The following is a 114,190-nucleotide window of genomic DNA, read 5'->3' on the forward strand; positions in this document are numbered from 1 at the left end:
AGCGGCCGCTGCCGCAACTCAAGATCACCGTCGACGACGCGGGCTACCTCGTCGCCCCCGCGGGCTTCGCCGAGCCCGTCGGACCGAGCTTCTGGGAGCGTGCGCGATGAGCACCACCGACACCCGCCCCGCTGACGCGCTGCGCGCCGGCGACCGCCAGGCAGACGAGCGAGCCTCTGCCACCAAGCCGCTCGGCGGCATCGCCGGCTGGCTCGACGACCGCGTGGGCGCCGCCAAGGGCGTCTCCTTCCTCGCCAAGAAGGTCTTCCCCGACCACTGGTCGTTCATGCTCGGCGAGATCGCGATGTACTCGATGATCGTCTGCCTGCTCACGGGCGCGTTCCTCACCTTCTGGTTCGTCCCGAGCGCCAGCCAGGTCGTCTACGACGGCAGCTACGTGCCGCTGCAGGGCGTGACGATGTCCGATGCCTACCGCTCGACGCTCGGCATCTCCTTCGACATCCGTGGCGGCCTGCTCATCCGGCAGATCCACCACTGGGCCGCCCTGATCTTCGTCGTCTCCGTGTTCGTGCACATGGCGCGCGTCTTCTTCACCGGCGCCTTCCGCAAGCCCCGCGAGATCAACTGGGTCTTCGGCACCATCCTCTCGATGCTCGCCTGCATCGAGGGCTTCGCCGGCTACTCCCTCCCCGACGACCTGCTCTCGGGCACGGGCATCCGCGCCATGAACGGCTTCGTGCAGTCGGTGCCGGTCATCGGCTCGTACATGTCCTACTTCATCTTCGGTGGCGCGTTCCCCGGCGAGGCGATCATCCCCCGCCTCTACTCGGCGCACGTGCTGCTCATCCCGGCCATCCTCGTGGGCCTCTTCACGGCGCACATCCTGCTGGTGTTCGTGCACAAGCACACCCAGTTCCCCGGACCGGGCCGCACCAACAGCAACGTCGTGGGCTACCCGCTCCTGCCGGTGTACATCGCCAAGGCCGGCGGCTTCTTCTTCATCGTCTTCGGCGTCATCACGCTGATATCGGCGGTCGTGAGCATCAACCCGATCTGGGCCTACGGACCGTACGACCCGTCGCCCATCACCGCCGGCTCCCAGCCCGACTGGTACATGGGCTTCGCCGACGGCGCGCTGCGACTGCTGCCCGGCTTCCTCGAGTTCGAGACGTTCGGCTTCACCTGGAGCATGAACATCTTCCCGGGCTCGATCCTGCTCCTGCCCGTCATGTGGGGCATCATCGGCGCCTACCCGTTCGTCGAGGCGTGGGTCACCGGCGACAAGCGCGAGCACCACCTGCTCGACCGGCCGCGCAACGCCCCGACGCGCACCGCGATCGGTGTCGCCGGAATCACGATGTACGTCGTGCTCTTCCTCGCGGCGGGCAACGACCTCATGGCCATCAAGCTGCACCTGTCGATCAACGACATCACGCAGACCCTGCGAGTGCTCTTCTTCATCGGGCCTCCGATCGCGTTCTGGATCACCAAGCGCATCTGCCTGAGCCTGCAGCGGGCCGACCGTCAGAAGGTGCTGCACGGTCGCGAGACCGGCACGATCTGGCGCCACGCAGACGGCAAGTTCGAGGAGATCCACGCACCGCTCACCCCGCAGGAGCGCTGGGTCCTCGTGCAGCACGAGTCGCACGAGCCGCTCCAGCTCACCGCGGGCACCGACGCCAACGGTGTCGACAGCCCCATCGCCCGCAAGGAACGCCTGCGCGCCAAGTTCTCGAACTTCTTCTTCAAGGACCGCGTCGCCCCTGCCACACCGAGCGAGCTGGAGGCGGCCCACCACGAGCACGACGCCCACACTGCTGTGCCGGCGGGCGAGCACGAGGCCATCGAGTCGGCGCGCGCAGGCCAGGAGCGCGAGACCATCAAGGCACGCCAGCACGACTGAGCCGCAACGCATCCCGCTCGGAGGGGCGCGACCCGCAGGGGTCGCGCCCCTCCGGTCGTGCGAGACTGCACCCGTGGTCCACCTCTCCGAAGCCGAGTTCGACGACGCCGTCGGCGACGCTCTCGATACCATCCCACCGGGGCTGGCCAGGGCCATGGACAACGTCGTCGTGCTCGTCGAGGACGAGCCACCGCCCGATGATCCCGATCTGCTCGGGGTCTACGACGGCGTCCCCCTCACCGAGCGCGACAGCTGGTGGGCTGCCGGCTCACTCCCCGACCGCATCACCGTCTTCCGGGGGCCGCTGCAGCGGATGTGCACCTCGCGCGACGAGCTGTGCGACGAGATCGCGATCACCGTGGTGCACGAGGTGGCGCACCACTTCGGCATCGACGACGAGCAGCTGCACGAGCTCGGCTGGGGCTGAGACGACACGTTCCGACGCTGGTCAGGCGCCGCCGCAAACGGGGACGGCCTGCGCTCCGGAACCCGCGTACGAGGGGTGGACAGAACCCTTTACCAGGGCATCGAGGAGGTCTAACGTCGAGGGGACAACCGATCGGACGGAGGTGCCCTTGATGTTCACTCCCATACGATCGCACTGCGAGCCCGAAGGGCCGTGAAGAGCAGTGAAGGCCGAAGGGGAAGGCGCGCGCCTTCCCCTTCGTCATGTCCGAGGTCGGTTCGGGGGTCGGCGAACGAGGCTCAGCAGCCGAAAACTTCGTCCGGACTCGCCCTGTTTCGACCCGAGTCGTCCACTTCAGGAGAGGCGCCGAGGCATGGACGCTGTCCCTTCGGAGCGGCAGACTGGAGCTCCGTAGGGGGAGTTCACTCGGGGATCGAGAGGGATCCGCCGTGTCCCAGAAGGCTTCGACCTCGCTCAACCGACGACCGCTGCCACGACGCCGTCTGGCCTCCCTCGGGTGGGCCGTCGTCGTCCTGCTGACTCTCGCGATACCCGTCGTCCTGCTCGAGCGCACCGGTGTGCTCTCCGGACTGCCGTTGCTGCACGTGCTCTCGCTCGCCACCGGGCTCATCGCACTGTCCCTGCTCGTGGCCGCCTTCCTGCTCCCGTCGCGGGTGCGCACGCTCACCTCCCAGCTGGGCATCGAACGGGTCCTGAGGACGCACCGGGCCCTGGCGGTCGCGGCCGGCGCCATCGTGCTGGCGCACGTCGTGTTCGCGGTCGCCCACTCCCCCGCTGGCCTCGGCCTGCTCGACCTGCGCACCGCGCCGCCGCGGGTGTGGTTCGCCCTCACGGCCACGGTCTCCATCGTGGCCATCGTCGTGCTGGCGTGGACCCGTCGCAGGCGGCGCCCGCGCTACGAGGGCTGGCGGCTGTCCCACGTCATCCTCGCCAACGTCATCGTCATCGCCACCGCCATGCACGTGTGGCTGCTCGACGACCTCGTCAACAACGCCATGGTGCTCGCCTGGTTCACCCTCCTGGCCGTGCTGGTCGTCGGGCTCTGGGTCTACCGCTGGTGGTGGCGTCCGCGCCGGCAGCGGCAGAACGCGTACCTCATCGACGAGATCCACCAGCACCCCGACAGCTCGGCCACGCTCGTGCTCCACGCCGAGGGACACGAGGGAGTGCCGTTCCGCCCGGGGCAATTCGCCTTCCTCAAGATCGGCGCCTCACCGCACGTCTTCGAGGAGCACCCCTTCACGATCGCGTCGGCGGCGACGGAACCGTGGCGCAAGGAGTTCACCATCAAGGCCCTCGGCGACTTCAGCGAGCTCGTCGCAGGCATGAAGGCGGGCCGCCGCGTCTACCTCGACGGCCCGCACGGCTCGTTCACCGTCGACGGGCTCGCCTCGGAGGCCATCGTCCTCATCGCGGGCGGCGTCGGCATCACCCCGATGCTCAGCATGGTGCGCACGCTCGCAGAACGCCGCGACCAGCGGCACATCGTGCTCTTCGTCGCGGGACGCACCGCGGACGACCTGCTGCACCGGGAGCGGCTCGACGGCCTGGTGCACGACCTGGACCTCGACATCGTGGAGATCCTGGAGGAGCCCCCGGAAAGCTGGGACGGCGAGGTCGGGTGGCTCACCCGTCCCATGCTGAAGCGGCACCTGCCACGGCTCCGGCAGCGCATCGACTACTTCATCTGCGGTCCGGGCCCCATGGTGGCCGCCGTGACCCGGACCCTCGAGGGTCTGGGCGTGCGCAACAGCCGCATCCACACCGAGCTCTTCGACGTCGTGTAGCCGAGGTGCAGCGAGAGACGACCACGCGCACGAGAGGGGCCCGGCCGCCGAGCGACCGGGCTCCTCTCACGACCCCGTGACGGGGGCGCGATGCTGGTTCAGATGGAGTATTCGCCGTGGAAGGACTCGAAGACCCACAGGCAGACCGCGATGACCCCGAGGAACGCGCCGATGATGAACAGCCACCAGCCGACGGCGAGGCCGGCGAACATGAGGGCGCCCGACCCGGCGAGCCACAGCGGCGTCCACGAGCTTGCGACGAAGTAGCCGTAGTTGCCCTCGGCGTCCTCGATCTCGCCCGACGCGTTGTCCTCGGGACGCAGCGGCAGCTTCTTGCCGGTCATCCAGAGGTAGAAGCCGCTGAGGGCGAAGAGCAGGGCGGTGAGCACGAGGGCCGTGACACCGATCGGCTCGGACCACTTGGACCAGAAGCCGTAGATCAGCGTGACGGGCACGAAGAAGACGAACAGGTACAGGAAGAGCTTGGTCTCGACGCGCATCGGTCAGTCCTCATGCCTCTCGGTGCTGGTGGCCCTCTCGCCAGCGGCGACGTCGGCCGGCCCCATCACCTGGACGAGGGTGTTGCGGTCCGCGACCGGCGCGCTGCCGGCCACCGACTCGGGGTGGTGCAGGTCGAACGCCGGACGCTCGGACCGGATGCGCGGCAGCGACGTGAAGTTGTGTCGCGGCGGCGGGCAGGAGGTCGCCCACTCGAGCGAGGCGCCGTAGCCCCACGGGTCGTCGGACTTCACGAGGGGCGCCTTCTTCCACGTGCGCCACACGTTGTAGACGAACGGGATCATCGAGGCACCCAGCAGGAAGGCACCGAGGCTCGAGACGATGTTGGCCGCCTGGAAGCCCTCCTCCGGCAGGTAGTCCGCGTAGCGACGGGCCATGCCCTCGACACCCAGCCAGTGCTGGATGAGGAACGTCATGTGGAAGCCGATGAAGAGCATCCAGAAGTGGATCTTGCCGAGCGTCTCGTCGAGCATCCGACCGGTCAGCTTGGGCCACCAGAAGTAGTAGCCGGCGAACATCGCGAAGACCACGGTGCCGAAGACGGTGTAGTGGAAGTGCGCGACGACGAAGTAGCTGTCGGACAGGTGGAAGTCGAGGGCCGGGCTGGAGAGGATGATGCCGGTCAGGCCGCCGAAGAGGAACGTGACGAGGAAGCCCATCGACCACAGCATCGGCGTCGCCATGACGACCTTGCCGCCCCACATAGTGCCGATCCAGTTGAAGAACTTCACACCGGTCGGCACCGCGATGAGCATCGTCATCACCGAGAAGAACGGTAGGAGCACTTGTCCGGTGACGTACATGTGGTGCGCCCAGACGCTCGCCGACAGCGCGGCGATGGCGATCGTGGCGAAGACGAGGGTCTTGTAGCCGAAGATCGGCTTGCGCGAGAAGACCGGCAGGACCTCGCTGATGATGCCGAAGAACGGCAGCGCGATGATGTACACCTCGGGGTGGCCGAAGAACCAGAAGAGGTGCTGCCACAGCATGGCGCCGTTGTTCTCGGCGTCGAAGATGTGCATGCCGAACCGGCGGTCGCCACCGAGCGCGAAGAGCGCTGCCGCGAGGATCGGGAAGACGAGGATCGCGAGCAGCGAGGTGATCAGCACCGTCCAGGTGAAGATCGGCATGCGGAACATCGTCATGCCGGGGGCACGCAGGCAGATGATCGTCGTGATGAAGTTGACGGCACCGAGGATCGTGCCGAAACCAGCCATGGCCAGACCGAAGACCCAGAGGTCACCGCCGAGGCCCGGGCTGTAGCTGACGTCGGAGAGCGGGGCGTAGGCGAACCAGCCGAACGCGGCGGCGCCCTGCGGGGTCAGGAAGCCCACGGACGCGATGAGGCCACCGAAGAGGTAGAGCCAGTACGCGAACATGTTGAGGCGCGGGAACGCGACGTCGGGCGCGCCGATCTGCAGCGGCATCACGGCGTTCGCGAAGCCGGCGAAGAGCGGCGTCGCGAAGAGCAGCAGCATGATCGTGCCGTGCATCGTGAAGAGCTGGTTGTACTGCTCGGGGTTGTCGACGATCTGCAGGCCCGGGGCGACCAGCTCGGCGCGGATGATCAGCGCCATGAGGCCGCCGAGCAGGAAGAACACGAACGAGGTGATGAAGTAGAGGTTGCCGATGACCTTGTGGTCGGTCGTCGTCACCCACTTCACGAACGTCTGGCCCTTGGCCAGTCGCGGCCCGGACGTGGTGAGGGCCGGGGACTGCGCCTCACGGTTGAGGGTTGCGGACGTCATCAGTTGCTCCCAGTGCGGGCGGGTGCGGGGATCTTGTCGATGTCGGACTGGACCATCTTCTCGCGGCTGACGTCGACGGGGATCAGCCCCTCCTGGCCGATGGCCTTGAGGCGGGCCATCTCCTGGTCGTACTCAGCCTGCGGGACGACCTTGACCATGAAGAGCATCTGCGAGTGGTAGGCGCCGCAGAGCTCGGCGCACTTGCCCTGGAAGGTGCCGGTCTGGGTGGGCGTCAGCTGGAACTTGTTCGTCTTGCCGGGGAGCATGTCCATCTTCATCATGAACGCAGGTACCCAGAAGCTGTGGATCACGTCGCGGGCGTTGAGCACGAACTCGACTCGCTTGTTGACGGGCAGGTAGAGCACGGGCATCTGGGCGCGCTTGCCCGTGCTGCCGTCGAGCTCGGTGTGGACGCCGCTCTCGTGCACGTCGGAGTCGACGTAGTTGAAGTCCCAGCTCCACTGCTTGGCGACGACGCTGACCGTGAGGTCCTTCTTCGTGCTCGTGTCGACGAGGGCGGCCTCGTCGCGGGCGGTGTAGTAGAAGAAGACGGCCACCATGAACACCGGGATGACGGTGTAGAGCAGCTCCATCGGCACGTTGTAGCGCAGCTGGACGGGCAGCGTCTCGTCGCCCTTGCGCTTGCGGAAGCGGACGGCGGCGTAGAGCATCAGGCCCCACGTGATGACACCGACGGCCAGCGTGGCCACCCAGCTGCCGATCCAGAGATCGGTGACCCGCTGGCCGCTGTCGGAAACCACCGGGGGCAGGTAACCGTTGGACACCTGACCCTGGCATCCGGTCAGGGCGAGAGTCGCGAGGGCCGCGAGTCCGGCGATGCGGACCGGCGTGCGTCGCCGCCTGGTCTCCCCTACCACCGGCGTCGCCGCTGGGGTGTCTTCGTGCTCAGGCACCAGGTGCACCTTTCGTTCCGTACGTGGGCGCGCAAGGCGCGTCGAACGTTGTTCACGTCAAACCGTCAGGGCAGCCATGGCCCACGCCCGCAACCCTACCGTCCCTCTCGTCACGCTGTCCGCAGGGGGCGGCTAACGTTGCGACGTGGTCAGTCACGATCCGGGAACAAGCCCTGGACAGGTCGCCGCGAGCCCGTCCACCCCGCCCGTCGGGGCTCCCGCTGCCGCTCGCAGACGCCTGCTCGACGCAGCCTCGGGCCCCCTGCACCCGGTCGCCCGCGACACCCTGCTGGCGGCCGTCGAGGTGGGCTGGGCGGACCCGGCACGGCTGCACGCGGAGGGCCGTCGCGCGGCAGCCCTGCTCGACCGGTCGCGCGAGGTCGTGGCCTCCGGTCTCGGGGCGCGGCCCGGCGACGTGAGCTTCCTGCCCAGCGGCCCCACCGCGCTCTCCCGGGCCGTCGAGGGCGTCGCGTATGCCGCCCGGCGGCGTGGGGCGCGCACCGTGGCCTCCGCGGTGGAGCACTCCGCGGTGCTCGTCCCGGCAAGGGCCCGCGCCGCCGCGGCCGACGACCCCGGGCTCCTCGCCGAGGTGGCCGTGGACTCCATGGGGCGGGTCGACCTCGCCGCCTGGCGGGAGGCTCTCGGGGTGCCGGGGACCGTCGTCGCCGCGCTGCAGAGCGCCAACGGCGAGGTCGGCACCCGCCAGCCTCTCGGCGCGGCCCGCGAGGCAGCGACTGCGCATGGCATACCCGTCGTGGTCGACGCGATGGCGTCGCTCGGACGCGACGACGTGCCGACCGACTGGGACGTCCTCGTCGGCGACGCGCGCTCCTGGGGCGGCCCGCCGCTCGGTGTCCTCGTCGTGCGCGAGGGGGTGCGCTGGCACTGGCCGGCCTCCAGGGCCGACGTCGAGCACGGCCGCACCGACGTGGTGCCGTGGGTGCCCCTCGCGCTGGCCGCGGCGGAGGCCTGGCAGCAGACCTCGGCGACTCGAGGGTCCGACAGCAGGCTGACGCGGGCCCTGGTCGACGACGTGCGCTGCGCGGCCGCGCTCGTGCCCGACACCCAGGTCGTCGGCGACCCCGAGGACCGCCTGCCGCACGTCATGACGTTCTCGAGCCTCTACGTCGACGGGGAGGCCGTGGTCGGCGCCTTCGACGCTGCCGGATACGCCGTGGCCAGCGGGTCCGCCTGCACCTCGAGCACGCTCGAGCCGAGCCACGTCCTGGCCGCGATGGGTGTGCTCACCCACGGCAACGTCCGGGTCACCCTGCCCCTCCCGGCGGTCTCCGGCACGCTCGCCGACGACGTGGCGGCGTTCACCGCGGCGCTCGCCCCCACGATCAGGTCGGTGCGCGACCAGCTCGGAGTGGGTGACCTGTGAGCCGGCAGGGCGACCCCGAGCCCGGCTCCCCGTCAGGCCGCGACGAGCGCGTCGTCGACGCCCGCGGCGAGAGGTGCCCGCTGCCGGTCATCCGGCTCGCCCGGCTCGTGCGTGACGAGCCGCGGCTGCACACCGTCACGGTGCTCGCCACCGACCCGGCCGCCGCCCACGACATCCCGGCCTGGTGCCGCATGCGCGGGCAGCGCTTCGTCGAGGCGCGTGCCGAGGCCGACCACACGGCATACGTCGTCGAGCTGGTCAGGCCCAGCACGCCGGAAGCGGTGCGCTGAGCACCACCGGCAGGCTCGCGAGGTACTCGTCGCGCGCGACCTCCCGCACCCCGAGCGTGGCCAGGTGCGGGGTCTGCCACTGCACGTCGACCAGCCGTCGCGGGTCGTCGTCGGCGCACAGCAGCCCGCACAACCCCACGAGGGCCACCTTCGAGGCGTCGCGCACGTGGTGGAACATCGACTCGCCGGCGAACAGGCCCCCGATCGCCACACCGTAGAGACCGCCCACGAGCACGCCGTCCTGCCACGTCTCGACCGAGTGGGCCCATCCGGCACGGTGCAGCGCGTCGTAGGCGTCGACGATGTCGTCGGTGATCCACCGACCTTCGCGGTCGGGCGCGGCACACGCCTCGACGACCGAGCGGAAGTCGCTGTCGACCCTGATCTCGAAGCGGGGTACGGCCTTGCGCAGGGACCGGCTGACCACGAGCTCGCGGGGGCGCAGCACGCCGCGAGGGTCGGGCGACCACCAGCCGATCGGCTCGGCGCCGTGGTCACCGATCCCCATCGGGAACACCCCGATGGAGTAGGCCTCGAAGAGCGTCGCGACGTCGAGGTCGGCTCCGATGCCGATGAGGTCCTCCCCCGGCGGCACGCGGTCCAGCGCGAAGTCCCAGGAGGTGGGCGGCGGAGGCGTGGGCACGGGGCTCCCTGCTGTCGGGCGATGCTGCTCGTCGCGGTCAGCGTCCGGGCGACGGCGTCGTCACGGGCGCGGGCAGGTGATGTGCGGGCCGATCTCGTCGGCCGACTCGTTGCCGTACGCCTCGGCGAGCCGCTCGAGGAAGCGCTCCTTGCCCAGGACGTACTCCTGTGTGCCGACCGTCTCGATGACGTAGGTGGCGAGCATCGAGCCGAGCTCGGCGCAGCGCCGCAGCGGCAGGTCGGCGGCGAGGCCCGTGAGGAAGCCGGCCCGGAAGGCGTCGCCGACCCCGGTGGGGTCGGCCTTGCGCACCTCGCGGGCGATGCCGACCTCGACGGTCTCGTTCTCGCCGCGCACCCGCACCGTGACGCCGTCCTTGCCGCGGGTCTTGACCTGCACGCGCACGCGGTCGGCGAGCTCGTCCTCGCTCCACCCCGTCTTCTGGCAGGCGAGGTGGCTCTCGTACTCGTTGGTGAAGAGGTACTCGGCACCGTCGATGAGCCGGGCGATGGTCGGCCCGTCGCAGAAGGCGAGCTGCTGCGACGGGTCGGCGGCGAACGGGATGTCCCGGGAGCGGCACTCGTCGGAGTGGCGCAGCATCGCCTCAGGGTCGTTGGCGCCGACGACGACGAGGTCGAGGCCACCCGCACGCTTGGCCACGGGGGCGAGCTCGATGTCACGGGCCTCGGTCATGGCGCCGGCGTAGAAGGTGGCGATCTGGGCCATGTCACGGTCGGTGGTGCAGATGAAGCGGGCGGTGTGTTGCGACTGCGAGTAGTGCACCCCGCCGCAGTCGACGCCGTGCCGCTCGAGCCAGCTGCGGTAGTCGGTGAAGTCCTCGCCGACCGCGCCCACGAGCAGCGGCCGCTGCCCCAGGTTGGCCATGCCGAAGGCGATGTTCGCGGCCACCCCGCCCCGTCGCACCTGGAGGTCCTGGGTGAGGAACGAGAGGGAGATCTTGTCGAGCTGCTCGACGACGAGCGAGTCGGCGAAGAGACCGTCGAAGGTCATCAGGTGGTCGGTGGCGATGGAACCGGTGATAGCGATCTGCACAGGCATGAACCTACCCGCCATGGTGGGACTGCCGGTCACGGCGGCACGGACCGGGGCCGGAAGGTCGGGGAACGGCGAAGGGCCCGACCGTGACGGTCGGGCCCTCCGGATGCGGCGTCGCGTGGTGCCGACGCGGTGCGGTTCAGCTGAAGGAGTCGCCGCAGGCGCAGCTGCTGCCCGCGTTGGGGTTGTCGATCGTGAAGCCCTGCTTCTCGATCGTGTCGGCGAAGTCGATCGTGGCGCCCTCGAGGTACGGGGAGCTCATGCGGTCGACGACGACCTCGACACCGTCGAAGTCGCGGACGAGGTCACCGTCGAGGGTGCGCTCGTCGAAGTAGAGCTGGTAGATGAGGCCGGAGCAGCCGCCCGGCTGGACACCCACGCGCAGGCGGAGGTCGTCGCGCCCCTCCTGCTCGAGCAGGCTCTTCACCTTCGTGGCCGCGACGTCCGTCAGGACGACACCGTGGGCTGGAGCCTCGGTCTGAACCTCGGCGGGAGATGCGTTCGTCTCGACACTCATGTGTTGGTCCTTCACGTCGTGGAGCATGGGTCAGGAGTGACAACCCATGCCGTGCCGGATGTGTTCCCGGACCTCCTCAGGATACGTCGGACCGCCGACGATCCGTGCATCGTCCCGGTGCGAGGCCGGTGCGAGGCGGGTGCGAGGGCTCGGTGCGGTGCTCGCTGCGGGCCCGGACCGCTCAGGATGCGGACGGCGACCAGGTGCGGGCCACGCGCGCGGCCCGGTCGGCGAGCCGCTCGGCCGGTTCGGCGAGCGCTGCGGCGACCTGGTCGGGGCGCTCCGCCACGGCATACACGCCCGAGAGTCCCGCCGACATCGCCTCGCGGCGACCGACGAGCGACTGGCCCGGCACGGCGATGACGGGGACCCCGACGCGGGCCGCCGCCTCGGCCACCCCGACGACGACCTTGCCCCGCAGCGACTGCCAGTCGAAGCTTCCCTCGCCGGTGACGACGAGGTCGGCACCGGCGACGAGGTCGGCGAAGCCGACGGCGTCGAGGACGGCCTCGACGCCGGAGACGCGGCGCGCCCCGAGGAGGTGGAGCGCGTAGCCCAGCCCGCCGGCGGCGCCGGCGCCAGGTTCGCGCTCGGGCTTCAGAAGGGTGCCCGTCAGCAGGTCGCGTGCAGGAGGACGCACCCGCGCGACGACGCTGGCGAAGTGGCCCAGAGCGTTCTCGAGCCGTTGGGCGTCCTCCTCCGTCGCCCCTTTCTGTGCACCGAACACGGCGCTCGCACCCTTGAGCCCGAGCAGGGGTGAGTCGACGTCGCTGGCGATGACGAGGTCCACGCCTCGCAGCCGCCCGCGCGCCGCGTCGAGCCCTGCGACGTCCTCCGGGGTCGTCGCCTCCAGGGGCAGACCACCCCGGCCGAGCCGCTCCACCGGTCCGGTGCCCAGGGCGGCGAGGAGGCCTGCGCCCGCGTCGTTGGTGCCCGACCCGCCCAGCCCGATGACGATGCGGCGCGCGCCGGCGTCGAGTGCGGCGAGCACCAGCGTGCCCACCCCGAACGTCGAGGTGCGCGTGGGGTCTCGCTCGTCGGGTGCGAGCAGGTGCAGTCCCGCGGCCTGGGCGGACTCGATGTACGCGGTGCGACCGCCGGCGCCGGACGTCATGAAGATCGTTGCCGGCACCTCACGCCCGAGGGGGTCGGTCGTGACGACGGCGTGCACCTCGCCGTCGAGGTTCTCGGCGAGCACGTCGACGAACCCCGGCCCGCCGTCGGAGAGTGGCACGAGGGTGAGCCGGTCGTTCGGCGCGGTGCGGGCCCAGCCCTCGGCCATCGCGGCCGCGGCCTGGGGCGCGGTGAGGGTGCCGGTGTAGCAGTCCGGGGCGATGATGACGTGCACGTGCGGCATCCTCCCACCAGAATCCTCACGTTCGAACGGGCACTTCGACGCGGTTCCGAGGCGACGCTGCGTTCTCTCGATCGGCGACCGAAGGCGTCCCTGCGTCTCAGCGGCGGTGGGGCAGGAAGAGGCCGGCGTCGCCGAACTCGTGCCACGCGTACCGGTGCGCGACGGCCTCGTCGTAGGCCCGCTGCGTCAGCGCCGCCCCCGCCACCGACTCGACGAGGAGCAGGTGCGAGGCGTCCGGGTTGTGCCAGCCGGTGATGAGCCCGTCGACCACCCGGGCCGGCCGGTCGGGTGAGACGACGAGGTCGGTCCACCCCGCCGCCGCGTGCACGGTGCCGCTCTCGTCCGTCGCGGACTCGACGGCGCGGGTCGCCGTGGTGCCGACCGCGACGACGCGACCACCTCGGGCGCGTACGTGGTTGACGAGTGAGGCAGTCGCGCCCGACACCGCGAACCGCTCGGGCTGCGGCGCCTCGCCGGCCTCCTGCGACGACAGTCCGGTGTGCAGGGTGATGGGAGCGACGAGCACCCCCGAGCTCACGAGGTCGGCGACGAGCTGTGTCGTGAACGGCCTCGCCGCGCTCGCCATCTCGGCGCTGCCCGGCACACGCGCGAAGACCGTCTGGTACGCCTCCAACGCGAACCCCTCACGGAGGTAGCCGTAGGCGACTGGCCGGCCCTGGCCCTGCAGGTGGCGCGCCAGGGCGCCCGCGTCCAGCTCGACGGCCGTCCAGAGCCGGTTGCCGGTTCCCGTCGGTGACGACTCGGCGCGCGGGTAGGGCGCGACGAGGCGCAGACGGGGACCGTCGGTCGCGGCCGCCTGACGGCCAGTCCGGCGCCCCGCGAGCTCCACGACGTCACCCTCGACGGCGTCGAGGACGGGGCGGGCGGCGTCCGGCGCTGTGCGCAGCTCCACCACCCACGAGCGGTCGTCGAGCTCGGTGGCGACGTGCACGACGACGGCACCGCGCCCGGCGAGCCGGCCGTCGACCTCGGCGGCGACGGTGGCCGAGTTGTTGACGAGCAGCAGGTCTCCCGGCGCGAGGTGCTCACCGAGGTGCCCGAAGGTCGTGTGCGCCACGCGAGCCGTGCCGTCGCCGTCCTCGGACGCGACGAGCAGGCGTACGCCGTCGCGCGCGATCCCGCGCAGCTCGGGCGGCGCGTCGGCGGTGAGGTCGTCGGTGCCACCGAAGACCGTGTGCGGGACGTGACCCAGAGTGGCCGTCACGAGCCGGTCCCCGCTCGCCCCGGCCCCATCGACCGGATGATCTCCGCGGCGCGGTAGCGCCCGCTCGGTGGGCGGGCATCGAGCAGCGTCAGCAGCGCCGGGACCGCGACGTCCTCGGGAAGTGGCCGGTCGGAGATGTCCTCGCCGGGGAAGGCGGCCTGGTGCATGGCGGTGCGCATGTCGCCGGGGTCGACCGACCACGCCCGGATGCCGGGCGCCTCGGCGGCGAGGGTGAGCGTGATGTGGTCGAGCGCGGCCTTGGAGGCGCCGTAGCCGCCCCACGTCTCGTAGTGCTCGACGGCGGCGTCGGAGGAGACGTCGACGACCGCACCCCGTGCCTCGAGGAGAGACGGGAGGAGGGCACTCACGAAGGCGTGCGGGGCCAGGACGTTGACGGCGAACACGCGCGCCAGCTCGTCGGTGGTGAGCTCCAGGACGGGGCGCAGCGGCACCGGTCCCAGGCTGCTCGCGTTGTTGACGAGCAGGTCCAGGCCGGCCCGACCGCAGAGCTCGCCCACCGACGCGGCGACCTCCTGCCGGTGTGCCGGGTCGCCGACGTCGCCTGCGACGCCCACCGCGCGGTGGCCGTGCTCACGCAGGCGCGTCACGGTGTCCTCGAGCGCGACCCGGTTGCGTGCGGTGACGACGAGGTCCCAGTGCCGGGCGGCCAGCGCCATGGCGAGGGCACGACCGAGGCCCTGGCCGGCCCCGGTGACGAGTGCGGTGGGCATCATGGCTCCTTGTCGAGATGTCGATGGCCACAGCGTCAGACATCAAGTGTGCTTGAAGTCAAGAGGAGGCTCGCACGGACGCCGGGCGGTGGCAGCAGCATCTCGGCGACCGGCATACGATCTGGGCATGACGACGGCACCGGCCCCGCTCCCCCTCCTCGTGCTCGGGCAGGGCACCGACCTGCACACCGAGCGTGGCGTCGAGTGCCCGGGCGACCTCCCGGCCCCGTCCGACCCCGACCTCGTGTCGCGGGCGAGGGCCGCCAAGGCCGCCCTCGGCGACAGGGTGTTCGTCCTCGGTCACCACTACCAGCGCGACGAGGTCATCGAGTTCGCCGACGTCACCGGCGACTCCTTCAAGCTCGCCCGTGACGCAGCCGCCCGGCCCGACGCGCCCTACATCGTCTTCTGCGGCGTCCACTTCATGGCCGAGTCCGCCGACATCCTCACCAGCGACGAGCAGACGGTGATCCTGCCCGACCTCGCAGCCGGCTGCTCGATGGCCGACATGGCCGCGATCGCCCAGGTCGAGGACTGCTGGGAGCAGCTCACCGCCGCTGGTGTGGCCGACCGGACCATCCCCGTCACCTACATGAACAGCTCGGCCGCCATCAAGGCGTTCACCGGGCGCCACGGCGGCACGATCTGCACCTCCTCCAACGCCCGCACCGCCCTCGACTGGGCCTTCGACCAGGTCGGCGGCGTCGGGCTGGACGGGACCGGAACCGGCAAGGTGCTCTTCCTGCCGGACCAGCACCTCGGCCGCAACACCGCGGTGCGCGAGCTCGGTCTCTCGCTCGACGACTGCGTCCTCTGGGACCCGCACCGCCCGAACGGCGGTTTGACGCGCGAGCAGCTCGAGGCCGCCCGGATGATCCTCTGGCGCGGTCACTGCTCGGTGCACGGACGCTTCTCGGTCGAGGCCGTGGAGGCGGCCCGCCGCGACATCCCCGACGTCAAGGTGATCGTGCACCCCGAGTGCCGCTACGAGGTCGTCGAGCTCGCCGACGAGGTCGGCTCCACCGAGAAGATCATCCAGACCATCGCCGCGGCGCCCGACGGCACCTCGTGGGTCGTCGGCACCGAGCTCAACCTCGTGCGCCGCCTCGCCGGGCAGTTCCCGAACCAGCGGATCGCCTTCTTGGAGAAGAACGTCTGCTACTGCTCGACGATGAACCGCATCGACCTGCCGCACCTCGTGTGGGCGCTCGAGTCACTCGTCGACGGGCGCGTCGTCAACCCGATCCGCGTCGACCCGACCGTCGCGGCCGAGGCCCGCGCCGCACTCGACCGGATGCTCGCCCTGCCCGGCAAGACCCACAGGGACTGAGCCCGTGGCGCTCGCCCTCGACCGCATCGCGGTCATCTCCGACGTCCACGGCAACGTCACGGCCCTCGAGGCCGTCCTCGCCGACATCGAGGCGCGAGGCATCACGCGCGTGCTCAACCTCGGCGACGTCGTCGGCAAGGGCCCCCGGGGGTCCGAGGCCATCAAGCGCACCCGTGACTCGTGCGAGGTCACCGTCCGCGGCAACTGGGACTCCCTCATCGGCGACTGGGAGGGCTTCGTCGCCCGCGGAGACGTCCCGCGCTTCGAGGCCGGTGAGTGGACCCGCGACGAGCTCACCGACGAGGACGCCGCCTGGCTCCTGTCGCTGCCCAACGCGTACGACCTCGTCATGAGCGGCAAGCGCATCCGCCTCTTCCATGCCTCGCAGACGAGCGAGTTCGTGCGGGTCCGCTGGGAGCACACCATGGACGAGTTCCGGGGGATGTTCACCAACACCGACTTCACCGGCCCCTGGGCGCCTGACCTCGCCGGACACAGGGGCGACGCCTGGCCGGAGGGGACCACACCCGACGTCGTCGGCTACGGCGACATCCACGGCGCCTACCTGGAGGCCGACGAGGGGCTGCTCCTCTTCAACGCCGGAGCCGTCGGCAACCACCTCGACGGGCCCACCGCGCCCTACTGCATCCTCGAGGGCGTCACCGACTCCCTCGTGCCGCAGAGCTTCTCGGTCAACTTCGTCCGCGTGCCCTACGACATCGAGGCGGAGGTCGCCGCGGCCCGCGACCTCGGCATGCCCGACGTCGACGCGTACGCCCTCGAGCTGCGCGAGCAGCGCTACCGCGGAGCCGGCAAGCCCGCCTCCTGACGAGGCGGGCCGCCGGCTCACACCGGAAGCCGCGTTCGAGGTGGACTGGACGCGGGTCAGCCGCGGGGCAGAGCGCCCAGGCGGGCGAGGAAGACGGCCTCGGCGACGCAGACCTTCTCGAACTCGCCGAGGTGCAGGGACTCGTTGGCACCGTGGGCACGCGTGTCGGGGTCCTCGACCCCGGTGACGACGATCGCGGCGTCGGGGAACCGCGCGGAGAAGTCGGAGATGAAGGGGATCGACCCGCCGACGCCCATGTCGACCGGCTCGGTGCCCCACGCATCGGCGAACGAGGACCTCGCCTGGTCGTAGACGGGCCCGTCGGCGTCGGCCGCGAAACCGGAGCCGTGCTCCTCGAGCTCGATCGTCACCCGGGCACCCCATGGTGCGTGGGCCTCGAGGTGCTCGCGCACGCGCTCGAAGGCGGCCAGCGGCTCCTGGGTCGGCGCGAGGCGGACCGAGATCTTGGCTGCGGCCTTGGCCGACAAGGTGTTCGAGGCCTTGTCGATGCTGGTCGCGTCGATGCCGATCGTCGTGATGGAGGGTTTGTTCCAGAGCCGCGAGAGGATCGACCCCGAGCCGATGAGCGAGACCCCGTCGAGCAGGCCGGACTCGTCGCGGAAGCGCTGCTCGTCGTAGGCGATGTCGGCGGCCTCGCCTGCGTCGAGGCCGGCGACCGCCACGTTGCCGTCGTCGTCGTGGAGCGAGGCGAGGAGGCGAACGAGTGCCGTGACGGCATCAGGTGCAGCACCGCCGAACATGCCGGAGTGGACCGAGTGGTCGAGCGTCTGCACGCGGACCACCACCCGGATGCCGCCGCGCAGCGTCGTCGTGAGCGCCGGCGTGCCGATGTCCCAGTTGCCGGAGTCGGCGATCACGATCGCGTCGGCGGCCAGCCGGTCGCCGTGCTTCTCGAGGATCGTGCCGAGCGACGGGGAACCCGACTCCTCCTCACCCTCGACGAAGACCGTCACGCCGACCGGCAGGTTGCCCGCGTGCGCCCGCAGGGCGGCGATGTGGGCCATCACGCCAGCCTTGTCGTCGGCCGCGCCACGGCCGTAGAGCCTTCCGTCGCGCTCCTCCGGCTCGAACGGCGCACTGTCCCAGTCGGTCTCGTCGCCGGGGGGCTGGACGTCGTGGTGCGCGTAGAGGGTGACCGTCGGGGCGCCCTCGGGGCCCGCGATGTGGCCGATCACCGCCGGACGGCCGCCCTCGACGACGACCTCGACGTCGAGGCCCTCGCGGCGCAGCAGCTCCGCCACGGCGTCGGCGCTGCGCGCGACCTGGCTCTGGTCGAAGGACGCGGCCGAGACGCTCGGGATGCGCACGAGCTCCTCGAGGTCGGCGCGGACCTGGGGCATCAGGCCCACCACGCGGTCGCGGAGCTGCTGGATCTGGTCGGGAGTGAGTACGTCGGTGGTCACGAGCCGACCCTACCGAGCCGCCCCGACCGAGCCGCCCCGAGCCGCCCCGAGCCGCCCCGAGCCGCCGGGTCGGGCGGGCGTGGGTGGCGGTGTGTACCTTCGGCCGATGGCAGACAACACGTTCCTGGCCGGTCAGCGACCCTGGCTCCAGCGGCTCGGAAACCTCCGGAACGTGGTCCGGCAGGAGATGGTCACGCGCCAGCTGGCCGGCCACCTGCCCCGTGGACCCCTGCGGGTGCTCGACGTCGGGGCCGGCCAGGGCACGCAGGCGCTGCGCCTCGCGCGCCTCGGGCACTCCGTCACGGCCGCCGAGCCCGACGGCCGCATGAGGGCGGCCTTCGAGCAGGCCGCCGCCGGGCTGACGAGCGCCCAGCGCGACCACGTGACGCTCCTGGCGACCGACCTGGCCGGGCTCGCGAGCGTGACGCAGCCGACGGCCTACGACGTCGTTATGTGCCACGGGGTGCTGATGTACCTCCCCGAGAGCCGGCAGGCCGTGGCAGGCCTCGCCCGTCGCGTCGCCCCCGGCGGAGTCGTCTCGATCGTCGCCCGCAACGGCGACGCCATGGCCTGGCGACCCGCCGCCCGGCATGACTGGCGGGCAGCGCTGGCCGTGCTCGAGGAGACCCGCAGTGCGGCTGCGGAGGGCAGAAACGCCCGCTACCGCAACGAGATCGGCGTCGACGCGCGGGCCGACACGAGGACGTCGTTGACCGCTGACTGCGAGGCGGCCGGCCTCGAGGTCACCGACTGGTACGGCATCCGCGTCGCGAGCGACAACGTGCCGGTCGACGAGCCGGCCCCCGAGGGCGACGACCTCGCCGCCCTCCTCGACGTCGAGGAACGGCTGGGCTCGACCGACCCCTACCGCGCCCTGGGCACCCTCGTGCACGTCATCGCCCGCCGCAGGGGATGACGCGCCCGTCGTGTCGTGCTTGGCTCGACGCATGGATGCCGTCGACCGAGCGTTCGAGGCGGTTCCCCGCAAGGGTTTCCTCCCCCGCCTGGCACGGTCGCGAGCCGGCCACGACGGCCCGATCCTCATCGGGCACGGGCAGACGAACTCGCAGCCGCGCACCGTCGCCGACATGCTCCGGCTGCTCGACGTGCAACCGGGCCAGCGGGTCCTCGACGTCGGCTCCGGGTCCGGCTGGACGACGGCCCTGCTCGCCCACCTCACCGGCCCCGAGGGCACCGTCCTCGGGGTCGAGCTCGAGGCAGACCTCGCGCGCTGGGGGGCCCAGAACGTCGCGGCCCTGGGCGTGCCGTGGGCGCGCGTGCGGGAGGCCCTGCCGGGCGTGCTCGGCGACCCCTACGACGCACCCTGGGACCGCATCCTCGTCTCCGCGGAGGCCGACTCGCTGCCGCCGTCGCTGGTCGACCAGCTCGCCGACCCGGGACGTCTCGTCATCCCCGTCGCCGGCACCATGACACTCGTCGTCCGCGCCGACGGGACGACGTCGACGAGTCATCACGGGCGCTACCGGTTCGTCCCGCTGCGACAGCCACGAGCGGACCGGTGAGCAGCCCCGACCACCGCGAACCGCCTGGAGCACCCCACCGCGGGGCGACAGCCACCTCGGCCGAGGCGGTCCCGGCGGGCGCGATGCGGGTCCCCGCCCCCCGACGGCTTAGAGTGGCTCCGTGTTCGGACGCAAGAAGACCCTCAACGACGAGCTCGCCACCACGGTGGAGAACGAGCCGGGCCGGCCCGGTGCCAAGAACCGCCCCACGCCGAAGCGCCGCGAGCAGGAGGCCCTCAACAAGCGTCCGCTGATCGTCACCGACCGCAAGGCCGCCACGAAGCAGGACAAGGTCGCCCGCCGCGAGGCCATGGCCAAGCAGAGGGCCGGCATGCTCGTCGGCGACGAGAAGTACCTCCCGGCGCGCGACAAGGGCCCGAGGCGCCGGTTCATCCGCGACTCGGTCGACTCCCGCTGGAACATCGGCGAGTTCATGCTGCCGATCATGCTCATCGTGCTGCTGCTCAGCTTCGTGCGCACGAACTGGGCGCTGCTGCTCGTCTTCGTCCTCGTCTACGGCCTCATCCTCGTGGCCATCGGCGACGCGGTGCTCATGTGGCGCCGCACGCGCCGCAAGGTCGAGGCGAAGTTCGGCCAGGCCGAGAAGGGCGATGCGTGGTACGCCATCATGCGCGCCTTCCAGATGCGCCGGACCCGCATGCCGAAGCCGCAGGTCGACCGCGGCAACCCGCCGGCCTGACGAGCTCGGCTCGAGTTACCTCGCTCCAGCAGATACGTCGGTCCAGCAGGTACGTCGGTCCAGCGCGTCGGGCTGAGCCCCGTCGCGCCCGTCAGGCCTGCAGGTCGGCGAACGCGAGCGGCGACCTCGTGACGGCATACGTCGCGAAGTAGAGCTTCTCCACCGTGCCGTCACCCGCCCGCACGACCTCGAGCACCTCACCGCGCTCGCGCCCCTCGACCGCCCGGTAGCGGTCGGTGCTCTCGGCGGCATACCTCGTCTCGGAGAGCGGGTCGTCGTCGCCGAGGCGTGACCACAGCTGACCCCCGCGCACGAAGAAGGTGAGCGGCGAGCCCTCGGACCACCACAGCCCGAGCAGCTCCGTGAGCGCGGGCTGCTCCGTCTCCGGAACCCAGGCGTCCTGCAGTGACGGCTCCGCGTCGACGACGGCCTCGACGAGGTCGGTCGCCAGGGCGAGCGTCAGGGCCCCCGACGTCGCATTGGCGAAGACGACGGCGCCGATGCCCTCCTTGCGCCGCACGCGCAGGCCGGTGAGGAACCCGGGCATCGCTCCCCCGTGGCCGACGAAGACGCGGTCGCCGCGTCTTCCCATGCCGAAGCCCAGGCCGTACGCGCCGCCCCAGCCGTCGACGTCGGTCATGATGATCGGCCGGCACATCTCGTCGATGGTCTCGGGCGAGACAACCCGGTCGTCAGGGGCTGCGACATAGGCGGCGTAGCGGGCCATGTCGGCGACCGTGGACCAGAGGCCGCCGAGCGGCGCGGTCGCGTTGAGGGTGAAGAGCGGCTCCTCGCTCGCGGTGCCGGCATACGGGTCGACCTGGTAGCCGTGCGCGCGGCCCTCGGCCGGCGTCAGCCCGGTGCGCGTCATGCCGAGCGGGTCGAGCACCCTCTCGCGCACGACGGCCTCCCAGCCCTGCCCCGTGACGCGCTCGACGACCTGGCCGAGCAGGCCGTACGCGAGGTTGGAGTAGTGGAAGGCGTGGTGGGCGGGCAGCACCTGCTCGGCCTCCTCGACGCCGGCGAGGAACGCCTCACGCTCGGGGGCCTCCAGGCTCTCCCAGATGTTGCCGACCGGCTCACGCTGCAGACCAGAGGCGTGGGCGAGCATCTGCCGCAGCGGGACGCGGGCGTGCCTGCTGCCGGGGACGTAGGCGTCGAGCGTGTCGTCGAGCGACAGCCGGCCCTCGTCGCGCAGCGCCATGACGGCCAGCGCCGTGAACGTCTTCGTGACCGACCCGATCATGAACTGGGTGTCGTCGTCGGCCCGGATGGGTTGTGGGCCGAGGCGGGCCGAGCCCACGTGCGTCGACCACGCGAGGGCTCCGTCGCGCACGACCCCCACGCTGACGCCGGGCGCGCGCCACGAGCGCTGGGCGGTGACGACGCGGGAGAGCAGGTCGCGCTCCAGCCCGGCCGACAGGGCCTCGGTCGCCGGACGGCTCACTCGGACGCCCGCAGGCTCATCGGGCCGTAGACGACGGTGCCGTTCTCGCGGAGCGTGACCGCCTCGACGCCGCTCTCGAGCAGCTCTCGCCACGACTCGCCGAGGTAGCTCTCGGCGTCGCTCTGGGTCGGGAAGCCGGTGGTCGTGAGCCCCTCCCCCTCCATCGGTTCACCGTGGGCGTCGAGGAACAGCCAGGACCAGTCAGCGCTCATGCGGCCACCCTAGACGGCGCCGTGTTTGACGTGCGGCAGGCCACCGTGCCACGGTTCGCCTAACCGAAGGACGACGGGGCAAGCCGGTGTGACTCCGGCGCTGACCCGCAACCGTGATGCCACCTCCGCCGCCGCGCGGCACGAGGTGACCAGCCGGAAAACCCTCGTCCCACCGGCTCCTTTGTCAGTCTGTCGTGGAATGCGGACCGGAGTCACCCGCCGGGCCGGCAGCAGCCACCACCCCGACACGGTGTCCGACCCGCGAGGAGGAAACGTGTCCCCTGCCCGTCGTGCCCCTCTGCGGGTCGTGCTCGTCACCCTGGTGGCAGCCTGCCTGGCCGCCCTGACCGTCGCCCCCGCTCACGCCGCGGCGTTCCGTTTCTGGGGCTTCTACCAGCTCACCAACGGCGCCTGGACGTTCGCCCAGAAGGGATCGGACCAGACCGTCCCGAAGGACGGCAGCGTCGACGGCTGGCGCTTCGCGGTGGCCGACGAGGCCTCGACCCGCTTCCCCCGCGCAGTGCTGACCTTCGACCAGATCTGCGGCAGCACCCCTGCCGAGGCCGGCAAGAAGCGTGTCGGCGTCGTGGTCGACTTCGGCCGCCCTGCTGACTCCGCGGACGGCGCGACGCCCCCCGAGCCCAAGGCGGTCTGCGCCGTCGTCGCCACGGACGCGACGAGCTCCGTCGTGCTCGCCGCAGCGGGCGAGGTGCGCACCGAGAAGGGTCTCGTCTGCGGCGTCGCCGGCTACCCGGCCAAGGAGTGCGGCGCACCGGTCAAGGAGGTCACTCCGGAGGCCAAGGCCGCCGACCAGCCCGTGACCATCGCGGCACCCACCGCAACCCCCTCCGCGGCGGCCACGCCCGCCGCCGGCGACACCAGCGCCCCGGCCGGCACGGCGACGGCGGCTGGCTCGGGCAGCAACGTGGCGGCATACGTGATCGCCGTCATCGTGCTGCTCGCGCTCATCGGCTACCTCGTCATGCGCTCGCGCTCGCGCGCCCGCCAGGACGGTTGAGGACGGGAGGCCACGCCGGCATGGCGCAGCAGCGGGCTCGGCTCCAGCACCCCGCAGCCTGGTGGCTGTGGGGGCTCGGCCTCGCGACCGCTGCGTCACGCACGACGAACCCGGTCGTTCTCCTGCTGGTCGTCGGCGTCTGCGTGCTCGTCGTCGGCGAACGCCGCGACGCGGCCACGCCCAACCCGTTGCCGGCGTTCCTCGTCATCGGTGCGGTCATCCTCGCGTTCCGTCTCGTCATGACGGCCGCGCTCGGCAACGGCATCGCCGGCGACACGGTGGTCGTCACCCTGCCCCGCCTGCCGCTCCCCGACTGGGCCGCCAACGTGCGGCTGGGGGGCGCGGTGACCCTCGAGGCCCTGCTGTATGCCGCCTACGACGCCCTACGGCTCGCCGCGATCCTCGCGTGCCTCGGCGCCGCCAACGCGCTGGCGAGCCCACGGCGCCTCCTGCGCTACCTGCCGGCCACGCTGTACGACGTCGGCACCGCCGTCGTGGTCGGCCTGACCTTCGCACCCCAGCTGCTCACCGACGCCCGTGACGTCAGGGCCGCCCGCACCCTCCGCGGCCGCGACGGCCGCGGAGTGCGCGAGATGGCCCGACTCACCGTGCCGGTGCTCGAGACGGCGTTCGAGCGGTCACTCGGCCTGGCCGCGTCGATGGAGTCGCGTGGCTACGGCCGGGCCGTGCGGTCGTCGGCGACCAGCAGGCGCACGGCCACGGGTCTCGCGCTCGCCGGACTCGTCGGGGTGCTGGCCGGCCTGTACGGGCTGCTGGACGCCTCCGCCGGCGGCCTGCTGGGCCTGCCCGTGCTCGTGCTGGGGGTGGCTCTCGCCGGAGCGAGCCTGCTCGTCGGGGCCACGCGTGACGGGCGGTCCGGCCACCGGCGCGACCGCTGGGCGTGGACCGAGACCGTGACCGTGGCTGCCGGCGCCGTCCCCGCGGTGGTGCTCGTCGTCGCCTCGGTGCAGGGCTGGGACGGCATCGTGCCGTCCCAGCAGGCCGAGCTGCCTGACCTTCCGCTGCTCGCCGTCGTCGCCGTCCTCGTGGCCACCATCCCTGCGTGGGTCACGCCGCAACCGCGGGAGGCCGCGCAGTGATCACCTTCGACCACGTGTCGGTCCAGTACGCCGGTGCAGCGACCCCGAGCCTGCACGACGTCACGCTCGAGATCCCCGAGGGCGAGCTCGTCCTCGTCGTCGGGCCCACGGGGAGTGGAAAGTCGACGCTGCTGCGCACTGTGAACGGCCTCGTCCCGCACTTCAGCGGCGGCAGGCTGACCGGGCGGGTCACCGTCGACGGCCTCGACACCGCCGAGCACCGGCCTCGCGACCTCGCCACGGTCGTCGGCCTCGTCGAGCAGAACCCGACCTCGACGTTCGTCACCGACGTCGTCGAGGACGAGGTCGCGTACGGCATGGAGACGATGGGGCTGGACCCGACGGCGATCCGCCGCCGGGTCGAGGAGACCCTCGACCTCTTCGGGCTCACACCCTTGCGCGGACGGTCGCTGCGGGCACTCTCCGGTGGTCAGCAGCAGCGTGTCGCGATCGCGGCCCTCTTCGCCGCCGGTCCGCGGGTCCTCGTCCTCGACGAGCCGACCTCCGCCCTCGATCCCGTCGCCGCGGAAGAGGTGCTCGCGTCCCTGCACCGCATCGTCCACGACCTCGGCGTCACGGTCGTGCTGGCCGAGCACCGGCTCGAACGGGTGGTCCACCACGCGGACCGGGTGCTCCTCGTCGACGACGGTCGCGTGTCCGAGCTGCTCGAGCCCGCCGAGGCGATGCTGCGCTCGCAGATCTTCCCGCCCGTCGTGGGGCTCTCGCGGCTCGTCGGCTGGTCCCCCACGCCCCTGTCGATCCGTGACGCCCGCCGCAAGGCGGCCGCGCTGCGCGATGCCCTCGGGGCGAGCACGCCAGTCACCACGGCGGACCTCCGGGTCATCGGACCGGACGACTCGGTGGTGCTCGACGGGGTGCGGGTCGCGCGCGGGGGCCGGACCGTCCTCGACGCCATCGACGTCACCGTCTCGCGCGGCTCGATCACGACGCTGATGGGCCGCAACGGGGCCGGCAAGTCGACGCTGCTCGGCGCGATCGCGGCCCAGCACCGCCTCACCGCCGGGCGCGTCCGCCTCGGGGCCGCGGCGACCGACCCGCACGCCACGGCGCCCCGCGACCGGGTGCGCACGGTCGGGCTCGTGCCGCAGCAGCCCGAGCTGCTCCTCTACGCCGACACGGTGGCGGGCGAGTGTGCCGCGGCCGACTCCGACTTCGGCGTCCCGTCCGGCACCTGCCTGGCGCTCCTCGACCGCATCTCGGGCGGCATCGACCCCACCTCGCACCCGCGCGACCTTTCCGAGGGGCAGCGCCTCGAGCTCGCCCTCGCGGTCATCCTGTCCGGCTCCCCGGAGGTGCTGCTGCTCGACGAGCCGACACGTGGGCTCGACTACGGGGCGAAGAAGCGGCTCGGTGAGGTCCTCACGGGTCTCGCGGCCGGCGGGACCACCGTCGTGCTCGCGACCCACGACGTCGAGCTCGCGGCGGAGGTCGCCGACCGTGTCGTCATACTGGCCGACGGCGAGGTCGTCACCGACGGCCCCGCCCGCGAGGTCCTCTCGTCCTCCCCCGCCTTCGCGCCGCAGGTCACCAAGGTGCTCCTTCCCCAGACCTGGCTCACCGTCGCCGAGGTCGCGGGTGCCCTGGAGCGGATCGCATGACCTCCCGTCGGGTCATCCCGCTGCGCTGGCCGGCCGTCGTGGCCGTCGCCGTGGTGGGTGTCGTCGGGCTCGTCGCGTTCACGTGGCCCTTCTTCGTGACCGGTGAGTTCGCACGTGACCACGGCAACGACGCCCCGTGGCTGTTCGCGCTGCTGCTCGCCCTCCTCGCCGTCGTCTGCCTCGCCGAGGTCACGGCGGGGCGTCTCGACGCGAAGACCATCGCCGTGCTCGGCGTGGCAGCAGCGGCCGGCGGTGCGCTGCGGCTGCTCAGCGCGGGCACGGCCGGGCTGGAGCCGATGTTCTTCATCGTCATCGTCGCGGGCTGCGTGCTCGGCCCCGGGGTGGGCTTCGTCTCCGGGGCCCTGGCCGTCACGACCGGCGCCCTGCTGACCGGAGGCGTCGGCCCGTGGCTGCCGTTCCAGATGATCTGCGCGGGCGGCATCGGTCTCGGCGCGGGCCTGCTGCCGGGCCGCCCGGGCGGACGGGCCGAGCGCTGGGTCGTGGCGGCGTACGCCCTGGTCACCGGGCTCGTCTACGGGGTCTTCATGAACCTGTGGTTCTGGCCGTTCCTCGGCACCAGCGCACCGTCGGGGATGGGCTTCGTGCCGGGGGCCCCGCTCGTCGACAACCTCGGCCACTACGCACTCTTCTACGTCACCACCTCCCTCGGCTGGGACCTTCCTCGCGGCGTGCTCAACGCGCTGCTCGGGCTACTGGCCGGCCCCGCGCTGCTCCGCGTCTTCCGTCGCGGTGCGCGACGGGCAGCGTTCGGGGTGCCCGTCGTCTTCGAGGCCCCGTCCGAGAGGCCGCTGCAGGATGCCGGAGGGCCCCGATGACGGCCGGGCCGGCATGGCGCGCGGCCCGCCGCGCGGCCACCACGACGCTCGTCACCGGGCCCGTGCGCAGCGGCAAGAGCCGGCACGCGGAGGACCTCCTCTGGCAGTCCGGGTCGGTCACCTACGTCGCCACCGGGCGCCGCGCCACACCCGACGACCCCGAGTGGAGCCGTCGCGTGGCCGACCACCGCGTCCGCCGGCCCGGTTCGTGGAGCACCGTCGAGACCGCGGACGTCGCCGCTGTGGTCGATGCCGCCACGGGGCCGGTGCTCGTCGACTGCCTCGGCACCTGGCTCACGGCGCTCGTCGACGAGGCCGGGTGGGACGATCTCGTCGTCGCGGCCGACCTCGTCCGTGCGGCCGGAGAACGGCTCGTCGAGGCACTCTGCGCTGCAACGGTGTCCGTGGTCGTCGTCACCAACGAGGTCGGCTGGTCGCTCGTCCCGACCACGGCGTCCGGGCGCTTCTTCCAGGACGAGCTCGGACGCCTGAACGCCCGCGTCGCCTCGGTGGCCGCACAGGTGAACCTCGTCGTCGCCGGTCGCGTGCTCGACCTCTCGAGTGCCCCCGTGGTCCCGACGCAGCCGCGCCCCAGGACCCTCGATGCGTGACGCCTGGCGGCTCGCGCTGGGCACGTTCACCGCCCTCCGCGTCGGCCCGCCGCGCGGTGTCGACGGGCGGGTGCTGGGTGGGGCGATGCTGCTCGCTCCCCTCACGGCTGCGCCCGCGGCCGTCGGCTGGGTCGGCCTCGCGCTGCTGGCCGCGGCCTCGGTGCTGCCGCCCGCCGTCGCCGCGGGTCTGGCCCTCGTCGTCACAGCCCTGCTCTCCCGCGGGCTGCACCTCGACGGGCTCGCCGACCTCGCCGACGGCCTGACGTCCGGTCACGACCCGGTCCGCTCGCTCGAGGTGATGCGTCGCGGCGACACCGGCCCGGCGGGCGCCGCTACGCTGGTGCTCACCCTGCTCGTCGACGCCGCTTGTCTCACAACGCTCTTCGCCAACGGCGTCGGGTCGTCCCTCGCGGTGACCGCCCTGGTGGCCAGCCGCCTCGCATGCGCCGTGTGTGCCCGGCACGGCATCCCCGCCGCGCGCGCCGAAGGACTGGGCCAGGGCGTCGCCGGTACGGTGCCGCGTCGTGCGCTGACAGCCCTCACCGGCGCCGCGGGCGTCGTCGCCGTGGGGGCCGGCGCCCTGGTCGGGAGGGTGGGCGCGCTGTCGCCGTATGCCACCGGGGCGGCTCACGCAGTCGTGGTGGCCGTCGCGCTCGGTGTCTCGGTCGCCGTCCGTCGGCACGCGGTGCGGCGGTTGGGAGGCGTGACCGGCGACGTCATCGGCGCGGCCATCGAGATCTCACTCGCGGGAGCCCTCGTCGCCGCCTCGGTGGCCGTCACCCGCCTGGCCTGACCGCTTGGGCGGCACACACACCCCCGCCCTCCCAACCGGCGAGAGGCCACGAGTGGCCGCCTCACCCATGTCGAGAGGCCACGGGTGGGCGCAGCGGCGCCCACCCGGCATACGGCCTCTGCGGCGGCCGTCAGCCCTCGCGGACCTGCACCTGGACGAACGGCGGCTTGACGACCGTCGCCTCGAGCGCACGGCCGCGCACGTCGATCGCGACGGTGTCACCGTCGGCGACGTCGGGGTGCAGCAGCGCCAAGGCGATTCCCTGCTTGAGGGTGGGCGAGAAGGTGCCCGAGGTGACCTCGCCGACGTTGTCGCCGTCGCGCGACACCGTGCAGTGTGCACGCGGGATGCCGCGCCCCGTCACGAGCAGCCCCCGCATCAGGCGGGTGGGGTTGGCCTTCTCGGCCTCGAGAGCCGCCTTGCCCCAGAAGGTGTCCTTCTTCCAGCCGACGGCCCAACCGGCACGGGCCTGCACCGGGGAGATGTCGAGCGAAAGGTCTTGTCCGTGAAGGGGATAGCCCATCTCGGTGCGCAGCGTGTCACGGGACCCGAGGCCGCACGGCTTGCCCTCGAAGGGCTCGATCGCCGCGACGAGGGCGTCCCAGAGCGCGGGCGCGTCGTCCCAGCGGGGGACGAGCTCGTAGCCGCGCTCGCCGGTGTAGCCGGTGCGGCACACGATGACCGGGCGTCCCTGCCAGTCCGCCTCGACGAACGACATGTAGTCGTGGCCCGTCGGCAGCCCGAGTGACTCGAGCACCTCGTCGCTCTTCGTGCCCTGCACCGCGATGACGCCGAACTCCTGGTGCAGGTTGGTCACGACGATGCCCTCGGGAGCCGCGGCCTGGAGGCGTCGCACGACCTCTTCGGTGTTCGCGGCGTTCGGGATGAGGAACACGTCGTCGTCGGACTTGAGGTAGACGATGAGGTCGTCGACCACGCCGCCGGACTCGTCGCAGCAGAGGGTGTACTGGGCCGACCCGGGCTGGATGCGGCGCACGTCGTTGGTCAGACAGGAGTTGACGAAGTCGGCCGCGCCGGCGCCGACCACCGAGGCCTTGCCGAGGTGGCTCACATCGAAGATGCCGACGCGCTCACGCACCGCGGTGTGCTCGGCCACGACGCCGCCGCCGGGGTACTCGATCGGCATGTCCCAGCCGCCGAAGTCGGCCATCTTGGCGCCGAGGGCGACGTGGCGGTCGTGGAGGGGTGAGGTCAGCGGGGAGGTCGTCCCCGACGTCGCTGTCGTCATGGGCGCCAACCTACCGGTCGCCGGGTGTGCCGCCCCCGCTCGTTATCATCGAACGCCGCCACCAGCGGCAGCGTGGTGCGCACGACCTCGAGCGAACCCGCACGCCGACTCATCCTGTGGGCGCGCCGTCATCGTGCGCCCTGAAGCACACCGACGAAGGAGTCCTCGTGGCCAACCTGACCATCTCGAACCGCTCGGCCGCCGACACGGCCTGCGACGCACTGGTCGTCGCCATCGTGCCGGGCGAGAGCGGCGCCGCTCTGGCCCCCGGTCACGGGCTCCCGCGCAAGACGGTCTCGCACCTGAAGTCGGTCATCGCCGACCTCGAGCTCGCCGGAAAGGTGGGCGAGGTCACGACCCTCGCCGCCGTGCCGGAGGTGACGGCCAAGATCGTGGTCCTCGCCGGCGTGGGTGCGCTGTCGTCCCAGCCCGCTGCCCTCGAGGAGGTCCGCAAGGGACTCGGCGCCGCCATCCGCGCCCTGGGCAAGAAGAAGAAGGTCGCGGTCGTCGTGCCCGGCACGTCCGTCGACCTGGTCTCGGCCGTCGCCGAGGGCGCCGCCCTCGGGGCGTACGCCGTCTCCAAGGCCGGCACGACCAGCACCGACGCCGTCGCCGCAGTCGCGCTCGTGGGTCCCGCCGACGCGGCCTCGCGTAAGGCGGTCAAGCGAGCGGCCGCGCTCGGCGACGCCGTCGCGTACACCCGCGACCTCGTGAACCTCCCGCCCAACCTGCTGTACCCCGAGACGTTCGTCGACTCCCTCACCGACCGCATCAAGGGCACGAAGGTGAAGCTGAAGTCCTACGACATGAAGGCCCTGCGCGCTGGGGGCTTCGGTGGCACGGTCGGCGTCGGGCAGGGGTCGGCGAACGAGCCGCGCATCGCCGTCCTCAGCTACTCCCCCAGCCGCCCCAAGGCGTCGATCGCCTTCGTGGGCAAGGGCATCACCTTCGACTCGGGTGGCCTGTGCATCAAGCCCGCCAACGGCATGCTCACCATGAAGTGCGACATGGCCGGTGCGGCAGCCGTGGCCGGGGCCGTCCTGGCCATCGCCGAGCTCGGTCTGCCGATCGCCGTCACCGGCTACCTCGGCCTCGCCGAGAACATGCCGAGCTCGACGGCCCAGCGCCCGAGTGACGTCGTGACGATGCGCGGCGGCAAGACGGTCGAGGTGCTCAACACCGACGCCGAGGGGCGCATGGTGCTCGGCGACTGCATCGCCCTGGCGTCCGAGACCGCGCCCGACGCGATCATCGACGTCGCCACCCTGACGGGCGCGCAGGTCGTCGCGCTGGCCAACACGGCGGCCGTCATGTCCAACGACGACGCGTTCCGCACCCGCGTGCTCGACGCCGCTCAGACGGTCGGCGAGGCCATGTGGCCGATGCCGCTGCCGGCCGATCTGCGTCCCGGCCTCGAGTCGATCAACGCCGACCTCGCCCACAAGGGCGGCGCCGAGGGCGGCATGCTCACGGCCGGCCTGTTCCTGCAGGAGTTCGTGGGCGAGGGCATCCCGTGGAGCCACCTCGACATCGCGGGCCCCGCGTTCAACGACAAGGCCCCCGCCGGCTACTGGCCCAAGGGCGGCACCGGCTTCGGCGTGCGCACCCTCGTCGGCGTGGCCGAGTCGTACGCCTGACCAACGCCTCCCACACCCGCCCCACACTCACCGTCGAGAGGCCATTCGTGGCAGGGTCGGGGCAGTCGAAAGGCCAGAACGCTCGACGCGTTCTGGCCTTTCGACGTGGGTGAGGCGACACCTGGTGGCCTCCCGCCGGTTGCAGCGGAGGGGCCGGTCAGCCGACGGACTTGCGGCGGAACATCTGCTGGGCCTTGGCGGGCCCGTGCGCACCGTGCACCTTCGAGCGGTCGTGGTCGTCCGAGACGTCCTTGCCGCCGTGCGCGTGCTTCTTGTCGAGCGCCGCACGGAACTTGGCCTTCATCTCTTCGCTCGGGCCGCTCTCTGAGCCGTCCTGCTTCGACATTCGTGGACCTCCTGTGTGCTGTGGCGCCGGATCCGGCACGGACTGAACGACTTTCACCCTGTCAGGCCGGGGCGGACGGGTCCACCCCTTTAGGTCACGCGTCGCCCCGTCGGCGGCGCTTGCTCCACTCGCGCATGCGGTTCGGATAGCCGGTCTTGTTGACGTCGTACACCGGGACGCCCAACTTCTGGCTGATGTCGAACCCGTCCCTCGGCGAACCGACCGCGCGGCGTGTCCACTCGCCGTCCCAGGCGATGAGCACGATGGTCGTCGTGGTGACGCTCGTGGCCGGCTCGACGTACGCCTCGACCCCGCGCTTCGAGTCGACGAACGCACGAAGGTGCGCCTCGACCGCCTTGCGGTCGATCTCCATCTGCGGACCGTCGGAGCGGGCCTGACGGCCCTCGCCCTTGCGGCTGCCGCGTCGCGAGAACCAGCCCATGGCGGCACTGTACGTGGTCCGACCGTGCCTGCGAGCGGACCTCGCCGCGCGGCTTGACCTGCCTGTGACGTCCCAGTCGATCAATGACAAGATGCTGTGTGCACGCCCACCCGCACGTCCCCGGACTCCGCTGCACGACGGTCGGAACCGGCGGTCCACCAGAAGGAGCCCATGCACATGTCGGCTGATGCCGCAGGCGACTACGACGTCGTCATCCTCGGTGGGGGGTCGGGCGGCTACGCCTGCGCCCTCCGGTCGGCAGAGCTGGGCCTCTCGGTGGCCCTCGTGGAGAAGGGCCGTCTGGGCGGCACGTGCCTCCACCAGGGGTGCATCCCCACCAAGGCCCTGCTGCACGCTGCAGAGGTCGCCGACGTCGCCCGCGAGGGCGCGTCCTTCGGCGTCAAGACCACCTTCGAGTCGGTCGACATGTCCGGCGTCAACGCGTACAAGGACGGCGTCGTCAGCCGGCTCTACAAGGGTCTGCAGGGGCTCGTGAAGGCCGCCAAGATCGAGTACGTCGAGGGCGCGGGCGTCCTCGACGGGCCCAGCACCGTCGTCGTCGGCGACCGCCGCATCACGGGCCGCAACATCGTCCTCGCGACGGGCAGCTACGCGAAGTCGCTGCCCGGCCTCGAGATCGGTGGCCGCATCATGACGAGCGAGCAGGCGCTCACGATCGACCACGTTCCGGCTCGGGTCGTGGTGCTCGGCGGCGGTGTCATCGGCGTCGAGTTCGCCTCTGTCTTCAAGAGCTTCGGCGCCGAGGTGACGATCGTCGAGGCCCTGCCCCGCCTGGTCGCCGCCGAGGACGAAGCCATCAGCAAGCAGCTCGAGCGCTCCTTCCGCAAGCGCAAGATCGCCTTCAAGACCGGAGTCCGCTTCGCCGGCGCGACCCAGCAGGGCGACGTCGTCACCGTCTCGCTCGAGTCGGGCGAGACCATCGAGGCCGACCTGCTGCTCGTCGCCGTCGGTCGCGGACCGGTCACCGAGGGCCTCGGCTACGAGGCCGCGGGCGTCACCGTCGACCGTGGGTTCGTGCCCACCGACGAGCGGCTGCGCACCAACGTCGCGGGCGTGTATGCCGTCGGCGACATCGTGCCCGGCCTCCAGCTCGCCCACCGGGGCTTCGCCCAGGGCATCTTCGTCGCCGAGGAGATCGCAGGTCTCTCGCCGGCCGTGATCGACGAGCCGGGCATCCCGCGGGTCACCTACTGCGACCCCGAGATCGCCAGCGTCGGGCTCACCGAGGCCCAGGCACGCGAGAAGCACGGCGACGTCGCGACCTACGAGTACAACCTCGGCGGCAACGGCAAGTCACAGATCCTCGGCACGCAGGGCTTCGTCAAGCTCGTCCGCCAGGTCGACGGCCCCGTCGTCGGGGTCCACATGATCGGCGCACGCATGGGCGAGCAGATCGGCGAGGCACAGCTCATCGTGAACTGGGAAGCGCACCCCGAGGACGTCGCCGGTCTCATCCACGCGCACCCCACACAGAACGAGGCCCTCGGCGAGGCACACTTGGCCTTGGCGGGGAAGCCCCTGCACGCACACGCTTGAGCCAGACACTGGGAAGAGGAGAAAACACGTCATGTCAGAACGCGTGACCATGCCGGCCCTGGGTGAGTCAGTCACCGAGGGGACCGTCACCCGCTGGCTGAAGAGCGTCGGCGACCAGGTCGAGGTCGACGAGCCCCTGCTCGAGGTGTCCACCGACAAGGTCGACACCGAGATCCCGTCCCCCGTGGCGGGCACGCTGCAGGAGATCCTGGCGCAGGAGGACGACACCGTCCCCGTCGGCGCCGACCTCGCGGTCATCGGCGATGGTGCCGCTCCTTCCGGCGGGGGCGAGGCGCCAGCGACCGAGGCTGCCCCCGTGCCGGAGGCAGCACCTGCTGCTCCCGCCCCCGAGGCGCCCAGCACCGACCAGGAGCCCCAGGCCGCGACGAGCGAGCCCGAGGCCGCTCAGGCCGAGCAGCCCCAGGCCGGCGCGTCGTCGTCCGAGAGCGGCGAGGGCCAGACGGTCACGATGCCGGCTCTCGGCGAGTCCGTCACCGAGGGCACGGTCACGCGGTGGCTCAAGGCCGAGGGCGACGAGGTCGCCGTCGACGAGCCTCTGCTCGAGGTGTCCACCGACAAGGTCGACACCGAGATCCCGTCGCCGGTCGCCGGCACCCTGACCAAGATCCTCGTCCAGGAGGACGACACCGTCCCGGTCGGCGCCGACCTCGCCGTCATCGGCGGGGCCCCCTCCTCCGCGCCAGCGCAGGCCCCGAAGCAGGAGGCCCCCCAGCAGGAGGCACCCCAGCAGGAGACACCCCAGCAGGACACCTCGGCCCGGGCCGACGCGGCAGCCGCGCAGCAGGCCGCCGCTCCGTCGCCCGCTGCCCAGGCTCCAGCCCAGGCAGCGGCCCAGTCGGGCGAGCAGCAGGCCGCGGGCCTGCCCGCCGAGGCATCGCGCCCCGCCGCGCAGCAGTCCCCCGAGTCGGCAGCACCGGCTGCGGCCTCGTCCCGTGACGACGCCGCCGCGTACGTCACGCCCCTCGTGCGCAAGCTCGCCTCGCAGCACGGTGTCGACCTCGGCTCCATCACGGGCACCGGCGTCGGTGGACGCATCCGCAAGCAGGACGTCCTCGACGCCGCCGAGGCCGCGAAGGCACCGGCCGCGCCTGCTCCCGACGCTGCTCGCGCCGCAGCTGCGGCGGCCGCGCCGAGCGCCCCGGCGGCCCCGGCGGCCGCCGCCGTCTCACCCAAGCGCGGCACCCGCGAGAAGATGAGCCGCCTGCGCAAGGTCATCGCCACGCGCATGGTCGAGTCGCTCCAGGTGTCGGCGCAGCTGACCACCGTCGTCGAGGTCGACCTCACGAAGGTCGCCCGCCTGCGCGCCAAGGTCAAGGGCGACTTCGAGGCGCGCGAGGGCACGAAGCTCAGCTTCCTGCCCTTCCTGGCCCTTGCCGCCACCGAGGCGCTCAAGGCGCACCCGATGGTGAACGCCAGCATCGAGGGCGACGAGATCGTCTACCACGGCACCGAGAACCTCTCGATCGCCGTCGACACCGAGAAGGGCCTGATCGTCCCGGTCGTCAAGAACGCCGGCGACCTCAACATCGCCGGGCTCGCCCGGGCGATCGCCGACGTGGCGGCGCGCACGCGCAACAACAAGATCACGCCCGACGACCTCGCCGGTGGCACGTTCACCATCACCAACACCGGCAGCCGCGGTGCCCTGTTCGACACGCCGATCATCAACCAGCCGCAGGTCGCGATCCTCGGCACCGGTGCGATCGTCAAGCGCCCCGTGGTCGTCACCGACGCCGACGGCGGCGAGACGATCGCGATCCGCTCGATGATGTACCTCGCGCTGTCCTACGACCACCGCATCGTCGACGGTGCCGACGCCGCCCGCTTCCTCGGCACGATGAAGTCGCGGCTGGAAGAGGGGCGCTTCGAGGCCTGAGGCCTCCCCCCCGTGAGGAGCACGACATGACGAGGCGCGTCGCCGTCACCGGTTCGTCCGGACTGATCGGCGGCGCGCTTCGTCGTCACCTCGAGGCGCGTGGCGACGAGGTGCTGCGTCTGGTCCGGCGCCCGGCGACCGCGCCGGGCGAGGTCGAGTGGGACCCCGCTGCGGGTCGACTCGACGAGTCCGCCCTCGACGGTGTCCACGCCGTCGTCAACCTCGCCGGCGTCGGCATCGGTGACCGCCGCTGGGACGCCGAGCACAAGCGCGAGATCGAACGCTCCCGCACCGACGCCACCGGCACCGTCGCCCGCGCCCTCGTTGCGCACCACGAACGCACCGGCCGAGCCATCCGGCTCGTCAACGGCTCCGCCGTGGGCTACTACGGCGACCGCGGGGACGAGCTCCTCACCGAGGACAGTCCACCGGGCCGCGACTTCCTTTCCGGGGTCGTGGCCCGGTGGGAGGCTGCTGCCCAGCCGGCCGTCGACGGCGGCGTTCCGGTGGCCTGGCTGCGCACCGGCCTGGTGATGGCACCTGACGGCGGCGCGTTCAAGCCGGTGCTGCTCCTCGGTCGGCTAGGGCTCGGTGGCCCCATGGGCTCGGGCCGCGAGTGGTGGCCGTGGATCAGCCTCGTCGACGAGGTCCGCCTGCTGACCCACCTCGTCGACCACCCCGAGCTCGCGGGTGCCTTCAACGGTGCGGCTCCGGGCAGCGCCCGTCAGAAGGAGATCGCGGCGGCCGTCGGTGCGGCCCTGTCGCGGCCCGCGGTCCTTCCCGCGCCACGCCTGGCGTTGCGGGCGGTCATCGGCGAGTTCGCCGACTATGTGGTCGCGAGCCAGCGGGTCCAGCCGACGGCGCCTCTCGCGAGCGGGTTCACCTTCGAGCACCCCGACCTGACGAGCGCCGTCAGCTGGCTGGTGCAGTCGTGATGCTCGTGAGCCGCCAACCCTGAGAGCCCCGGGTCAGGGCGAAGTCGAGGCGGCGCCCGGTGTCCGCCGGCCGGTCGGAGCGCCTGCCGTCACGTGACACGACGACGTATGCCGTCCAGTCCACGCGGGCGCGCAGCACCGCCCTGCCCGTGTCACCCGACACGTGGATCGCCTCGGCGACCTCGAGCCGCAGACCCTCCCAGCGCACGCGCGACTCGCGGAGCCGAGCGACGAGAGCGGCATCGCTCGCGGCGCTCGGGGAGCCACTCGCATGGACGCTGCCCAGAGCGCTCTCGTCGAGACCCACCAGGGCTCGCGCCCGCCGGTCGCTGAGCGCCTGCAGGAGGTCCTCGGGCCGACGTGCCGGGCTGGTGGCGTCGCGGACCACCTCGTCGGAGGCCGAGGGCGGGGTCGCCGAGATCGACGGAACAGGCGTCGGGCGCGCCGTCGCAGCCGTCACTGCGGCGCCTGCGGTCGGGGCCTGGCGAGCAGCCAGGGCCCATCCGGTGACACCGAGCACCGGCACCGCCACCACGGCAGCCACGAGGACGCGCGTGCGCCACCGGGCGCCTGCGGTGCCCGGCTCGGCCGGCGCATCGCGCCCGGCTTCGGCGCGAAGCCGGTGGGTGAGGGCCGACGCCTGGTCGGGGCCGACCACGACCTCCACGGCTTCGACCGGCGCGGCGTCGTAGAACAGTCGCGCCAGCTCGGCCGCTGCCGGGCGGCGCTGCGGATCGGGGTCGATGGCCTGCGCGATGACCTCGGCCATCTCGGGGCCGACATGGCTCACGACGGTGTCGAGGTCGAGCCGGGTCATCGTGTCGGGTGCACCGTTGCCCGTCAGGCAGAACCACGCGACCGCCCCGAGCGAGTACACGTCGGCCGCCTCCCCGGGCTCGTCGCCGAGCAGCACCTCGGGGGCGACGAAGCCGGCCGTGCCGTGCACCGCGCCGGGCTCGCGACCTGCCACCCGGGCGGCGCCCAGATCGAGCAGGACGGGTCGACCGATGCGCGTCAGCGTGATGTTGGACGGTGAGATGTCGGTGTGCACGCCACCTGCCGCGTGCACGTGCGCGACAGCCTCGCAGATCGGCGTCAGGACGGTGACCACCTCGCCCGGGCGCAGGTGTCCGCGGCTGGCCACCATGCCCCGGAGCACGGCCCCTCGGACGAGGTCGAAGACCAGCGCCTCTCGCCCGTCGGACAGCGGGACGACTGACCGCAGCCGCACGAGGTGGTCGTGCTGGACCGCGGTCAGCACCTGCTGCTCGACCAGTGCCTGCCGGGCGTCGGCGCCGTCGCGGGCGCGGTGCGGCACCTTGACCGCCACCGGGCGCCCGGTGGCGTCGACGCCCGACCACACGACGGCGGACCCGCCAGCGCCGATCACCGCGTCGAGGCGGTGCCCGGGGACGTCGGGGACGTCGTCGGACAGGTCCTGGGTCGGCTCGCGGGTGCTGTCGCTCACCCGTTCATGCAACCAGCGTCGGCCGGACCCACGAGCCCGTCGTCCACAGGCTCGCTCAGGGGGTCTGCCCGGGCGTGACGACGTCGACCACGCGCCGGTCCCGCGCGCTGATCCGGGCTGCGTCGATGACGGCGAGCACGTGCACGGCGTCACGCGGGTCGACGGGCATCGTGGCCTGGGGGTCCCTGCTGGTCAGGGCCGCCGCGACGGCGCGGTAGAAGTCCGCCTGGTCGGCGTCCGTCACGACCGGACCGGGCTCACGCTCGTCGCCGCGCACGATCCAGCCGACGGCGTCGCCCTGGTTGGCGAACTCCGTGAACGAGCTGACGTCGTCGAACTGCTTGCCGATGACGTAGGCCCCGGCGGAGCCGTTGACGCGGGCCCGCGGACCGGGGGCGCCGTTGACCGAGCTCGCGATGACGTGGCTCACGACACCGGACGTGTGACGGCAGGCGAGGAAGGTGTCGTCCTCGGCCGTCACGGTGCGGGAGTCGAGCTCGGCGAACACCGACTCCACCTCGCCGTGGAGCAGCACGGCCTGGTCGATGAGGTGGCTGTGGAGGTCGAGCAGCAACCCACCGCCCTCGGCCGGGCCGACCGTCTCGCGCCAACGCTGCCTGGGCACGGGCCGCCAACGGTCCCAACGGTATTCGGCGCGCCAGATCTCTCCTACGAGCTCGCCGTCGCGGACGGCACGCAACGCGGCCAGCTCGGGGTCGAAGCGCCTGTTGTTGAAGACAGTCAGCGGCACGCCGCGGTGGGCGGCCTGGTCGACGACGTCGAGAGCTCGGCTCGCGTCGACCGCGAGCGGCTTGTCGACGACCAGCGGCAGCCCCGCGTCGATGACCCGCTCGGCCTGCTCGGCGTGCACCCCGCTGGGCGATGCGAGCACGACGAGGTCGATCCCGTCGACACCGAGCAGCGTCTCCAGGTCGGGCACCACCTCGGCATCGGGCAGGTCGGCCCGTACCTGGTCGGCGCGCGTCGCGTCGGAGGTCGACACCGCCGCGACGGTCAGCCCGGCGCGCTCGATGAGGGGCGCGTGGATGCCTCGGCCGGCCGAGCCGTACCCGACGAGCCCGACGCGCAGGGAGGTGGACGGGACGGCTTCGGCAGAGGGCATTCCGGCATCGTATGCCGCTCGGCGTACCCTGACCGCATGCGTCTCGTGCACCTCGGCCTCGACCCCGACTTCGTCGACTACGAAGAGGCCTGGCAGGTGCAGCGCGACACGCACGCGAAGGTCGTCGCCGGCGAGGAGCCCGACACCGTCTACCTGCTCGAGCACCGAGCCGTCTACACGGCGGGCAAGCGCACGGAGCCCCAGGAACGCCCCAACGACGGCACCCCCGTCATCGACGTCGACCGCGGCGGCAAGATCACCTGGCACGGGCCCGGGCAGATCACCGGCTACCCCATCGTTCGTCTCCCGGCGCCCATCGACGTCGTCGGCTACGTGCGCCACCTCGAGGAGATGATGATCCGCGTGTGCGCCGACTTCGGGGTCGAGGCCGGACGCGTCTCGGGCGAGAGCGGCACGTGGATCGCCGCCGACGAGCGTGGGCCGCGCCGCAAGATCGGGGCCATCGGCATCCGCGTCAGCCGGCAGGTGGCGATGCACGGCTTCGCCTTCAACTGCAACCCCGACCTCTCGTGGGGCGACGTCATCATCCCGTGCGGCATCGTGGGCGCGGGCGTCACGTCGCTGTCGTTCGAGCTCGGCCGTGACGTCCCGGTGACCGAGGTGCTCCCCCACGTCGAGAAGCACCTCGCCGACATCCTGCCCACGCTGCAGCCCAACCGCCGCGCACTGACCTGACCGACCCCCTAGGGTGTCGACCACCAACCGGTCGAACCAGGGGGATCGATGGACGCCGCCGTCCGCACCGTCAACCTACGCAAGACGTACCTGTCCCGCGGCTCGCGGCGGGTCGCCGTCACGGGACTGTCGATGGCGGTTCCGCTCGGTGGGGTGCACGGCTTCCTGGGGCCCAACGGGTCGGGCAAGACGACGACCATCCGGATGCTCCTCGGCCTGGTGCGGGCCGACTCGGGCACGGCGGAGGTCTTCGGCGAGCCGGTCCCCCGGCGGCTGCCCCATGTCATCGACCGGGTCGGCGCCATCGTGGAGTCGCCGAAGTTCTTCCCCGCCTTCACGGCCCGGCAGAACCTCGGCCTCCTGGCGGGCGCCATCGGCAGCCCGCGGCACCGCGTCGACGAGGTGCTCGAGGCAACCCACCTGGGTGACCGTGGCCGTGACAGGTATGCCGGGTTCTCCCTCGGCATGAAGCAGCGTCTTGCGATCGCGGCGACCCTGCTCAAGGAACCCGACCTGCTCATCTTCGACGAGCCGACGAACGGGCTCGACCCGGCGGGCATCCGCGAGGTCCGCGACACCATGAGATCGCTTGGCGCACAGGGTAAGACGGTCCTGGTCAGCTCACACATCCTGGCCGAGGTCGAGCAGGTCGCCGACACCGTCTCGATCATCGGCAACGGCACGCTCCTCGCCGAGGGGCACGTGCGCGACATCCTCGGTGGGCAGGCACAGGCACGAGTGCGCGTCGGCGTGGCCTCACCCGAGCGGGCCGCGCAGATCCTCCAGGCGGACGGCTTCACGCTGACCCGCGAGGGGCAGCAGCTGCTCGTCGGGGCCGAGGACCCGTCCGCGATCACACGGTCACTCGCCGGTCACGGCCTCTACGTCAGCGAGCTCGTGCCGGTCCGCCCCGACCTCGAGTCGGCGTTCCTGGCCCTGACCGCGGACCAGGGGCTCGGCAGCGACTCCGACCGGACCGCAGGCGGGGTCCGGGCAGGGGGTGCGGCATGAGCGAGACCCTGGCGCCGTCGGATCCCCGACCGCGCACCGAGCGGCGGCCGTTCGGCACCTCGTTCGCCGGTCTGGTCGGTGTCGAGCTGCGCCGTCTCTGGTGGCGGCGCCTCACGAGGGTGGCCGTCGTCGCGCTCGTGCTCTTCACGGGCGCGGCCGTCTACAACGCCTACAGCTCGAGCACGCCTGAGCGCCTCGCCCAGCAGCTCGACGACTACAAGGCCCTCGTGGCCGACACGAAGCGCCAGCAGGCCGAGTTCAAGGAGCAGCTGCCACAGATGCTGGCCCAGTGCCGGCAGGACCAGGCAGCCGAGCGGGAACGCTCCGGTGACCAGTCCATCGACTTCGGGTGCGACGCGATCACCGGCCCCACCGAACCGACCCTGGAGCAGTTCGGCCTCGTGCCGCCGGTGGCCGACGTGATCACCGCCGGCATCGCCACCTCCGCCGCCTACCTCGTCGCCTTCCTCGCCTTCGTGCTCGGCGCCAGCGCCGTCGGGGCCGAGTTCACGACCGGGTCGATGGGCAGCTGGCTCACCTTCCAGCCACAGCGCGTCAAGGTCGCGGTCACGAAGCTCGCCGCGGTCGCGCTCGGCGGGGCAGGCCTCGCCGTCACCTTCGGGCTGCTCACCAACCTGGGTGCCCGCATGGTAGCGGTGGTCAACCGGCCCGGTGAGGAGCTGGTCCTTCCCGAGCCCGACGCCGTGACCGACTCGGTCCCCCAGCTGCTCCTGCGCGTCGTGGCGCTCGGGGTCCTCGCCGCGGTCTGCGGCGCCGCGCTCGCTCTGGTGCTGCGCTACACGGCAGGCGTCGTCGGGGTGCTCCTCGCGTATGCCATCGGCGTCGAGCTCATCGCGGCGCAGGCCTTCCTGCAGGGCCGGCTCCGGCCGTGGACCGTCAGCACCAACGTCGAGGCCTTCCTGGGCAAGGGGACGACGTACTTCGCCGAGACGTGCGACGCGAGCACGTGCACGTTCGCCTCGCAGCCGCTGTCCTACACCCATTCCTGGGTCTTCCTGCTGGTGCTCGGGGTCGGGCTCACCGCCGTGGGCGTGCTGACCTTCCGCCGCCGCGACGTCGCCTGACGGGCAGACCGAAGGGCTGATCGCCCCGCGCGACCTGTCGATGTGCGCGCGAACCGTTCGTCGTAGGGGTAGCCGGACAGCCCGGCGGACACGAACCAAGGAGAGACCGACATGGCCAAGTACCTCGTCCTCATCTACGGCAGCGAGCAGGAGTGGGACGCCCAGACGCCTGACCAGCTGCAGGCCAAGGAGGCCGGCCACATCGCCTTCTCCCGCGCAGCCGGCACGGGGCGCCTGAGCGGGCAGGAGCTCGAGTCGTCGACGACCGCCACGACCCTGCGCGCGTCAGGCAACGGCACGCCGATCGTCACCGACGGGCCGTTCATGGAGACGAAGGAGGCGCTCGGTGGTTTCTACGTCCTCGACGTGCCCGATCTCGACGCCGCCGTCACCCTCGCGAGGATGCTGCCCGAGCTGCGCGAGCAGCACGGGGCCGTCGAGGTGCGTCCGATCGTCGACCACGGTTGAGCCGGCCGCGATGACGTCCCGAAACGGCCCGGGGGCTGGCTGACCACCGTCGCAGTCAACCGCGCCCGCGACGTCGTGCGCCGCGAGGCGCACGGGCGGCGCCTGCTCCCGATGCTCGTCGTCGACGAGCACGACCCCGAGCCGTATGCCGTGGGCGAGCGCACGGTGCCCGACGACCGGCTGCGGCTCGTCTTCACCTGCTGCCACCCGGCACTCGCGCCAGAGGCCCAGGTCGCGCTCACCCTGCGGCTCGTGTGCGGCCTGTCGACCGCCGACGTCGCACGCGCCTTCCTCGTGCAGGAGTCGACGATGGCGGCGCGCATCACCCGCGCGAAGAAGAAGATCGCGACGGCGCGCAATCCCCTATCGGGTCCCCCTCCCTCCGAGCTGCCGGTGCGGCACGGTCCCGTGACCGACGTCCTGCACCTCGTGTTCACGACAGGACACACGGCGCCGAGCGGCAGCGACCTCGTTCGGCAGGATCTCGTGGACGTCGCGATCCGGATGGGCCGGATGCTGCACCGGCTGCTGCTCGGCGAGGCCCTCGCGCAGGGACCACCCGACCGCTTCACGGTCGAGGCGGCGATCGCGGCCGTCCACGCCGAGGCGCCCACGTGGGAGCAGACGGACTGGGCCGAGGTCGTCGGTCTCTACGACGTGCTCGTCGGCCTGTGGCCCTCCCCCGTCGTGGCGCTCGGCCGCGCCGCGGCGCTCGGGTTCCGCGACGGCCCCGAGGCCGGGCTCGGCGCGCTCGAGCCGCTCCTCGACGACCCGACGGTGGCGACCTACCCCTACCTCAGCGCCACCCGGGGCGACCTGTTGCGGCGGCTCGGGTCGTGGCACGAGGCAGCCATCGCGTACGGGGAGGCCCTCGCCCTCGCGGACAACGAGGCAGAGCAGGCGTTCCTGTCGGCGCGCCTCACCGAGGTGCGTGCACGCGGCGGCGGCTGACCCGGCGTCATGGCATACGGGGGTGGTCGGGAGCGTTGTCGATCAGGCGTAACCTGTGCGAAGCAGCAAAACCCGACCTAGGAGTTCGTGTGTCTGTCGTTCCCGACGGCCGTCGTCTGCTGCGCGTCGAGGCGCGCAATGCCGAGACCCCCATCGAGCGCAAGCCCTCGTGGATCCGCACCACGGCGAAGATGGGCCCCGAGTACACCGCGCTCCACTCGATGGTGAAGTCCGAGGGACTGCACACGGTGTGCCAGGAGGCAGGCTGCCCCAACATCTTCGAGTGCTGGGAGGACAAGGAGGCCACCTTCCTCATCGGTGGTGACGTCTGCACCAGACGCTGCGACTTCTGCGACATCGCGACGGGGCGCCCGACCTCCCTCGACCTCGACGAACCGCGCCGGGTCGCCGAGTCCGTCGCCCGGATGGGGCTGCGCTACTCGACCGTGACCGGAGTCGCGCGAGACGACCAGCCCGACGGCGCCGCCGGGCTCTACGCCGAGACGATCCGCCAGATCCATCTGCTCAACCCGAACACCGGCGTCGAGATCCTGCCGCCCGACTTCGGCGCCAGGCCGGAGCTCGTCGGCAAGGTGTTCGACGCCCGCCCCGAGGTGTTCGCGCACAACCTCGAGACGGTGCCGCGCATCTTCAAGCGCATCCGCCCCGCCTTCACCTACGAGAAGTCGCTCACGGTGCTGACGATGGCGCGCGAGGCGCAGCTCGTCACGAAGTCCAACCTGATCCTCGGCATGGGCGAGACCGACACCGAGATCGAGGAGGCCATCCGCGACCTCCACGACGCCGGCTGCGACATCCTCACGATCACCCAGTACCTCCGGCCCTCGAAGCTGCACCACCCCATCGACCGGTGGGTCAAGCCCGAGGAGTTCGTGCACTGGTCCGAGGTCGCCGAGGAGATGGGTTTCAAGGGCGTCATGGCCGGCCCGCTCGTGCGTTCGTCCTACCGGGCGGGCCGTCTCTGGGCGACCGCGATGCGCAAGTGGGGCCGCGAGATCCCGGCCCACCTCTCGCACCTCGCCGAGGCCGCCGAGGCCCCTGCGCGCCAGGAGGCGGCGTCGTTGGTGGCCCGCGCGCAGAGCGCCGTATCCTGAGCACCATGGCACGCAACAAGGACGGGGACGCGTCGAGCGCACCCCTGGAGAAGAAGCAGGGACGGCTGTCCCAGATCCGCGACGTCTACCGGATCTCGAGGCAGGCTGACCCGCTCATCGGCTGGTACATGCTCCTGGCGTTCCTCGTCACCCTCGGCGTACTGCTGGGGGTCGGTTTCCTCGTGAAGCTGCCGTGGATCTTCGGCGGCTTCGGCGTGCTCTTCGGCATCCTCGCCGCGACGATCATCATGAGCCGGCGCGCCGAGCGAGCCGCGTACGGCCAGATCGAGGGCCAGACCGGCGCTGCCGGCGCCGCGCTCACCTCGATCCGGCGCGGGTGGTACACCGACCGCGAGCCCGTCGCCGCCGACGTCGCGCGGGCAGGCGACATCAGCTCGGCCGCCATGGTCTACCGCGCCCTCGGCCGCCCCGGCGTCGTCCTCGTCGGCGAGGGCCCGACGTCCCGGGTGCAGAAGCTGCTCGCCGCGGAGAAGAAGCGCGTCGAACGCGTGGCCCCCGGAGTGCCCGTCACGACCCTCCGGGTCGGCAACGGCGAGAACGAGGTGCCGCTGCCCAAGCTCGCGAGCAAGGTCCAGCGCCTCAAGCCGCAGATCACCAAGGACGAGATGGCCATGGTCAACAAGCGCCTCAAGGCGCTCGGTGGCCTGCGCGCTCCCCTGCCGCCGGGCGTCGACCCGACGCGTGCCCGCATGGACCGCAAGGCACTGCGCGGCAAGTGACCCCCGATCGAAAGAGCAGTTCGTCCCTCGTGGGCGGACTGCTCTTTCGCTGTCACGGGACGAGCTGGACCATCTGTCGTCGAGCGTTCAGCGGGTGCGGACGACGACGGTGCCGGGCACCTTGTCGTGCAGCCCGCGCCCGTCACGGTCCCAGACGACCGCGGGGATGAAGATCGCCAGCAGGATGGTGCGGACGACGGCCTGCACCGGCATGACCCGGCCCGACGCCAGCGACCGCACCTGCAGCCCGACGATGCGGTGACCGATGGTGTAGCCGAGCGTGCCGACGAGCAGCAGGTGCATGACGGCGAAGACGCCGAGTACCACGAAGTTCTGGCCGCCGGTCGCCGGCGGCTGCGAGAACGGCAGGGGCACGGCGAACAGGCCCCGCGCGATGACGGAGGCTATCCCCCAGTCGAGGAGCACCCCGACGAGGCGGATGCCGAAGCCGGCGACCGAGCCCGGTCCCTTCTCGGGGAGCCCGAGGTCGCGGCCCCGGTACTGTCCGTCGGTGCTCGTGCGCGCTCTCGGGCCCTGGAGCCAGGAGCCGAAGTCCTTGCGGTCCACCACGGCCCCAGCCTAACGAGATGCGACTCGTGCGCTTTGCCCGGGCCTGTCCATCCGTAACACCCGCGAAACATCGGGGTCATGGACGAGAAATCGCGAGTCGATAGTGTCATCGACGACAGCACGAGGCCGTCGCTCGATTCCTGCCGCGCTCACGAGTGCCCGGGAGGCGCGTGACGACCTCGCCCCACATCAGGAGGTTGGATGTTCAGCTCAGCTGACGAGGTCCTCAAGTACATCAAGGACGAGGACGTCAAGTTCGTCGACATTCGGTTCTGTGATCTGCCCGGTGTCATGCAGCACTTCAACGTGCCGGCTGAGTCGGTCGACGAGGACTTCTTCACCGTTGGTCAGATGTTCGACGGGTCCTCGATCCGCGGTTTCCAGGCGATCCACGAGTCCGACATGAAGCTCGTCCCGGACCCCGCCACCGCGTTCATCGACCCGTACCGCGCCGAGAAGACGCTGGTCATGAACTTCTCGATCCTCGACCCCTTCACCGACGAGCGCTACAGCCGCGACCCCCGCAACATCGCGAGCAAGGCCGAGGAGTACCTCAAGTCGACGGGCATCGCCGACACCGCGTACTTCGGCGCCGAGGCCGAGTTCTACGTCTTCGACGACGTGCGCTTCGAGACGAAGGCGAACGCGTCGTACTACTACCTCGACTCCATCGAGGCCGCGTGGAACACCGGTCGCGAGGAGGAGGGCGGCAACCGGGGCTACAAGACCCGCTACAAGGGCGGCTACTTCCCCGTCTCCCCCGTCGACCACTTCGCCGACTTCCGCGACAAGATCTGCCTCGAGCTCAAGGAGGTCGGTCTCAACGTCGAGCGCAGCCACCACGAGGTCGGCACCGCGGGCCAGATGGAGATCAACTACCGCTTCAACACCCTGCTGCACTCGGGCGACGACCTCATGAAGTTCAAGTACGTCGTCAAGAACTCCGCCTGGGCGCAGGGCCACACCGCGACGTTCATGCCGAAGCCGCTCTTCGGCGACAACGGGTCGGGCATGCACACGCACCAGTCCCTCTGGAAGGACGGCGAGCCGCTCTTCTACGACGAGCGCGGCTACGGCGGCCTGTCGGACATCGCGCGCTGGTACATCGGCGGCCTGCTCAAGCACGCCCCGTCGCTCCTCGCGTTCACGAACCCGACGGTGAACTCCTACCACCGCCTGGTCCCCGGCTACGAGGCCCCGGTCAACCTGGTCTACTCGGCCCGCAACCGTTCGGCGTGCGTCCGCATCCCGATCACGGGCACGTCGCCGAAGGCCAAGCGCATCGAGTTCCGCGTGCCCGACCCGTCGGCCAACCCGTACCTGTGCTTCGCCGCCCAGCTGATGGCCGGTCTCGACGGCATCAAGAACCGCATCGAGCCGCCGGAGCCGGTCGACAAGGACCTCTACGAGCTGCCGCCCGAGGAGCACGCGGCCATCGAGCAGGTCCCCGGCTCGCTGCCCGAGGTCCTCGCCGCGCTCGAGGCCGACCACGACTACCTCCTCGAGGGCGACGTGTTCACGGCCGACCTCATCGAGGCCTGGATCGAGTACAAGCGCAAGAACGAGGTCGACCCGATCCGCTTCCGCCCGCACCCTCACGAGTTCGAGATGTACTTCGACCTCTGACCTCGCTCCGCGCCAAGCACTATTCCGAAGGGCGGTCCACCACGGTGGGCCGCCCTTCGGCGTCGGGTAGGACGGTAGGTATGGACGACGACCCCTACGACCTCGAGCGCTTCATCCGGGCCCAGGACCGCGGCGGCGCCTACGCTTCCGCCCTGGCCGAGCTGCGTGAGGGCAGCAAGCGCGGCCACTGGATGTGGTTCGTGCTGCCTCAGGTCGCCGGGCTGGGTCGCAGCGACATGGCGAGGGCGTATGCCGTGTCGGGCCTTTCTGAGGCGCGTGCCTACCTGCGTCACCCGGTGCTCGGGCCTCGCCTGCGCGAGTGCGCCGCCGCGCTGGACGCCCTGGGGGCGACCGATCCGGTCGAGGTCCTCGGCGGCATCGACGCGAGGAAGCTGCGCTCGTCGATGACGCTCTTCGAGCGGGCTTCCGACGGCGAGCAGGAGGCCGAGCCGTTCGCCCGCGTGCTCGAGCACTTCTTCGGAGGTCGCCGGGACGACGCGACGAACGGGATCCTCGGCTCGTGACGAGCGAGCCGTCAGCAGGGCCGACACCCGACGACGCGCCCGACCCCAGACGCTGGAAGGCCTTGTGGGTCTGCCTCGTCGCGGGCTTCATGACGCTGCTCGACGTGAGCATCGTCAACGTCGCACTCCCCTCGATCCAGAGCGGGGTCGAGGCCACGCCGAGCGACCTGCAGTGGGTGGTGTCCGGCTACGCGCTCGCGTTCGGCCTCACCCTCGTTCCGTCGGGCCGCATCGGCGACGCCGTCGGCCGGCGCACGGTCTTCGTCGTCGGGGTGGTGCTCTTCGGCCTGTCGAGCCTGGCCTGCGGGCTGGCACCGAGCGCGGAGCTGCTCGTCGTGGCGCGGCTGGTGCAGGGCGCGGCAGGCGGCATCCTCAACCCGCAGGTCTCGGGCCTGATCCAACAGCTGTTCCGCGGCGCGGAGCGCGGCCGGGCCTTCGGTCTGCTCGGCGCGACCATCGGGATCTCGACGGCGGTCGGCCCGGTCGTCGGTGGTCTCCTGCTCGCCGCCCTGGGGGCCCAGTCGGGGTGGCGGTGGATCTTCTTCGTCAACCTGCCCGTCGCAGCCGCCGCGGTCGTGCTCGCGATGCGTTGGCTACCCGACCCGCCGGCTCGGGTCCGGGGCCGACGCATCGACGTCGACCCGGTCGGCGTGCTGCTGCTCGGCGCAGGCGTGCTCGGCATCCTGCTACCGGTCGTGGAGTCGGGGCGAGGCGGCTCGACGGTGCCGTGGTGGGTGGGCCTGGTCGGCGTCGTCCTCGTGGGGGCGTTCCTGGCGTGGGAGCGTCGCTACACCAACGAGGGCCGCGAGCCGCTCGTCGACCTCTCGCTCTTCACCGTGCGGGGATACCCGTCCGGAGCGACCGTCGGCACGATCTACTTCGGCGGCTTCACGGGGATCTTCTTCGTGCTGACGATCCACGTGCAGCAGCAGCTGCACTACTCGCCGCTGCTCGCGGGCCTGACCGTCACGCCGTTCGCGCTCGGCTCCGCCGTCACGTCCGCCCTGGGTGGGCGCCTCGTGAGCCGCTACGGGCGCCTGCTCGTCACCGTTGGTCTCGTCGTCGTGCTCATCGGCGTCGTCGCCGTCGCGATCACGGTCGCCGCGGGAGACGGTCCGGACCTCGGGTGGCGGCTGCTGGCGCCGCTGCTCGTGGCCGGCATCGGCAGCGGCTTGGTCATCTCCCCCAACATCACCCTGTCCGTCGACGGGGTTCCGGTCGAAAGAGCCGGGACCGCGGGGGGTCTGCTCCAGACCGGCCAACGCATCGGCACAGCGATGGGCATCGCCCTCGTCGGGGCCGTCTTCTACGCCGGGGCAGCGGGAACAGGTGAGCTCGATGCCGGCGGCGCGCTCAAGGTCTGCGCCGCGCTGGTCACTGCAGCGCTCGCTGCGAGCGCGGTAGACCTGCGCAACCGACGGCGCGTGAGCGGGCCCGCCTGACGGCATACGGCGCCTCAGGACCACCTGACGGCACGCGCCGCGCCAGAAGTCGCGGCGTGTCGGTCCCACCGTTTCGCCGATAACTGTGCAGTAACCGGACATATGGGGTTTGAATGGCGCAACCCGCGTTCGCCGGCCCCGACGGCCTCCTCTCCACGCGCCCGGGATCACAACACCACACCCCTCGCGCCCCGCCACCCTGCCTCGCGTCCGGGTGGATCTCGACAACCCTGTCTCGGAGACCGTCATGAACCACACCGCCATGTCCCGACACCGATCCCGGCGCGGCGTCGTCGGCCTGCTGCTCCCGGCTGTCGCTGCGCTCGTGCTGGGCTGGACGACCGCGCCGGCCGCAACCGCCGGAGGTACTCCCCCGCCGCCGGTGCCGGCCACCCCGACGGGCCTGCCGACCGCCCTCGAGGACCTCTCGGCCTACGTGCCGCCCACCAGCTGCGACGCGCGCAGCAGGCCCGGCACCCTCAAGCTCGCCCAGCTCCTGCAGGCCACGTACGGGGCGACGTACGGGCTCTCCCGCAGCTGCACCTCGGCGACGTCACCGTCGGAGCACTCCGACGGTCGTGCCGTCGACTCCTTCTTCAACATGCGCAACACGGCCGAGCGTGCCGAGGCGAACGCGCTGATCACCTGGCTCCTGGCCAAGGACAAGGCCGGCAACCCGTACGCCAACGCCCGCCGCCTCGGCATCATGTACATCATCTGGAACGACAAGATGTGGAGCTCCTACCGGACCTTTGAGGGCTGGCGCCCCTACAGCACCTGTGCGACCACGCCCGCCTCCTCGTACGACACGGCCTGTCACCGCAACCACATCCACGTCAGCCTCTCGTGGGAGGGCGCGACCGGTCGCACCTCCTTCTGGACCAAGCAGGTGGCCCCCGTCGACTGGGGCCCCTGCCGCCTCCCCGACCTCAACTGGGCCGTCGGCTGGTCGGCCCCCAACCCGGACCGCTGCCCGAGCTACCCCGTGGTGAAGGCCCCCGCCGGCGCCGGCGCCCTGCTCAAGGAGCTGGTGCCCCGCTCGGGCATGGTGCTGCGTCCGGGCATGTCCGGGACGGCTGTCACGACGCTGCAGAAGGCCTTGGGCGTCTCGCCCACCGGCAACTTCGGCTCGACCACGACGGCTCGCCTCAAGTCATGGCAGAGCGCCCACCGCCTGCCCGTCACAGGGATCACGTGGCCGGCGACGTGGCGCGCGTTGCTCTCCGCCAACGGCATGCCCCGCTGACCTCCAGCACCCGAGCCCGGGTCGGACACGCCCGGCTCCCGGCGACCTCCCGGGTGGCTCAGGCCGCGTGGGAGGTCGTCGGTGCGTAGGCCCGGTCGACTGCGGTGCGCACCCGCCGGTGGGGCCAGGTCGCGGCGAGCAGGGCGACGAGGGCCAGGCACACCGCGGCGCAGATCGTGACGCCGAGGTAGGCGTTGGTGTGCTGGCCGACCCAGCCGGCCGCTAGGTAGGAGGCGCCGGCTGCGGCGATGGAGACGGAGCCGGCCAGGCTGAAGATGCGGCCTCGCAGGTCAGGCTCGGTGACCAGCGCGAAGGTCGCCTGCAACGGGACCATGAACGCCTGGAGCATGCCCGACCCGAAGAACAGGGCGGCCACCACCCAGATCGGGGGGTGCAGGGCCGTGATGAGCAGCGGCAGGGGCATCGCGAGCGCCAGGGGCACGATCGACCGGTTCTGCTGATGCACGTCCCACCGGCCGATCAGCACGATGCCGACGACGGCGCCGATGATCGGGGCGGCCATCAGCACCCCGCCCCAGCCGTTCTGGCCGGCGATCGGGATGGCCAGCGCCTCGGGGGCCGCGATGCCCAGGCAGGCCACCGCGCTCAGCGTGACGAGGCGGGCTAGCACGGGGTGCCGGGCCAGGTCGGCGGCCGCGGTCGACAGGTCGCGTGCGAAGCCGCGAAGCCCGCGACCGCGCTCGCCCGACACGGGCCTGAGCTGCGCGACGAAGAGGATGACGAGCGCGGCCACGACGAAGGTGACGAGGTCGAAGAGCAGGCCGGTCTCGGGACCGAGCAGGGCGACCAGGGCACCCCCCACGGCCAGCCCGATGGCCTGGTTGAACTGCTCGGACATGGCCCCGAGCCCGACGGCCCTGGCATAGAGGTGCCGGTCGTCGAAGAGGTCGGTGACCAGCACCATGTTCGACGCCGACGAGGCGCCCCCGATGAGCTCGAGGGCGAAGAGGACGAGGAACATCACCCAGAGCGCAGAGCCCTGCATGACGAGCCACATCAACCCGAGCACGCAGGTGGCGCGCAGCAGGTGCGACCAGATGAGCACCCACTTGTAGGGGAAACGGTCGACCACCGGCCCGATGAGGCTGCGTCCGAAGAAGGTCGGCACGAGGCTGACGGCGAGGGTCGTGGCCGTGGCGAGCGGGGACTCGGTGCGTTCGAACACCACCGCGGCGATGGTGATGCGCGCGATGTAGTCGCCCCACATCGACAGGGCGTTCGCGAGGAAGATCGGCAGGAACCGGGGGACGCGGAGGACGTCCGCGTACGTCGGCACGACGCTGCCGGTCCCCTGACTCGAGCTCACGGGACGACGCTACCCCCAGGCGGGGAGTCGTAAAAGTTGAAATCAGCGGCGTGGCGGGAGCGCCGTGCCACGCGTCGCCACAGCTCCGCCAGGGCGGCCCCTTCGCCCGCCTGCCGGCCCATGATCCGACCGATCCCGTCGAGGTCGCGTACGTCGGACGGCACGCTGTCGATCGGCCTGCCCCGCCAGAGGACGCCGGCGTTGCGCATGAGCGAACCGAGGCGCCAGGCCTCCCGAAGAGCCTTGACGTCCTCGGCGGACACCAGCCCCTCTGAGGCCAGCGCCGACAGGCCGGCCATCGTGCCGGCGACACGCAGCGCGGGGTGCGCGTTCGCGTGCTGGAGCTGGTGCAGCTGGACGACCCACTCGACGTCGCTCAGACCGCCCCGGCCCAGCTTGAGGTGGGTGCGGGGGTCGGCCCCCCGCGGCAGCCGCTCGCTCTCGACACGGGCCTTCATGGTGCGGATGTCCCGCACCTGGCTCGCGTCGATGCCCCCCTCGGGCCAGCGGAGCGGGTCGATGAGCTCCAGGAAGGCATCGGCGATCGACTGGGGGCCGGCGATCGGCGTGGCGCGCAGCAACGCCTGGAACTCCCAGGTCAGCGCCCAGCGCTCGTAGTAGGTGCGGAACGAGTCGATGCTGCGCACGAGCGGCCCGGCCTTGCCCTCGGGCCGCAGGTCCGGGTCGAGCCCCAGTGCGGGGTCGGGCCCGGAGCCCGAGAGGAGCTTGCGCAGCTCCTGGACCACGAGCGTGGCCCGGGCCTGGACGTCCTTCTCCTCCGAGCCGGGATGCGGCTGGTGGACGAACATGACGTCGGCGTCGGAGGCGTAGCCCAGCTCTCGACCGCCCAGGCTCCCCATCCCGACGACGAGGATGTCGCCACCGATCGGCTCACCCTCCCGGCGTTCGACCTCGCGGGTCGCGACGTCCAACGCCACCTCGATCGTGGCCGCGGTGAGGTCGCTCAGCGCGGCCCCCACCCCGGGCAGGTCGACGACGCCGACCAGGTCTCCCATGACGATGCGGAGCAGCTCGTGTCGACGGATGGCCCGCACCGCGGCGGCTGCGTCGGCCGCGGACTCGCGGCGCCCGGCCGCCGACTGCATGGTCGAGGCGATCGCCTCGCGCGACCGCGGTGTGAGTCCGTTGTCGTCGCCGAGGATCGACACGCTCTCGGGCGACCGCACCAGCAGGTCGGCGGCATACCGGCTGCGGGCGAGGCAGTGCGCCAGGCGGTCGGCCGCGCGCCCCTCGTCGCGGAGCATCTTGAGGTACCAGTGGGTCGTTCCCAGCTCGTCGGAGACGCGGCGGAACGACAGGAGGCCGGCGTCGGGGTCGGCCTCGTCGGCGAACCAGCCGAGCATGACCGGCAGCAGGGTGCGCTGGATCGCCGCGCGCCGGCTCACACCGGTCGTCAGCGCCTCGATGTGGCGCAGGGCGCCGGCGGGGTCGCGGAAGCCGAGCGCGAGCAGCCGCTGCTTCGCGGCCTCGGGGCTCAGGCGGGCCTCGGTCGGGCTCAGCTTGGCGGCTGCGGCCAGCAGGGGTCGGTAGAAGAGCCGCTCGTGCAGCCGCCGCACCTCGCGCGCCGACGCCTGCCGGTCGGCGACGACCGCGCTCTCGGGGTGGGTTCGATGACCCATGGCCCGCCCGAGCCGGCGCAGGTCGGACTCGGCGACGGGCATGAGGTGGGTGCGGCGAAGCCGGTGGAGCTGGATGCGGTGCTCGAGGCAGCGCAGGTGACGGTAGGCCCGGTCGAGCGTGGCCGCGTCGTCGCGACCCACGTAGCCGCCGCGGGCCAGGGCCGCCAGGGCCTCGAGGGTCGTGGCCGAGCGGAGGCTGGGGTCGGTGCGTCCGTGGACGAGCTGCAGCAGCTGGACGCTGAACTCGACGTCGCGCAGCCCGCCGGGGCCGAGCTTGAGCTGGCGCTGCGCCTCGTTGGCCGGCACGTGCTTCTCCACGCGGCGGCGCATCGCCTGCACGTCCTCGACGAAGTGGTCGCGGCCGGCCGCCTCCCAGACCATGGGTGAGATCTCCGCCTTGTAGCGAAGGCCGATCTCCTTGTCGCCCGCCGAGACCCACGCCTTGAGGAGGGCCTGGAACTCCCACGTCTTGGCCCAGCGCTCGTAGTACGCCTTGTGGCTGCTGATGGTCCGCACGAGGGGCCCCTGCTTGCCCTCGGGGCGAAGGGCAGCGTCGACGGGCCAGAGGGTGCCCTCCGGTGTGGGGGCGGAACAGGCCCGCATGGTGGCCGTGGCCAGTGCGGTGCCGACCTGCAGCGCGGTCTCCTCGTCGACGCCCTCGGCCGGCTCGGCGACGAAGATGACGTCGACGTCGCTGACGTAGTTCAGCTCGCCGCCGCCGGTCTTGCCCATGCCGATGATGGCGAGCCTGCAGGCCTCGTGCCCGTCGCCGTACTCCTCACGGGCGATGGCCAGGGCGGCGTCGAGCGCAGCCTCGGCGAGCTCGGCCAGCGCCTCGCCCACGGCCGGCATGTCGGCCAGCGGGTCGGCGGCCGTGACGTCGAGCGCCGCGATGTGCAGCAGTCCCCTGCGGTAGGCGATGCGCAGGGCGTCGAGGGGCGAGCGCTCGCCCCGACCCCCGGTCACCGCGTGCACGAGGTCGGTGCGCACCTGCTCACCGGGCCGACGCTGCGCGTTGACGGTGTCGACCCAGTGCTCCGGGTGGCGCACCAGCTCGTCGACGAGGGCTGTGGAGGCACCGAGCACACCGAGCACGCGGGTGCGGCCCACTCCCTCCGTGGCGAGCTCGCGGGCGAACGCCGAGATCCCCCAGCCGGGCGGGTCTCCTTGTGCCGCAAGGGACTCCGCAACCCTGACGAGGCCGAGCAGCCCCTGGTCGGGGTCTGCGGTGTCACCCACCACGGCGACGAGGTCGTCGAGCCTGCCTTCGGGGAAGGCGGCGCGCAGCGGCAGCAGGGCGCGGTCGTCAAGCAGGCTCGCGGCGCGCTTGGGGTCGGCGAACCCGAGCCGGGCGAGGGTTCCCTCGGTGGTGCTGGTGCGTGAGGACATCGGAGTCGGGCGCGTCACAGCCTCGGCAGGTAACGGGTCAGCTCGAACTGGCTGACCTCGTGACGGTAGTCGAGCCACTCCTGCCGCTTGTTGCGCAGGAAGAAGTCGAACACGTGCTCACCGAGCACGTCGGCGACGAGCTCGCTCTCCTCCATCACCTCGAGCGCGCGGCCGAGCGAGGCGGGCAGCGGCTTGATGCCCATGGCTCGACGCTCGGCGTCGGTGAGGCTCCACACGTCGTCCTCGGTCTCGGGCGGCAGGTCGTAGCCCTCCTCGATGCCCTTGAGACCGGCACCGAGCATGACGGCGAAGGCGAGGTAGGGGTTGCAGGCGGCGTCGAGGGACCGCACCTCGACACGCGTCGACTGGCCCTTGTTCGGCTTGTGCATGGGCACCCGGACCAGGGCCGAGCGGTTGTTGTGGCCCCAGGTCAGGTGCGCGGGCGCCTCTCCCCCGCCCCAGAGGCGCTTGTAGGAGTTGACCCACTGGTTGGTCACCGCCGCGATCTCGGCGCCGTGGCGCAGCAGCCCGGCGATGAACTGCCGACCGACCTTGCTCAGCTGGTAGGGAGCACCGGCCTCGTAGAACGCGTTGGAGTCGCCCTCGAAGAGCGACAGGTGGGTATGCATGCCCGAGCCGGGGTGCTCGGAGAACGGCTTGGGCATGAAGGTCGCGTAGATGCCCTGGGTCAGAGCCACCTCCTTGACCACCGTGCGGAAGGTCATGATGTTGTCGGCCGTGCTCAGGGCGTCGGCGTAGCGCAGGTCGATCTCGTTCTGGCCGGGGGCGCCCTCGTGGTGGCTGAACTCGACCGAGATGCCCATGTTCTCGAGCATCGTGATCGCGGCGCGGCGGAAGTCGTGCCCGGTGCCGTGCGGCACGTGGTCGAAGTAGCCGGCGTCGTCGACGGGGACCGGGCGTCCGTCGGGTCCGCGGCCCTGCTCGAGGAGGAAGAACTCGATCTCGGGGTGCGTGTAGAACGTGAAGCCGAGGTCGGCGGCCCTGCCGAGCGCGCGCTGCAGCACGTGCCTCGGGTCGGCGAAGCTGGGCGTGCCGTCGGGAAGCTGCAGGTCGCAGAACATGCGGGCCGTGCCGGGCGGGTCGCCGCGCCACGGCAGGATCTGGAAGGTCGACGGGTCGGGCTTGGCGAGCATGTCGGCCTCGAAGACCCGGGCGAAGCCCTCGATGGCCGAACCGTCGAAGCCGATGCCCTCGGCGAACGCACCTTCGAGCTCGGCCGGCGCCACGGCCACCGACTTGAGGGTGCCGAGCACGTCGGTGAACCAGAGACGGACGAAGCGGATGTCGCGCTCTTCGATCGTGCGCAGCACGAACTCTTCCTGACGGTTCATGTGTCGATCCTGCCGCATCGCTGTTTCGGGCATGTGACGTGACACGGTTTGTGGACGCCCCTGCTGCCCTGTGCCGCCCGCCCGCCCTGTCCGGAGCGCCGGCGACGTGGGTGAGGGGTGACGCCGGCGGACGCAAAGGGCCCCCGGGAAAGTCCCGTGGGCCCTCGCGGTCATGACCCTGAGGTCACCGGAACTTGACCTGCACCTGCAGCTCGTTGCCGCCGTCGACGGTCTTCCTGACCGTCATGGTCGTGCCCGAGCCGGCCACCTTGGTGGATGCCCACGGGTTGGCCGACGACCAGTAGCGGTTCGGGTCGCGGTCGTCGAACGTCGCGATCGCCGGCTGCGACGGGACGGCGAGAGCCGTGCCGTTGCGGTGGAAGGTCACCGCGTCGGTGGCCTCCTGGCCGAAGGTGGCGTCCCACGGCTGCCGACGGTTGCCGAGGCGGACGCCGTCCTGGAAGGTGACCGGTGCCGGACGTGCGTCGACCGGCAGGACCTCGCCACCACCCGGGTGGTCCTTGGTGTTGTTGTCGGAGTACTCACCGTTGGCGAACCACACGAGCATGCCGTTCTGGTACGGGAACCGCTCGACCCAGTCGGGACGCGTGTTGCTGAAACCGAAGTTGTACGGGCCGGTCCTCAGCGTCGCGTCGTAGCCGCTGTAGACGCGGTTCTCGGCGTAGTACACGTCCTGGACCTGCTTGGACGTGGTGCCGCTGCTCACGGAGAAGCCCTTGGCCGTCCAGGCGCCGGTGCCCGACTCGACGTCGTCCACCGTGCCGGCGACACCGTCGACGCTCACCGAGATGTCGTCGACGAAGGCCTCGCTCGCGACACCACCGTCGGTGGCGACGCGCAGGCGGAACTGGACGCTCTGACCCTTGTAGGCCGACAGGTCCCAGCTCTTCTGGGTCCAGGCGAAGGCGCCGTCGATCGGGGCCCCTGCGTCCTTCCAGGTGGCGCCGTTGTCGGTGGACACCTCGCCGTAGAGGAAGTCGTAGCCCTTCTCGAGGTTGCCCTGGACCCACGCGTCGACCGAGGCCGACGTGGTGGCAGAGGTCAGGTCGATGGTGCGGGTCAGCGTCGAGCTGAGGTTGTCACCGAAGCCGCTCCACCACTCGGCCGCGCCGGAGTGCGGCGTGTTGCGCTTCGTGGTGACCGTGCGCTCGGGCAGCGGCACGACGAGCGCCTGGTAGTTCGTGTTGCTGGCGCGGTCGGCCGGGCCGAGCTTGACCGTCGAGTCGGTGCCGTACGGCACGACCTTGTAGTCGAGCCAGCCGAGCTGCAGCTTCTCCCACGGGCCCATGTAGCCGGGCGTCGTGCCGATGGAGTCCGTGCCGTGGTTGAGCCACGACCCTCCGCTCATGAGCGTCCAGAACGCTGTGCCGTTGTCGCCACCGTTGGTGTCGTAGAGGTCGGGCAGGCCGAGGTCGTGGCCGAACTCGTGGGCGAAGACACCGAGGCCGCCGTTCTCGGGCTCGGTGGTGTAGTCGCCGATCCACATGCCGGAGTTGCCGAGCTGCACGCCGCCGAGCAGGTTGCCTTCGGGGCCGGTCTTGCCCTGGCCGTTGGAGAAGGCGTACCAGCGGTGCGACCAGATGGCGTCGGTGCCCTGGGCGCCGCCGCCGGCCTCCTCGCCCTCACCGGCGTGGATCGCCTGGAAGTGGTCGATGTAGCCGTCGGGCTCGTTGAAGTTGCCGTCGCCGTCGTAGTCGTAGCGGTCGACCCTGTCGAACTGCGCGAGGTACGCCTTGACGTCGGCGTCGCTCTTGCCGGCCGCCTTCTGCGCGTTGTACCAGGCGGTCGCGGTGTCCCGGATGTAGTTCCAGTAGCCGTCGGCGTCGTTGTTCTTGCCGTAGCGGGCCTCGTTGTAGGGCACGGTCACCCAGTCCGACACGTCGCCCTTGGCGAGGAAGCGGCCGTTGGACTGCTTGAGGTAGAAGTCCTTGAACGACTCCCCGTCGCCGAACATCATGTCCAGGTAGTGCTGGCGGTTGAAGTCCTTGGCCCAGTACGTGGAGTTGTCGTCGGTCTTGTCGCCGTCCCAGTTGCGGTCGGGACTCGCGATGGTGTTGTGCACCGGACCGGGCGACGCGTCGAAGCCTGCCTTCGTCTGCGTGCCGAAGTCGGTGAGGATGGTGAAGATGTCCTCCTCGCGCGTCACCGGGTAGTCGATGTAGCGCGACTTGCCTGCCTTGCCGTTCCTGGCGGTCGTCTTGACCTCGATGACGCGGTTGCCACCGATGGTCTTCGTCGTCGCCTCGCCCTTGATGAGCTTGCGGACGGCGTCCTGGCGCTCCGCGGTCTTGGCGTCGGCGAGGGGGTTGGGCAGGTTGTCGTGCTGCGAGGCCTGGATGGCAGCGGGGTCTCCGCTGACCGGGGCCTTCGCCACAGGTGTGGCCTGAGCCTGCATCGGCGCGGTGAGGCCGGTGACGACGAGCGCCCCCACGGCCAACCCCGAGACAGCACTCCACTGGCGCTTGTTCAAGATCTGTCCTCCTGGTCACGGACGCCGTCCATCCGGCGCCTCCGGTATGACAACACAGACGCCGGACAATGTGGCCGCTAGCAGGACGGAAAGTGAAAAAAGTTGTGACACAAGGCAGTTCGGGGCAAAGAACGTAAATTCTTCGTAAAGAGGATTCGCCCCACCCTTCCCAAGATGCCTCTGCTTCAGATACGGACCACAGCCGCCACAGCGGTCTCAGGGGTGCTGCGTCCGGGTCACCGAGACCCCGTGGGCTCCGCCGTTATGCTCCGGCCATGAGCACTGACGCGCCCGAGGAGCAGAGTCCCTACGGTTCGGGCAGCCGCGGCCAGGAGCCGACTGCCGCATCCGGCGAGGCAGCCCCTGCACCACGACGCGTGCGCATCCCCCACCTGCAGGCGATGAAGGCGGAGGGGCGCCGCTGGGCGATGCTCACGGCATACGACATGTACGCCGCCCAGATCTTCGACGAGGCCGGCATCCCGGTCCTGCTCGTCGGCGACTCGGCCGGCAACAACGTCTACGGGTACGAGACGACGGTGCCGGTCACGCTGGACGAGATGGTCCCGCTCGTGCGCGCAGTCTCGTCGGCCGCCCGTCGCGCCCTCGTCGTCGCCGACCTGCCCTTCGGGTCCTACGGTGCCTCGGTCGAACAGGGCTTCGCGAGCGCCGTCCGGCTCATGAAGGAAGGGCTCGCCCACGCCGTCAAGCTCGAGGGCGGCACCGCGATGGTGCCCCTCGTCAAGGCCCTCACCGACGCCGGCATCCCGGTCATGGCGCACGTCGGCTTCACCCCGCAGAGCGAGCACCAGCTCGGCGGCTACCGCGTCCAGGGCCGCGGCGACGCCGCCGACGCCCTCGTCGACGAGGCCCGCGCCCTGCAGGAGGCGGGCGCCTTCGCCGTCGTGCTCGAGATGGTTCCCTCACCCGTGGCGTCGCGCGTCACCGAGGTGCTCGCCATCCCGACGATCGGCATCGGCGCCGGAAACGGCACCGACGCCCAGGTGCTCGTTTGGAGCGACTTCGCCGGCCTGCGCAGCGGCAGGGCGCCGCGCTTCGTCAAGAAGTACGCCGACCTCCGCGGCACGCTGCTCGATGCGGCCAGGGCGTATGCCGCCGACGTCGAGTCGGGCGCCTTCCCGGACGCCGAGCACTCCTTCGAGTCCTGAGACGGTCGCGCCCACCCGGTCTCGGACCGGGCGGGCGCGAGCGACCTCGGGTCAGGACGAGTCGCCACCGCCGCCCGAGCCGGCGGCACCGCGGTCGTTCCACTCGCGGTCCTCGGCGTCCCAGTCCTCGGTCTTCTTGTGGGCGGTGTCGAGGGCGGCCCGCGCCTCGGCCTCGGACGCGTACGGGCCGAGCACCTGCTCGCCGCGGCTGCGGTTCTCGTCGGTCTCGACCTGACCCGTGTCGACGTTGTACCAGAAGCTCACGAGCACACTCCTTCTCCTCGGGATCTCGTCGCGGAGCCGTGGCCGGACGAGGGGTCCGTCTCGTGGGCGCCCCTCGTGGACGCCACCCGCGGACGACCTAGACTCCACCGTATGCCGTTGCTCCACCCGCGGGTGTCCCCGCACGCCGTCAGTCCGCGCCGAGCCGTGCCGGCATCGATCGAGCGCCCCCACTACGTCGACGTGGACAACCCGCGCGAGGACGGCGACGTGCACGTCAAGGACGCCGAGCTGGTCGAGCGCATGCGGGTGGCCGGACGCATCGCCGCCAACGCGATGGTCGAGGCGTCCAGGGCGATCGCGCCCGGTGTGACCACCGACGAGCTCGACGCCGTCGCCCACGAGTACATGCTCGACCACGGCGCCTACCCCTCGCCGCTCGGCTACAAGGGCTTCCCCAAGTCCGTGTGCACGAGCGTCAACGAGGTGATCTGCCACGGCATCCCCGACGGCCGCCGCCTCGAGGACGGCGACATCGTCAACATCGACGTGACGGCATACATCGGCGGGGTGCACGGCGACACCGATGCCACCTACCTCGTCGGCGACGTCGACGAGGAGTCACGCCTGCTCGTCGAACGCACGCACGAGGCGATGATGCGGGGCATCCGCGCCGCGCGTCCGGGCCGCCAGCTCAACGTCGTCGGCCGCGTCATCGAGAGCTACGCCAAGCGCTTCGGCTACGGCGTGGTGCGCGACTTCACCGGTCACGGCATCGGGCTCGAGTTCCACTCGGGGCTCATCGTCCCGCACTACGACGCCGCGCCCCACTACGACACCGTCATCGAGCCGGGCATGACCTTCACCATCGAGCCGATGCTCAACCTCGGCACGCACGAGTGGGACATGTGGGACGACAGGTGGACCGTCGTCACCCGCGACGGCTCCCGCTCGGCCCAGTTCGAGCACACCATCCTCATCACCGACGACGGCAACGAGATCCTCACCGTGGCCGACGGCGCCCAGCCGTAGGCGCGTCCGACAAGCACGTACTCGCTCCACTCGAACCACCCCGAACGACCTCAACGTCCTCGACAAGGAAGCAGGGACCATGGCCAAGAAGGGCACGCCCCTCGGCATCGACATCGGCGGCAGCGGCATCAAGGGCGCACCCGTCGACCTCAAGAAGGGCGAGCTCGCCGGCAAGCGGCTGCGCATCGACACCCCGCAGCCGGCCACGCCCGACGCCGTGGCCGAGGTCGTCGACGAGATCGTCGACCACTTCGCCGACGTCACGGGCGACTCCCCGATCGGGGTCACGATCCCTGCCGTCGTCATCCGCGGCACCGTGCTGTCCGCCGCCAACATCGACCCGACCTGGATCGACACCGACGCCGAGGCACTCATCCAGGAGCACACCGGCCGGGCGGTCACCGTGCTCAACGACGCCGACGCCGCGGGCCTCGCCGAGCTCTACTACGGCGCCGCCAAGGGCGTGAAGGGCCTCGTCATCCTCACCACGCTCGGCACCGGCATCGGCTCGGCCCTCATCCACGACGGCCGTCTCGTGCCCAACTCCGAGCTCGGCCACCTCGAGATCGACGGCTACGACGCCGAGGACCGGGCGGCCTCCTCCCGCAAGGACATCGAGAGCCTCTCCTGGGACGAGTACGTCGAGCGGCTGCAGGTCTACTACGACACGATCGAGAAGCTCTTCTCCCCCGACCTCGTCGTCGTCGGTGGGGGCATCAGCAAGGACGGCGACGAGTTCATCCCGAAGCTGAAGATGCGCTGCCCGATCGTCGCGGCCCAGCTGCGCAACCAGGCCGGCATCATCGGCGCCGCGCACCTCGCCGTCGACCGGGCCTGACCGCCGAGCGACCGAACGAATGCGACGAGCCGGCAGGAGGGCATCGTGACGGAGCAGCCTGACCTCGTCATCGCCGGGCGCTACCGCCTGCTCGAGCGCATCGGGGCCGGTGGCATGGGCCACGTCTGGCGTGGGCGCGACGAGCGGCTGAGCCGCACCGTCGCCGTCAAGCTGCTGCACTCGCCCGTCGGCCTCTCCCAGGCGGAGGCCGACGTGGCGAGGCAGCGCGCGATGCGCGAGGCCCGCATCACCGCACGCCTCCAGCACCCCAACGCCGTCCCGGTCTTCGACGTCGTCGACCACGAGGGTCGCCCGTGCCTCGTCATGCAGTTCCTGCCCTCGCGCAGCCTGCAGGACCTGCTGGCCGAAGCGGGCACCCTTCCGGCGGAAGAGGTCGCGCGCCTCGGCAGCGAGGTCGCCGCCGGGCTCGCCGCCGCCCACGAGGCCGGCATCGTGCACCGTGACGTCAAGCCGGGAAACATCCTCGTCGGCGACGACGGCGTCGCCCGCATCACCGACTTCGGCATCTCGCACGCCCTCGGTGACGCCTCGCTGACGTCCACCGGGCTGGTGACGGGGACGCCCGCCTACCTGGCGCCCGAGGTCGCCCGCGGGGCCGCGTCCTCGTCGGCCTCCGACGTGTTCTCGCTCGGCTCGACGCTGTTCGCCGCACTCGAGGGCACGCCGCCCTTCGGCCAGGGCGACAACGCCATGGCGCTGCTGCACCGGGTCGCCTCGGGCACCGTCGCCGAACCGCGCGCGAGTGCCATCTCGCCGCTGCTGGTGCGCATGCTCAGCGCCGACCCGGCCAGGCGCCCGTCGATGCACGAGGTGGCCCGTTCGCTCGCAGACGTGGCGGCCGGACGCACGGTCGCCCTTGAGACCGCCGCGGCGCACACCCGCGTGCTGCCCGTGGCCACTGCGGCCGACGTCACGCGTCCAGACCTAGCGAGGGGTCCGCACGCGGTCACCACGTCGGGGACCGGAGGCTCGGCGCGAGAGACGTCCAGCCGCCCGCGCGCGAGGGCGGCGACTGTTCCCCCGTCCGTCGGGCGCCGTTCGCGCGCATGGCTGCTCGCCGCGCTCGTGGCCCTCGTGCTCGTGGCCGGCGCCGTCGCCTACCTGGTCTCTCTCGACGGGGGCACGGCGGGTGGCGCCGCGACACCGCCGCCGTCCGGAGCGGCCTCCTCGTCGAAGCCGTCGCCGGCGCGCACCAGCTCACCGCCGACGAAGACCGCGACAGCACCTGCGACGCGGACCGCCCCGCCCTCGAGCACGGCACCCGTCGCCCCGGCGGCCACCGCGCAGGAGCTCGAGCGGGCGATCCGCGACTACTACGCTCTGCTGCCCGCCGACCGCGACGCGGGCTGGGAGCGGCTCACGGAGCACTACCAGAAGACCACCGCAAAGGACCGCGACACCTACGACGGCTTCTGGAAGTCGGTCGACAAGGTGAGCACCCACCAGGTCCGAGGCAGCGCGCCCGACTCGGTGACGGCGACGGTCCGCTACGAGTTCGGTGACGGACGGCGCATCGACGAGGTCACCAGCTTCACCCTGGTGCGCGAGGGCGACGCCCTGCTCATCGACAGCTCGACGGTCCGGTCGAGCCGGTCCGCCTGACCCGCGGGGCCGCCCGGCCAACCGGCACACGGCACACGGCACACGGCATACCTCACGCGGCACACGGCATACGGGCCAACGGCGCCCGCGTGTCAACGCACGGCAGAGTGCCCCGGGTCCGACGTGGACCCGGGGCACGCTGTCGTGCCGTGTCAGGAAGTGGGGGCCCCGACGGGCAGGGCCCCCACCCCGCTCATCGCGCCGTCACGAGGTTGGACCTCGCGGAGGCGGCGCTGTTGCCGGCCGCGTTGACCGCCTGGACGCTGAACCGGTAGTTGCCGGCGGCCAGCGTCGGCGACGCGGTGCGGAGTGTCGACCCGACGGTGACCACGGTCGTACCCAGCACGGTGACACCGTCCGCGGCCATGCGGAGCGCCGACACCCGGTAGCCGGTGATCGGTGATCCGCCCGTGGCAGCCGGAGCCGTCCAGTTGGCGGTCGCCGTGACCGTTCCACCGGCCACCCCCGAGACTGCTGTCCCGATGGTGGGGGCGCCCGGCACGGTGCGCGGCGTCACGGTCACCGGAGCCGACAGCGCGCTCGCACCGAAGGCGTTGACCGCCTGGACCCGGAACGTGTACGCCGAGCCGTTGAGCAGTCCGGTGATCGTCCACGTGGTGGGTGCGCCCGTGGTCGTGACCGTGCCGACGACGACGCCGCCACGCACCGCCTGGATGCGGTAGCTGGTGATCACCGAGCCACCGTTGGCGGGTGCGACCCACCCGACGGTTGCCGAGGACGGTCCCGGCGTGGCCGTGACACCCGTCGGGACGCCGGGCAGACCGCGCGGGGTGACGGCGGCCGACGTGGCGACCGCGCCCGCACCCGCGGCGTTGACCGCGTTGACCGACAGCGTGTAGGCCGTGCCGTTCGTCAGACCGGTCTGCGTGCTGCTCGTGGCCGTGGGGGCGATCCCCGTGACCGTGCGCACCACGGTGGTGCCGGCCCGGACCACGACGGTGTAGCTCGTGATCGCGGCACTGCCGTTGGGCAGCGGTGCCAGCCAGCTGACCGTCGCCGACCCGGTGGTGGTCGCGCCGGAGGTGGCCGTGGCGGTCACGCTCCTGGGCGCTCCGGGCACTCCGCCGACCGGTGTGACCGTGTTCGATGCCACGGCGGTGCCGTTGCCGAACGCGTTCACGGCGTTGACGGACAGGGTGTATGCCGTCCCGTTCGTCAAGGCGGTCTGCGTGCTGGTCCTGGCCGTGGGGGCGATCCCCGTGACCGTCCGGACCACGGTGGCGCCGCTGCGGACGACGAGCGTGTAGCTCGTGACCGCCGAACCGCCGTCACTCGCGGGTGCGAGCCAGTTCACCGTCGCCTGGGCGTTGCCGGCCGTGGCCGTCACTCCCGTGGGCGCTCCCGGGAGACCACGCGGCGTGACCGCGTTGGAGGTTCCCTCGGGGCCGGTGCCGAGCGCGGTGACCGCGCTCACCGACAGGGTGTACGTGGTGCCGTTGACCAGTCCGGTGACCGTGCGGCTCGTCGCCGTGGCGGGGATGCCCGTGATGGTCTGGACCACCGTGGCACCGTCGCGCACGACCACCGTGAAGCTGGTGACCGGCGAGGCGGTGGCCGCCGGGGCCACCCACGTGACCGTGGCGGAACCGGTGGCGAAGGCACCTGCGGTCGCCGTCGCCGTGACGCTCGTCGGGGCGTTCGGCACCGTGAGCGGCACCGTCCCGTCGGAGAACTTCAGCAGCTCGATGTTGCGCAGGGTGTCGACACCGTCACTGACCTTCTGCCCGACCACGTTCGCACCGGTCTGGGTGACCCGGATGCTCGCGAGCGTCGTGCCGGAGGCGGCGACGGACGTGATGCTGTAGTTCGACAGCGGCCCGCTGAAGACGGCGGTGTCGCAGTTGACCGAGGTGGCCGTCGGAGCCGGCGCGGTGGTCGAGCAGTCCGGAGCAGCCGTGCCTGCGGTGATCTGACGGACCGCCACCAGGTTGCCCGGGTCGACGAGACCGGCGAAGACCGCCTGCTGCAGGGTCATGCCCGTGGTTCCGGGACCGAAGGTGCCGGTCTTCGCGGTGCCCTCCATGAGGTCGGTGGAACCGAGCTCGACACCGGCGGCGTTGCGGACGCTGATCCGCACCGAGAGAGCCTTGTCGCCGTCGATGATGTCGTCGGCGCCGCGTCCCTCGAGGGTGTCGTTGCCGGCGCCGCCGATGAGGATGTCGCCGTCGCCCCAGACCGGACCGGTGACCGGGCAGAACCCGGCAGCAGAGGCCGCGACCACCGGAGCTGCGTCACCCGTGAGGGCGGGCAGCAGGGGCTGGAGCCCGCTGATCCGGTTGAGGCCGGCCTGGTCCAGCACGTCGCAGCCTGCGAAGCCTGCGCCACCGATGGTGATCGGAGCCGTGCTGGTGCCGCGGATGACGTCGTTGAACGCGGAGCCGGAGTTGGCCTCTGTCTCCTGCCAACGGTCGCGGTTGACGACCACCTGGATCGGCACGCCGACGAGGTTGTTGTTGATCTCCATGTCGTCGTCCGCGCCCACGGTGTCGTACTGGTGGATGGCCCAGTCGAAGCCGGCGGCACCGGCGTTGCGGTCGATGGCCGCGTTCTGGGACATGATGTCGTCGCCACCTTCGGCGTCGTAGTCGTTCTCACCGACCTGACCGACGAAGATGTCGTTGCCCGGCGCGACCTGGCCCGGGTCGTCGAAGAACGGCGCACCGTGGTCGCCCTGGAGCAGGTCCTGCCCGGAGCCACCCTCGATCCAGTCGTCGCCACCGTCTCCGAAGACGGCGTCGGCGCCCTGGCCGGCGATGATGAAGTCGTTGCCGGGACCGGCGAACGTCTCGTTGTCGTTGGCGCCACCGTTGATGAAGTCCTGGCCGTCGCCGCCCATGAAGATGTCGTCGCCGATACCTCCGTCGAGGGCGTCGTTGCCCGGGCCACCCTTCTCGACGTCTGCACCGCTGAGGTCGGTGATGATGTCGTTCCCGTCGCCGCCGAGCGCCACGTCGTCGCCGCCGTTGCCCTCGATGATGTCGTTGCCGGCGCCACCCCAGAAGGTGTCGTTGTCGTTGCCGCCGAAGATGCGGTCGACGGCCGCGGTGCCGTTGTACACGCTCTGGCCGTTGATGCCGGGCGGGTCGACGCTGTTGAACTGGCGGTACTGGATCGTCCCGTTCGGCTGCTTCAGCAGGAGCAGGTTCTCGTCACAGTCGGGCGTGCTCGGGTCGTCCACGAGCGACCCCGCTCCGGTGATGCTGGCGGGGACGGTGGGCGTCGCCGCGCGCACCACGGTGTTCGGAGAGTTGACCGGGTTGTTGAGGAACGACATCTGGAACTTGCAGTCGGCCGTGGCGAAGGCGTCGGCCTTGAGGGTGTTCGTGCCGTCCGTGTTGCGCTGGATCATCTCGGAGAAGCTGTTGCCCTCGAGCTGGGTGCGCAGGTTCATGCCCGGCGTGCGGTTGAGGTAGTACAGCCGGTCGAAGTCCTGCAGGTTCTCCAGCGACGTCTGGAAGACGTAGTTGAAGGTGCTCCCCAGCAGGCCGCCGAAGAGGTTCGTCACCTCGGCCAGGCCGCCGACCCACAGGTCGACGCTGTCCAGACCCGTGGTCGTCACACCGCTGGCAGGCGTCGCCCAGGCACCGGTGCTGAACATGAAGTCGGCTGCGTCGGCAGGCGGAACTGCACCCGCCGGCGGGTCGACGATGAGCTTCGCTGCTGCGCGCTTGGCCGCAATGGTGGTCACGTCGTCGGCGTTGCCCGAGATGCCGTCCGGACCAGCGTCGCGGATGGTCGGGTGCGTGCCATAGGCCGCGACGAAGTTGATCAGCGACGCGGGGTGCTTGAGGTGCTGACCGAAGTCGGTCCAGCTGGTGTAGGGCGCCAGCTGTCCGTCGTTCGTCTGGGCGAAGATCTGCCGACGCACGTCGTTGAGCGGCGGGATGCCCTCGGACCGGGCACGCGTCATGTTGATCGACGGCAGGTCGAGCGGGAGCCCGAGCAGGTTGTTGCGCAGGGTCTCGGTGACGAACTCGTCGAGCTCGTTGCCGACCTGGTCCGCCGAGCCCATCACGATCTGCCCCGCAGCCTGCTGCGGTGTCAGCGTGCCCGTGATGCCCTGGCCCCCGCCGTTGTAGTACTCGGGTGGGTTGAGGAAGGCCGTCAGCAGCGGGACGGTGTTGTCCGCGCCCGTGACCACGTTCGTGCGCGCCACGTCGTCGTCGAGCATCGAGTGCCCGAAGCGGTAGACGGCGTGAGCGAACTCGGCCGGGATGGCGGCGTTGATGTCCGGGTTGTACACGTGGAACGGTCGGATCAGCGGCTGCATCTTGCGAGCGAACTCCTCGAACACCAGGTGCTGGTACTCCATCTCGGTGACGAAACGGGCGGCCTGGAAGAGGCGCTCGCCGTTCCAGCCGGCCGGGTTCTGCGCGACGGCGAGCTTCCACTCGGCGAGCGCCGCGACGCCAGCCGGCGACGTGTCGTTCGTCAGGGTGTTCTTGATGTCGTCGACGAGCCGGTCGTGCTCCGAGTGGAAGATCTGGTGGATGGCGCTGAGCGCGATGTTCTCGTTGCAGCGACCGTCACCACAGGCGAAGTGCATGTCGAGCATCTCGTCGTCGTAGGTGCCGGCCGGCTGGTGCGCGAAGTCGGCCGAGGGCACGGCGTCGGCGTCCGGGGTCGGACGGACTCCGGTCCGCGGGTCGGGGCTCGGGTCGGCGTTGTGCGCGATGTCCGTCAGGAACGGCGTGTCGAAGTGGACCACGTTCGCCGGGACCGGGACCGGAGCGGCGGTGTTGCCCTCGACCAGACCGGTGGCCGTGACGTACTGCGGCAGGCCGCGGGCAGGGCCCGGGATGAACTTGCCGTAAGGGTCGGTGGCCAGCATCGGGATGTTGGTCACGTCGGCGTCGGTGAGCAGCAGGCCGAGCCTGGTTGCCGCCTGGATCTTGACCGCCTTCCACGTGCCGATGCCGTCGCGTCCGTCGGGCGAGCCGGCGTACTGCGCACCGGCCGGCAGTCCGCCGAGGAGCTTGCCGGTCGAGACGGGGCGACCCAGCGAGTTGAGCACGTACTCGCGCAGGAAGACCTGGTGTGAGGCGTGCGAGGTGTAGGTCTGGCTCTGGTCGACCCACGGGGAGTCGGTGTTGTTCGCGTCCTGGATGTCGTCGGCCGTGCCGAGGATCTTGTCCGGACCGGGCTGGTTCTGGCCACGCGTGAGCACCATGAAGGCCTGGCTCGCGGGCACCTCGTCACCGGTGCCGGCCTTGCCGTCCGGGCCGAGGGTGCGCAGCGGGTCGTCGGCCCGCAGCGGCACGAACACGGTCCCGCCGCTCTTGACCGTCTGGTCGACGCCGTGGTCGAAGAACTGGCCGAAGAAGGTGAACAGCGAGTTGTACGGCGGCGAGAGGCCGACGTCCGTCGTCACGTTGGGGATGAACAGGGTCTTGTGCGACGGCGTGCAGCCTGCGGGCACGCCGACGACCCCGGCTGCGGGGTCGGGGTCGGTGGTGCACGGGACGACGCCCGTGTTGCCCTGCGTGCGCACCGGGAAGCCGGCCGCCTGCACGGCTGCCGGGTTGGTGGACGTCTGGTCGACGATGAGGTTGCTGATGACGCGTGGCTGCGAGTCGATGACGACGTTGTTCGCGAGCTTCTGCGCATAGCTCGTCGGTCCGGGAGGCCCAACGGGTAGGGCCGGTGTGATCGGCTCCGCAGCACGGAACCTTGGCGTCGTCAGCCGCGGGAACGGCTGGTCGGCCGTGGCGAAGGTCTCGCGCCCCGGGAACAGGTTGTTGCACGAGCCGTCGACCGTTCGCAGGCCGTAGGCCGAGAGCCGGTCGGGGATCTGGTCGGGGCCGGGTCCCACGAGGGTTCCGCAGGGGTTGGCCGGGGTGAGCGTGGCCGCGTGCCGCTCGGCGATCTTGATCTGCTTGAGGATGAACGCCAGGTCGGACGGTGTCACCGTGAAGCCCTGACCGACGGGGGCCACCGCCGCGTTCGCCATGAGCGAGGCAGAGGGAGCGAGCATGGCCATGGGCAGCGCGATGGCTGCACCCGCGGCGACGCGACGGAAGCGCGTGGCAACCGTGGGATGCCACGCCGCGCCGACATGTCGGCGCGCTCCCCAGAGGAACCGCGTCTTCGGCGCTCCGGGTGATTTGCCAGTGATCCAGTTCATGGCATCCCTATCTCGTGAGAACTGCTGTTTGGAGTCGTGAGCTGCTGATGGAGGACGCCGGTCGGCGCCCACCGGAGATCGGCCGGACGCGCGAGGAGGCGTCCGGCGAGGCGACGGCGTGAGAGCGCGAGAGCCCGCGGAGCAGCGCGTCGATGTTGCGACGCGCCTCCTCGACCGAGGGGCCGACCCCGTGGAGAGGGGTCGGCAGACCGGCGGCGACGGCCGTCGGTTCGCCGGAGACCGTGACGTAGAGGCGGATGACCGACTCGATGAGCTGGGCGAGGTCCGGAGCGGATTCTGACGGGCCCCCCAGCAGCCGCGTGTAGATCCCCTGCAGCCGCGGGCCCGGTTGGCAGCCGAGCTCGCGAGCGAGCTGCCGGCGGCACTCCTCGTAGGACCGCAGGGCGTCGGCGTGCCGCCCCTGGACCTCCGCGCTGCGCAGCAGGGCCCACCAGGCGCCCTCGTCGAGCGGGTCGTGGTCGATCGCCGCGCGCGCCCAGACCGCGGCGTCGGCAGGGGCGACGTCCACGACCTTCTCGGCGGCGGCGACGAGCCAGGAGCGCACCTGACGGCCGTGCCTCCACCGGGCGTCCTCCAGCCAGGCCGCGTCGCCCTCTCCCGGAAGGAAGGGGCGGAGCAGCTCGGAGAAGGACGACCGCAGCTGGAGGACCGCCGCCTCGGAGTCGACCCGCGACAGTGCGTGCTCGACGAGGCGACGGTGACGGTGCAGGTCGAGGTCCACGACGTCGGCGTCGAGGCGGTAGCAGCCCGAGCCGGTCTCGATCGGGCTCCAACGCGGGGCGCCGGCCGGCCGCAGCCGCTTGCGCAGCTGGCAGACGTAGGTCTCCAGCGTGGCGCCGCAAGCGGACCGGCGCTCGCCGGGCCACAGCATCGAGATCAGCTCGTCCTTGGGAACGGGCACACCGTCGGCGAAGAGCAGCGCGAGGAGCAGGTGGCGCACCTTGGTGCCGCCGATGTCCCGAGGACCCATGTCCCGGTCGTCCACGCGCACGCTCACGCCGCCGAGCACCTGGACGGCGATCGGTTCGCGCACGTCGATCACGCCGCTCACAACTGCGCTCATCGGCCCTCCCCGCCCATGTCGCCCGGACGACGTCCGGTTCCCTCGGGGGGCCGAGCCGGTCGACCCTCCCGAGGGCCTCGGGTGGCGCGCGAGGCGCCACCGAGCTCTCGACGGGCGACGTTCGGAGCGATGCGCCGGGTGCGGTGACCACGGTGCTGCGCACCGTCAGACCATCTGCGCCTGACGCCTTTGGGCGTTCCTGGAGGAACGGCATGGCATGACCCATCACCGCGCGCCTACGTGTCCCCCACGGCTGCTTGCGGTCTGGGTGTCGCCCCCGCGACTCGTTCCCCCAGGGAGCCCAAGGCCCCTCTGTCCCCCGTTACCTACCTTGCTGTTGTCTGCTCTGCAGTGTGCTCTCAGTCGCATCACAGGCGACGTAAAACAAGAAAATTGCTTCGCGTGAGGGGCACCGGATCGATTGCGACAGAGGACAATTCGGGCACCACGTGACAACTCGCCCAGCGCTATCCCCGCCCTGGACGGAGATCAGGTGCGACGCAGCGACGACAGCAGCTCCGGCGCCCGCCGGTCGTAGATGCGAGCACCCAGTCGGGTCCCGGTGACGGCGGCGGCGATCCCCACGACGGCACCGACGACGGCCGCACCCCACGTGGCCCAGGATGACCCGCCCCAGGCGGACAGGGCGAGCAGCAGGACCGGCGACGACAGCAGCACCGTCCCGACACTCGCGAGCGACTGCGCCCCCATGGCGATGCCGGCAGCACCGGGTGGCGTGCCGAACGGGCTGGCGCCCGGTTCGGGCACGGGATACGGCAGCACGACGCTCATCACCGCCGAGACGGCGAGCCCGGTGCCGAGCAGCGCGGCGGACACTCCGATTGCCGCCGGCGCGAGCGTCCAGCGGCCGGTGACGGCGACACCGACCAGCGTGTAGACAGGCACGAGCAGCAGGGCGAGGAGCACGTCGGGAACGGCCCGCCCGCGACGGTCGTCGGCTCCGCTCGTTCCTGCCACGACGTGGAGCCACAGCGCGTCGGAGTCGTAGGAAACGGCGTTGTGGCCGCTGCACCCGATCAGAAACGCGAGGAGGGGGCCCATGAGCAGGGGCGGCCACGTCTGGTCGGTCGTGAAGAAGGGGATGAGCAGCGCCAACGGCAGCACCGGCGTCATCGCCATCGCGGTCTGGTAGCGAGGATCGCGTCTCCAGTAGGTGAGCACCCGCGCCGCGACGGCGCCCGTCGGGCTGTCCGGGAGGCGCACGAGCAGCCCCAGGTCGTCACCCGCCGACGTCGCGGAGTCGGTGCGCGAGACCGCACGTGGGTTCTCGACCTGCGTTCGCAGCACACGTGACCAGAGCGCCGACACGGCGGCGAGCAGCACGACGGCGAGAGCGAGTCGCACTGCACCGGTGAGCGGTCGGCCTTCAGCCACGTCGCCCGGTGCCGCCCAGGCCCAGCCGAGAGGCGACCAGGCGACCACCCGCGCCGCCGAACGGGCGGCCGGCCCGAGGCCGCCACCCAGGTTGGCCACGATCGTGATCGCGGGAGCGACGAGGCCGAAGAGGACGAGGCCGAGCACGGCGACGACGTCACGCCCACGACGGCTCGAGAGGGCGTTGGTGAGCAGCGCGCAGACCCACCGGCTCGTCGTGACGGCGGTCAGGAGGCCGACCGCGGTCGAGACCAGGGCGACGAGCGTCGAGCCGACCGTCTGGGACCAGGCGAAGACGACTCCCGACGCCAGCACCATGGAGGCGAAGGACGGCAGACCCACGAGCGCTGCGACGACCAGGCCGACGGCGAGGTCACGGTGCGGCACGGAGTAGGTGGCGAACCGACCGGGGTCGAGCGTCGGGTCGGAGCCGAACGAGAACAGCGGAAGCACGGTCCACAGCACGATGCCCGCGGCTCCGGCGAGCGGGATGACGACCCGCGCCGCCTCGAGCGAGCTGCGGAAGGACGCGATGATCACCGTCAGGCCCACGACGAGGAACGAGAAGTACACGATGCCCACGACGGCGCCGATCGCCTGCGCCCGACTCCGCCGGAAGATGTTGCGCAGCAACGCCAGCTTCAGTCGGACGAGGTGCGCAACCACGACAGTCCCACCACTTCGGTCGAGCCGCCCACGAGGTCGACGAACCGTTCCTCGAGCGACTGGCGCCCGCGCACGGCGTCGAGCTCACCCGTCTCGAGGACGACCCCGTCGGAGATGACCGCGACATGAGTGCAGGTGCGCTCGACGAGGTCCATGACGTGGCTGGACAGCACGACTGTGCCACCGGACTCGACGTAGCCCGAGAGGATCCGCCGGATCGTGGCCGCGGAGATCGGGTCGACGGCCTCGAACGGCTCGTCCAGGACCAACACCCTGGGGCCGTGGACGAGCGCCGAGGCGAGCGTCACCTTCTTGGTCATGCCCGCGGAGTAGTCGACGACGAGCTTGCCCTGCGCGTCCGCCAGCCCGAGGGCGGCGACGAGCTCCGCGGCGCGCTCGGACGCGAGCTCACGTGGCAGGCCACGGAGCAGGCCGGCATACGTGATGAGCTGGAGGCCGGTGAGGCGGTCGAAGACCTTGAGCCCGTCGGGCAGCACGCCGAGCAGTCGCTTGGCGGCGACCGGGTCGGCCCAGACGTCTCGCCCGAGCACGAACGCCTGCCCCGCGTCGGGCCGCAGCAGGCCTGTGACCATCGACAGCGTCGTCGTCTTGCCCGCCCCGTTCGGACCGACGAGCCCGAAGAAGGAGCCACGCGGCACGTCGAGGTCGATGCCCTTCACCGCGACGAGGTCGCCGAAGCGCTTTCCGAGACCACGTGCAGCAATGGCGGGACCATCCATCGGGCTGCCTTGCGGCGCAGGCAGATCCGTCGCGTCACTCATGCAGTCCCCGAATGTGGAGTCAGAACGTCGCGGACTCTGCGTCGCGGAGCGGGGTGTACGTGAGACCGTCGACACCCGCGAACTGCTCGATGTGGCCGGAGTACATCCGGTGCCCGACGTCGCTGAGCAGCGCGTCGTGGATGGGGATGAAGACCTTCGGCGCGATGCGCCCGACGAAGGCGATCGAGTCGCGGCTGGCCGCCCACGGGGCGCTCAGCGGGTGGGCGAGCACGTCGACGTCGCCCGGCTCGCCGTCGTAGGCGTCACCGGGGTGGAACAGGGAGGGCTCGCCATCGGCCCGGAGGACGACGCCGATGTTGGGGATGCGTGGCATGTCGGGGTGGTTGAACGCGTGCAGCTGGCCCACCGGGCTCACTCGCACGTCGCCGATCGCGAAGTCCTCCCCCTGGCGCGACGGGACCGCCTCGAGACCCTCTTCGCGCAGCTTCTCCGCCGTGAGGGGATCGGTGTGGACGGTGGCCGAGGGGTTCGCGCGCACGAGAGCCGCCGCGCGCGCCGGGTCGAAGTGGTCGGCGTGGTTGTGCGTCACGAGGATCGCGTCGAGACCGGTGAGCTGCTCGAAGCCGGTCGAGAAGCTGCCCGGGTCGACCAGGATGCGCCGGTCGGCGAGCTCGACGAGAAGACAGGCATGTCCGAGATGAGTCACGCGCATGTGACCACCTAACCACGCACCGCGGGAGTCGCGGCGGCCATGTTCTCGTGGCGCTCGCGGGTCAGGGCAGCGCTGCGCGCGAGGGCTGCCGCCGCACGGCTCGGTCTGTCACGGGGGCGCCACCGATGCCAGAGGCGACGCGGATGCCGCTGTCACCACAGCCAGCAGACCCACGACGACGAGCAGTGCGAGCCCCAGCACCCTTGGGCCACGGTGCAGCCCGGCCTCACCCGTCGGAAGCCGGATGGTTGCGATGTGTCCCGTCGAGCGGCGGGCAGACCGCGGCGCGGCGGTCGCGTCGACCCACCCGTCCCACGCGTGAGGTGCGCGTGAGACGTCGTCTGAGCTCGGCCGCCGGCCACGTCCAGCACGGCAGGCGCGGTGCGGGACTCGGCACTCCGCAAACGTGGTCTGACATCGCCTGGTCCTCCAGTCGGCCCCCGTCCGGAGAACGACGCATGCGCGGCGGGGGTTACGCGCGAGCATCCCGGGGTACGCGGCCACCGTGGGCGGTGGTCAGTGCGGTCGTCGTTCGGCGGCCGCGGCCAGCGCCTCCTTGTCGACGTCCGACATCGCGCGGGTGTCGCGGGGCTCCGCGAAGGGCTCGAGGTCCTCCGGCACACCTGCCGCGATGGCGCGCCCGCGGTCGAGCTCGGCGTTGACCTCGGCGCCGAGCAGGATCGCGATGTTCGTGAGCCACAGCCAGACGAGGAAGACGACGACGCCGGCCAGCGAGCCGTACGTCTTGTTGTAGGACGAGAAGTAGGCGACGTAGACCGCGAAGAGGCCCGAGACGGCGAGCCAGATCAGCACCGCGATGATGCCACCCGGGCTCACCCACTTGACGCCACCCTGGCGGGCGTTGGGGCTGGCCCAGAAGAGGACCGCGAACAGCACGGACACGAGGAGCAGCAGCACCGGCCACTTGAGGATGTTCCAGAGCATCAGTCCCGTGTCGCCGGCGCCGACGAGCTGGCCGATCTGCCGGGCCACCGGGCCGCTCACGATGACGATGACGGCACTCACCACCATCACGACGACGGCGAAGACCGTCACTCCCATGCGGATGGGGATGGTCTTCCAGATCGGGCGCCCTTCGGGGATGTCGTAGATGACGTTGGAGGCGCGCATGAACGCGGACACGTAGCCCGACGCGGACCACAGGGCGACAAGGAGGCCGAAGACGGCTCCGAGCCCGGCGCTGGTCCGGTTGGCCTGGGCCTGTCCGATGAGCGTGCGGACGAACTCGGCGCTGGACCCCGGCGCCACGGCCTGCACCTGGTCGATCACCTGCGTGGTCGCGTCCTTGCCGAGCAGGCCGAGCGCGGCGACGAGGACGACGAGGGCAGGCGCGATGGAGAGGAGGCCGTAGTAGGTCAGCGAGGCGGCGAGGTCGGTGAGGTTGTCACGCTTGAACTCGCGCCGGGCGCGCTTGACGACCCCGATCAACGACGGCTTGGACAGGTCGGTCGGCGACTCGGGTTCCTGGGGCGTCGACTCCGGTCGCGAGTCTGCTCCCGGATGGGTGTGCGGATGGGTGTGCGGATCGGTCCGCCGATCGGTGTTCGGGTCGGTGTTCGGGTCGGTGTTCGGGTCGGCCCGCGACTCCGGATCGCTGGGAGGGGTGTGCTCGCGGCTGTCGCCGCTGGGGGTCGGTGACATACAGATGGCGTACCCCCTCGGTCGCCCGGCTCACCGTCCCGGGGCTACCCAGGTCACGGCCGGGGCGTCACCCGCGAGGGGTCACTGGCAGCGCCACATGCCCGAGGAGCGGCCCGTCTGGTTCGCCCTGTGACGCCGGCTGCGCACGGGGGCGACCACGCTCGTGTCACAGGCCTCGGTCAGCCGGGCGATCATCGCTGCACGCTCACTACCGGTCATCACCGTCACCGCGGTGTCTTCGTCAACCAGCGTCGGTGTGCTCATGCGGGTCTCCTGCTCAGGTCGGCCGGCGCGGGGGCTCACCGGTGCTGGTGCAAGGTGTACCAGCCGAAATCGGGCAATAGGTCGCGAATGCCCGAATTAGTGCAAGAAAGTCCAAAGAAATGTGCAAGTGAGCCGGTTGGTGTTTGGGCGAAATCCCGGTCGGGGCGCCGAGGGCGTGGCACCGTTGTCCTTGTGCCTCCGCGCTTGCAACGGGCGTGAGGACCACCGGATGAGGGCGCTGCGGGCAGCGACCGCGCCCCTGCGGTGGAGGTGGGCGCTGCCGACTCCAGGGGCAGGGAGTCGGCAGCGCTGCCCCACCGGACGCGGCTGGCTCAGGGCGCGATCTCGACGTCCCCCGCTGCGACCACCGCCCTGAGGTCCTGTCCTTCGACCATGAGCGTGGCCCTCCACGTGCCACTGAGCGGGAAGCTGTAGCGCGCCTCCCAGAACTCGTTCCTCTCGACGAGCGGGACCGGGATCGCGCCTACGCCCCTCGTCGGGTTGCCCAACGTGAGCGCGACGCGCGCGACCGCGGCAGGTGCCCCCGTGCTGGTCGTCACGAGCACGCGCAGCGTGCTGCCACGGGTCGTAGCGGGCAGGACCGCGAGGACGGCTGCCCGGCCGTCTCCGAGAGAGATCCTGACCTGTCGGTTGGCGTCGACCGTGGCTGCCGGATCGGCTGGTCGAGTCGTGACTGCTGAAGCGACCGTTGGTGGGGGTGTCGTCGTGCCGAGCAGGGACGTGACGCCAAGGACGCAGACGGTCAGCAGCGCCTCGGCCCGGACCGAGCGCAGCGGCGACTCGCTGCGTCCCACCCGACTGCGCGACACCGCAGCGGCCGTCAGAGCGGTCGCGACGAGAGCCAGCTTGCCGAGCAGCAGCAGCCCGTAGCGCGTGAGGAAGAGCTGCTCGACGGCGTTCACGTGCTGGAGCGTGTTGAGCAGGCCCGTCGCGACCACGGCCAGCACGGAGATCATCGCGAGCCGCGAGAAGTCGAGCAGGGCACGCCGCTCGACAGAGCGTCCCACGATGACGAGGACCGCCAGCCCACCTACCCAGACCGCGGCGGTCATGGCGTGCACGGCTACCACCGCGAGGTCGAGGGGAGAACCCGAGGAAGCTCCATGGCCCGATGCCGCGATCGTCACGGCGACGCCGGCGACGGCGAGCGGAACGAGACGCCGCCGGGGCCCGCCCGTGATCGCCGGCAGCCGCCATGCCAGGGCTGCGAGAACGCCATAGAGGGCGAGTCTCCACAACGTCGCCAGCCCGAACGACGTGTCCAGGGTGTCCCGCACCAGCTGCGGGTCGACCGCATCGACGAGAGGACGCCCGGCCGCATACGGGCCCTGGACGAGCAAGCTGGCCAGCGCGAAGCCCCCACCCCCGACCATCCCGGAGCGCGCCAGGCGTTGCAGGGCCGGGTCGTTCCTCGCGCCCGCGGCGCACCACAGCAGGAACGCGGCGACACCCGCAAAGGCGGCCAACGACAGGTAGCCGCCCAGACGCGCGACCACCACGTATGCCGGAGCGGTCGAGGACCGGCCCGACGAAGCGGCGCCCGCGGCGTCAGGGAGCGCCGACGGGGCGGTCCCGATGCCGAAGGTGAAGGCGCCGTCGACGGGGTGGCCGTCCGAGGAGACCACGCGCCACGTCACGACGTAGGCGCCCTTGCCCAGGCTCGACGGCATCGGCCACGTGACCGTGTGCCCCGTCGCCACGGGCTGCGATGTCGAGACCGTGCGGCCTGCGCCGTCGAGGAGGCGTAGGCCGCCGTCGACGAGGTCCACCGACTCGGTGAAGGTCAGCTGGATCGACGGAGGGGGCGCCTCGAGACGGGTCCCGTTGGCGGGTGTGCTGCTGACGAGCTCCGCGTGGGCCCAGGCCGGGGTCGCGAGCACGATGCCTGAGAAGGCCAGCGCGAGGGTTGCCAGGACGAGGCGCACCAGACGTCGTGAGGTTTGCATGGCAGGGCACCGGCCCGGTCAGGGCCGCGCGTCCTCGGCTGCCGGTTCGGACGACGTGGCCTCGACGGGCGGGGCTGCGCCCGGCGCGGCTGCCAGCGGCGTCGCCGCACGACCCCGACGCCAGGCGAGCGTGGCCGCGAACAGCGACACGGCCAGGGCTGCCCCGGACAGGGCGAGCGAGGCGGTGCCGGAGGTGTCGGAGGCACCGGCGGGAGCCGTGCTGGCCGTGTTGGCGGTGGTGGCCCCGGTGGCGCCGGGCGCTGCCGTCGGCGCCGCCTGCGGGGTGATCTCGAGAACCGGGGCAGGGTGCTCGGGCTCGACGGTCTTGTCGGCGCTCACCTCGTTCCAGCTGACCGTCTCACCGCCCGAGTATGTCTGCAGGGCGGTGAAGACGAGATGACCGGACTCGGGCAGGGGCCCGAGGCTGAGGTTGAAGTCCTTGTACTGGCCGGGGCGGATGCCGACGCCGTCGGTGGCGGTCCAGGTGACCTGCGAGACCACCGTGTCGACCTTGCGGCCGAACACGTCGATCGGCTGGGCCAGCTTGCGTGTGGCGGTGGTCGCCTTCCACCCGGGCAGCTCGGTGGTGCGCACCGACCCGATCGGGTTGTCGGCGGGTAGGACCAGTCTCAGCCGGGTGGTGCTCGCGTCGTCCCGCTCGTTGGGCACCCGGACCGCGATGACCGCACCTTCTCCTCCCTCGACGGTGCCGGGCTGGATGCTGACGTGGGCCGAGGCGGTGCCCGGCAGTGCGAGCGCGGTGGCGAGGGCCACGCCGGCGCCTGCTCCGATGCGAGTGATGTTGCGACGCAGGGTGGTTCGTGAGTTCTGGAACATGACAGGGCTCGATTCTGGCGATGGGTCTGCAGGGTTCATGGCTGGATGACGTCGCGCCACAGCCCCCTCCGACGCGCCGCTACGAGACTCGTCTACAGGGGGCGGGCGGAGCCTCGCTCCGGCGGCCCGCGACGGGTGATCCCCGTACCCGCAGGGTCGAACGTGAGCGCCACGGGCACGGCAGGCCACGAGGGCAGCCCGGTCCGGACGAACGAGGTCGCGAGCGAGGCGCCCAGGGCGTGGCGCATCCGGAGCCAGGCAGCTCTCATCGTGCCGAGTGCGAGTGCCGCCAGAGACCAGGCGGCACGCTCGCCCGCAGCGAGCCAGGCGCCCACGAGCAGCGCGGCGCCGAGGTGGGCCGCGGCCATCCGGGCGTCGAGGCCGCCGTCGACCCAGGCCGTCAGGGCCGGTCCGCCGGCGTCCGGGGCGGCGTGCACCGCCGCGTCACCGGGCACGTGCCCGCCGCGACCTTCCATCAGGGAGGCGGCAGGCACCAGCTGTAGCACCCCGTGCAAGGCGGCCTGTCCGGCCAGCAGCACGGCTGCGGACCACCACCACGAAAGGGGCCGGCCGAGCAGTGCCGCGGCCGAGAGGGTCACGAGCGCACATACCGGCAGCAGCGCCGAGAGCTCGGGTAGCGCTCCCCCGCCGGAGACGTGGGCGGCCAGCGTGGTCGCCACGACGAGCAGCGACAGCACGGCGGCACGCACCCAGCGCACCATCGTGAGGTTCCCCACCGGCTCCACCCCCTCGAAGCGGCCCTCGACGGCATCGACGCTACCCCGACGACCTTGAGCCTTTCTTGAGCCGGTCGATGGGGCCGATTATCACTTGACGTTTGGCCTCCTATAACCTGATGTTCGCGACGGATCGCGCGATCCTGGTGCAGGAGACTGCGCTCCGGCCGCGGTCGGCCGCCGCCCCCGCTGGCAGGCGGCTCGTCCACGGCCACGACCTGCCGCGCCACCCGCTCCAGCCGGCACCGTCGCCGACGGGTGGGCCACGGCCGTGTTCAACCGACCGCGTCTCGTGGCCCGCTCCGCCCTGCCCTGATCCGACCTGCTCCGACCCCGAAGGAACCCCGAATGAACCTGTCCCGCCGGACGCTCACCGCCTCCGTCGTCGCCCTGGCCGCCCTGTCCCTCGCTGCGTGCGGCGGCGGCTCGTCAGCCGGCTCGGGCTCGGCCGACAACCCGTACGACCTCCAGCAGGCCGGCGTGCTGCGGGCCGGGACGCTGACCGACGCCCCGCCGAACGTCTTCCTCAAGGACGGCAAGTTCACCGGTTTCGACAACGACCTCCTCACCGCCGCCGCGGGCAAGCTCGGCCTCAAGGTCGAGTTCGTCGGCACCGAGTTCAGCTCGCTGCTCGCACAGGTCAAGACGCGCAAGTTCGACGTCGGGTCGTCCTCGATCAGCATCACCGAGGCCCGCAAGAAGACGGTCGACTTCACCAACAAGTACGACTTCGGCTTCCTCGGCCTCGACGTGCCGAAGGGCTCGACCATCACGTCGTTCGAACAGCTCGCCGGCAAGCGCGTCGCCGTCGTGCAGGGCACCGTGCAGGACGACTACGCCACGCGCTCCAACCTCAACCCGGTGCGCGTCCCCGACTACAACGCGGCCCTCAACCAGCTGAAGGCCGGGACCGCCGACGCCTGGATCACCCCCGCCGAGATCGGCGAGAAGACCGCCGCCGACTCGGGTGGCAAGGTGCTCTCGGTGGCCAAGCAGCTCGACCCCGGTGGCATGGCGTACGCCGTGGCCCCCGGCAACGACAAGCTGCGCGCGGCGCTGGACAAGGCGATCGACGAGGTCGTCGCCGACGGCACCTGGGCCAAGCTGCAGAAGCAGTACTACCCGGGCCGTGAGATCCCCGCCGACTTCAAGCCCGGCAGCGGCAGCGCCCAGTAACCAGCACCTACCGCAACACACACCCCGAGAGGAGGGCCGGATGGATGCCCTGAGAACCGTGTGGGACACCTTCTTCGACACCGAGGCCATGCGCGCCGCGCTACCAGACATGCTGAGCGTCGGGCTGCCCAACACACTCGTCCTGGCCCTCTTCTCGGCTCTCATCGGCACCGTGCTCGGGATGGTGCTCGCCGTGTGCGGACTCTCGCAACGGCGCTGGCTGCGCTGGCCGGCACGCGTGTACACCGACATCTTCCGCGGGCTGCCTGCCGCCGTGACGATCCTGCTCATCGGTGTAGGTCTCGCGCCCGTGGGCCTCGAGATGTGGGGCCCCAACCCCTATCCACTGGGCATCCTCGCCCTGTCGCTCATCGCGAGCGCGTACATCGGCGAGATCTTTCGTTCCGGCATCCAGAGCGTCGACGCCGGCCAGCTCGAGGCGGCGCGCGCCCTCGGGTTCAGCCGGCCCTCGGGCATGCGGCTGGTCGTCATCCCGCAGGGCGTGCGGCGGGTGCTGCCCGCCCTCGTGAACCAGTTCATCGCCTTGATCAAGGAGTCGTCGCTCGTCTACTTCCTCGGCCTGCTCGCGAGCCAGCGTGACCTGTTCCGCATCGGGCAGGACGCAGCAGCCAACACCGGCAACCAGTCGGCGCTGGTGCTCGCCGGCCTCTTCTACCTGCTCATCACGGTGCCCCTGACGCACGTCGTCAACGCCATCGACCGCAGGCTGCGCGAAGGCCGCCGGGCCGACGGTGCAGCAGCCGAGGGATCTGACGGCGCAACGGTTTCCGCGTCCAGTGCCCAGCTCGCGATCAGTCAGGAGCCCCGATGACACAGCAGACCCAGGAGTCCCGAACGGGTCGTCCGGCCGAGGGCGTCGGCGTGGCCACCCGCGACATCCACCTCTCCTTCGGCTCCAACCACGTCCTGCGCGGCGTCGACCTCGACGTCCCGGCGGCCTCGACCGCCTGCGTCATCGGGCCCTCCGGCTCCGGCAAGTCCACCCTGCTGCGCGTCGTCAACCGGTTGCTCGAGCCCGACAGCGGCGACGTGCTGTTCGACGGCCGCAGCGTCCTGAAAGACGACCCCGATGTGCTTCGCCAGCGGGTGGGCATGGTGTTCCAGCACTTCAACCTCTTCCCGCACAAGACGGTTCGCGCCAACATCACCCTCGGGCTGACGCGTCTCAAGGGTCTCTCGAAGGATGAGGCGGCCGAGCGAGCCCTCGTCCATCTCGACCGTGTCGGCCTCGCCCACAAGGCCGACGTGCGGCCCGGAACCCTGTCGGGCGGCCAGCAGCAGCGGGTCGCGATCGCGCGCGCCCTCGCGATGGAGCCCGAGGTGATGCTCTTCGACGAGGCGACGTCCGCGCTCGACCCCGAGCTCGTCAAGGGTGTCCTGGCCACGATGGCCGACCTGGCGGCAGAGGGCATGACGATGCTCGTCGTCACCCACGAGATGGGCTTTGCTCGCTCGGTGGCCCAGCAGGTCCTCTTCATGGACCAGGGCCGCGTCCTCGAGGCTGGCGAGCCCGGCGCGGTCTTCGAGGCGCCACGGACGGAGCGCCTCCAGCGCTTCCTCTCGCAGGTGCTCTAGCCCGGCGGACCATCGGGCCCATGCGTCTGCGTCGAGTCGGTCCGGGCGAAAAGTCCTTGGTGGCCGACCCCCCGGCGAGTGAGCATGGGCCCGTGGACCCGCATCCCCGGCTACCCCTGCAAGGGGGGCTGCCCCCGCTCGAGACGGCCGGCAGCCCGGTCCTGCCCGTCATCGAGATTGCGTGCGACGAGTCCGGGTTCTCGGGCAGCAACCTGCTCGATGCCGCCACTCCGGTGTTCACGCACGCCAGCGTCGACCTCGGCCTCGACGAGGCCGCCGCGCTCGTCGAGGAGCTCAGGTCTGGGTTCCATTGGCCCCGTGGCGAGTTCAAGTCAGGGCAGCTGCTGCGCGGCCCGCGCGCGAGAGACGTCTGGGAGCCGCTGCTGGCTGCGCTGACCGACCGGGCGCACGTGCAGGTGGTCGACAAGGAGTTCTTCCTCGTGACGCGGGTCGTCGACCTCCTGCTGGCCGAGCCGACGTACGCCGCGGGCACGCGCCTCAGCCAGCACCTCCGCCCCGCGGCACTCGCCCTCTACCGAGCGGGACGACGGAGGGGAGCCGACTGGGACGCCTTCCTCACCGCCTTCGTCGAACTGGTGCGCCCCAAGAGGCGGCGGCAGCCGGGCCGACGCGTCGTCGACGCCTTCTTCCGGGCCCGCGACACCCTGGCGGCCGGCCTCGACGATGAAGCCGGAACGGTGCTCGCCTCCCTGACGCGCACGCGCACTCGTGCCGTCCTGGCGCGACTGGACCTCTACGACGCGGCCATTCCCCCACCGCTCGAGCCGATGCTCCCGGCGCTGGCCGAGACCGTGCTGTTCTGGAGCGGGAACCACCGGCAGGTGCGCGTGGTGCACGACGAGCAGAGCGCGCTCACCGCCACCCGTCTCAGGCGCCTCCAGCGGGTCCTCGCGCAGGGGCGCGGTCCGGCTGCCGGCTGGGGCGGGCCGGAGGACCCGCTCGAGGAGCAGGTGTCGCCGTTGGCCGGCCTCGTCACCGTCGACTCGCGCGACGACCCCCGGGTGCAGGTTGCCGACATCCTCGCGGGCATTGCCCGGCGATCACTCGACATCGGGCCCGACTCGCTGCTCTCGCCCTTCCTCTCCCCGACCTCGCTGCGGGACCCAGAGCGCAGAGCACCGCTCCCGGCGGCCGCCCCGGTCCGGCAGGCGGCGGACGGCTCACCGGCCCGTCCTGGGCACCCGGCCCGAGCAACCGGTCCTCGAGCCTCTGCAGGGTGAGCATCAGCACCAGCCCGGCCACGGGCATCGTCAGCGTCAGGATCGACATCCTCGTCCTTCCTTCCCGAGCGCCGCTGCCGGATGACCTGGCCCACGGCGTCCGGGCTCTTCACCCCTGACGACGCCTCCGGCGGGTACGCATGACGCGGGACGAGCCCGGAAGGCGCTTTCGGGGCGTCCGCGCCGAACCTGCCCGGCGTCGGACGTCTGCCGGATGGGTAGGAGTACGGCGTGATCGCTCGCCTCTCCCTCAGCGGACCCGCGGGACCGCGGCGTGCTGCCGAGCACCGGCCCAGCGGCGCAGACCGGGCGGACGTGCCTGGAGGTCCCCCGCGGGCCCTCGGCGCCGCGCTCGCCGCAGCCCTGGGCGCGGTCGCCGCGGTCACCCGCCGCAAGCCGCTCCACGCGGCCGGCACGACCTGGGCTGCACGACTGCGGGTCGACGCGCCACTACCCGACCTCGGGGTCGCGGTGCTCGAGGACCGTGGCGCGCACGCGTGCACGGTGCGGGTCTCACGGGCGCTCGGGATGCCGAGCGGGTGGTGGGACGTCGGTGGCCTGGCGCTGCGGCTTCCCGGCGCCGGCTCGCACTCCGGGCCCGCCGACCTGCTCTTCGCGACGACGGGCACGGGACGGGCGACCCGACACGTGCTGCGACCCGTCCGTCACGCGACCGAGCGCCCCCTCACGACGCTGCTGCCGACGACGGCCGGAGGACGTTCGCTCGTGCTGCTCGTGCGTCCGACGAGCCGCGAGGCCGAGCCACGGCAGTACGAGCTCGCCGTGGCTGCCGATGGCGGGGACTGGCAGCCGGTCGGGCTCATCGACCTGCTGCACGAGCAGCCGGCCGACGAGCAGCGGTTCGACCCGATCGTCAACGAGCTGTCCGGCACCAGGCCACCGTCCTGGGTGGTCGCGATGCGTGAGCCCGCGTACCGCTGGGCTCGCCGCCTCGGCCGGCATGACCTCCAAGACCCCCCGGGCCCCTGACCGGCGGGACCGGACATCACAGCTAGCCGTCGGCCGACGGCGGGTACGCGTTGGCGGCGAGGAGGCCGGCGAGATGGGCAGCGTTCGCGGCCAAGGTCTTCGTCGTGCTCGCGACGGCGTCAGGCGTCTCCGGGAGGTCCTTGAAGTCCGTGCCGTGCATGGCCTCGCCGTTCCAGTAGGTGACCCCGCCGGCCGGGATGGTGAAGCCGACGTCGTTGAGCGCCTGGAAGCAGACGGCGCTGACGTGGTGCGCACCGTCCTCGTTCCCGACGACCACCACGACCGCGACCTTGCCGTACGTCTGCAGGCGGCCCTCGTCGTCCTTCTCCGACAGCTCCGCGTCGAGCCGTTCGAGGACGCGCTGGCACACGCTGCTGTGCTGTCCCAGCCACGTCGGCGTGGCGAGGACCAGGATGTCGCTCGCCATGACCTGCTCGCGGATGCCGGGCCACGCATCCCCCTCCCCCATGTCGAGGTCGACTCCCGGCCGCACGTCGTGGTCCACGACGCGGACCATCGAACCGGTCACGTGGTGCTCGGCGAGAGCGTCCAGCACCTGCTGGGCCAGCAGCTCGGTGCTCGACTCCGCCGGTGTCGGGTTCAGCGTGCAGTTGAGGGCGACGGCGGTCAGCGTCATCGGGCAACCTCTCGATCGGGTGCGGTGGAGTGGTTCGTCCTTCGCCCCGTACCCTTCCGGTCGCGGCCGCAACGGCCGCAACGGCTGTCGCCCCGACGCCGCCGGCGCTCGAGGTCCAGGTGCTGCTGGCCTTCTCGGGCTGGGGTCGCAGGGGTCAGTGGTTGCGCAGAGCGGAGATGAGCTCCTTCTTGGTCATCCTCGACCGCCCCTTGATGCCGATGTCGCGGGCACGGTCCATCAGCTGGTCCTTGCTCATGTCCTCGTAGTCCCCCGCCCGGCCGCCCTTTCGACCCACCTTCGAGCGAGAGCTCCCGGCGGCGGCGTTCGAGATGCGGGCAGCCTTCTCCTTGCTCGCACCGTCGTCGCGGAGAGCCTCGTACATGTCCTTGTCCTTGACCGACGGTCCGGGGTCCTTGCGCGGCATGGCGCCTCCTTCGGGTCTCGACGTCTCACACGGCCCTTACCCTCAGGCCCGGGAATGCACGCAGGCTCGCGCGAGCGCCTCGCCTGCGCCTCGTGCACGGCTGCGTTGCCCGCCGCCGCGCGGTCACTCGTGGTTGCGGCGGGCAGCGGCGTCGCCGAGGCGCGAGAGCACGTGCACGACCCGCGAGCCCACACGACGGCGCGCGTCTACGCCCTCGACCGTGCGGGCCCCTCCTCGCTGCGGCGGAGCCGGGAGCAGCCGCCCGGCCAGCCCCATGAGGCGCGTGGTCATGCCGGGCGCCAGACCACGCACTCGGATGCCCAGCCAGGCGAGGGGCGTCAACACCACCATCGGCCTGCCGGCCAGCACTGCGTCCACGATGCGCCGTGCCGCCCGGTCCGCATCGACCGACAGCAGCGGGAGCGAGGCTGCCGGTGCGAACCACGAGTACTCTGCGGCCGCGTCTCCGCCGAACCTCGCATGCTCGTGACCTCCCGTACGCATGAGCCCCGGCACGACCGTCGTCGCGGTCACCCCGGTTCCGCTCAGTGCCGACGCGAGACCGTCGGAGAAGCCGACCGCGGCGAACTTGGCCGTGGCGTAGGGCAGCAGGTGCGGAGGAGACACCATCCCGCCGATCGACGTGACCGTCCCGATGCGGCCACGGCCCCGCCGGCGCATGTGCGGGAGCACGGTCATCGCGGCATTGATCGGACCCCACGCCATGGTGTCGATGGCGTCCTCGAACTCGTGGAGGACCAGAGTCGCCGCCGGCGCGACCTGGATGATGCCCGCCACCGTCAGCAGCACCTCGATGGGGCCCAGCGTGTGCTCGACCCGGCCGACGAGCTCCCCGACGTCGTGCCGGTCACGCACGTCGCAGGTCTCGCCCGTGACGTCACCTCGGCGGCTCAGCTCGGCGACGGCCTCGTCGACCTCCGAGCGGTCGCGTGCAGCCACGACGACGTGGTGACCGCGGTCGACCAGCTCGCGGGCGACGAGGAAACCGAGGCCGCGTGACGCCCCGAGGACGACAGCCACAGGGCTGGTGGCGGTGAGGCTGTCGGTGCCGGTGGGATGTTCAGTCATGGTGCCTCCTCGGCGTCGGTGGGTCGGGACGTGGGCCGCCGCCCTCGTCGTTTCCGGGACTCCGGCCGTGGGTAGGAGGCCGGACGTGAGAGCACTGACCTGGCACGGCATCGAGGACGTCCGCGTGACCGACGTACCCGACCCACGGATCGTCGACACCACCGATGCGGTCGTCCGCGTCACCTCGACGGCGATCTGTGGTTCGGACCTGCACCTCTACAAGGTGCTCGCCCCCTACCTGGCACCGGGCGACGTCCTGGGGCACGAGTTCATGGGCATCGTCGAGGAGGTGGGGCCCGACGTCGCGACCCTCTCCCCCGGGGACCGCGTCGTCGTCCCCTTCAACATCTCGTGCGGGCGGTGCTGGATGTGCCAGCGCGGGCTCTTCGCCCAGTGTGAGACCACGCAGAACACGGCGGCGGGCAAGGGGGCGAGCCTGTTCGGCTACACCAGCCTCTACGGAGCGGTGCCCGGTGGGCAGGCGGAGTACGTCCGCGTGCCGCACGCCGACTTCGGGCCGATCGAGCTGCCGTCCGAGGGTCCCGACGAGCGCTACCTCTACCTCTCCGACATCCTGCCGACGGCATGGCAGGCCGTGGAGTACGCCGAGGTCAACGGCAACGACACCCTGGCGGTCCTCGGGCTCGGCCCGGTGGGCCAGCTCGCCGTGAGGAGCGCGCTGCACCGCGGGGTCGGGCGGGTCATCGGTGTCGACCTCGTGTCCGACCGCCTCGAGCTCGCGCGCCGCACCGGCGCCGAGGTGGTCGATGCCTCGGACACCGACGTGCCACAGGCCCTCATCGACCTCACCGACGGTCGCGGGCCCGACGCCGTGATCGACGCGGTGGGGATGGAGGCGCACGGGAACCCGTTGGCGGAGAGGGCGATCGGCGCGACAAGCCGCATGCCCAAGCCCCTGGCTCGGGGAGCGATCGAGCGCTTCGGCATTGACAGGCTCGCTGCTCTCCACACCGCAGTCGCGGCCGTGCGGCGAGGCGGGACGCTCTCGATCAGCGGTGTCTACGGGGGCATGGCCGACCCGATGCCGATGATGGACCTCTTCGACAAGGGCCTCACCATAAGGATGGGCCAGTGCCATGTGCGTCGGTGGAGCGACGAGCTGCTCGACATCCTCAGGGGCGACGAGGACGTGTTCGGCCTCGAGTCCCTCGCGACGCACCGTGCGTCGCTCGAGGACGCACCCGCCCTCTACAAGCTCTTTCAGGAGAAGCAGGACGGCTGCCTCAAGGTCGTCCTCTCCCCCTCGCCCGCACGACCGGTCTGGGTTCGGCGCCCCGCCGGCCGTCGGCACCAGGCACAGCATGAGCACCAGGCTCAGCCATCAGCCAACAGCGAAGGAGAACCGATGAGTGTCACGAGCTTCCAGGACCTGCCCCTCGCCGATCGCGACCGCGAGTGGGACGGCGACGCCGCCGAGAAGCGGGTCCGCAGCTGGGCCGGCGCCGATGACGAGCCGAACGAGAAGTACCGCGACGCCCACGTCTGGTACGACGCCGAGAAGAAGGACAACTTCACTTCCTACAAGCTGCTCATCGCCGACGTCGTCGACGGCCGGCTGAGGGCCGTGCCCCGGGGAGTCATGGCGGCCGCCGCGGTCCTGCAGGGCTCGCGTGGTGGCGTCGACCTGCCTGACAAGGACCGCGACCGCGTGCGCAGTCACCTGGCGAAGTACTACGCCAAGATGGACGAGACCCCACCCTGGGATCGCGACGACGGCTGAACGCACCTTCACGACAAGGGCGCCGACGGCACGGTCGGCGCCCTTGCTGCTGCTCGCCGGTCAGAACACCGCGCCGCCGCCCGTGACGCCGACGACCGTCCCTGACACGTAGCTCGCATCGGACGGCGAGGCCAGGAAGACGTACGCCGGGGCGACCTCTCCCGGCTGACCGGCTCGGCCCAGCGGTGTGTCGGCCCCGAACGTCTCGATCTTCTTCGCCTCGCGCGTTGCCGGCTGGAGCGGCGTCCAGATGGGTCCCGGCGCCACGGCGTTCACACGGATCCCTTTGGGGCCCAGTGCTGCCGCGAGGTTTACGGTGAGGTTGTTGAGGGCCGCCTTGGTGGCTGCGTAGTCGAGCAGCGCCGGCGACGGGTCGTAGGCCTGGATGGACGTCGTGTTGATGATCGAGGAGCCGGGCCCGAGGTGCGGCAGGGCGGCCTGGCAGAGCCAGATGACGGCGTGCAGGTTCGTGCGCAGAACGCGCTCGACGTGCTCGGGCTGGAGACCTTCGAGCCCGCTCGGGCCGCGGTCCCAGTGGTATCCGGCGTTGTTGACCAGCACGTCGAGCCCGCCCAGGCCTCGTACGGCGTCCGCGACCACCTGAAGGCACGCCTGGCGGTGGACCAGGTCGACGGGCAGCAGCACGCAGGTGCGCCCGGCCGCCTCGACGAGGCGGGCCGTGTCCTCGGCGTCCGGCTGCTCCTCCGGCAGGTAGCTGATGGCCACGTCCGCGCCCTCACGGGCGTACGCGATGGAGATCGCGCGACCGATCCCGGAGTCGCCACCGGTCACGAGCGCGCGCAGACCCTTCAGCCGGCCGTGGCCCCCGTAGGTCTTCTCGCCGTGGTCCGGCACAGGATCCATCTGGCTCGTGAGCCCGGGGGGCTCCTGCTGCTGGGCCGGGAATCCGCCCTTGTCGTCGTGGCGCACGAGCTGGTCCGCACGGTCGGCGATCTCTGACCCGGCACGTCCTTCCTGCTGAGGTCTCGGTGTCGTCCCCGGCTTCGTACCCAGCGGCCCGGGGCCCAGTCGCAATCGGCCGTGCGCAGGGAGGGCATTGCGCGGATCCCCATCTCGTGACACGCTCGAGGTGGCCGAGCGGTCCAACACCAGCGCCGACTCCGTCACCCATTCGATGGGAGATGAGTCATGGCGTTCTCCGACTCAACCGACCCCGCCCACCTGCGTCCCTCGTTCGCCGAGCGTGACGCCGAGACCACCATCCTGTTCCAGCGGCTGTCCGTCGCGTCGGGCCACGAGGCCGAGCACGTGGTGGAAGAGATCACCTTGCTCTACCTCGACCTGTGCACCCGCATGGCCGCCCGCTACGACGGCCGGGGCATCGAGCACGACGATCTCGTCCAGGTCGCGAGACTGGCTCTCGTCAAGGCGATCCGGCGCTACGAGCCCGGACACGCGCCCTCGTTCGCGGCCTACGCCGTGCCGACGATCAGCGGCGAGCTGAAGCGCTGGTTCCGTGACCGCGGATGGGTCGTGCGGCCGCCGCGTCGGCTGCAGGAGCTGCGAGCCGACGTGAACGCGACCCGGGCCGCCCTGGAGCAGCAGTCGGGAAGCACGCCCAGCGACGCACAGGTCGCCGATGCGGTCGGCTCGACGGTCGCGCAGGTGCGGGAGGTCGACGTGGCAGCGACCGGGTTCAGCCCCCTCTCGCTCGACTGCAGCCCTGCCGACGACGACCGCCCCGGACTCGAGGCGTTCCTGGCCTGCGACGACCACGCCCTCGAGAGCGCCGACGACCGTGTCTGTCTCACCGAGGCGCTCACGGAGCTCGACGACGGGGAGCGCGAGCTGCTCCTCATGCGTTACGTGGAGGGCATGACCCAGCGTGAGATCGGCGATGCCCGCGGCATCAGCCAGATGCAGGTCTCCCGCACCCTGCGCCGCATCACGGTGCGCCTGCACGACCACCTCGTCGACGACAGCGAGGACGTGGACGACACCCTCGAGCCACCACTGACCACGGCCTCCTGAGGGCCAGTCAGTCGTCGTAGCGGTGCCGCGGACGCGCTGCCGGTGGCTCAGTCGTCTGCCGTCGTCACGTCGTGCGGCATGCCGACGGGCTTCGACTCCGGTGACCCCCGTTCGCGCAGGTAGATCGCGAAGACGGCCATCGACGCGATGGCGAGCATCTCGGACTGCCAGTTCTGCAGCGTTCGCGACCAGAAGTCAGGGCTCACCAGGTAGTCGCCGAACGACACCGGGTCGAGCAGGTCGCGCATCCGCTGCTCGCTCTCGGCCACCCGGCCGGTCACGGCCTGTGCGAGCCACGAGAGCACGAACACCACGGTCATCGCGATGACGAGGGAGTGCGAGTACACGGCGCGCCGCCAGCCACCGACCTGCGCCCAGCGGGGTGAGTCCGGCCTGGCGAACCGGCCGACGAGCTGCTCCTCGTCGCTCTCGCGCCCCGTCTCCCCCGGCTTCTTCGACTCGGAGGAGCCGCGCTGGACGAGCCAGATCGTGAGCAGGATGTAAAGGGTGAACTGGAGATACTCCGACTGCCAGTTCTCGACGAGGTCGACGAGGAACGACGACGAGGAGACGTAACGGGCGAAGGAGATCTGCTGCACGCCGTCCGTGCGGGCGGTCTCGTTGTACTCAGCCGTACCGGCCACAGCCTGCCCCACGACGAAGAGGAGCAGGAGCAGGCCGAACACGATCGTCAAGCTGTGGTGCCGCCAGGCTCCGCCCGGACCGGTCTCGTGTCGCCTGCTCATCGGCCCGCCAACCCGACAGCGAAGGCGGCGGCCAACCCGGCCGCGATCACGACGACGTAGAGGAGGAACATCGCCTTCACGTCAGGCTCCCTTCACGCTGCAGTCGTACGGCACGGCGTCGTCGGAACCCTGCCGGCTGCAGCCCGCAGCCAGCACCTTCCAGCCGCTGTCGAAGCGGGCCAGGAAGACCACCTGGCCCGCCATCACCACCTGCGCTCCGTTGATGGCGACCGACACCGACGTCACCTCGGTGGGCGCCTCGGGAGAGTCGGACCTCAGGCCCTCGGCGCAGTCTCCGTCGCCGTCCTCGGTCACCTGCTGCAGGGTTCGCGGGGCCAGCAGGGAGCACGCAGCACCCGGGTCGGTGCCTGCGAGGCGGGCGAACTCCGTGGCGACCCGCTGCGCCTCGGGCTCGTCGACGGACGAGCACGCCGTCAGGGTCAGGGCAGCCGCGAGAGCCGCCACCGCGCGCAAGGTCGTGGTCACGCAACATCGATACCCCGTGGGCCGCCGACCAAAACTTCGACGTAGAAAGCTCGAGGGGGAAGAGCCTGGGTTTGCCGCTGCTCCGGCACGGGTATCCCCTCGACACAACGGAACTCGCCGTCGACCGAAGCATTGGAGGTGCCTCATGGCCAGGTGTGACATGTGCGGCAACGACTACGACAGGTCCTTCACCATCACTCGCGGGGACCGCACCGCGACCTACGACAGCCTCGAGTGCGCGATCAGCGCCTGGGCTCCGGCGTGTGGCAAGTGCGGGTGCCGCATCCTCGGCCACGGGGTGGAGGTGGGCGACGACGTCTACTGCTGCTCCCACTGCGCCAGGGACGCCGAGGGCGTCACGCACAGCGACCACGCGCGCGCCCAGCTCTGACCACACCGCGCAGGCCCGCTCGGCGGTCAGCGGCCGAGATGGCCTCCCGGCGCGGTCATGGCACGTCGGCCCCGGCGCGCTCCACCAGGATCGCGAGCCGCGCCAGCGCCTCGCGGTTGCGCTGGTCGAGGGCAAGGTCTCTCAGGACGCGTGGGACGAGCAGCGCCGGGCCCTTCTTGGCGTCCTCCTCCATGGTGACCTCGGTGTCCTCGCCCTCTGCGCGGCAGGTGACCCGCACCACACCTTCGCCCGAGGGCCACGCACGCACCGTGAGCTCGAGCAGGTGGGGGCGTTCGGACCGCACCACGGTGGTGAGGTCGTTGATGAGCAGCGGCCAGGCGCCCACCGAGTGGTGGATCTCGGCGCCCTCTGCGGGCCATCCCGGTGTCACGTCGCGCACGCGCGACGCGCCCACGACCCACTGGCTGTAGCTCCAGCCGTTTGCCAGGACGTCGAAGACCCTCTCGGGTGGGGCGTGGATGATCCGTCTGGTCGTGCTCACGTTCGCCTCCAGGATGTGCGGAATCGGTTGTGCCACAGGGCCGCTCTGGCCGCGTTGGAGCCACAGGCGCCGTGCACCCCGCCCCCCGGGTGCGCCGAGGCAGAGGCGAGGTAGAGGTTGCGGACGGGCGTCTCGGCCCGGCCCGACCCTGCGACGGGGCGGAAGACGAGCTGCTGGTGCAAGCCCGCCGTGCCGCCGTTGATGGCGCCACCGGCAAGGTTGCTGTCCAGGGCCTCCAGCTGTCTCGGACCCAGCACCCGGCGCGCCGTGATGCGGTTGCGGAAGCCCGGCGCCCGGCTCTCGATGCGGGCCTCCACCCGTTCGGCCATGGCCTCCAGGTCTGCGTCGTCCCACGTGCCGCGAACCCTGGGTAGCCCGTCGCCGTCGGTGGCGGCGTCACCACGGACGCGTTGCGGCACATGGGTGTACGCCCACAGTGACTCTCCCCCGGCCGGCACGCGCGTGGGGTCGGCGACCCCCATCTGGCCGACGAGCAGGAACGGTCGCTCGGGCACCAGGCCGGCCGCCACCTTGGCGCCGGTGAGCGACAGCTGGTCGAGGGAGTCGGCGACGTGCACCGTCCCGGGCATCGACTCTGGCGCGCCCTCCCACGGCACCGGGGCGTCGAGCGCCCAGTCGACCTTCACCGTCGAGGGGTCCCACTCGAACCGCTGCATGCGGTGACGCAGCCTCGCGGGCAGGTCGTCCCACCCGACCAGCCCGCCGTACAGCGCCGGCGCCGACACGTCCGCGAGCACCGCTCGCCGAGCCGTGATCTCCCGCCCCGCGGTGCGCACGGAGACCGCCCGCCCACCTTCCACGCGTACGCCGACGGCCGGCTCGCCGAGACTCAGCTCGCCGCCCTTCTGCTCGAGACGGCGCACCATCGCACCGGAGAAGCTCGCCGCCCCACCGCGGGGCACGGGGAATCCCACGCTCTGGCCGAGCAGGACGAGGAGCAGGCCCATGGCGGCCGACCCCGGCGACTCCAGTCCGATGTCGGCGTGCGCCGCGTTGCCCGCGACGAGCAGTCGCGCCGCCTCGCCGCCGAACAGCTTCTCCACGAGCGTGCGCGCCGGCATGAGCATCTCGCGCACGAGCTCGAACCCGCCGGGCCGAAGGACCCGGCGGGCCAGGCCGGCACCTCCCCGGACGGGTGGGAAGGGGGTCAGGAGGCAGCGGATGAGGTCGTCGCCGACGCGGTCCCACGTCTCGCAGAGCTTCAGCCAGGCCTCGCCGTCGCCGGAGCAGTCGGCATCGAGCGAGACCGCGGTGTCGTGCCGGTCGCGGTGCAGCACCCCCCACCGACCGCCCGGGAAGGAGTGCCCGACGACCGACGGCGCCTGCACCCACTCGAGTCCGTGCTGCTCGAGCTCGAGGCCACGGATCGTCGGGGAGCCCGCCGCGAGCGGGTAGAACGAGCTGAAGGTGTCATGCACGTGGCCGGGGGCGACGGTGTCGTCGCTCCACACCGCGCCACCGGGACGGTCCTGCTCCTCGAGCACGACCACCGACCAGCCCGCGTCGACGAGAAGGTTGGCGGCCACGAGGCCGTTGGGTCCGCTGCCGATCACCACGGCGTCGGTCGTCGTCACGTCGTCCTCTCGATGGCCGGTGCGCTGCCGCTCGTCTCCTACCCGGGCCGCGGGACGAGCAAACGCGTTACGACCGGGCACGCGGCGGGCACGGCGCAGGGGTGCAGACACCACCGAGGCTCCCCGGGCCGGCCCCGCTCGTCCTCGTGACGGGCGCCTCGAGCGGTGTCGGCCTCGCCACCGCGCACCGGCTGGCGCGTCGGGGCAGCGCCTCGCCCTCGGGGCCGCGTGGGTCGGCACCGTGCCCGTCGACGTGCGCGACGACGCTGCTGTGGGCCGCTCGCTCGAGGACCTGACCGCGTCGCGGGGGCCGCTCGACGCCGTCGTGTCCAGCGCGGGCGTCGTGGCGTACGGCCGCCTCGACGAGCTGGAGGCGTCGCTGTTCGACGGGGTGGTCGCCACCAACCTGCTCGGGTCGGCGAACGTGCTCCGGCACGCCCTGCCGGGCATGCGTGCCCAGATCTACCGGCAGGCGGCGTACGCGGGTGGGCCGGCCGGGCGGCCGCCCCCGGTGGTCTGGTCGGCCGACAAGGCGGCACGAGTCGTCGTGTGCACACTCGACCACCCCAGGCCGGTCGTCCACGGAGGGGGCCTCGACGCAGTGACGCGCCTCGGCTTCACCCTCCTTCCACGCGTGTACGACGCCTGGGTCGGCCCGCTCTTCGCCCGTCTCGCGTCCGACCCCCTGACGCGCCTGCCCGCCCAGGCGGGCAACGTCGCGCAGAGTGCGCCCGAGGGCAACCGGCTCGGCGGCGGCCATGGTTCAGGGCTGCGGGCTGCGGTGGCGACGACCACCTCCCTGTTCCGCAGCCGTCGCTGACGCCGAGCCCGTGGGCTGCTGGGACGACGAGTGCCTGGGTCGAGATCTCCTCGGTCTCTCCCGATGCGGTCTTGGCGCAAGCGCATCGAAACCGTCGCTGCCGTCGCCGACCCGTGGCGCTCGGAGACGGGTGGCGTGCGAGCGGGGCCGGGCGCTCCCAGCGCCCGGCCCCTCGTCACACGCGTCGACGGCGTCGCCGTCAGCCCTGGGCCTGGTCCTTGACGGTGCCCGCCGACTGGGACGCGCTGTCTCGTACGTCGCTGGCAGCCTGCTGCCCCTCCTGCTTGACGTCGTCGGCAGCCGAGCGTGCGGTGTCCTTGACGGACTCCACGGCCTCCTGCGCAGGCTGCCTGAGGCGGTCTGCGGACTCGCTCGCGACGTCCTTGACCGTGCTCTGCGCCTCCTCGAGCACCGGCTGCGCTCGGTCCTTCGCGGACTCAGCCAGCCGGCGCTCCTTCTCGGACGCCGGCAGCAGCGATCCCACGAGCCAGCCTGCGGCGAGGGCCACGAGGCCAGCAGCGAGCGGGTTGCCCTGCGTCTTGCGCTGGACGGTGTGTCCCGCCTGTTGAGCGGTGTCGGTGACCCCGCGTGCCATGTCGGACGCGTGGTCGCCCACGCCATGGGCGACGCCGGACGCCTTGTCGCCCGCCTCCGAGGCGGTGCCCATCACGTGGTCGCGCAGCCGGCTCGCCCGGCCCTTGACCTTCTCGGCCTGCCGGTGGGCGATGTGGCCCGGCGTCACGGACTCGCCGAGCGCGTTGACGTCGCGGCTCAGGCCTGCACGCGTGCGCTCGATGTCAGCCCGGATGGCATCGGGGTCGTTGCTCGCCGGCCCGTCCGCCGGCCCGTTCGTGGTCGGGTACTCGATGGTCATGAGGTCTCCTCGTTTCCCTTCAGCGCGTTCGGGACCTGCTTGGCGGTCTCGGTCGTGCGCGGCAGTCCTTGGATCTGCTTGCTGTTCTTGCGGCCGGCGGCAGCCAGCACGGCGGCGGCGATGCCCCAGACCGCCATGACGATCACGGCGGCCCAGCCCCGGCTCTCGAGGGCGCTCGACAGGAACTCCCACACGGCGATCGACAGGAACAGGAGGGCCATCCAGCCGGCAAGAGCCGCAGCTCCGAACTGCCCTGCTGCCTTGCCGGCTCGCTTGGCCGAGTCACGTACCTCGGCCTTCGCCAGCTCGACCTCCTGGCGCATCAGGGTGCTGAGGCCCTGGGAGATGTCGCCGACGAGCTCGCCGATGGAGGCGTGCTCGGCCTTCTCGTGGGAGCTCTCGTGCGGCCCGGCGTACGGAGCACCTTGGGCGCCGAGACCGCCGGGGCCGAGCTCGTCGCGGGGAACGGTGCTCATCCGCGAGCCCCGCTCTCCCCCTCGCCGTAGGGCACTTCCGTCGCGGACGGGCGCGGGACATCGGTCAGGCCATCGGTCGCCGTGGTGACCGCGTGCGTGTCGGTGTCGCGGACTCCCACGGTGTAGGGCTCCGACCGCACGGGCGCCACGTCCGGCGGGACACCCACCGAGGTGGCACCTGTCGGGTATGCGCCCATGGAGCCACCCGACGGGTAGCCGGCGACCGCGTCCTGCGCCCCCGGGGCGTACCCGGTCGCACCGGAGGTCTGCTGGTCCGGACCACCCGCGGAGAGCCCGCGCGTCAGGCGGCCGCCCAGCAGGCCGATGGCGGCAGCCCCGAGCAGGAAGGCCCCGGGGCGTCGGCGGGCCAGCGAGCGCACCTCGTCCAGGATCTCGCCCGGCTGCCTGTTGTCGAGCCAGTCGGCGAAGGACGAGGCACGGTCGGCCGCCTGGTGTGCCGCCTCTCCGGCGATGCCCTGCTGCTGGGAGCTGGAGCCCATCTGGCGCAGCTCGTCCGCGAGCGAGCGCAGGCCCCCGACGGCACGCTGGCCCTGGGAGGACGCGTGGCCGTCGAGCTCCGTACGCACCAGGTCGAAGAGCTGGCGCAGCTGCGTGGTGGCCTCGGACACGACGTCCTTGGCGCCCGAGGCCGCGGTCTCGGCAACGTGGCGCCCGCTGTCGGCGGCGTCGGACGCCACCGATTTCGCCTCCTCACCGGCGGTCGCTGCCGTCGAGCCCGATCCTTGGCCGCCCGTGGAGGAGGCACCGAGCGAGCTGGCGCCTCCACCCGCGGCCGACAGGCCCGACGTCGACGAAGCCCCGGAGGTCAGGTCATCGGGAACCGTTGTCTCATAAGGTCGTTCGGTCATGGATCCTTGTCCCTTCATCGGTCGCCCACCGTGCGGCCCCGTTCTCGAGCCACGATGTGGCGGGCGATGCTGTCACGCGGTTGGGGTACCCAAGGTTGTGGGGCTCAAGCGCCCGTCGACCCCCTGATCTGAATGTGCTGGCGCGGGGTACGAGGGATGGTTGGGCTGGGTAAGGACGGTTTGGGCCCGGGAGCCGGGCCACCCCGTCACCGCCCCGAGGAGCGCCATGTCCCACGACGCCATCGTCCTGTTGAAGAACGACCACCAGGAGGTGCGCAAGCAGTTCCGGGCCTTCCGCAAGGCCGGCCTCACGCCGGTCCAGAAGCAGACCATCGTCGACTCGATCCTCGAGCTGCTGACCGTGCACACCTACGTCGAGAACGAGGTGATGTACCCGCGAGTCCGGCAGCTGCTGCCCGACCTCGAGGACGACGTGCTCGAGTCGTACGAGGAGCACCACGTCGCGGACGTGCTGTGCATGGAGCTGGCCACGATGGACGCCACCGACGAGCGCTTCGACGCCAAGACCACCGTCCTCATCGAGAACGTGGAGCACCACATGGAGGAGGAGGAGCAGGAGTGGTTCCCCAAGGTGCGTGAAGGCCTCGGCCGCAAGCAGCTGCAGGAGCTCGGCGAGGAGCTGCTCGAGGCGAGGAAGCGCGCACCGCGCCGTCCCGAGCAGCCGAGCGCCATGAAGAAGGCCGTCGACGCCGTCATCTCCTGACGGTCGGCGTTCGAGCACCTGCCGACCGGGTAGGGGCCCGGCATGGAACCGTCACACACCACGACGTCCGGGCCGGGTCCCGCCGTCGGTCTCGTCGAGCGGCTCGTGGAGGGTCGCCCCTCGCTCGATGCGGCCGCCACCGCCCTCGCGCCCCTCTCCGCCCACCTCCGCGGCACCGGCGCCTGGCGCCGCCTCGTCACCGGTGAGGCCATGGGCCACGCCGCCCACCCCTTCGTCACCGACCTGCCGATCGGCTTCTGGACGTCGTCGGCGCTGCTCGACCTCGTCGGTGGACCCGGCGCCGCGGCCGCGTCCCGACGCCTCGTCGGCGCCGGACTCGCCACGGCGCCGGCCGCCGCGCTGACCGGGGTGGCCGAGTACGCCGGTATCGGGTCGAGACCGCGTCGCGTCGCGGTCGTGCACGCCGGGCTCAACGTCGTGTCGCTGGGGCTGTATGCCGCCTCGTGGGCCGCGCGGCCACGCCACCGTCGCCGCGGGGTGGCGCTGGGACTGGCCGGGCTCTCGGTGGCGGGTCTGTCGGCATACCTAGGTGGGCATCTCGCCATCGGCGAGAAGGTCGGCACGACAACGGTGTCCACGGGTTCGCCCGACGAGCTCAACGAGCCCTGACACCCTGTCCGACATCAGCGCAGGCTCCGGGACCGCGTCCTGGACTCCCGTCGCCGAGCTCGGAGGTCAGTCGTGCGGGTCCGTCTCGTCGGTGTCTCCTGCACCCGCGTACGCCTCCACCACGGCACGGGCGAGGACACCGATGGGGACCCCGGCCCGCGCCGCGGCCTCGCGCAGACGGGTCTCGGCCTCGTTCGGGTCGGAGACGCCTTCGGCGATCAGGACGCCGATGGCCTGGTCGACCATGCGAGCCTCCCTGAGGTTCGACACGCCACGCGTGGCCTCGATCCTGGTCCGGAACTCGAGGTCTGCGTTGTGCACCGCGCCCGCGGGCCACGCCCCGAACAGGGCTGCGAGGTGCTCGACGTGACCGTCGAAGGTCCGGTGGCCAGAGCCGTAGAAGTTGGCGCCACCGGTGACCACGCCGTTGCGCAGGAAGGGCAGGGACAGGCTGCTGCGCACCCCACGGGCCGCGGTCGCCAGCGCGAACGTCTGCCAGGTCTCTTCGTCGAAGAGGCTATCCGCGGTCGTCTCGATGACGTCTGCCGTCAGGGCCGCTCGGGTGCAGGGGCCGGCCTCGAGGTACTGCATGCCGTCGAGCACCGCGACGTCCAGGTCGCTCGCCACGTAGGTGAGCACCAGGTTGTCGACCAGCAGGCCCAGGCTCACCCCCATCAGCTCGGGGACCCTCCGCCTCGCCTCGTCGACCAGGCGCCGCAGGTCCTCCCGGAGCCTGGTGTCGCCGTACCTCTCGAGCTCCTCGAGTGCCTCGTCGGTCCCAGGGGTCGGCTCCATGACGCTCCCCTACCCAGCGCCGAGGCGGTCATACCGCGCCGACGTCTGAGGCCCTGCCCGAACGGGTACCCACCGTGTGGTGGCTCCAGAAACGCGGCCCCCCTCCGCGCCGGCGCCCCCTCACTCGGCGCGCGGTGTGCCTGCCCTGAAAGGCACTCAGTTGAGCCCAGTCATCGCTTCGGTCCCCTCGAACCACGTCTACGTGCGTCACCTGGGCGCACCGGACGGGGACCCCACGGTCAGCCGCCTCCCCGACCCGAGGCCGAGGGCGGACGTGCCGGACGCACAGTGGTGGCCTCCACGCATGCTGGAGCCGGGATGGGTAGGCAGCCACGCACATGAGTTCGACCTCATGCACGTCCATTTCGGCTTCGATGCCGTATCGCCCACCGAGCTCGCGGAGCTGACTGCGGAGCTGCGACGGAACAACCGGCCGCTCGTCGTGACCGTCCACGACCTGCGGAACCCGCATCACGTGGAGCCGACCCTGCACGACGCCCAGCTGGGCGTGCTCGTCGAGGCATCGGACGCCGTGCTGACGCTGACGACGGGCGCCGCCGCGGAGATCCGTCGGCGGTGGGCGCGAGAGGCGCTGGTGGTCCCCCACCCACACGTCGTGGAGGAGGAGCGTGCCGCACGGCCGCGACCGCCTCACGAGGGCTTCGTCATCGGCGTGCACGTGAAGAGCCTGCGCGCCGGCATGGACCCGCTTCCCGTCGTCGACCAGGTGGTCGAGGTCCTGGGCGACCTGCCGGGGGCGCGGCTGCGGGTGGACGCCCACACGGACGTCATGACGCCCGGACACGAGCGTCACGCAGCCGACGTCGAGGCGCACCTGCGCCGACTCGAGGCGGCGGGCCTCGTCGACCTGTACGTGCACGACTACTTCACCGACGACGAGCTGTGGGACTACCTCCAGTCGCTGGACGTGTCGGTGCTGCCCTATCGCTTCGGCACCCACTCGGGGTGGCTGGAGGCCTGCTACGACCTCGGCACGGTGGTCGCCGCCCCCGACTGCGGCTACTACGCCGACCAGCGGCCGTGCCTGTCGTATGCCGTACCGAGCGCCCAGCGGGTCGGGTCCCGGGCGCCCGCGCTCGGAGTCGCCCTGCGCCGGGCTTTCGACGAGCGCCCACAGTGGCGAGCCGATCCCCACGAGCGGCGACGCGAGCGCTCCGAGATCGCACGCGTGCACGAGCAGGTCTATGCGGACGTGCTTGCGACAGCGCGGACCAGGGGTGCCGTGTGCACGTCGTGATCATCGCCGCATCGAGCTACCCGATCGTCGAGCCGTTCGCCGGCGGGCTGGAGTCGCTGACGTGGCACCTCGCCAGAGGCCTGCGCGAACGTGACGTCGACGTGACGGTCTTCGCCGCCCCGGGTAGCGATCCCGGACTGGACGTCACGTACCTGGACGTCCCGCCCCTATGGCTCAGCCAGGTCGCACGAACCGACGTCGCGATGGTGCCGGAGGCGTGGCTCCGCACGCACCACGCGTACCTCCAGCTGATGCTGTCCCTGAGGCACCGCGGCGACGTGGACATCGTCCACAACAACAGCCTCCACCACCTGCCCGTGGCCATGGCCGACTCGCTGCCCATGCCCGTCCTCACGACCCTGCACACGCCACCGACACCGTGGCTCGAGCCCGCCGTCGACATCGCGACGCCGAGGAACGGGCGCACCCAGAACCACTTCGCGGCAGTGAGCTCGCACACCGCGCGCTCGTGGTCGCACGTCACGCGGGCCCGGGTGGTCCACAACGGGATCGACGTGCGCCGCTGGACGCCGGGCGACGGCGGCACCGACCTCGCCTGGGCGGGCCGCATCGTGCCCGAGAAGGCCCCGCACCGGGCTGTTGCGATGGCCCGGTCGGCCGGTCGCCGTCTGCGGATCGCGGGCCCTGTCGGGGACCGTGCCTACTTCGAGGCGCGCATCGCCCCGCTGCTCGGTCCGGACGTCGAGTACCTGGGACACCTTGCCACGCACGAGCTCGTCACCCTGTTCGGGTCGAGTGCTGTCACCCTCGTGACCCCCGAGTGGGACGAGCCCTACGGCCTCGTCGCTGCTGAGTCCCTCTCCTGCGGAACGCCGGTCGTCGCCCTGAACCGTGGAGGGCTCGGCGAGTTCGTGCACCCGGGTGTGGGCGTGCTGCTGCCGCCGGGGGTCTCCGACCAGAGCGCTGCCCAGGCCGTCGAACGCGCCGCGGGCCTCGACCGCGCCATGTGCCGCGCCCACGCGGAGGCCAGCTGCTCCGTGAGCCGGATGGTCGACGACTACCTCAGCGTCTACCGCTCGCTCATCCCGCAGGTGGGGGCCGCGTGATCGGCTACTACGTCCACCACCACGGCATCGGACACCTCATGAGGTTCCTCGCCATCTCCCGCGAGCTGCGGTCCCCCGTCACCGGACTCGGGTCGATGCCAGGGCCCGCCGGCTGGCACGGCCCATGGGTGCGTCTCGAACGCGACGACGCCGCGGATCCGACGGACATCGCGGCGCGCGACGTCACGGCGCACGGGACCCTGCACTGGGCGCCCCTCCACGACGCGGGCCTCGCCGGGCGCACGGCGCAGCTCACGGCGTGGCTCGCCGAGGCGCGGCCCTCGCTCGTCGTCGTCGACGTCTCGGTCGAGGTCACCGCGCTCACCCGCCTGGCGGGTGTTCCAGTCGTCGTCGTGGCGATGCCCGGGGTCCGGTCGGACCGGGCCCACCGGCTCGCGTACGACATGGCCCACGCACTCCTCGCGCCGTGGCCGGCGGGGGCACACACGACGGGGTGGCCGGACGAGTGGCGCCGAAAGCTCTGGGCCGTCGGCGGCATCTCCCGCTTCGACGCGCGCGTCCCACCCGACGGCACAACGGCACCGACCTCCACGCGGCGTACCGAGCCGCTCAGGGTCCTGCTCGTCTGGGGTGCCGGCGGCACGGACGTGGGCGCCTCCGACGTCGCCGCCGCGCGAGCAGCGACCCCGGGCTGGGAGTGGGTCGAATGCAGCCCGCGGTCGCCCTCCCCCGACCTCTGGGCCGATCTGCGCTCTGCCGACGTCGTGGTCACGCACGCCGGTCAAGGAGCCGTGGCCGACGTGGCGGCCGCACGTCGACCGGCGGTCGTCGTGCCCCAGCAGAGGCCGTTCGACGAGCAGGGAGCCACCGCAGCGGCGGTCGAGCGCCTCGGTGCCGGCGTCGGGCTGCGCCGGTGGCCCAGCGACCCCAGCGACTGGCCCGGACTGCTGCACCGTGCCCTCGCCACCGGTGGTCACGGATGGGCGCAGTGGTCCTCCGGCCACGGGGCCGCCGCGGCGGCAGGCAGGCTCGATGCGCTCGCCGGCACCAGACGTGACGCCCCGACCGACCCGACACAGGTCCCGACACGGGTCCCGTCGTGAGCCCCGGACGCGTGGCCGTCGTGTCCATCGCGCACGGCAGGCACGACCACCTGTCCGGGCTGCTGTGTGGCCTCGCATCGCAGACCCGAGCGCCCGACCTGCTCGTCGTCGTTGCCATGGACGACGGCGACGTCGAGGCGGCGGTGCGGGCGGACTCCTGGCCCGGCTCGCGCCCGGAGGCCCTGGTCCCGTCGGTCGGCCGCGTCGACGGGCGGCTTCCGCTGGCCGCCGCGCGCAACCTCGGTGTGGCCACAGCGGTCGACGCGGGGGCTGACAGGCTCGTCGTGCTGGACGTCGACTGCATCCCGTCATCGCGTCTCGTCGAGCGGTACTGCGCGGTCATGGCGGGCGCGGGCGGCAGCCGACCCCACGTCTGGGCGGGCGAGGTCGCGTACCTGCCACCGGCACCGGCGAACGGTGACTACCGGGAGCTCGATCTCGATGCGCTGGCGGCGCCCCACCCCGCACGCCCCGTGCTCGCCCCGGAGGAGGTACGCCCGGCCGACGACCTCCGTCTCTTCTGGTCCCTCTCGTTCGCGACGACCGCGCGCACGTGGGCGGAGACCGGCGGCTTCGACGAGGCCTACGTCGGCTACGGCGGCGAGGACACCGACTTCGGCCAGCGACTGGCACGTCACGGTGGCGCCATGACCTGGGTGGGTGGCGCACGCGCCTACCACCAGCACCACCCGACGTCCGACCCGCCCACACAGCACGTCGACGACATCGTCGCGAACGCGAACCGCTTCGCTGCACGCTGGGGCTGGTGGCCCATGGAGGGCTGGCTCGAGGCTTTCGAACGGCTGGGCCTCGCGCACAGGGGACACGACGGCTCCTGGCGTGTGGCGACGGATTCTGCATGAGCCGCAACACGCGGAGGACCCCGTGCCGGTGACGGCCGGCTAGGACGTCCGGCGTCGCCTTCGACCCGACGTCCGCGCGACCCGCAGCGGTCCGGAGTCCGTGGGCACCGTGGCCACGTCGTAGGAGGCCTGCAGCTCGCGTACGGCCCTCGTGGAGTCGCTGATGAGCGACCCGTAGACCGGCCACGCCTCAGGATCAGCCAGGGGGGTGGTGCGAACCTCCTCACGCAGCTCCTCGAGCACCTTCAAGGCCCGACGTGTGGCGTCACCGAACCTGGCGTCGGCCGTCTCGCCGTGAAGGCCCAGCTGTTCGACGGCGTCCGCCATGTCGGCGAGGGCATCGGCATAGCGGTGCAGGAAGGTCGGCGAGGGCGCCGGCTGCTGGTGGGCGTCGTCGCCCGCGTCGACCAGGGTGCGGGCGATGCCGGTGACCTGCCACAGCATCCGGCGCAGTGCGTTGACCGTGTGCTCGTAGCCCTCCCAGTCGACGTCGGCCGGTCGAAGGTTGTCACGGGGGTTCAGGCGGGTGCTCTCGCGCCCGGTGTGGATGTCCTCGATGACGAGGGGCGCGCGGTCGGCGATCGCATCGCCACGCCGGTACCACGCCTGCGCGCTGTCGTGGTTCCACTCACCGCGCAGCCCGTCGGCCATCTCCGTGAGGAGGTCATGGACCTGTCGGGCCAGGGCGGCCACGCGCTGACGAGGCTTGGTCAGGTGCAGGGGCGCGAAGACGATCGCGTTGACCGCCACCCCGATGAGGCCGCCCGCGATGGTCTCCACGATCGTGAGGTAGGTGAACTGCTCGTCTGTCCCGTTCACGGTGATGAACGAGAGCAGGACCATGGCGGGCACCTGGATGCCGTGATCGCCCAGCCGGCCCCAGCGCCCGATGACCAGGGCGACGAGCAGCACCGCGAGCATCGACCACCAGGTGATGCCGACCAGGAGTGCCACCACCCACGCCACCCCGAGACCGAGCACGACCGCCGCGATGCGCTGCACGCTCGCGGCCAGGGAACGCACCATGGTCCGGTCGACCACGAGCAACGCCGCCATCGGCGCGTAGAACGGCACCGAGCTGTGCAGCACGTGCAGCGCGAACTGCCAGGCCACGACTGCCGCGACGGCGGCCTTGAACAGCAGCAGCAGCGCGTCGCGCTCCGGGCCGGGCTGACGCAGCGCCCGTCCCAGCGCGTGCAGTCGCGTCGTCGTGTCGTCTCGCCAGGTGTTCACGGTCAGCTCCTTCGCGAGCGGGGTGAGGGATCCCCGCTCCGGTGGCACGTACCCGGGCGGCGGGGCTGCCCCACGACCGTGAAGGCCGAGGATGCAGCTGGCTCGCCGGACGAGCAGTCCCTGATTGCCGACCGGCCCGGGCGCCGGGATGCGCCCGGAGCGCGTCGACCTGGGATCGCCCCGTCGGCCGTGCCCGGGTGAGATGATGCTCGCATGACCGACCTGACCTCGCCGTCGGCCTACGAGTTCGCCTCCCTCGCGCGGAGTCTCATAGAAGCGCAGGGGTTCGCGCCCACGCTCCGGCAGATCGTGGACAGCGCTGTCGACCTGGTTCCCTGCCAGTGGGCGGCGGTCGCCGTCAGTCCCCACCTGGGCAACCATCCCGCGAGACACTCGACCAGCTCCGACGAGGATCTCGGGGCGATCGTCGCACGCATCGCCGGTCAGGCCGGCGACAGCCCCGGGATCTCCGCGTTCTCGAGTGGCGGCACGGTGCACTGCCCCGACCTGGCCCTGGAGGAGCAGTACGCCGCGTACCGGGACGGGATGCTGAGCGAGACACCCGTCCGGTCCGTGCTCTCGATCGCGATCCGCGTCCACGACACGACCGTCGGCGTGCTGACGATGTATGCCGCTCAGCCCGGCGCGTTCGACGGCGCGGCGCTCGAGCGGGCACACCTGCTCACCGAGCACGCCGCCCTGGCCATCGCGACCGAGATCAGCGGCGACCGTGCCGACAACCTCGAGGTGGCGCTGCGCAACAGCCGCACCATCGGTGCGGCCATCGGCATCCTCACCGAGCGTCTGCGCATCCCACCGGGTCAGGCCCTCGAGCGCCTGCGCGCAGCCAGCCAGCAGGGCAACCGCAAGATCAGCGACCTCGCGACCGAGCTGGTCGAGACCGGCACCCTCGCCGGTCCACTTGCGGACCTGCTCGCAGGGCCCGCAGGGCCCTGAGCTGGAGCTGCTTGCGGACGCCCGCCTCGTGCGGAACCGACGGACCGCCACGAGGTCGCCTGCAGTTCCGCGTCACGAGTGGGGGTCCACCGTCGTGGCGGTCCGTCGGCCGCCACACTCACCCAGCGCGACCGCAAGCCCAGGGCAGCCGCCGCTGCCCAGCGCGCAGCACCGTCGCCCAAGCCCCGGGCGCCATCGTGACAGCGCCACCGCGACCGCGCCCTTCCCGCCCCGGGCCACGCGGCATACGGTCGTGTCCTCCCCACTCAAGGAGTCCTCGTGTCTGACCTCGCCACCATCGGTGTGACCGGCCTCGCCGTCATGGGCAGCAACCTCGCCCGCAACCTCGCCCGCCACGGCCACACCGTCGCCCTCCACAACCGCAGCTGGGTCAAGACCCAGGTGCTCGTCGAGGAGCACGGGTCGGAGGGCACTTTCGTGCCCTCCGAGTCGACGGCCGACTTCGTCGCCTCGCTCGAGCGACCGAGGCGGATCATCGTCATGGTCAAGGCAGGAGGACCCACCGACGCCGTCATCGACGAGCTCGTCCCCCTGCTCGAGGAGGGCGACATCGTCGTCGACGGCGGGAACGCCCACTTCGAGGACACCCGCCGCCGTGAGGCGAGCCTGCGCGAGAAGGGGCTGCACTTCGTCGGCACCGGCATCTCGGGCGGTGAGGTCGGTGCGCTCGAGGGTCCGTCGATCATGCCGGGCGGGTCGCGGAAGTCGTATGCCGCCCTGGGACCGATCCTCGAGTCGATCGCCGCCCAGGTCGACGGCGAGCCCTGTTGCGCCTGGATGGGTCCCGATGGCGCCGGACACTTCGTGAAGATGGTCCACAACGGCATCGAGTACGCCGACATGCAGTTCATCGCCGAGGCCTACGACGTGCTGTCGGCTGCCCGTCTCACGGCCGGCGAGATCGCCGACGTCTTCCGCGAGTGGAACACCGGTGAGCTCGACTCCTTCCTCATCGAGATCACCGCGGACGTGCTGTCGCAGGTCGACGCCGCCACCGGCCGCCCGCTCGTCGAGCTCATCACCGACGCGGCCGAGCAGAAGGGCACCGGCCGCTGGACCGTGCAGACCGCGCTCGAGCTCGGCGTCCCGGTGTCGACGATCGCCGAGTCGGTCTTCGCTCGCTCCGCCTCCGGCGACTCGGCCGTGCGCGACGCAGCCAGAGGCACCCTCACGGGCCCGAATCGTGCTGTCTCCGTTCATGATCGCCGACAGCTGATCGACGACGTACGCGACGCTCTCTGGTCGTCCAAGGTGGTCGCGTACGCCCAGGGCCTCGACCAGATCCGGAAGGCGAGCGAGGAGTTCGGCTGGGACGTCGACATCGCCACGGTCGCGAGGATCTGGCGTGGTGGCTGCATCATCCGCGCCCGCCTGCTCGCCCAGATCAGCGACGAGTACGCCGCCGGCGGGCTGCGCACGCTCCTCGTCGCACCGAGCATCGCGAAGGGCCTGGCCGGCCGGCAGGACCCCTGGCGTCGCGTCGTGGCCCTCGCCACCACCGCCGGCGTGCCGGTGCCCGGCTTCTCGAGCGCGCTCGGCTACTACGACACCGTGCGGGCCGAGCGGCTCCCGGCCGCGCTGGTCCAGGGGCTGCGCGACAACTTCGGCGCCCACACCTACGGCCGCATCGACCGCGCCGGAGCCTTCCACACGCTGTGGTCGGGCGACCGGAGCGAGGTCGAGGCGTGAGGTGGGGGTCATGACGACCCGCGTGACCGTGACGGACGACGACGGCGCCGACCTTCCGAGCGACCTCGCCCCGTTGTCGGCCCGCGTGGCCCACGCACTCCGAGCCGGTATGCCGTCCGACCCGGTCGGGCGCGTCGGAGTGGCCTTCTCCGGTGGTGTCGACTCGAGCCTGCTGCTCGCTCTCGCGGCACGGACCCTCGGTGTCGACCAGGTCGTCGCGGTGCTCGGTGTCTCCCCCAGCCTGGCAGCCGACGAGCGGCGCGGGGCCCACGACGTGGCGGCCCACCTCGGCGTCGCGCTGGTCGAGGTGAGCACCCACGAGGGCGACAACCCCGCCTACCGCCGCAACGGCCCCGACCGCTGCTTCCACTGCAAGGACGAGCTCTTCACGCGGATCTCCGACGAGGTGGCGGGCCGGCACGGGCTCGTCGCGGTGGCGTACGGCGAGAACGCCGACGACGCGCGCAGGCCCGATCGTCCCGGGGCCCGCGCCGCGACGAACCACCGGGTGCTCCGTCCGCTCGCCGACGCCGGCCTGACGAAGGCCGAGGTGCGGTCGCTCGCGCGGGCCCTGGGTCTGCCGAACGCCGACAAGCCCGCGGCGCCGTGCCTGGCCTCGCGCATCCCACACTTCACCGAGGTCGACGCCACTCGCCTTGCACAGGTCGAGGCGGCCGAACATGCCCTGCGCGCAATGGGTTTCGTCGACAGCCGGGTCAGACATCACGGCGACGTGGCTCGCGTCGAGCTGCCTGCCGACGACCTGGTCCGGGCGGTGTCACCCGACGTGCGCGACCGGCTCGTGGCCGGCGTCACTGCCGCGGGCTTCCGCTTCGTCGCGCTCGACCTCGCCGGCATCCAGTCGGGTGCGTTCACGCTGCCGCTCGTCGAGGTGACCCGTGGCTGAGTCGCCGCTCGACGGTGTCGCCGAGCTCGACCTCGGCCGTGGCGCACGACGCGGCTACCCCGAGGCGGTCTACTGCGAGGGCAAGACCCCCGAGCAGGTGCGAGCCATCGCCCACCGACTTGCCGAGGCGTACGCGTCTGGCGAGACGAGCGGCACGGCCCTGTTCACCCGCGCCTCCGAGGAGCACGCGGCCGCCGTGCTGGGTGAGCTTCCCGGAGCACTGCATGACGAGACAGCGCGCCTGGTCATCTGGCCTGCCGAACCTCCCTCTCCCACAGGCGGACTCGTCGTCGTCCTGTGCGCCGGAACGTCCGACCTGCCGGTGGCGCAGGAGGCCGCGCTCACCGCCCGGCACCTCGGCCGCCCCGTCGAGCTCGTCGTCGACGTCGGGGTCGCCGGCATCCATCGCGTGCTCGCCCGCCGCGAGCTCATCGACCGGGCCGGGGCGCTGGTCGTCGTCGCCGGCATGGACGGTGCGCTGGCCAGCGTGGTCGCCGGCCTGGCACGGTCACCCGTCGTGGCCGTGCCGACCTCCGTGGGCTACGGCGCCGCGTTCGGCGGCATCGCTCCCCTGCTGACGATGCTGAACGCGTGCGCTCCCGGCGTCGGGGTCGTGAACATCGACAACGGCTACGGCGGCGGTCACCTGGCCGCACAGATCGCCGCCCGCTGACCCGGCGGAGCCCCACGCCCCTGCCGCGACGGGCGACCAGGGAACGACGTGACGTCACGACTGCAGGCGCAGGCCCTCGGGCACGGCCGCACCCGCGACCAGGCCAGCGCCCACAGCAGCAGCCACCGACCTGTCCAGGACGTGGCGCACGGGAACACCCAGGGAGAGGGCGGCCGCCTCGACGTCACGGAACTCCGGCGTCGCGGTGACGACCCGACCGTCGCGGTGGGCCACCTTGACGCCGACGCGGCACCCGTCGACGTCGACGTCGCACCACCCCCGCGCCAGCGCCGATCGCCGCACCGGCGTCTCGCGAATCCCGATGGTGCTCGTCGCGGTCAGGACGATGTCGCAGAGTGCTGCTCGGTGTCGTGCGTCGGTGAGGACCGACAGCTGCTGGGCCGGCCGTCCCCGCTTCATGACGATGGGCGTCAGCCATGCGTCGGCGGCGCCCGCGTCCATGAGCGTGTCGATGACCGTGGGCCAGACGCGCGGGTCGAGGTCGTCGACGTTGGCCTCGAGCAGGACCATCTCGGCGAGCTCCGGGCCCGTCGGCTCGAGACCGGCCGACTCGGGGTCGGCCGGGCCATGACCGACGACGACCCGGACGACGTTCGGCCGTCCGGTCGCGTCCTTGGTGCCCGCCCCCACACCGCTGGTGGTGACCCGCAGCACGGGCAGGCCACCCTGCCCCGTGGAGAGAGCGGTCGCCAGCGCAACCCCGGTCGGCGTCGCTAGCTCACCGTCACCACCGGCCACGACCTCCCAGCCCCGGACCAGCTCCAGCACCGCCGGCACGGGCACAGGGATGCGCCCGTGGGCCGCGCTCACCGTGCCCGAGCCGAGGGCGATGCCCGACGTCGTCACCGCCGAGATACCCAGGGCCGTGAGGGCAGCGCAGACGCCGACGACGTCGGCGATGGAGTCCCAGGCGCCGACCTCGTGGAAGTGGACGTCGCCGACGCCGACCCCGTGCACCCGTGCCTCGGCCTCCGCGAGGGCGCTGAACACCGCGACGGCACGCCGCCGTGTCGACTCGTCGAGCGACGCCGTCGTCAGGAGGTCACGGATCACCGACCACGAACGGTGGTGCTGGTCGGCCACGAGCAGCTCGACATCGACCTTCAGGGCACGCATCCCCGCCCGCTGCACCTCGTGCGCCACGAGTCGCACCGTGTCTGGGATGACGGCGTCGACGGCCGACTGCACCTCCTCGAGGTCCGCGCCGGCGTCGACGAGGGCCGCCAGCAGCATGTCTCCCGCGACACCCGCCGACAGGTCGAGCCATGCTGCGAGTTCAGGGTCGACGCGACGCTCCATGACCGACACCGTATGCCGCCGGGTCCGCCCGGCCCGGACGGGCGCCGCGGAAGGGGCGGTCCGATCGCTCGGGCCGCCCCTTCCACGTCTTCAGACATGACTCCGGCTGGGTCTCAGCCACCCCGGCCGGCCGCGGCGAGCGGCCGGCAGGAGGCTGCCGTCACTGGGGCACCACCACCCCGGAGCGCACCGGGGGCCCGCTGCCGACGGCGTTGGTGGCGACGACCTCGAACAGGTAGCTCGTCCCTGCGGCACTCGTGAACGTGAAGTTCCGAGTCCGCGCGCCCTGGCCGAGGACGACCGACTGCTCGGGCGTCGCGGCCGCGGTGCCGGCCGTGACCCGGTACGCGCTGACCGTGTAGGCCGTGATCGCCGTACCGCCCGTGTTGGTGGGCGGCGTCCAGCTGACCGTCGCCGTCCGCGCCCCACCGGCGGCACCGGCCGTTGCGGTGATCGACGCCGGCGCGCCCGGCGTGGTGGCCGGAGTGACCGGGGCCGACAGGGCCGAGAAGGCTCCTGCGCCCACCGCGTTGAGGGCCTGGACCTGGAACCGGTATGCCGTGCCGTTGGTCAGGCCGGTGACCACCAGGCTGGTCGTGCCTGCAGCGGCGGGCCGCAGGGCACCCTGCTGCACGCCTCCCGACACCACGCGTACCTGGTAGCCCGTGATCGGCGAACCGCCGTCACTGGCCGGTGGCGTCCAGTTCACGGTTGCCTGCGTGTTCCCGCGGACGGACGTGCCGATGGTGGGCGCCGTGGGCACCACGGCGACTCCCGTTCCCGACACGGCCACGGTGGGCGACGCGCCAGGTGCGTTGGTGACGATGGTCACCGTCGCGGACTTGGGGCCGGCCCCTTGCGGAGCGAACCTCACTGCGACGACGCACGATCCAGCCGAGGGGATGGAGGCGCAGCCCGCCGCCGGAGTGGCGGTGAACGAGGCGGGGTCGGTACCCGTCACCGTCACTGCGGTCACCCGCAGGGCGGCGACTCCGGTGTTCACCACTGTGATGTTCCGCGCGGCCGAGGTCGCACGCACGTTGGTGTTCGGGAACGCCAGCGTCGTCGGCGTCACCAGGGCGTGCGGGGCCACTGAGACGTCCGTGAACGCGTTGCAGTTCTTCGTCACTGCGTCGTTGCCGGTGCAGAACCTGAGGTTCTCGATGTTCCACAACGTGTCGATCCCGTCGCCCTTGGCGAAGAGGTCGGCCGCGGCGGCGAACGCGTTGTCGGTCACGGTGATGCTGCCGTTGGCGTTTGCCCTGATCGTGTACGCGGCATTGATCGTCGTCGGGGTCACGGTGACTCCGGTGAACAGCGCCGTGTCACAGTTCTTCGTGGTCGACAGCAGGTGAACGGTGCCGTCCGCACTGGGAGCCGGGCAGTCACCCGCGAGGCCGGCGTCGGGCGTGCTGCTGCTCGCCGGGATGTCGATCCCTCGGACCGCGACCAGGTCGCCGGGGTTCACCAGTCCGGCGAACACGGCCTGCTGGAGCGTCATGCCCGTGGTGCCGGGACCGAAGGACCCCGACTTGGCCACGTTCTCCATGAGATCGGTACGTCCGAGCTCGACGGCGTGGTTGTTCGGGTCGCGCACGGAGATCCCGACGCTGAGGGCGTGGTCGCCGTCGATGATGTCGTTGTTGCCGCGGCCCTCGATCAGGTCGCTGCCCTGGCCGCCGAGGAGGATGTTGCCCTCGGCCCAGACCGTGCCGCTGCCGGGGTCGGCCGGAGTTCCTCCGGAGCCCTTGAGCGGGCACGAGCCGAACGGCGACACGTCGAGCACGGGCTGCAGCGGCGACGGGAACGCCGTCACCAGCTTCTCGAGGCCCGCGATCCTGGCCACGCCGGTCGGGTCGAGCGCGTCGCAGCCACTGAAGCCGAACCCGCCGACGACCCGCTCGAGGTCGTCGCCCCGGATGACGTCGTTGAACGCCGACCCGGAGTCAGCCTCGGTCTCCTGCCAGCGGTCGCGGTTGACGACCACGGGAAGGGGAAGCCCGGCCAGCATCTGGTTGATCTTCATGTCGTCGTCGGCGCCGACGGTGTCGTACTGGTGGATCGCCCAGTCGAAGCCGCCTGCCCCGGCGTTGCGGTCGATGGCCGCGTTCTGGGACATGATGTCGTCGCCACCTTCGGCGTCGTAGTCGTTCTCGCCGACCTGACCGATGAAGATGTCGTTGCCCGGAGCGGTCTCGGCGGGGTCGTCGAAGAACGGCGCACCGTGGTCGCCCTGGAGCAGGTCCTGCCCGGAGCCACCCTCGATCCAGTCGTCGCCACCGTCTCCGAAGACGGCGTCGGCGCCCTGGCCGGCGATGATGAAGTCGTTGCCGGGACCGGCGAACGTCTCGTTGTCGTTGGCGCCGCCGTTGAGGAAGTCCTGGCCCTCGTTGCCCATGGGGATGTCGTCCCCGGGGCCGGCGTCGATGGCGTCGTTGCCGGGGCCGCCCTTCGGCGTGTCGGCACCGTCGAGGTCGGTGATGATGTCGTCGCCGTCGCCGCCGAGCACGACGTCGTCGCCGCCCTGCCCGTCGATGACGTCACGGCCCGGTCCACCCCACACGGTGTCGTTGTCGTTGCCGCCCTTGACGCGGTCCACGCCGGCAGTGCCGTTGTAGACGCTCTGCCCGTTGATCCCCGGCGGGTCGAGCGCGTTGCGCTGACGGTAGGAGATCGTGCCGTCCGGCGAGCGCAGCAGCAGCTGGTTCTCGTCGCAGTCGGTGTTCGGGTCGTCGTTGACCGCCCCGGCGGACGTGATCGGCGGAGTGGTGATGGTCGGCAGTCCGCTGTATGCCGTGATGGCGCCCAGCTGGAACTTGCAGTCCGCGGTCGCGAACACGTCGGCCTTCAGCGTGTTGGTGCCCTCGGTGTTGCGCTGGATCATCTCCGAGAAGCTGTTGCCCTCGAGCTGGGTGCGCAGGTTCATGCCCGGCGTGCGTGCCAGGTAGTAGAGGCGGTCACCGTCCTGCAGCTTCTCGAGCTGCCCCTGGAAGACGTAGTTGAAGGTGGTGCCCAGCAGGCCGCCGAAGAGGTTCGTGACCTCGGCGAGGCCGCCCACCCACAGGTCGACGTCGTCGAGACCCGTGGTCGTGCGTCCGCTGGCGTCATTGGCGTACGCGCCGCTGCTGAACATGAAGTCCGCCGCGTCAACGGGCTGCACGTCTGCGGGGACGTCGTCGGCGCACGCTGCCGTGGCCGTCGCCGTTCCGCAGTCGGTGCCGAAGATGCCGTCCGGACCCGGCGACGCCGGCCTCGGGTCCACGATCGCCCGTGCGGCATCCCGCTTGGCCTTGAGGGTCGTCGCCGACGTGATCGTGGTGTGCGTGCCGTACGCGGCGACGAAGTTGATGAGCGACTCCGGATGCTTGAGGTGCTGACCGAACTCGGTCCAGCTGCCGTACGGCGCGAGCTGGCCGTCGTTGGTGTCCGCGAACACGGCACGGCGGAACTCGTTGAGCCGTGGCACGCCCGCGTCACGGGCACGCGTCATGTTGAGGGTCGGGAGGTCGAGGGGCAGACCCAGCAGGTTGTTGCGCAGGGTCTCCACGACGAACTCGTCGATCTCGTTGCCGGTCTGGTCCGAGGAGCCCATGACGATCGCGCCTGCGGCTTCCCTGGCGGTGTAGACCGGGTGTGCCGGGTCGACCTTGTTGTCGAAGTACTCCGGCGGGTTGAGGAAGGCGGTCAGCAGCGGAAGGCTGTTGTCGAGCCTCGAACCGTCTGCCCTCGTGTCGGCTCGCGCGACGCCGTCGTCGAGCATGGAGTGGCCGAAACGATAGACCGCGTGGGCGAACTCGGCCTCGATCGCCGGGTTGATGTCGGGCGAGTAGACGTGGAAGGGCCGGATGGCCGGCACCATCTTGCGCGCGAACTCCTCGAAGACGAGGTGCTGGTACTCCATCTCGGTGACGAACCGGGCCGCCTGGAACAGCCGGCCGCCGAACCCGTAGCTGATGTCGGTGCCGTTGAGCAGGTGCGCCGCCTGGAAGTCGGCGAGCAGGGCCGAGTTGGCCGGGTCGT

Annotated in this window: 103 protein-coding genes, 1 pseudogene and 1 riboswitch (2 of these 105 cut by a window edge); of the genes and pseudogenes, 56 read left to right on the top strand and 48 right to left on the bottom strand. The window is 71.6% G+C overall.

The features are described from left to right. From qcrA to ACFQ2V_RS06995, 4 genes are all read left to right on the top strand, one after another. A protein-coding gene (gene qcrA / locus ACFQ2V_RS06980; protein ID WP_386051934.1) for a cytochrome bc1 complex Rieske iron-sulfur subunit crosses the window boundary here: on the top strand, positions 1–110 show its 3' end. Its footprint begins 1,000 nt before the window's first position; 110 of the gene's 1,110 nt are visible here — the last part of the coding sequence; its start codon lies beyond the left edge, outside the window; its stop codon occupies positions 108–110. Beyond that, entirely contained in the window at positions 107–1,864 is a 1,758-nt protein-coding gene (gene qcrB, locus ACFQ2V_RS06985) for a cytochrome bc1 complex cytochrome b subunit (RefSeq protein WP_386051935.1), read from the top strand. Before qcrA ends, qcrB begins: the two co-directional genes overlap by 4 nt. Positions 1,865–1,937: 73 nt before the next feature. After that, positions 1,938–2,291 (top strand): metallopeptidase family protein, encoded by a 354-nt coding sequence (locus ACFQ2V_RS06990; protein ID WP_386051936.1) that lies wholly within the window; start codon positions 1,938–1,940, stop codon positions 2,289–2,291. A gap of 428 nt (positions 2,292–2,719) precedes the next feature. Then, entirely contained in the window at positions 2,720–4,078 is a 1,359-nt protein-coding gene (locus ACFQ2V_RS06995; RefSeq protein WP_386051937.1) for a ferredoxin reductase family protein, read from the top strand. 98 nt (positions 4,079–4,176) lie between these two features. Here the strand turns inward: ACFQ2V_RS06995 and ACFQ2V_RS07000 are convergent, their stop codons facing one another. Genes ACFQ2V_RS07000 through ctaC form a run of 3 tightly spaced genes read right to left on the bottom strand, consistent with a single transcriptional unit; the run spans position 4,177 to position 7,268 of the window. Then, positions 4,177–4,578, bottom strand: coding sequence for a cytochrome c oxidase subunit 4 (locus ACFQ2V_RS07000; protein ID WP_386051938.1), 402 nt, complete (start codon positions 4,576–4,578; stop codon positions 4,177–4,179). A 3-nt stretch (positions 4,579–4,581) separates the two neighbouring features. Continuing rightward, entirely contained in the window at positions 4,582–6,345 is a 1,764-nt protein-coding gene (ctaD, locus tag ACFQ2V_RS07005; protein WP_386051939.1) for an aa3-type cytochrome oxidase subunit I, read from the bottom strand. Next, positions 6,345–7,268, bottom strand: coding sequence for an aa3-type cytochrome oxidase subunit II (gene ctaC / locus ACFQ2V_RS07010; RefSeq protein ID WP_386051940.1), 924 nt, complete (start codon positions 7,266–7,268; stop codon positions 6,345–6,347). Before ctaC ends, ctaD begins: the two co-directional genes overlap by 1 nt. A 136-nt stretch (positions 7,269–7,404) precedes the next feature. Between ctaC and ACFQ2V_RS07015 the strand changes: the two genes are divergently transcribed. Further along, on the top strand, positions 7,405–8,643 hold the full coding sequence (locus ACFQ2V_RS07015) for a cysteine desulfurase family protein (protein ID WP_386051941.1): 1,239 nt from the start codon (positions 7,405–7,407) through the stop codon (positions 8,641–8,643). Beyond that, positions 8,640–8,933, top strand: coding sequence for a sulfurtransferase TusA family protein (locus ACFQ2V_RS07020; protein WP_386051942.1), 294 nt, complete (start codon positions 8,640–8,642; stop codon positions 8,931–8,933). Before ACFQ2V_RS07015 ends, ACFQ2V_RS07020 begins: the two co-directional genes overlap by 4 nt. On the opposite strand, the gene aat is transcribed toward ACFQ2V_RS07020, so the two are convergent. The 6 genes from aat to ACFQ2V_RS07050 form a co-directional block, all read right to left on the bottom strand. Further along, positions 8,902–9,576, bottom strand: coding sequence for a leucyl/phenylalanyl-tRNA--protein transferase (gene aat / locus ACFQ2V_RS07025; RefSeq protein ID WP_386051943.1), 675 nt, complete (start codon positions 9,574–9,576; stop codon positions 8,902–8,904). The genes ACFQ2V_RS07020 and aat overlap by 32 nt on opposite strands. Positions 9,577–9,636: 60 nt before the next feature. Then, positions 9,637–10,626, bottom strand: coding sequence for a carbohydrate kinase family protein (locus tag ACFQ2V_RS07030; RefSeq protein ID WP_386051944.1), 990 nt, complete (start codon positions 10,624–10,626; stop codon positions 9,637–9,639). A gap of 142 nt (positions 10,627–10,768) precedes the next feature. Next, complete coding sequence (gene erpA / locus ACFQ2V_RS07035) at positions 10,769–11,146, bottom strand: iron-sulfur cluster insertion protein ErpA (RefSeq protein WP_045192555.1); 378 nt, start codon at positions 11,144–11,146, stop codon at positions 10,769–10,771. A gap of 181 nt (positions 11,147–11,327) precedes the next feature. Then, the gene (locus ACFQ2V_RS07040) at positions 11,328–12,494 is read right to left on the bottom strand and encodes a glycerate kinase family protein (RefSeq protein ID WP_386051945.1); all 1,167 of its coding nucleotides are present in this window, start codon (positions 12,492–12,494) and stop codon (positions 11,328–11,330) included. 106 nt (positions 12,495–12,600) lie between these two features. Then, entirely contained in the window at positions 12,601–13,728 is a 1,128-nt protein-coding gene (locus tag ACFQ2V_RS07045; protein WP_386051946.1) for an S-adenosylmethionine:tRNA ribosyltransferase-isomerase, read from the bottom strand. Next, the gene (locus ACFQ2V_RS07050) at positions 13,725–14,459 is read right to left on the bottom strand and encodes an SDR family NAD(P)-dependent oxidoreductase (RefSeq protein ID WP_386051947.1); all 735 of its coding nucleotides are present in this window, start codon (positions 14,457–14,459) and stop codon (positions 13,725–13,727) included. Before ACFQ2V_RS07050 ends, ACFQ2V_RS07045 begins: the two co-directional genes overlap by 4 nt. 127 nt (positions 14,460–14,586) lie before the next feature. Here ACFQ2V_RS07050 and nadA point away from each other — a divergent pair, with 127 nt between their 5' ends. Continuing rightward, entirely contained in the window at positions 14,587–15,789 is a 1,203-nt protein-coding gene (nadA, locus tag ACFQ2V_RS07055) for a quinolinate synthase NadA (protein WP_386051948.1), read from the top strand. Between the two features lie 4 nt (positions 15,790–15,793). Beyond that, positions 15,794–16,618 (top strand): metallophosphoesterase family protein, encoded by an 825-nt coding sequence (locus tag ACFQ2V_RS07060; RefSeq protein WP_386051949.1) that lies wholly within the window; start codon positions 15,794–15,796, stop codon positions 16,616–16,618. 56 nt (positions 16,619–16,674) lie between these two features. On the opposite strand, the gene ACFQ2V_RS07065 is transcribed toward ACFQ2V_RS07060, so the two are convergent. After that, positions 16,675–18,042 (bottom strand): dipeptidase, encoded by a 1,368-nt coding sequence (locus tag ACFQ2V_RS07065; protein ID WP_386051950.1) that lies wholly within the window; start codon positions 18,040–18,042, stop codon positions 16,675–16,677. A gap of 106 nt (positions 18,043–18,148) precedes the next feature. Here ACFQ2V_RS07065 and ACFQ2V_RS07070 point away from each other — a divergent pair, with 106 nt between their 5' ends. The 3 genes from ACFQ2V_RS07070 (at position 18,149) to ACFQ2V_RS07080 (ending at position 20,265) form a co-directional block, all read left to right on the top strand. Beyond that, a complete protein-coding gene (locus ACFQ2V_RS07070; RefSeq protein ID WP_386051951.1) occupies positions 18,149–18,958 on the top strand; it encodes a class I SAM-dependent methyltransferase in 810 nt (269 codons plus the stop codon). 31 nt (positions 18,959–18,989) lie between these two features. Further along, the gene (locus tag ACFQ2V_RS07075) at positions 18,990–19,565 is read left to right on the top strand and encodes a protein-L-isoaspartate O-methyltransferase family protein (RefSeq protein WP_386051952.1); all 576 of its coding nucleotides are present in this window, start codon (positions 18,990–18,992) and stop codon (positions 19,563–19,565) included. Positions 19,566–19,686: 121 nt separating this feature from the next. Continuing rightward, entirely contained in the window at positions 19,687–20,265 is a 579-nt protein-coding gene (locus ACFQ2V_RS07080; protein WP_386051953.1) for a DUF3043 domain-containing protein, read from the top strand. A 91-nt stretch (positions 20,266–20,356) separates the two neighbouring features. Here ACFQ2V_RS07080 and ACFQ2V_RS07085 read toward each other — a convergent pair whose 3' ends face one another. Both ACFQ2V_RS07085 and ACFQ2V_RS07090 read right to left on the bottom strand, forming a co-directional pair. Then, positions 20,357–21,712, bottom strand: coding sequence for a serine hydrolase domain-containing protein (locus ACFQ2V_RS07085; protein WP_386051954.1), 1,356 nt, complete (start codon positions 21,710–21,712; stop codon positions 20,357–20,359). After that, positions 21,709–21,924, bottom strand: coding sequence for a hypothetical protein (locus ACFQ2V_RS07090; protein ID WP_386051955.1), 216 nt, complete (start codon positions 21,922–21,924; stop codon positions 21,709–21,711). Before ACFQ2V_RS07090 ends, ACFQ2V_RS07085 begins: the two co-directional genes overlap by 4 nt. Before the next feature lie 51 nt (positions 21,925–21,975). Beyond that, a riboswitch (cobalamin riboswitch) is annotated at positions 21,976–22,080 on the top strand. Between the two features lie 118 nt (positions 22,081–22,198). Between ACFQ2V_RS07090 and ACFQ2V_RS07095 the strand changes: the two genes are divergently transcribed. Genes ACFQ2V_RS07095 through ACFQ2V_RS07120 form a run of 6 tightly spaced genes read left to right on the top strand, consistent with a single transcriptional unit; the run spans position 22,199 to position 27,901 of the window. Then, complete coding sequence (locus ACFQ2V_RS07095) at positions 22,199–22,942, top strand: SCO2322 family protein (RefSeq protein WP_386051956.1); 744 nt, start codon at positions 22,199–22,201, stop codon at positions 22,940–22,942. A gap of 20 nt (positions 22,943–22,962) precedes the next feature. Further along, on the top strand, positions 22,963–24,042 hold the full coding sequence (locus ACFQ2V_RS07100) for an energy-coupling factor transporter transmembrane component T (protein WP_386051957.1): 1,080 nt from the start codon (positions 22,963–22,965) through the stop codon (positions 24,040–24,042). Further along, entirely contained in the window at positions 24,039–25,661 is a 1,623-nt protein-coding gene (locus tag ACFQ2V_RS07105; RefSeq protein WP_386052052.1) for an ABC transporter ATP-binding protein, read from the top strand. Before ACFQ2V_RS07100 ends, ACFQ2V_RS07105 begins: the two co-directional genes overlap by 4 nt. After that, complete coding sequence (locus tag ACFQ2V_RS07110; protein ID WP_386051958.1) at positions 25,658–26,497, top strand: ECF transporter S component; 840 nt, start codon at positions 25,658–25,660, stop codon at positions 26,495–26,497. Before ACFQ2V_RS07105 ends, ACFQ2V_RS07110 begins: the two co-directional genes overlap by 4 nt. Continuing rightward, positions 26,494–27,108, top strand: a complete 615-nt coding sequence (locus ACFQ2V_RS07115) for a bifunctional adenosylcobinamide kinase/adenosylcobinamide-phosphate guanylyltransferase (RefSeq protein ID WP_386051959.1) — start codon at positions 26,494–26,496, stop codon at positions 27,106–27,108. The genes ACFQ2V_RS07110 and ACFQ2V_RS07115 overlap by 4 nt, the downstream gene beginning before the upstream one ends. After that, positions 27,101–27,901 (top strand): adenosylcobinamide-GDP ribazoletransferase, encoded by an 801-nt coding sequence (locus ACFQ2V_RS07120; RefSeq protein ID WP_386051960.1) that lies wholly within the window; start codon positions 27,101–27,103, stop codon positions 27,899–27,901. The genes ACFQ2V_RS07115 and ACFQ2V_RS07120 overlap by 8 nt, the downstream gene beginning before the upstream one ends. Before the next feature lie 130 nt (positions 27,902–28,031). On the opposite strand, the gene gcvT is transcribed toward ACFQ2V_RS07120, so the two are convergent. Continuing rightward, on the bottom strand, positions 28,032–29,150 hold the full coding sequence (gene gcvT, locus ACFQ2V_RS07125) for a glycine cleavage system aminomethyltransferase GcvT (RefSeq protein WP_386051961.1): 1,119 nt from the start codon (positions 29,148–29,150) through the stop codon (positions 28,032–28,034). 167 nt (positions 29,151–29,317) lie between these two features. On the opposite strand from gcvT, the gene ACFQ2V_RS07130 reads away from it, so the two are divergent. Next, the gene (locus ACFQ2V_RS07130; protein WP_386051962.1) at positions 29,318–30,787 is read left to right on the top strand and encodes a leucyl aminopeptidase; all 1,470 of its coding nucleotides are present in this window, start codon (positions 29,318–29,320) and stop codon (positions 30,785–30,787) included. Between the two features lie 157 nt (positions 30,788–30,944). Here the strand turns inward: ACFQ2V_RS07130 and ACFQ2V_RS07135 are convergent, their stop codons facing one another. Continuing rightward, on the bottom strand, positions 30,945–31,133 hold the full coding sequence (locus ACFQ2V_RS07135) for a DUF5302 domain-containing protein (protein ID WP_386051963.1): 189 nt from the start codon (positions 31,131–31,133) through the stop codon (positions 30,945–30,947). 94 nt (positions 31,134–31,227) lie between these two features. Beyond that, on the bottom strand, positions 31,228–31,575 hold the full coding sequence (locus tag ACFQ2V_RS07140; protein ID WP_386051964.1) for a hypothetical protein: 348 nt from the start codon (positions 31,573–31,575) through the stop codon (positions 31,228–31,230). 171 nt (positions 31,576–31,746) lie between these two features. On the opposite strand from ACFQ2V_RS07140, the gene lpdA reads away from it, so the two are divergent. The 3 genes from lpdA to ACFQ2V_RS07155 are packed head-to-tail and all read left to right on the top strand — an operon-like array spanning position 31,747 to position 35,964. Further along, on the top strand, positions 31,747–33,132 hold the full coding sequence (gene lpdA, locus ACFQ2V_RS07145) for a dihydrolipoyl dehydrogenase (RefSeq protein WP_386051965.1): 1,386 nt from the start codon (positions 31,747–31,749) through the stop codon (positions 33,130–33,132). A gap of 31 nt (positions 33,133–33,163) precedes the next feature. Then, entirely contained in the window at positions 33,164–35,029 is a 1,866-nt protein-coding gene (gene sucB, locus ACFQ2V_RS07150) for a 2-oxoglutarate dehydrogenase, E2 component, dihydrolipoamide succinyltransferase (protein WP_386051966.1), read from the top strand. Positions 35,030–35,055: 26 nt separating this feature from the next. Continuing rightward, the gene (locus ACFQ2V_RS07155) at positions 35,056–35,964 is read left to right on the top strand and encodes a TIGR01777 family oxidoreductase (RefSeq protein WP_386051967.1); all 909 of its coding nucleotides are present in this window, start codon (positions 35,056–35,058) and stop codon (positions 35,962–35,964) included. Here ACFQ2V_RS07155 and ACFQ2V_RS07160 read toward each other — a convergent pair. After that, the gene (locus tag ACFQ2V_RS07160) at positions 35,942–37,432 is read right to left on the bottom strand and encodes a serine/threonine-protein kinase (protein WP_386051968.1); all 1,491 of its coding nucleotides are present in this window, start codon (positions 37,430–37,432) and stop codon (positions 35,942–35,944) included. The genes ACFQ2V_RS07155 and ACFQ2V_RS07160 overlap by 23 nt on opposite strands. A 55-nt stretch (positions 37,433–37,487) precedes the next feature. Further along, the gene (locus ACFQ2V_RS07165; protein ID WP_386051969.1) at positions 37,488–38,555 is read right to left on the bottom strand and encodes a Gfo/Idh/MocA family protein; all 1,068 of its coding nucleotides are present in this window, start codon (positions 38,553–38,555) and stop codon (positions 37,488–37,490) included. 36 nt (positions 38,556–38,591) lie between these two features. On the opposite strand from ACFQ2V_RS07165, the gene lipB reads away from it, so the two are divergent. The 7 genes from lipB (at position 38,592) to ACFQ2V_RS07200 (ending at position 44,621) form a co-directional block, all read left to right on the top strand. Further along, positions 38,592–39,251 (top strand): lipoyl(octanoyl) transferase LipB, encoded by a 660-nt coding sequence (lipB, locus tag ACFQ2V_RS07170; protein WP_386051970.1) that lies wholly within the window; start codon positions 38,592–38,594, stop codon positions 39,249–39,251. Between the two features lie 48 nt (positions 39,252–39,299). Then, on the top strand, positions 39,300–40,262 hold the full coding sequence (locus tag ACFQ2V_RS07175) for an ABC transporter ATP-binding protein (protein ID WP_386051971.1): 963 nt from the start codon (positions 39,300–39,302) through the stop codon (positions 40,260–40,262). Beyond that, positions 40,259–41,347, top strand: coding sequence for an ABC transporter permease subunit (locus ACFQ2V_RS07180; protein ID WP_386051972.1), 1,089 nt, complete (start codon positions 40,259–40,261; stop codon positions 41,345–41,347). Before ACFQ2V_RS07175 ends, ACFQ2V_RS07180 begins: the two co-directional genes overlap by 4 nt. Positions 41,348–41,458: 111 nt before the next feature. Further along, positions 41,459–41,815: a YciI family protein gene (locus ACFQ2V_RS07185; protein WP_386051973.1), complete on the top strand. Its 357-nt coding sequence runs from the start codon at positions 41,459–41,461 to the stop codon at positions 41,813–41,815. Between the two features lie 75 nt (positions 41,816–41,890). Beyond that, the gene (locus tag ACFQ2V_RS07190; RefSeq protein ID WP_386051974.1) at positions 41,891–42,766 is read left to right on the top strand and encodes an RNA polymerase sigma factor; all 876 of its coding nucleotides are present in this window, start codon (positions 41,891–41,893) and stop codon (positions 42,764–42,766) included. An 89-nt stretch (positions 42,767–42,855) separates the two neighbouring features. Further along, positions 42,856–43,881 carry a lipoyl synthase gene (gene lipA, locus ACFQ2V_RS07195; RefSeq protein ID WP_386051975.1) on the top strand — a complete coding sequence of 342 codons (1,026 nt, stop codon included), beginning with the start codon at positions 42,856–42,858 and terminating at the stop codon, positions 43,879–43,881. A 5-nt stretch (positions 43,882–43,886) separates the two neighbouring features. Then, positions 43,887–44,621: a DUF4191 domain-containing protein gene (locus ACFQ2V_RS07200; protein WP_386051976.1), complete on the top strand. Its 735-nt coding sequence runs from the start codon at positions 43,887–43,889 to the stop codon at positions 44,619–44,621. 87 nt (positions 44,622–44,708) lie between these two features. Here ACFQ2V_RS07200 and ACFQ2V_RS07205 read toward each other — a convergent pair whose 3' ends face one another. Continuing rightward, positions 44,709–45,191 carry an RDD family protein gene (locus ACFQ2V_RS07205; RefSeq protein WP_386051977.1) on the bottom strand — a complete coding sequence of 161 codons (483 nt, stop codon included), beginning with the start codon at positions 45,189–45,191 and terminating at the stop codon, positions 44,709–44,711. 201 nt (positions 45,192–45,392) lie between these two features. Here ACFQ2V_RS07205 and glnA (ACFQ2V_RS07210) point away from each other — a divergent pair, with 201 nt between their 5' ends. The 4 genes from glnA (ACFQ2V_RS07210) (at position 45,393) to ACFQ2V_RS07225 (ending at position 50,029) form a co-directional block, all read left to right on the top strand. Then, positions 45,393–46,817, top strand: coding sequence for a type I glutamate--ammonia ligase (glnA, locus tag ACFQ2V_RS07210; protein WP_386051978.1), 1,425 nt, complete (start codon positions 45,393–45,395; stop codon positions 46,815–46,817). Between the two features lie 80 nt (positions 46,818–46,897). Then, positions 46,898–47,341, top strand: a complete 444-nt coding sequence (locus ACFQ2V_RS07215; protein WP_386051979.1) for a DUF1810 domain-containing protein — start codon at positions 46,898–46,900, stop codon at positions 47,339–47,341. Then, positions 47,338–48,783: an MFS transporter gene (locus ACFQ2V_RS07220; protein ID WP_386051980.1), complete on the top strand. Its 1,446-nt coding sequence runs from the start codon at positions 47,338–47,340 to the stop codon at positions 48,781–48,783. The genes ACFQ2V_RS07215 and ACFQ2V_RS07220 overlap by 4 nt, the downstream gene beginning before the upstream one ends. A 247-nt stretch (positions 48,784–49,030) precedes the next feature. Beyond that, positions 49,031–50,029 (top strand): peptidoglycan-binding domain-containing protein, encoded by a 999-nt coding sequence (locus ACFQ2V_RS07225; protein WP_386051981.1) that lies wholly within the window; start codon positions 49,031–49,033, stop codon positions 50,027–50,029. Between the two features lie 58 nt (positions 50,030–50,087). Here the strand turns inward: ACFQ2V_RS07225 and ACFQ2V_RS07230 are convergent, their stop codons facing one another. From ACFQ2V_RS07230 to ACFQ2V_RS07245, 4 genes are all read right to left on the bottom strand, one after another. After that, complete coding sequence (locus ACFQ2V_RS07230; protein ID WP_386051982.1) at positions 50,088–51,356, bottom strand: MFS transporter; 1,269 nt, start codon at positions 51,354–51,356, stop codon at positions 50,088–50,090. Continuing rightward, positions 51,353–54,385, bottom strand: coding sequence for a bifunctional [glutamine synthetase] adenylyltransferase/[glutamine synthetase]-adenylyl-L-tyrosine phosphorylase (locus tag ACFQ2V_RS07235; protein ID WP_386051983.1), 3,033 nt, complete (start codon positions 54,383–54,385; stop codon positions 51,353–51,355). Before ACFQ2V_RS07235 ends, ACFQ2V_RS07230 begins: the two co-directional genes overlap by 4 nt. 14 nt (positions 54,386–54,399) lie before the next feature. Then, the gene (gene glnA / locus ACFQ2V_RS07240; protein WP_386051984.1) at positions 54,400–55,737 is read right to left on the bottom strand and encodes a type I glutamate--ammonia ligase; all 1,338 of its coding nucleotides are present in this window, start codon (positions 55,735–55,737) and stop codon (positions 54,400–54,402) included. Between the two features lie 184 nt (positions 55,738–55,921). Next, positions 55,922–58,228 carry an immune inhibitor A domain-containing protein gene (locus ACFQ2V_RS07245; RefSeq protein WP_386051985.1) on the bottom strand — a complete coding sequence of 769 codons (2,307 nt, stop codon included), beginning with the start codon at positions 58,226–58,228 and terminating at the stop codon, positions 55,922–55,924. 275 nt (positions 58,229–58,503) lie between these two features. Between ACFQ2V_RS07245 and panB the strand changes: the two genes are divergently transcribed. After that, positions 58,504–59,397, top strand: coding sequence for a 3-methyl-2-oxobutanoate hydroxymethyltransferase (panB, locus tag ACFQ2V_RS07250; RefSeq protein WP_386051986.1), 894 nt, complete (start codon positions 58,504–58,506; stop codon positions 59,395–59,397). Positions 59,398–59,448: 51 nt separating this feature from the next. Here panB and ACFQ2V_RS07255 read toward each other — a convergent pair whose 3' ends face one another. Next, on the bottom strand, positions 59,449–59,661 hold the full coding sequence (locus ACFQ2V_RS07255; protein WP_386051987.1) for a methionine aminopeptidase: 213 nt from the start codon (positions 59,659–59,661) through the stop codon (positions 59,449–59,451). 111 nt (positions 59,662–59,772) lie between these two features. Here ACFQ2V_RS07255 and map point away from each other — a divergent pair, with 111 nt between their 5' ends. The 3 genes from map to ACFQ2V_RS07270 all read left to right on the top strand — a co-directional run bounded on the left by map (position 59,773) and on the right by ACFQ2V_RS07270 (position 63,112). After that, entirely contained in the window at positions 59,773–60,651 is an 879-nt protein-coding gene (gene map, locus ACFQ2V_RS07260; RefSeq protein WP_386051988.1) for a type I methionyl aminopeptidase, read from the top strand. A 79-nt stretch (positions 60,652–60,730) separates the two neighbouring features. After that, positions 60,731–61,489: a polyphosphate--glucose phosphotransferase gene (gene ppgK / locus ACFQ2V_RS07265; protein WP_386051989.1), complete on the top strand. Its 759-nt coding sequence runs from the start codon at positions 60,731–60,733 to the stop codon at positions 61,487–61,489. A gap of 45 nt (positions 61,490–61,534) precedes the next feature. After that, a complete protein-coding gene (locus ACFQ2V_RS07270) occupies positions 61,535–63,112 on the top strand; it encodes a serine/threonine-protein kinase (protein ID WP_386051990.1) in 1,578 nt (525 codons plus the stop codon). Between the two features lie 193 nt (positions 63,113–63,305). On the opposite strand, the gene ACFQ2V_RS07275 is transcribed toward ACFQ2V_RS07270, so the two are convergent. From ACFQ2V_RS07275 to ACFQ2V_RS07320, 10 genes are all read right to left on the bottom strand, one after another. Next, positions 63,306–69,257, bottom strand: coding sequence for a peroxidase family protein (locus tag ACFQ2V_RS07275; protein ID WP_386051991.1), 5,952 nt, complete (start codon positions 69,255–69,257; stop codon positions 63,306–63,308). Between the two features lie 7 nt (positions 69,258–69,264). After that, positions 69,265–70,341 carry an AfsR/SARP family transcriptional regulator gene (locus ACFQ2V_RS07280; RefSeq protein ID WP_386051992.1) on the bottom strand — a complete coding sequence of 359 codons (1,077 nt, stop codon included), beginning with the start codon at positions 70,339–70,341 and terminating at the stop codon, positions 69,265–69,267. Between the two features lie 489 nt (positions 70,342–70,830). Then, the gene (locus tag ACFQ2V_RS07285; protein WP_386051993.1) at positions 70,831–72,402 is read right to left on the bottom strand and encodes a hypothetical protein; all 1,572 of its coding nucleotides are present in this window, start codon (positions 72,400–72,402) and stop codon (positions 70,831–70,833) included. After that, positions 72,378–73,184 (bottom strand): ABC transporter ATP-binding protein, encoded by an 807-nt coding sequence (locus tag ACFQ2V_RS07290; protein ID WP_386051994.1) that lies wholly within the window; start codon positions 73,182–73,184, stop codon positions 72,378–72,380. Before ACFQ2V_RS07290 ends, ACFQ2V_RS07285 begins: the two co-directional genes overlap by 25 nt. A 19-nt stretch (positions 73,185–73,203) precedes the next feature. Continuing rightward, complete coding sequence (locus ACFQ2V_RS07295; protein WP_386051995.1) at positions 73,204–73,857, bottom strand: MBL fold metallo-hydrolase; 654 nt, start codon at positions 73,855–73,857, stop codon at positions 73,204–73,206. A gap of 516 nt (positions 73,858–74,373) precedes the next feature. Then, positions 74,374–75,519 carry a YihY/virulence factor BrkB family protein gene (locus tag ACFQ2V_RS07300; protein ID WP_386051996.1) on the bottom strand — a complete coding sequence of 382 codons (1,146 nt, stop codon included), beginning with the start codon at positions 75,517–75,519 and terminating at the stop codon, positions 74,374–74,376. 81 nt (positions 75,520–75,600) lie between these two features. Continuing rightward, a complete protein-coding gene (locus ACFQ2V_RS07305; protein ID WP_386051997.1) occupies positions 75,601–75,783 on the bottom strand; it encodes a hypothetical protein in 183 nt (60 codons plus the stop codon). A 332-nt stretch (positions 75,784–76,115) separates the two neighbouring features. Beyond that, the gene (locus tag ACFQ2V_RS07310) at positions 76,116–77,750 is read right to left on the bottom strand and encodes a copper resistance CopC/CopD family protein (protein WP_386051998.1); all 1,635 of its coding nucleotides are present in this window, start codon (positions 77,748–77,750) and stop codon (positions 76,116–76,118) included. An 18-nt stretch (positions 77,751–77,768) separates the two neighbouring features. Further along, positions 77,769–78,587: a YcnI family copper-binding membrane protein gene (locus ACFQ2V_RS07315; RefSeq protein ID WP_386051999.1), complete on the bottom strand. Its 819-nt coding sequence runs from the start codon at positions 78,585–78,587 to the stop codon at positions 77,769–77,771. A 92-nt stretch (positions 78,588–78,679) separates the two neighbouring features. Continuing rightward, entirely contained in the window at positions 78,680–79,324 is a 645-nt protein-coding gene (locus tag ACFQ2V_RS07320) for a hypothetical protein (RefSeq protein ID WP_386052000.1), read from the bottom strand. Positions 79,325–79,672: 348 nt separating this feature from the next. Between ACFQ2V_RS07320 and ACFQ2V_RS07325 the strand changes: the two genes are divergently transcribed. The 6 genes from ACFQ2V_RS07325 to ACFQ2V_RS07350 all read left to right on the top strand — a co-directional run bounded on the left by ACFQ2V_RS07325 (position 79,673) and on the right by ACFQ2V_RS07350 (position 84,327). After that, positions 79,673–80,500, top strand: coding sequence for an ABC transporter substrate-binding protein (locus ACFQ2V_RS07325; protein ID WP_386052001.1), 828 nt, complete (start codon positions 79,673–79,675; stop codon positions 80,498–80,500). 40 nt (positions 80,501–80,540) lie between these two features. Then, positions 80,541–81,332, top strand: coding sequence for an amino acid ABC transporter permease (locus ACFQ2V_RS07330; RefSeq protein WP_386052002.1), 792 nt, complete (start codon positions 80,541–80,543; stop codon positions 81,330–81,332). Further along, positions 81,329–82,096, top strand: a complete 768-nt coding sequence (locus ACFQ2V_RS07335; RefSeq protein WP_386052003.1) for an amino acid ABC transporter ATP-binding protein — start codon at positions 81,329–81,331, stop codon at positions 82,094–82,096. The genes ACFQ2V_RS07330 and ACFQ2V_RS07335 overlap by 4 nt, the downstream gene beginning before the upstream one ends. A 92-nt stretch (positions 82,097–82,188) precedes the next feature. Continuing rightward, positions 82,189–83,337 (top strand): hypothetical protein, encoded by a 1,149-nt coding sequence (locus ACFQ2V_RS07340; protein WP_386052004.1) that lies wholly within the window; start codon positions 82,189–82,191, stop codon positions 83,335–83,337. Next, entirely contained in the window at positions 83,334–83,456 is a 123-nt protein-coding gene (locus ACFQ2V_RS07345) for a hypothetical protein (protein ID WP_386052005.1), read from the top strand. Before ACFQ2V_RS07340 ends, ACFQ2V_RS07345 begins: the two co-directional genes overlap by 4 nt. A 112-nt stretch (positions 83,457–83,568) precedes the next feature. Beyond that, a complete protein-coding gene (locus ACFQ2V_RS07350; RefSeq protein ID WP_386052006.1) occupies positions 83,569–84,327 on the top strand; it encodes a phosphodiesterase in 759 nt (252 codons plus the stop codon). A 22-nt stretch (positions 84,328–84,349) separates the two neighbouring features. Here the strand turns inward: ACFQ2V_RS07350 and ACFQ2V_RS07355 are convergent, their stop codons facing one another. From ACFQ2V_RS07355 to ACFQ2V_RS07365, 3 genes are all read right to left on the bottom strand, one after another. After that, positions 84,350–84,964, bottom strand: coding sequence for a flavodoxin family protein (locus tag ACFQ2V_RS07355; RefSeq protein WP_386052007.1), 615 nt, complete (start codon positions 84,962–84,964; stop codon positions 84,350–84,352). 154 nt (positions 84,965–85,118) lie between these two features. Beyond that, positions 85,119–85,388 carry a DUF7218 family protein gene (locus ACFQ2V_RS07360; RefSeq protein ID WP_386052008.1) on the bottom strand — a complete coding sequence of 90 codons (270 nt, stop codon included), beginning with the start codon at positions 85,386–85,388 and terminating at the stop codon, positions 85,119–85,121. A gap of 123 nt (positions 85,389–85,511) precedes the next feature. Continuing rightward, complete coding sequence (locus tag ACFQ2V_RS07365; RefSeq protein ID WP_386052009.1) at positions 85,512–86,477, bottom strand: SDR family NAD(P)-dependent oxidoreductase; 966 nt, start codon at positions 86,475–86,477, stop codon at positions 85,512–85,514. A gap of 85 nt (positions 86,478–86,562) precedes the next feature. Between ACFQ2V_RS07365 and ACFQ2V_RS07370 the strand changes: the two are divergent. Then, positions 86,563–87,741: pseudogene (locus ACFQ2V_RS07370) on the top strand (zinc-dependent alcohol dehydrogenase); the annotation flags it as partial. A gap of 537 nt (positions 87,742–88,278) precedes the next feature. Here ACFQ2V_RS07370 and ACFQ2V_RS07375 read toward each other — a convergent pair. Further along, complete coding sequence (locus ACFQ2V_RS07375) at positions 88,279–89,148, bottom strand: SDR family oxidoreductase (RefSeq protein ID WP_386052010.1); 870 nt, start codon at positions 89,146–89,148, stop codon at positions 88,279–88,281. 219 nt (positions 89,149–89,367) lie between these two features. Between ACFQ2V_RS07375 and ACFQ2V_RS07380 the strand changes: the two genes are divergently transcribed. Further along, positions 89,368–90,210, top strand: a complete 843-nt coding sequence (locus ACFQ2V_RS07380) for a sigma-70 family RNA polymerase sigma factor (protein WP_386052011.1) — start codon at positions 89,368–89,370, stop codon at positions 90,208–90,210. A gap of 47 nt (positions 90,211–90,257) precedes the next feature. On the opposite strand, the gene ACFQ2V_RS07385 is transcribed toward ACFQ2V_RS07380, so the two are convergent. Next, positions 90,258–90,956: a DUF6766 family protein gene (locus ACFQ2V_RS07385; RefSeq protein WP_386052012.1), complete on the bottom strand. Its 699-nt coding sequence runs from the start codon at positions 90,954–90,956 to the stop codon at positions 90,258–90,260. 81 nt (positions 90,957–91,037) lie between these two features. After that, positions 91,038–91,442, bottom strand: a complete 405-nt coding sequence (locus ACFQ2V_RS07390) for a hypothetical protein (RefSeq protein ID WP_386052013.1) — start codon at positions 91,440–91,442, stop codon at positions 91,038–91,040. Positions 91,443–91,587: 145 nt separating this feature from the next. Between ACFQ2V_RS07390 and ACFQ2V_RS07395 the strand changes: the two genes are divergently transcribed. Then, on the top strand, positions 91,588–91,833 hold the full coding sequence (locus ACFQ2V_RS07395; protein WP_386052014.1) for a hypothetical protein: 246 nt from the start codon (positions 91,588–91,590) through the stop codon (positions 91,831–91,833). Positions 91,834–91,888: 55 nt separating this feature from the next. Here the strand turns inward: ACFQ2V_RS07395 and ACFQ2V_RS07400 are convergent, their stop codons facing one another. Both ACFQ2V_RS07400 and ACFQ2V_RS07405 read right to left on the bottom strand, forming a co-directional pair. Next, complete coding sequence (locus ACFQ2V_RS07400) at positions 91,889–92,335, bottom strand: SRPBCC family protein (protein ID WP_386052015.1); 447 nt, start codon at positions 92,333–92,335, stop codon at positions 91,889–91,891. Beyond that, a complete protein-coding gene (locus ACFQ2V_RS07405) occupies positions 92,332–93,930 on the bottom strand; it encodes a phytoene desaturase family protein (RefSeq protein WP_386052016.1) in 1,599 nt (532 codons plus the stop codon). Before ACFQ2V_RS07405 ends, ACFQ2V_RS07400 begins: the two co-directional genes overlap by 4 nt. A gap of 19 nt (positions 93,931–93,949) precedes the next feature. On the opposite strand from ACFQ2V_RS07405, the gene ACFQ2V_RS07410 reads away from it, so the two are divergent. Next, on the top strand, positions 93,950–94,750 hold the full coding sequence (locus ACFQ2V_RS07410; protein ID WP_386052017.1) for an SDR family oxidoreductase: 801 nt from the start codon (positions 93,950–93,952) through the stop codon (positions 94,748–94,750). Positions 94,751–94,949: 199 nt separating this feature from the next. Here the strand turns inward: ACFQ2V_RS07410 and ACFQ2V_RS07415 are convergent, their stop codons facing one another. From ACFQ2V_RS07415 to ACFQ2V_RS07425, 3 genes are read right to left on the bottom strand one after another with little or no spacing between them, the layout of a single operon-like run. Beyond that, on the bottom strand, positions 94,950–95,624 hold the full coding sequence (locus ACFQ2V_RS07415; protein ID WP_386052018.1) for a DUF3618 domain-containing protein: 675 nt from the start codon (positions 95,622–95,624) through the stop codon (positions 94,950–94,952). After that, a complete protein-coding gene (locus tag ACFQ2V_RS07420; protein ID WP_386052019.1) occupies positions 95,621–96,100 on the bottom strand; it encodes a phage holin family protein in 480 nt (159 codons plus the stop codon). The genes ACFQ2V_RS07415 and ACFQ2V_RS07420 overlap by 4 nt, the downstream gene beginning before the upstream one ends. Then, positions 96,097–96,969: a hypothetical protein gene (locus ACFQ2V_RS07425; protein ID WP_386052020.1), complete on the bottom strand. Its 873-nt coding sequence runs from the start codon at positions 96,967–96,969 to the stop codon at positions 96,097–96,099. The genes ACFQ2V_RS07420 and ACFQ2V_RS07425 overlap by 4 nt, the downstream gene beginning before the upstream one ends. Before the next feature lie 226 nt (positions 96,970–97,195). On the opposite strand from ACFQ2V_RS07425, the gene ACFQ2V_RS07430 reads away from it, so the two are divergent. Together ACFQ2V_RS07430 and ACFQ2V_RS07435 are read left to right on the top strand one after the other, a co-directional pair. Then, positions 97,196–97,693, top strand: coding sequence for a hemerythrin domain-containing protein (locus ACFQ2V_RS07430; RefSeq protein ID WP_386052021.1), 498 nt, complete (start codon positions 97,196–97,198; stop codon positions 97,691–97,693). 42 nt (positions 97,694–97,735) lie between these two features. Next, the gene (locus tag ACFQ2V_RS07435; RefSeq protein ID WP_386052022.1) at positions 97,736–98,323 is read left to right on the top strand and encodes a DUF2231 domain-containing protein; all 588 of its coding nucleotides are present in this window, start codon (positions 97,736–97,738) and stop codon (positions 98,321–98,323) included. A 66-nt stretch (positions 98,324–98,389) separates the two neighbouring features. Here ACFQ2V_RS07435 and ACFQ2V_RS07440 read toward each other — a convergent pair whose 3' ends face one another. Next, entirely contained in the window at positions 98,390–99,118 is a 729-nt protein-coding gene (locus tag ACFQ2V_RS07440) for an ANTAR domain-containing protein (protein ID WP_386052023.1), read from the bottom strand. A 352-nt stretch (positions 99,119–99,470) separates the two neighbouring features. Here ACFQ2V_RS07440 and ACFQ2V_RS07445 point away from each other — a divergent pair, with 352 nt between their 5' ends. The 4 genes from ACFQ2V_RS07445 to ACFQ2V_RS07460 are packed head-to-tail and all read left to right on the top strand — an operon-like array spanning position 99,471 to position 103,370. Beyond that, positions 99,471–100,376: a glycosyltransferase family 1 protein gene (locus ACFQ2V_RS07445; RefSeq protein ID WP_386052024.1), complete on the top strand. Its 906-nt coding sequence runs from the start codon at positions 99,471–99,473 to the stop codon at positions 100,374–100,376. Further along, positions 100,364–101,443, top strand: coding sequence for a glycosyltransferase family 4 protein (locus ACFQ2V_RS07450; RefSeq protein ID WP_386052025.1), 1,080 nt, complete (start codon positions 100,364–100,366; stop codon positions 101,441–101,443). The genes ACFQ2V_RS07445 and ACFQ2V_RS07450 overlap by 13 nt, the downstream gene beginning before the upstream one ends. Further along, positions 101,440–102,507 (top strand): glycosyltransferase, encoded by a 1,068-nt coding sequence (locus ACFQ2V_RS07455; protein WP_386052026.1) that lies wholly within the window; start codon positions 101,440–101,442, stop codon positions 102,505–102,507. The genes ACFQ2V_RS07450 and ACFQ2V_RS07455 overlap by 4 nt, the downstream gene beginning before the upstream one ends. Next, complete coding sequence (locus ACFQ2V_RS07460; protein WP_386052027.1) at positions 102,504–103,370, top strand: glycosyltransferase family 2 protein; 867 nt, start codon at positions 102,504–102,506, stop codon at positions 103,368–103,370. The genes ACFQ2V_RS07455 and ACFQ2V_RS07460 overlap by 4 nt, the downstream gene beginning before the upstream one ends. A gap of 39 nt (positions 103,371–103,409) precedes the next feature. Here ACFQ2V_RS07460 and ACFQ2V_RS07465 read toward each other — a convergent pair whose 3' ends face one another. Beyond that, the gene (locus ACFQ2V_RS07465) at positions 103,410–104,603 is read right to left on the bottom strand and encodes an FUSC family protein (RefSeq protein WP_386052028.1); all 1,194 of its coding nucleotides are present in this window, start codon (positions 104,601–104,603) and stop codon (positions 103,410–103,412) included. A 213-nt stretch (positions 104,604–104,816) separates the two neighbouring features. Between ACFQ2V_RS07465 and ACFQ2V_RS07470 the strand changes: the two genes are divergently transcribed. The 4 genes from ACFQ2V_RS07470 (at position 104,817) to larB (ending at position 108,850) form a co-directional block, all read left to right on the top strand. Continuing rightward, complete coding sequence (locus ACFQ2V_RS07470; protein ID WP_386052029.1) at positions 104,817–105,560, top strand: GAF and ANTAR domain-containing protein; 744 nt, start codon at positions 104,817–104,819, stop codon at positions 105,558–105,560. Positions 105,561–105,881: 321 nt separating this feature from the next. Continuing rightward, positions 105,882–107,270 carry an NADP-dependent phosphogluconate dehydrogenase gene (gene gndA, locus ACFQ2V_RS07475; RefSeq protein ID WP_386052053.1) on the top strand — a complete coding sequence of 463 codons (1,389 nt, stop codon included), beginning with the start codon at positions 105,882–105,884 and terminating at the stop codon, positions 107,268–107,270. Positions 107,271–107,280: 10 nt separating this feature from the next. Further along, complete coding sequence (larE, locus tag ACFQ2V_RS07480) at positions 107,281–108,177, top strand: ATP-dependent sacrificial sulfur transferase LarE (protein ID WP_386052030.1); 897 nt, start codon at positions 107,281–107,283, stop codon at positions 108,175–108,177. Further along, positions 108,170–108,850: a nickel pincer cofactor biosynthesis protein LarB gene (larB, locus tag ACFQ2V_RS07485; RefSeq protein ID WP_386052031.1), complete on the top strand. Its 681-nt coding sequence runs from the start codon at positions 108,170–108,172 to the stop codon at positions 108,848–108,850. The genes larE and larB overlap by 8 nt, the downstream gene beginning before the upstream one ends. Positions 108,851–108,904: 54 nt before the next feature. Here larB and larC read toward each other — a convergent pair whose 3' ends face one another. Both larC and ACFQ2V_RS07495 read right to left on the bottom strand, forming a co-directional pair. Continuing rightward, positions 108,905–110,170 carry a nickel pincer cofactor biosynthesis protein LarC gene (gene larC, locus ACFQ2V_RS07490; protein ID WP_386052032.1) on the bottom strand — a complete coding sequence of 422 codons (1,266 nt, stop codon included), beginning with the start codon at positions 110,168–110,170 and terminating at the stop codon, positions 108,905–108,907. A 160-nt stretch (positions 110,171–110,330) separates the two neighbouring features. Then, positions 110,331–114,190: the 3' portion of a peroxidase family protein gene (locus ACFQ2V_RS07495; protein ID WP_386052033.1), read on the bottom strand. Its footprint extends 1,735 nt past the window's final position; only the last 3,860 of its 5,595 coding nucleotides appear in the window; the start codon falls outside the window, past its right edge — the gene reads right to left on this strand; its stop codon occupies positions 110,331–110,333.

This window comes from Terrabacter terrigena (assembly GCF_042676085.1).
Lineage (GTDB): Bacteria > Actinomycetota > Actinomycetes > Actinomycetales > Dermatophilaceae > Terrabacter > Terrabacter terrigena.

Bases quoted from the DNA above. Each gene is read 5' to 3' on its own strand.
- qcrB (WP_386051935.1), top strand. From the start codon at position 107: ATGAGCACCACCGACACCCGCCCCGCTGACGCGCTGCGCGCCGGCGAC.
- ACFQ2V_RS07000 (WP_386051938.1), bottom strand. From the start codon at position 4,578: ATGCGCGTCGAGACCAAGCTCTTCCTGTACCTGTTCGTCTTCTTCGTG.
- ctaD (WP_386051939.1), bottom strand. From the start codon at position 6,345: ATGACGTCCGCAACCCTCAACCGTGAGGCGCAGTCCCCGGCCCTCACC.
- erpA (WP_045192555.1), bottom strand. From the start codon at position 11,146: ATGAGTGTCGAGACGAACGCATCTCCCGCCGAGGTTCAGACCGAGGCT.
- ACFQ2V_RS07050 (WP_386051947.1), bottom strand. From the start codon at position 14,459: ATGCCCACCGCACTCGTCACCGGGGCCGGCCAGGGCCTCGGTCGTGCC.
- nadA (WP_386051948.1), top strand. From the start codon at position 14,587: ATGACGACGGCACCGGCCCCGCTCCCCCTCCTCGTGCTCGGGCAGGGC.
- ACFQ2V_RS07070 (WP_386051951.1), top strand. From the start codon at position 18,149: ATGGCAGACAACACGTTCCTGGCCGGTCAGCGACCCTGGCTCCAGCGG.
- ACFQ2V_RS07075 (WP_386051952.1), top strand. From the start codon at position 18,990: ATGGATGCCGTCGACCGAGCGTTCGAGGCGGTTCCCCGCAAGGGTTTC.
- ACFQ2V_RS07090 (WP_386051955.1), bottom strand. From the start codon at position 21,924: ATGAGCGCTGACTGGTCCTGGCTGTTCCTCGACGCCCACGGTGAACCG.
- ACFQ2V_RS07100 (WP_386051957.1), top strand. From the start codon at position 22,963: ATGGCGCAGCAGCGGGCTCGGCTCCAGCACCCCGCAGCCTGGTGGCTG.
- ACFQ2V_RS07110 (WP_386051958.1), top strand. From the start codon at position 25,658: ATGACCTCCCGTCGGGTCATCCCGCTGCGCTGGCCGGCCGTCGTGGCC.
- ACFQ2V_RS07115 (WP_386051959.1), top strand. From the start codon at position 26,494: ATGACGGCCGGGCCGGCATGGCGCGCGGCCCGCCGCGCGGCCACCACG.
- ACFQ2V_RS07120 (WP_386051960.1), top strand. From the start codon at position 27,101: ATGCGTGACGCCTGGCGGCTCGCGCTGGGCACGTTCACCGCCCTCCGC.
- gcvT (WP_386051961.1), bottom strand. From the start codon at position 29,150: ATGACGACAGCGACGTCGGGGACGACCTCCCCGCTGACCTCACCCCTC.
- ACFQ2V_RS07135 (WP_386051963.1), bottom strand. From the start codon at position 31,133: ATGTCGAAGCAGGACGGCTCAGAGAGCGGCCCGAGCGAAGAGATGAAG.
- ACFQ2V_RS07140 (WP_386051964.1), bottom strand. From the start codon at position 31,575: ATGGGCTGGTTCTCGCGACGCGGCAGCCGCAAGGGCGAGGGCCGTCAG.
- lpdA (WP_386051965.1), top strand. From the start codon at position 31,747: ATGCACATGTCGGCTGATGCCGCAGGCGACTACGACGTCGTCATCCTC.
- sucB (WP_386051966.1), top strand. From the start codon at position 33,164: ATGTCAGAACGCGTGACCATGCCGGCCCTGGGTGAGTCAGTCACCGAG.
- ACFQ2V_RS07155 (WP_386051967.1), top strand. From the start codon at position 35,056: ATGACGAGGCGCGTCGCCGTCACCGGTTCGTCCGGACTGATCGGCGGC.
- ACFQ2V_RS07165 (WP_386051969.1), bottom strand. From the start codon at position 38,555: ATGCCCTCTGCCGAAGCCGTCCCGTCCACCTCCCTGCGCGTCGGGCTC.
- lipB (WP_386051970.1), top strand. From the start codon at position 38,592: ATGCGTCTCGTGCACCTCGGCCTCGACCCCGACTTCGTCGACTACGAA.
- ACFQ2V_RS07175 (WP_386051971.1), top strand. From the start codon at position 39,300: ATGGACGCCGCCGTCCGCACCGTCAACCTACGCAAGACGTACCTGTCC.
- ACFQ2V_RS07180 (WP_386051972.1), top strand. From the start codon at position 40,259: ATGAGCGAGACCCTGGCGCCGTCGGATCCCCGACCGCGCACCGAGCGG.
- ACFQ2V_RS07185 (WP_386051973.1), top strand. From the start codon at position 41,459: ATGGCCAAGTACCTCGTCCTCATCTACGGCAGCGAGCAGGAGTGGGAC.
- ACFQ2V_RS07200 (WP_386051976.1), top strand. From the start codon at position 43,887: ATGGCACGCAACAAGGACGGGGACGCGTCGAGCGCACCCCTGGAGAAG.
- glnA (WP_386051978.1), top strand. From the start codon at position 45,393: ATGTTCAGCTCAGCTGACGAGGTCCTCAAGTACATCAAGGACGAGGAC.
- ACFQ2V_RS07215 (WP_386051979.1), top strand. From the start codon at position 46,898: ATGGACGACGACCCCTACGACCTCGAGCGCTTCATCCGGGCCCAGGAC.
- ACFQ2V_RS07225 (WP_386051981.1), top strand. From the start codon at position 49,031: ATGAACCACACCGCCATGTCCCGACACCGATCCCGGCGCGGCGTCGTC.
- ACFQ2V_RS07235 (WP_386051983.1), bottom strand. From the start codon at position 54,385: ATGTCCTCACGCACCAGCACCACCGAGGGAACCCTCGCCCGGCTCGGG.
- glnA (WP_386051984.1), bottom strand. From the start codon at position 55,737: ATGAACCGTCAGGAAGAGTTCGTGCTGCGCACGATCGAAGAGCGCGAC.
- panB (WP_386051986.1), top strand. From the start codon at position 58,504: ATGAGCACTGACGCGCCCGAGGAGCAGAGTCCCTACGGTTCGGGCAGC.
- map (WP_386051988.1), top strand. From the start codon at position 59,773: ATGCCGTTGCTCCACCCGCGGGTGTCCCCGCACGCCGTCAGTCCGCGC.
- ppgK (WP_386051989.1), top strand. From the start codon at position 60,731: ATGGCCAAGAAGGGCACGCCCCTCGGCATCGACATCGGCGGCAGCGGC.
- ACFQ2V_RS07275 (WP_386051991.1), bottom strand. From the start codon at position 69,257: ATGAACTGGATCACTGGCAAATCACCCGGAGCGCCGAAGACGCGGTTC.
- ACFQ2V_RS07280 (WP_386051992.1), bottom strand. From the start codon at position 70,341: ATGAGCGCAGTTGTGAGCGGCGTGATCGACGTGCGCGAACCGATCGCC.
- ACFQ2V_RS07290 (WP_386051994.1), bottom strand. From the start codon at position 73,184: ATGAGTGACGCGACGGATCTGCCTGCGCCGCAAGGCAGCCCGATGGAT.
- ACFQ2V_RS07295 (WP_386051995.1), bottom strand. From the start codon at position 73,857: ATGCGCGTGACTCATCTCGGACATGCCTGTCTTCTCGTCGAGCTCGCC.
- ACFQ2V_RS07300 (WP_386051996.1), bottom strand. From the start codon at position 75,519: ATGTCACCGACCCCCAGCGGCGACAGCCGCGAGCACACCCCTCCCAGC.
- ACFQ2V_RS07305 (WP_386051997.1), bottom strand. From the start codon at position 75,783: ATGAGCACACCGACGCTGGTTGACGAAGACACCGCGGTGACGGTGATG.
- ACFQ2V_RS07310 (WP_386051998.1), bottom strand. From the start codon at position 77,750: ATGCAAACCTCACGACGTCTGGTGCGCCTCGTCCTGGCAACCCTCGCG.
- ACFQ2V_RS07315 (WP_386051999.1), bottom strand. From the start codon at position 78,587: ATGTTCCAGAACTCACGAACCACCCTGCGTCGCAACATCACTCGCATC.
- ACFQ2V_RS07325 (WP_386052001.1), top strand. From the start codon at position 79,673: ATGAACCTGTCCCGCCGGACGCTCACCGCCTCCGTCGTCGCCCTGGCC.
- ACFQ2V_RS07330 (WP_386052002.1), top strand. From the start codon at position 80,541: ATGGATGCCCTGAGAACCGTGTGGGACACCTTCTTCGACACCGAGGCC.
- ACFQ2V_RS07335 (WP_386052003.1), top strand. From the start codon at position 81,329: ATGACACAGCAGACCCAGGAGTCCCGAACGGGTCGTCCGGCCGAGGGC.
- ACFQ2V_RS07355 (WP_386052007.1), bottom strand. From the start codon at position 84,964: ATGACGCTGACCGCCGTCGCCCTCAACTGCACGCTGAACCCGACACCG.
- ACFQ2V_RS07360 (WP_386052008.1), bottom strand. From the start codon at position 85,388: ATGCCGCGCAAGGACCCCGGACCGTCGGTCAAGGACAAGGACATGTAC.
- ACFQ2V_RS07365 (WP_386052009.1), bottom strand. From the start codon at position 86,477: ATGACTGAACATCCCACCGGCACCGACAGCCTCACCGCCACCAGCCCT.
- ACFQ2V_RS07380 (WP_386052011.1), top strand. From the start codon at position 89,368: ATGGCGTTCTCCGACTCAACCGACCCCGCCCACCTGCGTCCCTCGTTC.
- ACFQ2V_RS07385 (WP_386052012.1), bottom strand. From the start codon at position 90,956: ATGAGCAGGCGACACGAGACCGGTCCGGGCGGAGCCTGGCGGCACCAC.
- ACFQ2V_RS07395 (WP_386052014.1), top strand. From the start codon at position 91,588: ATGGCCAGGTGTGACATGTGCGGCAACGACTACGACAGGTCCTTCACC.
- ACFQ2V_RS07415 (WP_386052018.1), bottom strand. From the start codon at position 95,624: ATGACCATCGAGTACCCGACCACGAACGGGCCGGCGGACGGGCCGGCG.
- ACFQ2V_RS07420 (WP_386052019.1), bottom strand. From the start codon at position 96,100: ATGAGCACCGTTCCCCGCGACGAGCTCGGCCCCGGCGGTCTCGGCGCC.
- ACFQ2V_RS07425 (WP_386052020.1), bottom strand. From the start codon at position 96,969: ATGACCGAACGACCTTATGAGACAACGGTTCCCGATGACCTGACCTCC.
- ACFQ2V_RS07430 (WP_386052021.1), top strand. From the start codon at position 97,196: ATGTCCCACGACGCCATCGTCCTGTTGAAGAACGACCACCAGGAGGTG.
- ACFQ2V_RS07435 (WP_386052022.1), top strand. From the start codon at position 97,736: ATGGAACCGTCACACACCACGACGTCCGGGCCGGGTCCCGCCGTCGGT.
- ACFQ2V_RS07440 (WP_386052023.1), bottom strand. From the start codon at position 99,118: ATGGAGCCGACCCCTGGGACCGACGAGGCACTCGAGGAGCTCGAGAGG.
- ACFQ2V_RS07445 (WP_386052024.1), top strand. From the start codon at position 99,471: ATGCACGTCCATTTCGGCTTCGATGCCGTATCGCCCACCGAGCTCGCG.
- ACFQ2V_RS07470 (WP_386052029.1), top strand. From the start codon at position 104,817: ATGACCGACCTGACCTCGCCGTCGGCCTACGAGTTCGCCTCCCTCGCG.
- gndA (WP_386052053.1), top strand. From the start codon at position 105,882: ATGGGCAGCAACCTCGCCCGCAACCTCGCCCGCCACGGCCACACCGTC.
- larE (WP_386052030.1), top strand. From the start codon at position 107,281: ATGACGACCCGCGTGACCGTGACGGACGACGACGGCGCCGACCTTCCG.
- larC (WP_386052032.1), bottom strand. From the start codon at position 110,170: ATGGAGCGTCGCGTCGACCCTGAACTCGCAGCATGGCTCGACCTGTCG.